The organism is Streptomyces sp. A1136 (assembly GCF_004795055.1).
Lineage (GTDB): Bacteria > Actinomycetota > Actinomycetes > Streptomycetales > Streptomycetaceae > Streptomyces.
In genome coordinates this window covers 1-80,986 of record NZ_SSBJ01000033.1, presented here as the reverse complement: position 1 = coordinate 80,986, position 80,986 = coordinate 1, and the positions used below count along the sequence as shown (strand labels likewise).

70 protein-coding genes and 6 pseudogenes are annotated in these 80,986 nt (G+C 68.2%); 54 read left to right on the top strand and 22 right to left on the bottom strand.

What is annotated here, in order from left to right:
• A pseudogene (locus E6R62_RS41280) lies at positions 1–127 on the top strand (IS630 family transposase); the annotation flags it as partial.
• Positions 128–243: 116 nt separating this feature from the next.
• Here E6R62_RS41280 and E6R62_RS28080 read toward each other — a convergent pair.
• Together E6R62_RS28080 and E6R62_RS28075 are read right to left on the bottom strand one after the other, a co-directional pair.
• Positions 244–1,437, bottom strand: coding sequence for a hypothetical protein (locus tag E6R62_RS28080; protein ID WP_136216270.1), 1,194 nt, complete (start codon positions 1,435–1,437; stop codon positions 244–246).
• A gap of 374 nt (positions 1,438–1,811) precedes the next feature.
• Positions 1,812–2,345 carry a hypothetical protein gene (locus E6R62_RS28075; RefSeq protein ID WP_136216269.1) on the bottom strand — a complete coding sequence of 178 codons (534 nt, stop codon included), beginning with the start codon at positions 2,343–2,345 and terminating at the stop codon, positions 1,812–1,814.
• Between the two features lie 369 nt (positions 2,346–2,714).
• On the opposite strand from E6R62_RS28075, the gene E6R62_RS28070 reads away from it, so the two are divergent.
• The 10 genes from E6R62_RS28070 to E6R62_RS28025 all read left to right on the top strand — a co-directional run bounded on the left by E6R62_RS28070 (position 2,715) and on the right by E6R62_RS28025 (position 15,437).
• Entirely contained in the window at positions 2,715–3,797 is a 1,083-nt protein-coding gene (locus E6R62_RS28070; protein WP_136216268.1) for a conjugal transfer protein, read from the top strand.
• On the top strand, positions 3,794–4,099 hold the full coding sequence (locus E6R62_RS28065) for a hypothetical protein (RefSeq protein WP_136216267.1): 306 nt from the start codon (positions 3,794–3,796) through the stop codon (positions 4,097–4,099). Before E6R62_RS28070 ends, E6R62_RS28065 begins: the two co-directional genes overlap by 4 nt.
• Positions 4,096–4,644, top strand: coding sequence for a hypothetical protein (locus tag E6R62_RS28060; RefSeq protein ID WP_136216266.1), 549 nt, complete (start codon positions 4,096–4,098; stop codon positions 4,642–4,644). Before E6R62_RS28065 ends, E6R62_RS28060 begins: the two co-directional genes overlap by 4 nt.
• Positions 4,644–7,214: an ATP-binding protein gene (locus E6R62_RS28055; protein WP_136216265.1), complete on the top strand. Its 2,571-nt coding sequence runs from the start codon at positions 4,644–4,646 to the stop codon at positions 7,212–7,214. Before E6R62_RS28060 ends, E6R62_RS28055 begins: the two co-directional genes overlap by 1 nt.
• The gene (locus tag E6R62_RS28050; RefSeq protein ID WP_136216264.1) at positions 7,211–7,555 is read left to right on the top strand and encodes a hypothetical protein; all 345 of its coding nucleotides are present in this window, start codon (positions 7,211–7,213) and stop codon (positions 7,553–7,555) included. The genes E6R62_RS28055 and E6R62_RS28050 overlap by 4 nt, the downstream gene beginning before the upstream one ends.
• Positions 7,555–10,191: a hypothetical protein gene (locus tag E6R62_RS28045; protein WP_136216263.1), complete on the top strand. Its 2,637-nt coding sequence runs from the start codon at positions 7,555–7,557 to the stop codon at positions 10,189–10,191. The genes E6R62_RS28050 and E6R62_RS28045 overlap by 1 nt, the downstream gene beginning before the upstream one ends.
• Positions 10,188–11,300, top strand: a complete 1,113-nt coding sequence (locus E6R62_RS28040; RefSeq protein ID WP_136216262.1) for a bifunctional lytic transglycosylase/C40 family peptidase — start codon at positions 10,188–10,190, stop codon at positions 11,298–11,300. The genes E6R62_RS28045 and E6R62_RS28040 overlap by 4 nt, the downstream gene beginning before the upstream one ends.
• A gap of 170 nt (positions 11,301–11,470) precedes the next feature.
• Positions 11,471–11,953 carry a hypothetical protein gene (locus tag E6R62_RS28035; RefSeq protein WP_240801954.1) on the top strand — a complete coding sequence of 161 codons (483 nt, stop codon included), beginning with the start codon at positions 11,471–11,473 and terminating at the stop codon, positions 11,951–11,953.
• Positions 11,935–14,535, top strand: coding sequence for an ATP/GTP-binding protein (locus E6R62_RS28030; protein WP_206308865.1), 2,601 nt, complete (start codon positions 11,935–11,937; stop codon positions 14,533–14,535). The genes E6R62_RS28035 and E6R62_RS28030 overlap by 19 nt, the downstream gene beginning before the upstream one ends.
• Positions 14,532–15,437 carry a replication-relaxation family protein gene (locus E6R62_RS28025; RefSeq protein WP_240801953.1) on the top strand — a complete coding sequence of 302 codons (906 nt, stop codon included), beginning with the start codon at positions 14,532–14,534 and terminating at the stop codon, positions 15,435–15,437. The genes E6R62_RS28030 and E6R62_RS28025 overlap by 4 nt, the downstream gene beginning before the upstream one ends.
• Before the next feature lie 439 nt (positions 15,438–15,876).
• Here the strand turns inward: E6R62_RS28025 and E6R62_RS28020 are convergent, their stop codons facing one another.
• Positions 15,877–16,377, bottom strand: a complete 501-nt coding sequence (locus tag E6R62_RS28020; RefSeq protein WP_206308864.1) for a DUF4265 domain-containing protein — start codon at positions 16,375–16,377, stop codon at positions 15,877–15,879.
• A gap of 198 nt (positions 16,378–16,575) precedes the next feature.
• Between E6R62_RS28020 and E6R62_RS28015 the strand changes: the two genes are divergently transcribed.
• From E6R62_RS28015 to E6R62_RS41885, 3 genes are all read left to right on the top strand, one after another.
• Positions 16,576–16,728, top strand: a complete 153-nt coding sequence (locus E6R62_RS28015; protein ID WP_136216261.1) for a histone-like nucleoid-structuring protein Lsr2 — start codon at positions 16,576–16,578, stop codon at positions 16,726–16,728.
• A 3-nt stretch (positions 16,729–16,731) separates the two neighbouring features.
• On the top strand, positions 16,732–17,079 hold the full coding sequence (locus tag E6R62_RS28010) for a hypothetical protein (protein WP_240801952.1): 348 nt from the start codon (positions 16,732–16,734) through the stop codon (positions 17,077–17,079).
• A 479-nt stretch (positions 17,080–17,558) separates the two neighbouring features.
• A complete protein-coding gene (locus E6R62_RS41885) occupies positions 17,559–17,693 on the top strand; it encodes a hypothetical protein (RefSeq protein ID WP_276615664.1) in 135 nt (44 codons plus the stop codon).
• 768 nt (positions 17,694–18,461) lie between these two features.
• On the opposite strand, the gene E6R62_RS41880 is transcribed toward E6R62_RS41885, so the two are convergent.
• Entirely contained in the window at positions 18,462–29,513 is an 11,052-nt protein-coding gene (locus E6R62_RS41880) for a LamG-like jellyroll fold domain-containing protein (RefSeq protein WP_136216259.1), read from the bottom strand.
• Positions 29,514–29,656: 143 nt separating this feature from the next.
• Complete coding sequence (locus E6R62_RS27990; RefSeq protein ID WP_136216258.1) at positions 29,657–30,151, bottom strand: BMP family ABC transporter substrate-binding protein; 495 nt, start codon at positions 30,149–30,151, stop codon at positions 29,657–29,659.
• A 418-nt stretch (positions 30,152–30,569) separates the two neighbouring features.
• Here E6R62_RS27990 and E6R62_RS27985 point away from each other — a divergent pair, with 418 nt between their 5' ends.
• On the top strand, positions 30,570–30,857 hold the full coding sequence (locus E6R62_RS27985; RefSeq protein WP_136216257.1) for a hypothetical protein: 288 nt from the start codon (positions 30,570–30,572) through the stop codon (positions 30,855–30,857).
• A gap of 147 nt (positions 30,858–31,004) precedes the next feature.
• Here E6R62_RS27985 and E6R62_RS27980 read toward each other — a convergent pair whose 3' ends face one another.
• Both E6R62_RS27980 and E6R62_RS27975 read right to left on the bottom strand, forming a co-directional pair.
• Entirely contained in the window at positions 31,005–31,268 is a 264-nt protein-coding gene (locus E6R62_RS27980) for a hypothetical protein (protein ID WP_306432478.1), read from the bottom strand.
• Positions 31,258–31,854: pseudogene (locus E6R62_RS27975) on the bottom strand (RNA polymerase sigma factor). Before E6R62_RS27975 ends, E6R62_RS27980 begins: the two are co-directional and overlap by 11 nt.
• On the opposite strand from E6R62_RS27975, the gene E6R62_RS42075 reads away from it, so the two are divergent.
• The 3 genes and pseudogenes from E6R62_RS42075 to E6R62_RS39825 all read left to right on the top strand — a co-directional run bounded on the left by E6R62_RS42075 (position 31,750) and on the right by E6R62_RS39825 (position 33,385).
• Positions 31,750–32,253: a replication-relaxation family protein gene (locus tag E6R62_RS42075; RefSeq protein WP_306432477.1), complete on the top strand. Its 504-nt coding sequence runs from the start codon at positions 31,750–31,752 to the stop codon at positions 32,251–32,253. The pseudogene E6R62_RS27975 and the gene E6R62_RS42075 overlap by 105 nt on opposite strands.
• A 151-nt stretch (positions 32,254–32,404) precedes the next feature.
• Positions 32,405–33,174: pseudogene (locus E6R62_RS27970) on the top strand (transposase); the annotation flags it as partial.
• Positions 33,175–33,232: 58 nt separating this feature from the next.
• Positions 33,233–33,385, top strand: a complete 153-nt coding sequence (locus E6R62_RS39825) for a hypothetical protein (RefSeq protein ID WP_168714205.1) — start codon at positions 33,233–33,235, stop codon at positions 33,383–33,385.
• Between the two features lie 770 nt (positions 33,386–34,155).
• On the opposite strand, the gene E6R62_RS27965 is transcribed toward E6R62_RS39825, so the two are convergent.
• Positions 34,156–34,953, bottom strand: coding sequence for a hypothetical protein (locus tag E6R62_RS27965; protein ID WP_136216256.1), 798 nt, complete (start codon positions 34,951–34,953; stop codon positions 34,156–34,158).
• 659 nt (positions 34,954–35,612) lie between these two features.
• Between E6R62_RS27965 and E6R62_RS27960 the strand changes: the two genes are divergently transcribed.
• From E6R62_RS27960 to E6R62_RS27900, 13 genes are all read left to right on the top strand, one after another.
• Positions 35,613–36,218, top strand: a complete 606-nt coding sequence (locus tag E6R62_RS27960; protein WP_136216255.1) for a hypothetical protein — start codon at positions 35,613–35,615, stop codon at positions 36,216–36,218.
• 26 nt (positions 36,219–36,244) lie between these two features.
• Positions 36,245–37,072: an ATP/GTP-binding protein gene (locus tag E6R62_RS27955; protein WP_240801951.1), complete on the top strand. Its 828-nt coding sequence runs from the start codon at positions 36,245–36,247 to the stop codon at positions 37,070–37,072.
• Between the two features lie 68 nt (positions 37,073–37,140).
• Positions 37,141–37,860 carry an SAF domain-containing protein gene (locus tag E6R62_RS27950; RefSeq protein ID WP_306432476.1) on the top strand — a complete coding sequence of 240 codons (720 nt, stop codon included), beginning with the start codon at positions 37,141–37,143 and terminating at the stop codon, positions 37,858–37,860.
• Positions 37,860–38,681: a hypothetical protein gene (locus E6R62_RS27945; protein WP_136216254.1), complete on the top strand. Its 822-nt coding sequence runs from the start codon at positions 37,860–37,862 to the stop codon at positions 38,679–38,681. The genes E6R62_RS27950 and E6R62_RS27945 overlap by 1 nt, the downstream gene beginning before the upstream one ends.
• 214 nt (positions 38,682–38,895) lie before the next feature.
• Complete coding sequence (locus E6R62_RS27940) at positions 38,896–40,254, top strand: CpaF family protein (protein ID WP_168714206.1); 1,359 nt, start codon at positions 38,896–38,898, stop codon at positions 40,252–40,254.
• Positions 40,251–41,195: a type II secretion system F family protein gene (locus E6R62_RS27935; RefSeq protein WP_136216252.1), complete on the top strand. Its 945-nt coding sequence runs from the start codon at positions 40,251–40,253 to the stop codon at positions 41,193–41,195. Before E6R62_RS27940 ends, E6R62_RS27935 begins: the two co-directional genes overlap by 4 nt.
• Entirely contained in the window at positions 41,192–42,082 is an 891-nt protein-coding gene (locus E6R62_RS27930; RefSeq protein ID WP_136216251.1) for a type II secretion system F family protein, read from the top strand. Before E6R62_RS27935 ends, E6R62_RS27930 begins: the two co-directional genes overlap by 4 nt.
• Positions 42,083–42,106: 24 nt before the next feature.
• Positions 42,107–42,307, top strand: a complete 201-nt coding sequence (locus E6R62_RS27925; protein ID WP_136216250.1) for a hypothetical protein — start codon at positions 42,107–42,109, stop codon at positions 42,305–42,307.
• 100 nt (positions 42,308–42,407) lie between these two features.
• Positions 42,408–42,812, top strand: coding sequence for a TadE/TadG family type IV pilus assembly protein (locus tag E6R62_RS27920; RefSeq protein WP_276615665.1), 405 nt, complete (start codon positions 42,408–42,410; stop codon positions 42,810–42,812).
• A complete protein-coding gene (locus E6R62_RS27915; RefSeq protein WP_136216248.1) occupies positions 42,809–43,273 on the top strand; it encodes a TadE/TadG family type IV pilus assembly protein in 465 nt (154 codons plus the stop codon). Before E6R62_RS27920 ends, E6R62_RS27915 begins: the two co-directional genes overlap by 4 nt.
• Positions 43,274–43,277: 4 nt before the next feature.
• Positions 43,278–43,763 (top strand): TadE/TadG family type IV pilus assembly protein, encoded by a 486-nt coding sequence (locus E6R62_RS27910; RefSeq protein WP_240801950.1) that lies wholly within the window; start codon positions 43,278–43,280, stop codon positions 43,761–43,763.
• Between the two features lie 35 nt (positions 43,764–43,798).
• The gene (locus E6R62_RS27905) at positions 43,799–47,158 is read left to right on the top strand and encodes a LysM peptidoglycan-binding domain-containing protein (protein WP_136216247.1); all 3,360 of its coding nucleotides are present in this window, start codon (positions 43,799–43,801) and stop codon (positions 47,156–47,158) included.
• A 1,197-nt stretch (positions 47,159–48,355) separates the two neighbouring features.
• Positions 48,356–48,691, top strand: coding sequence for a hypothetical protein (locus tag E6R62_RS27900; protein WP_136216246.1), 336 nt, complete (start codon positions 48,356–48,358; stop codon positions 48,689–48,691).
• A 416-nt stretch (positions 48,692–49,107) separates the two neighbouring features.
• On the opposite strand, the gene E6R62_RS27895 is transcribed toward E6R62_RS27900, so the two are convergent.
• Entirely contained in the window at positions 49,108–49,596 is a 489-nt protein-coding gene (locus E6R62_RS27895) for an SAM-dependent methyltransferase (protein WP_240801949.1), read from the bottom strand.
• A gap of 73 nt (positions 49,597–49,669) precedes the next feature.
• Positions 49,670–50,590 (bottom strand): Tat pathway signal protein, encoded by a 921-nt coding sequence (locus E6R62_RS27890; protein WP_306432475.1) that lies wholly within the window; start codon positions 50,588–50,590, stop codon positions 49,670–49,672.
• Between the two features lie 890 nt (positions 50,591–51,480).
• Between E6R62_RS27890 and E6R62_RS27885 the strand changes: the two genes are divergently transcribed.
• The 6 genes from E6R62_RS27885 (at position 51,481) to E6R62_RS27860 (ending at position 56,410) form a co-directional block, all read left to right on the top strand.
• The gene (locus tag E6R62_RS27885) at positions 51,481–51,711 is read left to right on the top strand and encodes an ATP-binding protein (protein WP_206308862.1); all 231 of its coding nucleotides are present in this window, start codon (positions 51,481–51,483) and stop codon (positions 51,709–51,711) included.
• An 802-nt stretch (positions 51,712–52,513) separates the two neighbouring features.
• Positions 52,514–52,804 carry a hypothetical protein gene (locus E6R62_RS27880; RefSeq protein WP_136216244.1) on the top strand — a complete coding sequence of 97 codons (291 nt, stop codon included), beginning with the start codon at positions 52,514–52,516 and terminating at the stop codon, positions 52,802–52,804.
• Between the two features lie 37 nt (positions 52,805–52,841).
• Entirely contained in the window at positions 52,842–53,300 is a 459-nt protein-coding gene (locus tag E6R62_RS27875) for a hypothetical protein (RefSeq protein ID WP_136216243.1), read from the top strand.
• Positions 53,301–53,790: 490 nt separating this feature from the next.
• The gene (locus E6R62_RS27870) at positions 53,791–54,099 is read left to right on the top strand and encodes a hypothetical protein (RefSeq protein ID WP_136216242.1); all 309 of its coding nucleotides are present in this window, start codon (positions 53,791–53,793) and stop codon (positions 54,097–54,099) included.
• Complete coding sequence (locus E6R62_RS27865; RefSeq protein WP_136216241.1) at positions 54,093–54,785, top strand: RNA polymerase sigma factor; 693 nt, start codon at positions 54,093–54,095, stop codon at positions 54,783–54,785. Before E6R62_RS27870 ends, E6R62_RS27865 begins: the two co-directional genes overlap by 7 nt.
• 5 nt (positions 54,786–54,790) lie before the next feature.
• Positions 54,791–56,410 (top strand): IclR family transcriptional regulator C-terminal domain-containing protein, encoded by a 1,620-nt coding sequence (locus E6R62_RS27860; RefSeq protein ID WP_136216240.1) that lies wholly within the window; start codon positions 54,791–54,793, stop codon positions 56,408–56,410.
• A 103-nt stretch (positions 56,411–56,513) separates the two neighbouring features.
• Here E6R62_RS27860 and E6R62_RS27855 read toward each other — a convergent pair whose 3' ends face one another.
• Positions 56,514–56,798 (bottom strand): hypothetical protein, encoded by a 285-nt coding sequence (locus E6R62_RS27855; RefSeq protein WP_206308861.1) that lies wholly within the window; start codon positions 56,796–56,798, stop codon positions 56,514–56,516.
• Positions 56,799–57,458: 660 nt separating this feature from the next.
• On the opposite strand from E6R62_RS27855, the gene E6R62_RS27840 reads away from it, so the two are divergent.
• Positions 57,459–57,968: a hypothetical protein gene (locus E6R62_RS27840; protein ID WP_136216239.1), complete on the top strand. Its 510-nt coding sequence runs from the start codon at positions 57,459–57,461 to the stop codon at positions 57,966–57,968.
• Between the two features lie 548 nt (positions 57,969–58,516).
• Here the strand turns inward: E6R62_RS27840 and E6R62_RS27830 are convergent.
• A complete protein-coding gene (locus tag E6R62_RS27830; protein WP_136216238.1) occupies positions 58,517–59,368 on the bottom strand; it encodes an IS5 family transposase in 852 nt (283 codons plus the stop codon).
• Positions 59,369–59,747: 379 nt separating this feature from the next.
• Positions 59,748–60,356, bottom strand: a complete 609-nt coding sequence (locus E6R62_RS27825; protein WP_136216237.1) for a hypothetical protein — start codon at positions 60,354–60,356, stop codon at positions 59,748–59,750.
• 110 nt (positions 60,357–60,466) lie between these two features.
• Between E6R62_RS27825 and E6R62_RS41875 the strand changes: the two genes are divergently transcribed.
• Positions 60,467–60,949 (top strand): MarR family winged helix-turn-helix transcriptional regulator, encoded by a 483-nt coding sequence (locus tag E6R62_RS41875; protein ID WP_136216276.1) that lies wholly within the window; start codon positions 60,467–60,469, stop codon positions 60,947–60,949.
• A gap of 300 nt (positions 60,950–61,249) precedes the next feature.
• Here E6R62_RS41875 and E6R62_RS27815 read toward each other — a convergent pair whose 3' ends face one another.
• Positions 61,250–62,314, bottom strand: a complete 1,065-nt coding sequence (locus E6R62_RS27815) for an ABC transporter permease (RefSeq protein ID WP_240801947.1) — start codon at positions 62,312–62,314, stop codon at positions 61,250–61,252.
• Between the two features lie 83 nt (positions 62,315–62,397).
• Between E6R62_RS27815 and E6R62_RS27810 the strand changes: the two genes are divergently transcribed.
• The 3 genes from E6R62_RS27810 (at position 62,398) to E6R62_RS27800 (ending at position 64,823) form a co-directional block, all read left to right on the top strand.
• Positions 62,398–62,868: a MarR family winged helix-turn-helix transcriptional regulator gene (locus E6R62_RS27810; protein WP_136216236.1), complete on the top strand. Its 471-nt coding sequence runs from the start codon at positions 62,398–62,400 to the stop codon at positions 62,866–62,868.
• Between the two features lie 407 nt (positions 62,869–63,275).
• Positions 63,276–64,424, top strand: a complete 1,149-nt coding sequence (locus tag E6R62_RS27805; RefSeq protein WP_240801946.1) for a sensor histidine kinase — start codon at positions 63,276–63,278, stop codon at positions 64,422–64,424.
• 84 nt (positions 64,425–64,508) lie between these two features.
• Positions 64,509–64,823, top strand: a complete 315-nt coding sequence (locus E6R62_RS27800; RefSeq protein WP_136216235.1) for a hypothetical protein — start codon at positions 64,509–64,511, stop codon at positions 64,821–64,823.
• Here the strand turns inward: E6R62_RS27800 and E6R62_RS27795 are convergent.
• On the bottom strand, positions 64,814–65,323 hold the full coding sequence (locus E6R62_RS27795; protein ID WP_136216273.1) for a MarR family winged helix-turn-helix transcriptional regulator: 510 nt from the start codon (positions 65,321–65,323) through the stop codon (positions 64,814–64,816). The genes E6R62_RS27800 and E6R62_RS27795 overlap by 10 nt on opposite strands.
• A gap of 285 nt (positions 65,324–65,608) precedes the next feature.
• On the opposite strand from E6R62_RS27795, the gene E6R62_RS27790 reads away from it, so the two are divergent.
• From E6R62_RS27790 to E6R62_RS27760, 6 genes are all read left to right on the top strand, one after another.
• Complete coding sequence (locus E6R62_RS27790; protein ID WP_136216234.1) at positions 65,609–66,682, top strand: alkene reductase; 1,074 nt, start codon at positions 65,609–65,611, stop codon at positions 66,680–66,682.
• A gap of 86 nt (positions 66,683–66,768) precedes the next feature.
• Positions 66,769–67,662, top strand: coding sequence for an NAD-dependent epimerase/dehydratase family protein (locus E6R62_RS27785; RefSeq protein WP_206308860.1), 894 nt, complete (start codon positions 66,769–66,771; stop codon positions 67,660–67,662).
• A gap of 54 nt (positions 67,663–67,716) precedes the next feature.
• Positions 67,717–68,613 carry an alpha/beta fold hydrolase gene (locus E6R62_RS27780; protein ID WP_136216233.1) on the top strand — a complete coding sequence of 299 codons (897 nt, stop codon included), beginning with the start codon at positions 67,717–67,719 and terminating at the stop codon, positions 68,611–68,613.
• A gap of 512 nt (positions 68,614–69,125) precedes the next feature.
• Positions 69,126–69,662 (top strand): cupin domain-containing protein, encoded by a 537-nt coding sequence (locus tag E6R62_RS27775; protein ID WP_240801945.1) that lies wholly within the window; start codon positions 69,126–69,128, stop codon positions 69,660–69,662.
• Between the two features lie 485 nt (positions 69,663–70,147).
• Positions 70,148–70,600 carry a hypothetical protein gene (locus E6R62_RS27765; protein ID WP_136216232.1) on the top strand — a complete coding sequence of 151 codons (453 nt, stop codon included), beginning with the start codon at positions 70,148–70,150 and terminating at the stop codon, positions 70,598–70,600.
• A 99-nt stretch (positions 70,601–70,699) separates the two neighbouring features.
• Complete coding sequence (locus E6R62_RS27760) at positions 70,700–70,897, top strand: hypothetical protein (RefSeq protein ID WP_136216231.1); 198 nt, start codon at positions 70,700–70,702, stop codon at positions 70,895–70,897.
• A gap of 9 nt (positions 70,898–70,906) precedes the next feature.
• Here E6R62_RS27760 and E6R62_RS27755 read toward each other — a convergent pair.
• Positions 70,907–71,679: pseudogene (locus E6R62_RS27755) on the bottom strand (IS5 family transposase).
• A gap of 98 nt (positions 71,680–71,777) precedes the next feature.
• On the opposite strand from E6R62_RS27755, the pseudogene E6R62_RS27750 reads away from it, so the two are divergent.
• A pseudogene (locus E6R62_RS27750) lies at positions 71,778–72,527 on the top strand (IS5 family transposase); the annotation flags it as partial.
• A gap of 82 nt (positions 72,528–72,609) precedes the next feature.
• Here the strand turns inward: E6R62_RS27750 and E6R62_RS27745 are convergent.
• From E6R62_RS27745 to E6R62_RS41235, 6 genes and pseudogenes are all read right to left on the bottom strand, one after another.
• Entirely contained in the window at positions 72,610–73,092 is a 483-nt protein-coding gene (locus E6R62_RS27745; RefSeq protein WP_206308859.1) for a MarR family winged helix-turn-helix transcriptional regulator, read from the bottom strand.
• A 69-nt stretch (positions 73,093–73,161) separates the two neighbouring features.
• Complete coding sequence (locus tag E6R62_RS41245) at positions 73,162–73,359, bottom strand: hypothetical protein (protein WP_240801944.1); 198 nt, start codon at positions 73,357–73,359, stop codon at positions 73,162–73,164.
• A gap of 165 nt (positions 73,360–73,524) precedes the next feature.
• On the bottom strand, positions 73,525–74,157 hold the full coding sequence (locus tag E6R62_RS41240) for an MFS transporter (protein ID WP_240801943.1): 633 nt from the start codon (positions 74,155–74,157) through the stop codon (positions 73,525–73,527).
• Between the two features lie 23 nt (positions 74,158–74,180).
• Positions 74,181–74,309 carry a hypothetical protein gene (locus E6R62_RS41870; protein ID WP_276615663.1) on the bottom strand — a complete coding sequence of 43 codons (129 nt, stop codon included), beginning with the start codon at positions 74,307–74,309 and terminating at the stop codon, positions 74,181–74,183.
• Complete coding sequence (locus tag E6R62_RS27735; protein ID WP_168714204.1) at positions 74,300–75,829, bottom strand: FAD-dependent monooxygenase; 1,530 nt, start codon at positions 75,827–75,829, stop codon at positions 74,300–74,302. The genes E6R62_RS41870 and E6R62_RS27735 overlap by 10 nt, the downstream gene beginning before the upstream one ends.
• Positions 75,830–76,059: 230 nt before the next feature.
• Positions 76,060–76,541, bottom strand: a pseudogene (locus tag E6R62_RS41235) (PucR family transcriptional regulator); the annotation flags it as partial.
• A gap of 238 nt (positions 76,542–76,779) precedes the next feature.
• On the opposite strand from E6R62_RS41235, the gene E6R62_RS27730 reads away from it, so the two are divergent.
• The 5 genes from E6R62_RS27730 (at position 76,780) to E6R62_RS27705 (ending at position 80,799) form a co-directional block, all read left to right on the top strand.
• On the top strand, positions 76,780–77,049 hold the full coding sequence (locus E6R62_RS27730; protein ID WP_136216228.1) for a hypothetical protein: 270 nt from the start codon (positions 76,780–76,782) through the stop codon (positions 77,047–77,049).
• Between the two features lie 374 nt (positions 77,050–77,423).
• Entirely contained in the window at positions 77,424–77,780 is a 357-nt protein-coding gene (locus tag E6R62_RS27725; RefSeq protein WP_136216227.1) for a hypothetical protein, read from the top strand.
• A gap of 35 nt (positions 77,781–77,815) precedes the next feature.
• On the top strand, positions 77,816–78,400 hold the full coding sequence (locus E6R62_RS27720) for a hypothetical protein (RefSeq protein WP_136216226.1): 585 nt from the start codon (positions 77,816–77,818) through the stop codon (positions 78,398–78,400).
• An 828-nt stretch (positions 78,401–79,228) separates the two neighbouring features.
• A complete protein-coding gene (locus tag E6R62_RS27710) occupies positions 79,229–79,609 on the top strand; it encodes a hypothetical protein (protein ID WP_136216225.1) in 381 nt (126 codons plus the stop codon).
• A gap of 305 nt (positions 79,610–79,914) precedes the next feature.
• Positions 79,915–80,799 carry a DUF1963 domain-containing protein gene (locus E6R62_RS27705; protein WP_136216224.1) on the top strand — a complete coding sequence of 295 codons (885 nt, stop codon included), beginning with the start codon at positions 79,915–79,917 and terminating at the stop codon, positions 80,797–80,799.
• The last annotated feature ends 187 nt before the right edge of the window (positions 80,800–80,986 follow it).

The following is an 80,986-nucleotide window of genomic DNA, read 5'->3' as shown; positions in this document are numbered from 1 at the left end:
CGACATCCGGGCCTGGCTCGCCGACTGGAACGACCACCCAAGGCCCTTCATCTGGACGAAGACAGCCGACGAGATCCTCGACAAAGTCGCCGCCTACTGCCACCGAATCTCTGACTCAGGTCACTAGGTGTTACCGCCGACAACGACTCGGACGTCGTCGTCCCGGTCTTCGTTGTCGGTGAGCGGCACGACGCCCGACGCGGCAGGGGGGGTGGCGTCGGGCCGCCGCGGCGCGGGTGGGCGTCAGCTCCCGGTGATGCGGGTCCAGGTGAACGGGCCGAAGGAGGTGGCGGTCGTCGAGTTGTGGGCGCCCGGGGTGACGGTCAGCTTCAGCCATTCCAGCGGGGTGGTGCTGCCGTGTACGACGATGCGGTGGAAGTTGGGGACGTCGTACGACGGGTGGCTGTTCCAGGCGTCGTACGCGCAGACGTCCTCGTCGCCCGTGCAGGGCGCGGCCTGGGTGAGCGGATTGTCGGAGCGGTAGACGTGCGAATCACCGACCACTAGGAGCACCGGCTTGCCGAAGCTCTTCGTGTGCTTGGCCAGACTGGACACGACCGGCTCGTAGTTCGCTACGTGCTCTGCGCTCTTGCCGTCCAGGTCCCGCATGTCGGCCTGGGTCGTGTCCACGACGTTCGACATGCCGCCGGCGTTGGCGAGCGCGAAGGCGGTGTTCAGCCAGCGCAGGTCGGCGGCGGTGCGGTGGGCGGCCTCATCGCGCTGCTCCCCGGAGGCGGTCGGCGCGCCGTACCAGGGGTCGGCGTCGTTGTTGGAGCCGCCGGGCACGTTGACCGTTACGAACAGGGTGCCGTTCTTGATCCACAGTACGTTCTCCACGTACTTGGCGTCCTCGGGGTGTGCCCGGTTGGGTACCTGTGCCTGCGACAGGACGCGAAGCGTCCCGCTGCCGAGAGTGTGGCCCGGCTGGGGGAAGAACGTCTTGCGGACCAGGTTCAGGTTCGCGGCCGGGTTGCCGGAGGCGTAGTCCACAGGTTGCCCGGTGGCTGGGTCGAGTACGGGGTCGATCTGCCCGGTGAGCGGGTTGTACGTGCCGTCGCCCTCCTTGGCCTTATGGCAGTCAGCCCACTCGTTGTCGCCGGGGGTGTAGACCAGCGGGTCGGTGAAGGTCTTCCACAGGGCGGCGACGGACTGGTCGTACGCGACGGTGCAGTACTGCTTACCGGAGTGGATGTCACCGACGTGGATCACGCTGCTGACGTCCGGGTCCGCGTTGACGTTGGCCACGAACGCCGGTGTCGCGTCGCACTCGGAGGTGTCGGTGGGTGAGGTGCCGTACGGGGCATCGCCGTACACGGCGAGCGAGAACGGCGTTTGGGCCCCGTGTCCCGAGTCGCCCGCGTTCGCCGTCCCGGCGGAGGCCGGTATCACGCTGAGCGCGAGGGCCAACCCCACGCCCGCGTACGATCTTCTCTTCATCCTGGCTCCTCGATCAGTTCGACCAGTGCCGCAGCAGCCTGCTGGCGGCACCCGTCTCCTCGGGGACGCGCAGGTGAACAGGAATCGAATACGACCGCGCAGGGCAGCTCTATTCGCAGCCAGGCAGGTGTGGCGTGACCGGCTGCAGAAGCGATTTCGGCTGTGTCTGCGGGCCAGCGGCGAGGACTGTGGCCTTCTTCACCTCAATCGGGCCCGCGCCAGCGGCAAGAAGGGCCGAGGCGAGGCCGGGAGTGTGCAGGACATCTTTCCCTGTCGGCTGCGGGCCGGTGCTGGCGCCCCGCACGGCCGGCCCCGCAGTCCACACTGACCACCTTCCGCTCAGCCGTCGCACTCTTCGGTGTGGGCGTGGGCTGTCAGACGGTTGGTGACCCCTTGTAGTCGTGGCCTTCGTAGCCGCGCCCGTCCTTGTGCCAGTCCAGATAGAGGACCGCGTTCGCGTACGCTCCGCTTCCCGCCCGGTGGCTGATCGTCGGGGTGCGGTAGTGGCCGTCCCGGTCACCACCGGACGTGGCTGTCTCCAGCCGGTCCTTGAGCTGGAAATCCCTCTCCGCCACCACCGGGTCGGTGCCCTCCCGGGAAGCCATGATCTGCAGTCGGACCTTGGCCCCATCGAAGATCGTCGCATCGGTGGTGGAGTAGAAGTGCGGGCCGTCCCAGCGGACGTCGGCGTAGGCGTAGACGGTGGGTCCGGAGCGGGCCGCGCACGTCTCGATGGTCACGTCCCAGTTGTCGGGTGCGGGGCCGGAGTATCCGGCGTCGTCGATCGTCTGGGTGCTGGTCGAGCAGCGGTAGCCGGGCGCGGCGGCCGGGGTCGCTGTGGCGGGGGTCGTTGCGGAGAGGACGGCGAGCGCGGCCGCGGCGGCGAGCAGAGGGTACTTGGTGTTCATGGCCGGTCAAGGCCGCCTGCGGCCCGGACGACACGGGCTTGCCCTGAAGGCGCCCCGCACGAGGGATGTTCCCCGACAACTGTCCGGGCCGTCGGCCGCTCACCAGCCGGAGCGGTAACTCACCACCGCCGTCGGTGAGTGCCCGCCAGGTGGTGACTTGGCGGTGGTGATGTCACCACGAGGCCGGTGAGTTGCGGGCGGGCAGGGCTGTGACCTGCGGTGGGGAGGTGGTGGTGAGTCACCGGTGACTCACCACGACAGCTGTGTCGCAGCCGTGATGGTGCGGGGGTTGTCGTGGTGATCGGACCGGTGAGGAGGCCGCCGTTGTCTGGGGGCAAGCAAGTCCGCTCCTCCTCGGAAGGCATCTTCATGGCACGTCGTCGCACTCTTCCTCCCGGCCGGGAACGTCCCGCCCGCCGGATCGCGTCCTCGACGCCGCTGCGCGCCTCGCGGCCGGAGACCGTTCCCGCCGGCAGGCCTGTCTCTCGCGGTCCGCGCCTGGCCCGTATCGGCATCTGGACGGCGCTCGCGGCCGGCCCCCTCGCCTTGATGGTCGCGCTGGCCGCGCCGTCCGGGACCGTCGCGCAGGCGGCCCCCGCCCCGACCCCGAGCGCCGCACGTCCTCAGGCCGATCCGGCCGGGACGGCCTCGCACTTCGTGGAACTGTGGCTGCGCGCCGACGCCGCCGCGCCCGACAACCCGGTGGGGGCGGCGGTGCGGGCGATGGCTCCTCAGGCCGAACTCCCCGCCCGTGCCCGTGAAGCCAGGGCGCCGGAGGCGGTGCGGGTGACCGCCCTGCGGACCGTCCGCCTGCCTGGCGGTGGGTGGACGGTGACTGTCGCCGCCGTCACCGACGAGCAGCATGAGCCCGCGCCGGGCACCGGCACCACGGACAGCGCGGTCGTCGTCCAGCCCGCGGTCCGGTACTTCGCCGTCAGCGGCACCGGCGGCAAGGACGACGGGCCGCTGGTGATCACCGGATCGCCCGCCGAGGTATCGGCCCCCGAAGCGGCCCCGGCCAGCACCTCCGTATTCGACCACCCCGTCCCCTCCACCGGTCCCCTGGCCGTCTCCCTCGGGCAGTTCCTGCGGACCTACCTCGCCGGGGCGGGTGGGCAGGGGGCGGGCTTGGAGCGGTACCTGTCGCCGGGGACGCGCCTGTACGCGCCGAGGGCCGCGTCCTACGCGCGGGTCGAGGTCCAGGACATCGCCGCCGACACGGAGACGGCCGGTGGCAAGGACGTTCCGGCCGACGGCACGAAGGCGCGGGTCCGGGGCCGTATCGAGGGCGAAGACCGGGCCGGCACCCGCTGGCCGCTGGAGTACCACCTGACCGTGACCGCCCGCGCAGGCCGCTGGGAGATCAGCGCCCTGGACACCGGATCGCCCGCCCCGATGCCTGCTGGCGTCGCGTCCCCCTCCGCCACGCCCATCGCCGGGGGTACCCGATGAACACGATGTTCCTCGCAAGCCAGCTCGACACCCTCGGCGACGGCCTCTTCGACATGTTGGGCAAGTGGGCCGATCGGGGCCTCAAGGTCGCCCTTGTGGTGATCGTCCTGGTGACCATCTGCCGGCAGTTCTCCCTCAAGGCCGGCATCGGCGCGTTGCTCGCCATGGCCATCGCGCTGGGCATCTACAGCTCTCGCGACACCCTGGCAGGCTTCTTCTCCGACAAAATCAAGAACCCGTCGACCGGTTCCGCTCCCCTCGATCCGGCCCCGCGGTCCCGTGCGGACGGGAAGATCCTGTGAGCGCGGCGGCGCGGCCCCGGATCGCGCGCGTCTACACCGGTGCGCGCCGCCACCCGTGGGTGCTGGGCAAGCTCGGGGATTGGGTCATCTGGTTCGGCCCGTACAGCCCGGCGCAGTTGGTGATCCTCGGTGGTGGGGCGTTCGCGTTGATCAAGGGCTACGGCTGGTGGTCGTGGGCCGGTCCGGTGCCGGTCGTGTTGTGGCTGGTGGCGGTGTGGGCGGCGCGTGGTGCACAGATTGCCGGTCAGAACCCGTTCACCGCCGCGGCCGGGGTGTTGGTGCTGTTGCTGCGGCACCCGGCGGGGCGGATCGGCGGCCGGATCGCGCGTGATCGCCGTCCCTCCTACCTGTGCGGCCGGTTCGTCATCCAGGCCGCCGCCCCCGTCTCCGGCTCCGTGCCGCTCGGCGCGTCCTCGTCTGCCGCCGAGGAGGCCGTGTGTGGAGGGGGCGGGTTGCTGGTGCGGCTGCCTGCTGTGTCGGGGCGGGTGGTTGCCGGGTCGGGCCTGGCCTCCTTGCTCGCGGACTCCGAGAGGAGGGCGGCGTGATGCGTACCCCGTTTCGGCACATTGCCGGTCATCTGCTGTGGTCGGCTTCCGCCCGGGTGTGGGCGGTGTGGCGGGTGACACCGCTGCCCGGCGGCTACCTGCCGGCGCAGGTTCGTCAGGACCTCCTCGACCGGGTCACCTCCCTGGTGCGGTCGATGCCCGCCATGGAACCCCGTTTGTTCGTGTTGGCGGCGCGTACCGATCCGGGTGAGATCGCCCAGCGGATGGTGGCCGGTCTGGACTGGGAGCGCCTGCCCGCGTGGTCGCAGACCTGCGCGGCCGCCGTCGATTTGCTGGCCGGGGAGGAGATGCACGAGCGGACGCTGTGGCTGGCCGTGCCCCTTCCGGGCCGGGCCGGGGCCATGACCGCGTCGCTCAATGCCCTCTATGGGGAGTTGTCCGCAGCCCTGGATCTCCCTGCGGTGCCGGTGCCCGAGGCGGAACTGAAGGCGGCGTTCGCGGAGGCCGAGCGCATCCAAACCGCCCTCGGCGGCGGGCTCGGGCTACGGCCCGCCTCCCCGGCGGAGATCGTGTGGATGGTGCAGCACGCCGTCCACCGAGGCCTCGCGCAGGAGCCGCTGCTGTCGGACGCGGAGCACAGCCCGCTCTACGGCAGCCGCGTCCACGAGGGCCGGCTCACCTCCCCCTCCTACGCGGACCTGGGGCAGATCCGTCTGTCCGAAGGCGGGCAGGACACCGACGTCCGGGGCAAGGCGAAGGCCGCCGAGCGGCCGTGGTGGCGCAAGGCCGGAACCCTCTCGCCTCTGGGCCGGCGGTGGCTGCAGGTCGAATCCGAGGCAGGGACCGGCTACCAGTGCCACCTCGTGCTCGCCGAGCTCCCGCCCGCGATGGCTGTGGACCGCGCCGATGTCCTCGCGCAGCTGGAGCACCTGCCGTTCCCGATCGACGTGGCGATGGACCTGCGCATCGTGCCTGCGAAGAAGGCCCGCGCCCAGGTCCAGCGCAAGAAGCGCGAACTCCTGGACCAGGCCAACCAGTACGGTGCGCAGCCGACCGGGATGCCGCATTCGCTTCCCGAGGCGGCCGGGGATCTCGCCGAGCAAGACGCCCGGATGGCGCGGACGTCAGTGGAGGTCGAGGTCCAGTCCGTGACGGTGCTGTCGGTGTGGGGGTCGGATGCCGACACCTGTGACGCGCGGGCGCGGGAGTTGTCCGCGGCCCTGTCGGGGGGCGACTACCGGGTGGAGCGCCCCTACGGCATGCAGGAGGAGCTGTTCGCCCTGTCACTGCCCGGCGGCCCGCGGGCTGCGAAACTCACCCAGTTCACACAGCACCAGCTGTCGGAGGACTGGGCCGCGGCCGGCGCTTTCACCCTGTCGAGGGTCGGGGACCCGGCCGGAATGATGATCGGTCACGACCTGGACTCCGGCACCATTCGCCCCGTCCTGCTGAACCCGGCCGACGCCCCGCAGGTCAACGCGTCCGCGTCGTTGGCCGTGGTCGGCGACCTCGGCGCCGGCAAGAGCGTGCTGGAAAAGCTGGTCACGGCGGCGGTGGTCGACCAGGGCGGCCGGGCGATCGTCATCGACCGAACCCCGATCCGGGAGTGGGCCACCTTCGGGCGGGCCGCGGTGGGCGAGCGGTGCGAGGTCATCGACGCCGCCCGCGCCGAGGTGTCCATCGACCCTCTGCGCGTGTTCGGCGGCCCGGTCGGCGCCCACTACGCGCTGTCCTACCTCACCTTGCAGCTGGGGGTGGGTGCGATGACCGCCGCCGGGGCGGTGCTCCACCACGCGGTCCAAGAGGTGTGCGCGGGCCCGGAACCGTCCATGGGCAAGGTTCTGGATGTCCTCGACGACCTGGCCAAGGTGGGCAGCGCGACCACGCGTGCGGATGCGGCCGCCACCATGGCGGACCTGCTGCGGATCGTGCGCGGCAACCCCCTGGCGGCGATGGTGTTCGACCCGGACCTGCCGCCGGTCACCCTGGACGGGGATCTGGGCGCCGACCTGGTGGTGATCACCACCACCGGACTCACCCTTCCCCCGAAGGAGGCATTCGCCGACGCCGAGGTGCTGCGCCAACAGCCGCTGGAGGCGTTGATCGGCCGGGCCGTCCTGTATCTGATCGCGGCAATCGCCCGGCAGGCCGCTTTCACCGATCCTCAGCGTTTTTGTCTGGTCTCGATGGACGAGGTGTATTGGCTGACCTCCTCGGCGGAGGGATCCGCGCTGGTCCACGAGATCCTCCACGACGGCCGCAAGCACGGCGCCGGATGCTTCCTCGGCGCCCCCGACGAAGCCGAGCTCGGCAACGACGCAGCCCTGATCGCCTACCGCTTCCTCGCCCGCACCACCGACAGCGTCCGCGCCGCCAAGGGTCTTCGCTTCATCGGGCTGGACGGCGACGACGAAGACCTCGTACGGATGGTCACCACCGGCCTCTCCCCCATCGGCCAAAGCGGGCGCGAGGGCGAGATGTTCCTGCGCGATCCGCGCATGCAGGTCGGACGAATCAAGATCGTCGTTCCGCCCGTGCCCCGCATCAGAGAAAAGATCTTCACCACACCCGGTCGCGCCACCCGCGCGGCCGCCGGGGGGACTTCATGACCCGCATCGCCACTGTCCGGCTGCTGATCACTGCTGCAGTCACTCTCATGTTGTTGACCTGCACCGTCGCCGCATGGGCCATGCCCCACACCCGCCCGTACGACGCAGCCGCACACATGGTCCCGGTCACCTCCGCCGGTGACCGGTGCGATCTGATCGCCGGCCCCGCCCGAGACGTGTGCCGGTCCCTTCCCGGCGAGTCCGTCGCAGCGCCTGGCCCCTCGGCAGCGGCAGCCCTCTCATCCCCGCCGCTGGACGGCAAGGCCATGCTGCTGCTGTTTTCCACCGTTGCCGTCGCGGCCGCCATCGGCCTCGTGACCACGGCAGAACGGCGCCTGTGATGGCCCGATTCGACATAGACCGGGGCACCCTGCGCTCGGCCGGATTCGTCGCCCTGCTCACCGTCGTGTTCCTGGTGACGAACACGGCGGTTGCGGCCGCCGCCGACGGAACCGCCGTCGGCGGTGGCCTGCTCGGTCCGCTGGACGTCATGACCGGCGAGGATGCGCCGCTCAGCGGCTACCAGCTGGAGGCGGTCGTCGCCGCGCCGGACACCATCCCCGCCATGAGCGCCGTCGACACGCTCACGACCGGCGCCCCTCCCATCGACGTGGTCGGGCACACCCAGCGCCTGGTGATGAGCGGCCTGTTCACCCTGGTCCGGCTGCTGGTGGGACTGTGCTGCTGGCTGATCGGATTCGTCTTCAAGTTCCCGCTCCTCACGTTGCTGACCGGGCCCGCGCAGCACCTCGCCGACGCCTACAAGATGCACGTCGTGGGCGCCCTGGGGCTTGAAGGGCTGCTGCTGTCCTGGGCCTTCGTGTTCGGGCTGATCCTTTTCGTCCGCGGGAAAGTCGGCACGGGCCTGGGGGAGATCGCCATGACCCTGGTCATCGCAGCGCTGGCCGCCAGCGCCTTCATCCGCCCCGACTACCTGCTCGGCAAGGACGGACCGCTCGACCAGACACACCAGGCCGCCCTCGAAGTCGCATCGATCACCACCGGCTCCTACTTCAGCAGCCCCGGCCGTACCAGCCGCGACTGCGCCAGCGCGGCCGGCCCATCGGCCCCGAACTGCGTCCACGAGCAGGCGAGCGCGGAAACAGTGGTCGACCCCATCCAGAAGGCACTCACCGACGCACTGGTGGTCAAGCCCTACATGCTGCTCCAGTACGGCCGCATCCTCGACCCCAAGAACCCCGACGACGCCGCCGCGTACAAGGCGCACGTGAAGTGGGTCAACAGCAGCCGGCCCGACAGGGCCGAGGGCAGCACGGACCCTTCCAAGTGCGAGGGAGTCTTCGGGCCGCTCAAGGAATCCTGCGAGCGCCGAGTCGCCAAGAAGCCCGAGGACCCGTGTCGGCTTCTGTTCGGTCCGGCGAAGGAGTACTGCAACCGGGGCGATGCCACACGCAGCAAGGACTCCGCTTTCGCGACGCTCCTCGACGAGCTGGGCAAGGCCGGTCCGGTCGGCAAGGCCTGCGCCGCCTACGCCAAGCAGCCGACGTGGGACCGGGTCTGGTCGGTCGTCGCGCTGCTGGTCGCGGTCATCGTCGTGGCCCTGATGATCGTTTCGATGGCGGTGGTGATGTTCGGCGCCCAGGGCGCGGATGCCGCCGCCGCGGCCGGCGGCCCGATCGCCTGGGTGTGGGCTATGCTCCCCGGTCCGTCCCGGATGCTGTTGTGGCGGTGGCTGGGCGTCTTCATCGTGTCCGCCCTGGTCTCGTTCATGGCCGCGATGGCGCTGCCGCTCTTCGGCATCGCCGTGGACGCACTGCTCTCCGACAGCGGCCCCGATCTGATGGTGGAACGGCTTCTACTGGTCGACGCCCTCGCCGTCGCGTTCCTGATCATGCACCGCCGCATCCTCGCCGCGACGGCCGGGTTCGGGCAGCACATGGCCACCCGCATGCGCTTCAAGAAGATCGGCGGCAGCCACCTGACCGGTGACAACTCCGAGCTGGGCGCAGCCCTGTCCATGCACGGCCCCTCAGGTGCCGGCCGTTTCAGCGAGATCGGAGGGGGTTTCTCTGCCGCGCACGGCGCGTTCGGTGCCCGGCTGCGGTCTTTGGGAAGCCTTGCCGCGCTGAGCGACGGCAGTGGGATGCCGATGTCCCCCGGCCGGCTGCTCGGTGACGCACTGGCCGAGGGGCGGCGCGGTGTCGCACCCCTGGCCGTGGCCCTGCGTGGCGCGCACGCCGCGTTGATCGGTCCCAAGCCCGGGCAGCACCCTGCGGCCGCCCAATTCCGGTCGGCCGCCAACGGCGGGAGCACCGGTCATGCGGGGGGTCGCGGGGAAATGGTGGTGGACCAGTGGACCGGTGAGGTCCTGCACGATCCGGCAACCGATCGGCCGCTGCTGGGATCACGACTGCACGCGCGGGCATCGCGACTGCGCGGCTACCGCGTCGCTTCCCGCACCGCCCGCCTCGCTTACGGCGCGACGCTGGGTCTGCCCCGCAATCTGGGACGTGCCCGGCAGGCGGGCTCCCAGTTCACCGAGGACGCCCGCACCCAGCTGCGCGTCGCGGCGAACGGGGTACGCGAGGACGCTGGCCGCTGGACCGACGGCGGCCGCGCCCTGCGCAACGGCGTCGATCACACCGGACAGGTCCTCGCCACCGCCTGGCAGGTCCACGACCCCATGGGATCCGTCCGCAACACCGCCCTGGCCGCCGCCATCGCCACCGCCCCCCTGGCCTCCGACGGCCGGGCAACCGCCGCGCCGCGCACCAGCCTTTCGGCCCCTCGGATCGAATCCGGCCACCCCAGCCGGCCGCACCCGCCGTCGCCTCCCGCCTCACCGGCACCCGTCCGCTCGCGCCGCTCCGAAACAACGTCCAGGTCGGGGGCGGAGTCCGGGTCGGCGACCCGGAATCCGACCGACGCCCAGGCGGAGGCGAACGCGGCACGGCTGCGCGCGATGTTCGACGCCCGCGCCGCCGAGCGCCGCCGACGCGAAGGCGGTGAGCAGTGAAACGGTGGAAGAAGCTGGGATGCCTGAGTGTGCTGCTGCTGGTGGCCACCGCCTGCTGCACCGGGCCGGTACTGTTGTCCGCCGCCGCCGGCGACCGCAAAGGCGGCGGTGCGGTCAACGCAGCGGCAGCCGGAATCCCGCAACGGATGCTGGCCGCCTACATGACCGGCGCCGCGCAGGTCACCTCGTACGTCGGTACGTGCAAGGGGATGCGGTGGCAGGTCCTCGCCGGGATCGCCCGCGTGGAATCCGACCACGCTGCCGGCCACACGGTCTCGGCGGGTGGGGACATCACCCCGCCCATCACCGGGCCACGTCTCGACGGATCAGGGGCCGGCGGCAACACCACCGCCATCACGGATACCGACGGCGGACAGTGGGACGGCGACACCCGATACGAGCGGGCGGTGGGCCCATTCCAGTTCCTGCCCGACACCTTCCGCGCCTACGGCAAGGACGGCAACAAAGACGGAGTGACCAGCCCGCACAACGCGGACGACGCCGCCGTCACAGCGGCCGTCTACCTGTGCGGCAACGGCCGCGACTTGGCCGACCGCGAGCAGCTGCGTGCCGCGATCCACACCTACAACCAGTCCTGGGCGTACGTCGATGACGTGCTGTCGGGCATCGACCGCTACGACGCCCTCGGCCGGCTGCCCGCCCTCCCCTCCGGCAACGTCGGCGCCGTCATCCAGGCCGCACTCGCCCAGCAAGGCGTGCTCTACTCCTGGGGCGGCGGCGGACCACAAGGTCCCGGCAGCGGGATCTGCTGCTCCCCCGGCGGGCAGGACGGCCGCACCGTGGTCGGTTTTGACTGCTCGGGGCTGACCCAATACGCCTACGCCACGAGCGGGATCAACCTCCCGCGCACGGCATCCGAACAAGCCGGTGTGGGGCGGCGGATCCCCGCCTCCGCCGGATTCGCAGCCCTGGCCCCCGGCGACCTCGTCTTCTACGGATACGACCCCACATCCGATTCGACCATCCACCACGTCGGGATCTACCTCGGCGACGGAAAAATGATCAACGCACCACGACCCGGCAAAACAGTTCAGATCGACCCCGTCACCGCCATGCCCGACTACGCGGGCGGAACGAGGTTGTTGTGACCCGATCCCCGTGGAGCGGCGGCCGCATCCTCGCCGCCGCCTGCCTTCTCACCACCGCCGGTGTCTTCCTGACGTACGCGGGACTCCACCACGCCGAACCACCGGCGCCCGCCGGTCGGACCCCGGCCGCAACGGCACCAGCCCGGACCGCAAAGCCGACCGGACCCCCCATGCCAACCTCCCCGGCCGCGGCCACCTCGCATCCCGAGAACGACGGGCCCGACACCACGGCGCCCGCCGGGATGACCGCCATCCCGCCCCAGTCGGCTCCCCAGGCTTCGTCCGCCGGCGAGCCGGTGCGGCAGGAACTGCCTCCGCCGGGATCCGGGCCCGCCGCCGACCCGCTCATCCAACAGGCCCTCGACCAGGCCAGCACCCGGGACCTACCGGCCGACGAGGAGCAGCGGTTGTTGGACCTGGGGCGTACGGCCTGGCTCGGCGAGACCGCCGGTTACAGCCAGGTCCGTATCCAGGCCGCCACCGCCCGCCGCGACAACACGCCGGCCGTGGATCCCCACGCGCAGCACCCCCTTCGGGCGGTGGTGCGGCTGGTGTGGGCCGGAGCCGACCCGGCCGGGACCTTCCTCGACGGACGCACCGCGACCGTCACCTTCGCCCAGAACGGAGACAGGTCATGGACCAGGATCTCGTGACAGCGTCCAATATGTTCACCCTGGCCGGCTCGCTCATCGACGCTCTGACGTCGGTGGCCGGATGGGCGCGTGCGAACGTGTGGTGGCTCACCGTGGTGGCCGGGATAGCACTGTGGGCATGGGAGGCGGTGCAACGTCGCCTGACCGCCGAGGCACTGTCCCGGCGCACCTATCTGGAGCTGGTTCCCACCCCCGAGTTCGAGGCAAGCCCGGAACAGATCTGGCGGCAAGGCATTCAGCTGGTCCGGGCGGCCGGCTCGGGTCCGTGGTGGACCCCACGCCGGGCCCGCTCTGTGCGGGTGCGTTTGCGCGCGGACGGGGTTCGACCTTTGACGTACCGGATCGAGGCGCCGCGGACGGCGTACGACCTGATCAAGCAGACGCCCTACGGTCATCGTGTGCAGGCCAAGCCGGTCCCTGCGGTGGCCGACAAGCACCGCGAGCACGTGGTGCGCGCCGTGTTCACCCTGCACGGCAAGCCCGGCTCGAAACTGCGCGATGTGCCCCTGGATCCGGACCCGTTGCAGCCGCTGATCGACGCCGTCGCCGATCTGCGCGCTGAACTGGGGGATCTCGCCGAGGTGTGTGTGGACCTCTCCCCTGCCTCCCGCCGGCACCTGGCCGTGCGCCGTTTCCAGGCGATGCAGCGCGCCCGGGAGCAGGCCCGGCGTGAAGCGAGGCAGGAGGCCCGATGGCTGACCCGGGAATCCACCGACAGTGTTCCGGTCGCTGTGGGCCGGTTGCTGGATCCGGCCGAATGGAGCGGCCGTCCCCGCGGGCAGATGGTGATGTCCCCCCAGCCGCGGCGGGTAGAGCGGGATGTGGTGCTGGGCAAGCTCGCGCACACGCCCGGGTTGGTGCGGGTGCAGATCCTGGTGCGCTGCGCCTCCGATGAGGAGGGGCGGGCGGAGAGCCGGCTGACGCGGATCGGCGCGGCCCTGGACGTCTATGCGGGCGCTTCGCGTCTGTCGTCACTCGGCTTCGCCGTGGGGCCTGTGCGTTTCGGGCCTGACCGGCGGCCGTGGCGGGACCGGTTCGATGAGCAGTGGTCGACCGGCGTGGTGCGCCCGGCCCGTGGAGGGTGGGCGCACGTCGAGGAGTTGGCCGGGCTGCTCAAGCCGCCCACCGCCGCGGCCCGTGTGCCGGTACTGGAGGCCGACATGCCCACCTACGCGCTGGGCAGGGATCTGCTGCCGCAGGGCTGGTACCGGGAAGCGGACGGCCGGGAACGGCTGCTGGCCACCCGCGAGGACGACACCCTCTTCGAAGTACAGTCCGGCAAGGCTGGCTGGGGCAAAACCATGCGCGCCCAGGTCCACGCTGTGGCCAGCGCCCACAACGGGCGGGGCCTGGTATTCGTGGACCCGCACGGGGACTCCTTCGGCGATGTCGCCCGCTACCTCGCACACCCCGCCATCATCGACCGCGTCGCCCTGTTCGACCTCACCGTCCGCGACGGCCAGGACCTGCTCGGCTGCTGGAACGTACTGGACATGAGCGACGGGCAGCCGCCTCACGAGGTGACCGCCGCGGTCGTCGAGGCATTCGCCGGCGCCTTGGGATGGAATGACATCACCGCGCCGCGTGCGCTGACCATCTTCACCAAAGCCGTCGAGGCCCTCGTCGCCGTCAACACCCAAGCCATCGCCGCGCAGGTACCCGAGCAGCAGGCCACGATCTTCCACGCCAGGGCGCTGCTGACCGACAGCACCTTCCGCCGGCTCGCCGTCGCGACCCTGGACGTAGAGGCCCAACAGTGGTGGAAGGGCAGCTTCCCCGACCTGCCCCGGGAGGCACTGCCCACCGTCCTGAACCCGCTGGAACGCCTCGGCTCCTCACCCGTCCTGCGCGCCTTCCTGGGCTGCCCCGTCAGCGGCTACGCCATCCGCCGCGCCATGGACGAAGGCCAGGTGGTGTGGATCTGCCCGTCCGGAACGGGACCCACCGACCGACTGCTGACCTCCCTGTTGGTCCACGACTTCCTGCGCGCCGGCCTCTCCCGGCGCGACCTTCCCGAGCGGCAGCGGCGCTCCTTCCGTTTTTACCTGGACGAGCTGATCTCCCTCGACCAGCAGTCCTCCACCGTGCTCGCGGAGATCACCGAGCAGCTGCGCAAGTTCGGATGCCGCCTGCACGGCATGACCCAACTCCTGCACCGCCTCAGTCCCGCGACCCGTGCCGCCCTCATACAAAACGCCTCCTGCCTGTCCACCACGGCCGGATCGGTCGAAGCCATCGCCCAGATCACCAGCCAGTGGCCCGACACCATCACCCCACGCGACATCGCCGGTCTGGAGCGCTGGCGGCACTACGCCTCCTTCACCGTCGACGGCGAACGCATCGGACCCCTGCCGATCCGGGGCCCCGAACTCAGCGAGGTCTTCGGGCATCGCGCCGAGCCCAAGAAGACCGGCGCCCTGCGCAAAACCGCCCATACCAACGCCGGCGCCCTGCCCCTTACAGAGCGGACCGCCATGGCCCTGGCCCAAGAGGATCAGGTCCGCGGGTTCCTGACCGCCAGCAGCACCCAAGCAACGACGTCCGGCCACTCTGCCGCCCCCGAAGGAGAGCAGTACGCATGACCACCGCTTCAATGCTCCAGCCCCCCACCGAGGACACCCACGCCCACCAGGCCCTCGCGTTGATCGCCCAGCACCGGCTGCTGACCACCAACCAGATCCACCACATGCTCACCCCCGACACCCCACCTCGAAAGATCCACAAAGTGCTGGTTCCGCTGCGCGAGCAAGGACTCACGGACCAGACCGCCCTGGGCAAAAGCGGCCTACAGGCCCACTTCCTCACCCCCGCCGGACACCAGACGGTCAGTGACTGGCCCGAACTACGCGGACGGACCTCCGCCCCGATCCCCTCACCGGCCGCCGCATCCCTGCGCGCCGCCCACACCCTGACCGGAGTCCGCGCCCACCTCGCCTTCCTCACCCAAGCCCGCACCCGGGGAGACGAGTACCACCCACTGGACTGGGTGCCAGAAGTCACCCACCGCCTCCCCGACACAGGAGGCGAAGACCGGCTCATCGCCGACGCCGTCCTCCACTACACCGCCACCCGACCGCGCCGCCTGCAATACCGAGCCTTCGTGGAAATCGACCGAGCCACCATGAGCAGCGAACGCCTCGCCCGAAAACTCATCACCTACGCACGCTTCCACGCCTACACCCCCCAACCGATCGGCAGGCGCGGAACCGTCGCCGACCAAGCCGCCATGCTGGCCTGGCAACGCACCTACCCCCGCTTCCCACGCATCCTGTTCATCCTCACCGGAGCCCCCCGCCCCACCCTCGCCCACCGGATCACAGACCTGCGGCACATGACCGCCGACCACGACCTGGTCCGTCAGCTCGCCGCTCACGTCCCCCTCGGCGCCGCCATCCTCGAAGACATCGAAACCCAAGGCCCCCACGCCAAAGTGTGGACACCACTCGCAGGAAGTACCGAACCCCGCAGCTGGACACAGCTGTGAGCTTGGTTTGCCATCTCCGCCACGTAGGCCGCGCGAAGGAGGCTCCGTTCCCTCGAGGACTGCCCTGGAATCGGTCCACCCGAAGCCGGGTGGGCCGATTATTCGCCACTTACTGTAGCGGAAACAAAGAGCAGCCCGCCGGTGAATCGGCGGGCCACATTCAACGGTTCATGACCATTGCCCTTTGATGGCTTAGCGCTGACGTCATGGGATTGATTTCCTCGGAGTCACCTGATCCACTATTTTCACCATGTGGCGGTTCAGAGGTGGTCATGCTACCGGGACCGACTCCACCTCCGGAGGTTGGCGCCAGGACGCTCAGGGACTTCGCCACGTTCGGCGAGGCCCCTTCTTGGGTGTATATGTTAAGCCGCAACCCCTGGTATGGCTGTACAGCGACGGCGGCAATCGCGACTAGCAGGCCAATAGACAGAGGCCGTCAGGGCGAATTGAATTCCCTAGCATCGCTCCATTCCCAGAAAGCCGTTCCGCCCTGAATTTCCCCTTGAACGCAGTCGAAGATCGGCTGCATCGCCGAGAGGTTTGGTACATCAATCGCTACATGACGGTCGCCGTTCCACTCACTCAAGAGCCCTGCAATATGCACAGCCCTACGCAGCGCAGATCGGGAATCCGACAAAGGCCGGGGCTCGGCAAAGAGAATGCGAAGGGCACGGCGACCTGACTTCCTGATCAACCGGTCAATGTTTCCCGACTCGTTCTTCTGGACCACATCACCAAGCGCCAGCCCGTAGGCATAAAAGGGGATACAACAAACCTCGTAGTTGCCTTCAACCCCGACCTGCCGAAGCCAAAGCTGCTCGCGCATCCCTTGAAGGTCAAAGGGAGCGAGATCCAACATGGCCATGAGGCTTTTTTCGTCCCTCCATACAGGGGCCTCGTGGCTGACGTAGGTAACGCCGTCAATCGTAACCTGCAAGACGCTCTCCTTCACTAATCCGGAAACGGATTTGCGGCGGGCCACACCGTGGCCCGCCGCACTCAAGCTATGGAATTGTTCTAGGAACAGGGACAGTAGCTTGCATGTTTGCCGGCCACCACGGAGGCGGCCATTGACCACTGTAGTTTGGTGGCGGATTCAGCGGAGCCACCCTGTCACGCTTTGAACTGTTACAGAATGTACAAGCGGGTTCGTGTCCGTCAGGTCTCCGCCATCAGGACGTGGGCGCGCGCCAACGGCCACCAGGTCGCCGACCAGGGCATGGTGCCCAAGCGGGTCCTGGAGGCGTACGACACCGCCCACCGGGCGCCGATCCGGAAGGTGGGCTGACCCGTGGACACCGACCCGATAGCCCTGGACGGCTTCCTGGAGGAAGAGACCGTGCCCGGCGACCTGCACGGCAGTACGGCACGGTTCCGCCTCACCGTCTCCCCGACGGACGAGCGCACGGACGAGATGATCGTGCCGTGCAGCGTCGCCGACCCGGAGCTGGCGCACGCGGTCATCCACGACCTGGTCCCCGGCGACAAGCTCCGCGTCACCGGCTACCTCCGGCTGCCCCGCACGCCGGACGAACCGATGTGGTTGGTCGTCAACACGCTCGACGTGCTGGAGGCCGCGCCGCTGCTGTCCGACCCGGCCGCCGTCGCCACGGCCGTGATCGAGCGGTACGGCCCGTAGGTCTGCTGGTTCGACTCCGAGGACTCCGGCGAGGTGCCGGTGTGGACCGAAGCGGGGGTCTGGGTCGGCACCGCCGGCGACCCGAACACACTGGGCGAACTGATCGAGGCGTTCGAGCAGCGCTAGGCCGCCAGCGGCGAGTGACCCGGCCGTGCCCATCCGTCCCGAGAACCTGCACCGCTCCCCGCGCGACTGGCCCAAGATCGGCGCGCGGATCCGGTTCGAGCGGGCAGGCGGCCGCTGCGAGTGCACGGGCCACTGCGGCCTGACGCACCCCGGCGGCCGCTGCCCCGCCGTCCACGAGCAGATCTACCCGGACACCGGGTCCGTGGTCGGCCTCACCACCGCCCACCTCAATCACACCCCCGAAGACGCGCGAGATGCTGGTACAGCGGGATGTTCCAAAGTGCGGAACGCCCCCTACCTGCGCCGCTGTCGCCCGGCTTCATGCCGAGGGCTGCGATATCAGGGGCGAGGACGTGGGCCGCCTTTCCACGATTAATGACCGGTACGTCAACTTCCTGGACCGCTACCTGTTCAACAGCATCGCTAGCGGTCAGGACCAGGGCCTGGCCTGTGCTGCCGCCGAAGTCGGCGAGGACAAGGAGGACTGAGGCCCAGGTCCCGCCGACGTCGTGGCCGGGACCTGGGGGATGGCTCAGCCGGCCTGGTTGCTGGCCTGCTTCGGCAGGCAGAACAGCAGGAAGGAAGGTGAGCGGCAGGTGGCAGCGGAGGGTTGGAAGGACGGTGGTTTCACAGCCACTGTCCACGCCCATGTCCGGGTCCGTCTTCGGCGCCAAGCCGTTAACCTCCTCGGCCGCATGCTCCGCAATCCGGCGCCGCCGCCGACCAGCCGACGACGGTGACACCGGTGCCCTGCATAACACCTTTCCGCTGACGTTTTCGTCGACTATGCCGTCAATCGCAAGAAGCCCCGCCGGAATGGGGACCCGGCGGGGCTTCGAAGTCGTCCTCTGGCAGGAGGTAAGACTTTACCTCTTTATATTGACGCAATGCGCCTCAGGCGCACCCGGTTGTACTCGCGTGTCTGCGAGCTAGTCACTCAGCGAATTCTGATAGCGCATCCATAGTCTAGAGATCCAAACGTTCGCACCATCCGGCGGCCGAGAGGTAACTGGGGGCGATGGAGCCGATTCTACGAGATGTAGCAGCGTCCAAGCCAAGCCGAAGCATTCGTCATCACCAAAACACTCGATGAGGAGCGCGGCCTCTTCGTCGGTGACAGGCTTCTGGATTGCGTGTAGCGCCTGAGTCATCTCCTCAAATGCCTCGTCTCCCTCCTCGGAGTCGTCTTCCTCGGAGGGAAGTGGACGACCCAGCCGCAAGAATTCTTGAACCTGATCGCTGATCACGGAAGCCCCTCACTGCAGCAGATGTGGATAGTTGGTTTTGTAGTACTGCATTACGCCTGATATTGCGCCGTTGAAATACCCAGGGTCTCCATGGTTCACCTGGCCGATAGTCCGAAGGTTCCAGAAATCCGCTGCGAGGACCTCTCGGAAACTCAGTCCAGCATCGAGGCGCTTAGTCTTTCTTCCCGCAGGGCCATACGTACGGGTCATTTTGTGGTCGGCGTCTGTCATCATGTGCGCCGCAAAATCTCGATAATTGGGAATGCGACCCGAGGCAGCCTGGGGAATGTGATTGGGAGTGAGATCGTCTCCCACCCGGGCCCTGCCATCAAGATCCCCAAAGCGACCTACCTCATGCTCCTGGACAGCCATCCTCTCAGGTGCCCCATTTGCGCAACGGCAAGAATCGGCGTGGGTACCAATTGATCCGCCACAGTTGTGAACCAGGACCGGAGAGGCCCCCGCCAGCACATAGTACGTGTGGAGTCCATCAATGGTGAGGTCGTATGTAGTTGCGTTGGCGTGGTAGAGGCGGACCGAGGTGACCTGGGCCGTGCCGGTAGGGGTCTGAAGTATGTCGCCGGGGTGCAGGTCCTGGGCGTCGACGAAGGATGACTGGGTTTGGTCGTAGAAGGGGTGGTGGTAAGTGGTGGTCAGGATGGTGCCGTTCACGGTGACGTCGTCGGCATCCGCAGGTAGGACGCTGGCGACGTTCTCGACAAGCGGGGGCCCGCTGATGGCCGTCGATGTGTCGTCAGAAGCCGTTCCGAGGGCACTAGCAATTGCTGCCACTGATGCGGCCAGTCCGAGTCCTACCTTGCGCACCGCACGCGTCTTGGCTACGGGAGCCTGCTCCGAAACGGCGTTGCTGTCCGTAGCGGTCGGGGTGATAGAGAGGTCAACGAAGTCATGGTCTGTGTTTGTGACGATGACCTTCTCGACCTTGTGGGTCTGAGTTCCGTCCTCACCTGCGATGGCGTTCTTGATCTCATCGCCAGCCTTGATCTGATCGATCGGTTTGCCGGTGCCGTCAGCCATCAGCACCTGGGTAGATCCCGTGAAACTGTGGGTTGGGGCCTCGCAGGAGCCGCCGCTGCCCAGTCTGCCGAGGACAGATTCGGCGGCCGTGGCGAAGGCTCCGCCGATAGCTCCTCCGACTGCCCCTTCGGCAGAACCGCTCGCAGCGGCTTCTGCAGCTCCGGACCATGAGCAGCCGGCGGAGGTGTCGGAGCAGGTGAGGCCGTAGTTGGCAGCTCCGATTGCGCCGCCGGATATGCCGCCCATGGCGGCACCTTCGAGGGTGTTGGTGACGAGTTTTGGCAGGATCTTGCCGAGGGCGGATTCGGCGAGTTTGCCCCCGAGGGCGCCACCGAGTGCTCCACCAATTGCGCCGCCGATGCCGCCGAGGAGGACGGCGCCGCCGAAGGCGCTTGCCGAGCAAGCTCCGCTCTGGCCGTCCATGCACTTGAAGCCCTGGTCGATTGCCCCGCCGACGGCGCCAGCGAGGGCTCCGCATCCAGCGGCTCCTACGACAGCCCCGACGCCGCCCGTTGCCGCGCCAACGACGACCTCACATCCGAGGAAGACAGCGGTGCTGGCTGCGAAGGAGGCGATGGCCGCGGCGTGATTCTGGAAGAAAGTGGTAGTGGTGTTCACTGCCACGGCGGCGGCACGGTAGGTGGTGGCGACGACGTTGACGGTGTCGCGATAGCCGCTGCTGACGGCACTGGTTGTGGAGTGCCACCAATTGGAAGCGGTTGTGCGAATGGGTAGATAGGCGTCGGCTATCTGCCTTTTGAGGGAAGCGATCTGACGAGTGAGCGAGGCCCAGGTGTCGTCGAAGGCGGACACGGCACTGTGCCAGGTGTTGGACGCCCAGTTTGAGGCGCTGTCCCAGGCGTTTGAAGCCCAGGTTGAGACTGATTGATACGTGTTGGAGACCCAGCGTGTGGTGCTCTTCCAGGCGTTGGAGACCCACTTTGAGGCGTCGCCCCACCAGCTGTGGCCGCTCGGGTCAGTGCGGTTGAGAGGGTTCTCGTCGACGTACACGAACGGGTTGGCCGCGACGGAGTTCGGTGCCGGGTCCAGGGACACGGTGTCCTTGTTCAGGAACCGGCCGACGCCTGGGTCGTACCAGCGGGCCGCCATGTTGACCTGACTGGTGGCCTTGTCGGTCCAGCCGCTCTGGTAGCCGAGGCTGCCTGCCGGGGTGTTGGTGGTGGCGGTGGGGTTGCCCAGTGGGTCGTAGCCGCGGGATGCCGAGAGGGTGGTGGAAGCAGCGGTGAAGTTGCCGACGACGTCTCCGTGCTGGTCGGTGTAGGCGAGTGCAGCGGTGGCGGGGCCGCCGCCAGCGATGCCGATACCGATGAGCGAGCCGTCGGGGTTGCGGGTGTAGGTGTTGGCCCCGTCGGAGGCGACGCTGTTGTCGGCGCCGCTGTAGGCGAAGGTGATGGTTGCCCCTGTACCGGTTGTGCTGGTGATGACCCGGTCCAGGGCGTCGCTGAGGTAGGTCTGGGTGCCTTGGGTGACCTGGCGGTCGAAGGCGTCGGAGCTGGAAGTGACCGACGTGGAGCCACTCGTTTTCCGAGTGACGGTTCCGCGGGCCGTGTAGGTGTAGGTGTTGACCCCGTCGCCGGTGAGCTGGTTGCGGGCATCGTAGGTGTAGACATTGGCGCCGGACTGGATGCGGTTACCCGAGGCGTCGTAGCCGTAGGCGGTGGTTGCGGTGCCGTTGTTCCAGGAGGTGAGGCGGTTGGCCCAGTCGTAGGTGTAGGTGTTGGCGCCGGCTCCGGCCAGGCCGGTGGTGTTCTTGGAGGTTTCGTTGTCGTTGGCGTCGTAGCCGTAGGCGATGGACGCCACGGGAGCGCCGCTGCTGGTTTTGAGGGTGTCGCCGGTCAGGCGGTGCAGGTGGTCGTAGGTGTAGGAGCGGGTGTTTCCCGTGCCGTACTGGATGCTGCTCGGCTGGGAGAGGACGTTGTAGCTGTAGGTGAGTTTGGTGGTGGTGGCGGCGTCGGTGATGGTGGCCAGCCGGTCGGCGCTGTCGTAGCTGTAGGCCGTGGTGCCCGCGGCGTCGGTGCGGGCGGTGGGAAGTCCGTCGCCGTTGAAGGTGAAGGAGCTGGTTCCCCCGCTGCCGCTGACGCTGAGGGGCTGACCGCGGTCGTTGTAGGTGAGGGTCTCGTTGGTGGCCTGGGTTGTGGCGCCAATCGCTGCGGTGTTGGCCGTCAGGAGACGGTTGTCTTTGTCGTAGGTGAAGCTGCGGCCGGCGGTGGTCGCCTCGGCGCCGGTGCCGTCCCGAGAGGTGATGTTGCCCAGGTTGTCGTACCCGAGCGTCATCTTTACCCCGCCCGGGGAGGTCTGGGTGACCGGACGCCCGGCCGCGTCATATGTGGTGGTTTGGGTGGAGTCCGCAGCGGTGGTGTAGCTGTAGGTCGAGGTGGTCACCGACGGCTGGATGGTCGACTCGGGCAGGTTCCACGAGTTGTAGGTGGAGTAGGTGCTGTTGCCGCGGCCGTCGGTGAAGCGGGTCCGCTGCCCCGAGGCGTCATACCCGAACGATGTGGTGATGGAGTGGGTGGCGTCCACCGGCTGTACTTCGCCGGTGAGCAGGCCGGTGGCGTCGCGGGTGAAGGTGGCGGTGTGCTGGTTGGCGTCGGTGGCGGACATGGTGCGGCCCATGGCGTCATAGGTCGCCGACCGGGTGGAGAGCACCGTGGTGCCGTCGGTGTCGAGTGACTGGACGGTCAGCGGGTCCCCGAGCTGGTCGAATGTGACCTTGCTCTTGGTGCCGTCGGGCAGGGTCGTGGCGGTCTTGCGGCCCTGCAGGTCGTAGGCGTAGCGGGTGGTGTTCCCGGCGCCGTCGGTGACCTGCGTTTGCTCGCCGACGCTGTCGTACCCGTAGGAGGTGGTGACACCGTTTTGGGTTGTGGTGGAGGCCAGGAAGGCCCCGCCCGGGTTGACGGCGCTGGACGCGTAGGAGTTGGTGGTGGTGATGGTCGATGCCGTCGGGAACCGCTCCAGGATGGTGCTGGTCAGCTTCCGGCCCAGGTAGTCGTACGTGGCCTGGGTCTGGATTCCCGCGGCGTCGGTGCTGGAAAGGGCCTGGCCGTTCGGGTCGTACAGCGTGCGGCTGACGCCGTTGTTCGCGTCGGTGACTTGTGAGGTGTCGCCGAGCTGGTCATAGACGTAGGACGTGGTGTGGGTCAGGGGGTCGGTGACCTTGGTGAGGTTGCCGGCCTTGTCGTACGTCCAGCTGGTGCTGGCGCCGGTAATCGGCGTGCCGCCGCCCGCTGGTGTGTAGGAGGGCAGGGTCTGCCCGGTTTTGCGGCCCGACGCGTCGTAGGCGGTCGTGCTGGTGTTCCCGTTCGGGTCCTGCGTTTCCGTCTCGTCGCCGAAGGTGTCGTAGCCGACCAGGACGGTCGGGTGTACCGGGCTTGCCGGGCCGCCGTTGGTCTCGGCGTTGACGGTCGGGGAGCTGGTGACGGTGAGGTGCCCGGCCTCGTCGTAGGTGTAGTTCGTGGTGTTGGTGTTCGGGTCGGTCATGCTGGTGGGCAGACCGCGTTGGTCGAGCTTCCAGGTGCTGGTGGCCTCAGTCGTGGAAGCGGTCGTGCCTCCTGAGCGGCCGGCGCCATACAGCTTGGTGATGTCCGCGGCTGTCAGGGCCCGACTGTATGCCTGGACGTTGCCGATCTGCCCGTTGTGGGTGTTGCCGCCCAGGTAGCCGCCGCCCGCCAGCTTGGCATTGCCGATGGTCAGCGGTCCGTTTGCGTTCCATGGGCTGGTGTTCGTCGCGGTGCCCGCAAGCGCGCCGTTGACGTACAGGCTCATGGTGCTGGTGGCGGAGTCGAAGACGCCGACCAGGTGGGTCCATGTGTTCAGTGCCGGCGCGGTCGGTGCGGTCGCGGCGGCGTAGGTGACGCCGCTGGTCGAGTCGGCACTTGGTGACAGGAACGTCCATTTGCCGAAGGTTTGGGAGTACTGGAGGAAAAACGCTCCGTGGTTGGTGCCGCCCTGGGTGACGATCGTGCGGAAGTTGCTGGTGTCCGTGAGGTTGGCCCAGGCGGAGACGGTGTAGGACGCGGCGGTGTTGAGGACCGGCCCGTTGGTGGAGATCCCGCCGGTGGTGCCGTTGAAGGACGCCGCGCCGCTCGTCCAGGACACGGGCCCGCTGCTCGAGGCGGTGTTTCCGGTGCCGGAGGTGTCGGTGACCGTTGTGCCGGAGGTCTGGTTCAGCGGCCACCAGCCGGCCGGGTGCCCTGCCTGGTCCTCCTGCAACGTACGGCTTGTCACGTTGCCCATGGGGTCGAACGTTGTTTTGGTGGTGTGGCTGGCGCCCGTCGCATCGGTGAGGGTGCTGGTGGCGGGTTTGTCATCGGGCGTGAACGAGACGGTGGTGGTGCGGTTCACGCCGCCCGGATCCACCGTGGTGGAGGTGGGCCTGCTGGCTGCGTCCAGGGTGGACCTGGTGACCGTCGCCCCGTTGTTGGTCGCCTGCTGGACGACGTTGCCGGCAGAGTCATAGCTGTTGGACTGCTGGACGAACCTCTTGGTTCCGGTGGAGTCCGTGCGGGTGACGGTCGCGCTCAGGTTGTTGTCGGTGTAGGTGTAGGCGGTGGAATTGCCCATCGCGTCGGTGACGGACTGCAGCCGGCCGGCCGGGTCGTAGGCGCGAGAGGTGACCACCAGGTCCTGGGCCGCCGACGGGTTCACCGGGTCGCCGGTGTAGCCCTTCAGGGTCTGCGTGAGCAGATGACCATTGGGGTCGTAGGCGTACGCGGTGATGTTGCCGAGGGCGTCCTTGACGGTGGCCTGGTTGCCGTAGGCGTCGTAGGTGAAGTTCTTGACGCCGCCGGTGGCGTCGGTGGTCGTCGCAGCCTCGTCGTAGGCGTTGTAGATCGTGGAGACCGTGCGAGACGCGTCACCGCCTGTGAGGTCGGCGACGGTCTGCGAGAGCACCTGCCCATCCGCGTCGAAGACGGTGGTGGTGCGCGGCTGATGGATCGCGCCGGTGACGCGGTTGGTCACCTTCGGGTCGGTCTGCGAAGTGACCTTGGACTCTCCGTCATAGCCGAAGGAGGTGACCAAGCCCGCCGGATAGGTGTCCGAGATCGCAGTCTTCGTCAGATTGCGACCGAGGTTGTCATAGGTGAACTTCGTGACGAGCCCGTTGGGGTCGGTCACCGACGCGATGTCACCGTTGCGGAAGTAGCCGATCGTGGTGGTGGCACCGCCGGGCGAAACGGTTTTGTAGGGCAATCCCTTGGGGGCGAACCCGCTGTCGGCGGCCGCGTTGGTGGTGCCGTCGGTGTAGGAGACGACAGTCGCCCGGCCAGCCGGGAAGCCTGCCACCGGTGGAGTCGTGACCTTCGTGCGGTTGCCCACGGCGTCATACGAGTACGACGTCAGGTACGTGTTGTCGGTGGCCGAGGCGGAACGCCCGTCGCGGACGGTGTCGACCAGGTCATTGATCGGGTTGGGAGTCAGCTGCGCGCTGGTGTCGTCGGGAAGGTAGGTCGTGTACGTGGTGGAGCAGGAGTTGCCGGCCTGGTCCTGGCAGGTGGTCTTGGAGACCTCGTTGCCCCGCACATCGTGGCCCGAGGTGGTGACATTGCCGTTCGGGTCGGTCACGGTGTGCAGGAAGCCGCCGGTGTCATACCCGTAGGACGTCTTGTTACCCAGTCCGTCGATCTGGGCCACCATGCGGTTGCCGTTCCACAGGTCGTACTGGTACTTGATCGCCTTGCCGCCGGGATCAGTGACCGTGGCGGTCTGCAGCGGTGCGAGTCCGGTGGAGTTCTGCCCGGCGTTGAAGTGCGCCGCGGCGTCCTGGCCCGTGAGCTGGGTGCGGTAGAAGGCGACCTCGGCGATTGAGCCGGGGAAGTAGCCAAGAGTGTTGGTGGGGTGGTTGGGCCAATACCCACCGCATTCGCCGGCGCCGATGTAGGTGTAGTTGGCGACACTGGTCAGCAGGGCGGCTGTGGTGCTGCCCGCCTTGGTCCCATCCAGGTACAGGGCCTGCCCGCTGGTGGCGCCGGCGGCAAGCATGACGTGGTGCCACTTGCCGTCGTTGACGGCTCCGGGCGAGGTCATCAGACCGCCGGTGCCGTTGGTGTCCCAGAACTTGCCGTACAGCTTGCCGTCCGTGCCGACGTACAGGGCCGGTGTCCAGTTCCCGCCGGTGGGGTTGCCGCCGGTCAGCGGTTGCGCCATCTGGTCGTACAAGACGCCACCGGCGTTGTTGCCGGCAGGCATCTTGAACCACATGTCGACCGAACCGGGCTGTGTGACGACCTGGTCCGTGGAAGGCAGCTGGATGTAGGACGAGGTGCCGTTGAAGGAGGCCGCGGTGTTGTCCGCGAACGGTCCGGTCGAGCCGAGAGCGACGCCGTTGTAGGACGCGGGACCGGAGTGGATCTCGTCGAACGCCTGTGACGCGCCTGCGGCGTCACCGAGCCGGTAGTACGTGGCGGGCGCCGCCCCCAGTACGGCAGAGCGGTAAATCTGGCTCGACCCGCTGACGGTGGGCGCCGCCATCGTCCAGGAGCCACCGTTTTCATCGGTGATGCCGGTGACCGCAGCGGTGGCCGCGTTGTAGGTGACCCCCGCGTATGCCTTGCCGGAAGGCCGGGTGACCGAGTTCAGCAGGCTCGTCGGATTGGTGCCGGCCTGCTGCAGGGCGGTGACGTTTGCCTGGGAAAGGGGTTTGTTGAAGAACGAGGCGTTGGCGATGGAGCCATTGAAGTACGTGCCGTAGGCCGTGCTCGAGTTCGGGTGCGGCTGATCGGGCCATGCGTCGCCGAGGTAGCCGGCTCCTATGTACACGTGGTTGAACTGCCACGGCGCCGACATGCTGCCGCTGCCGTCCACGCTGTAGCTCGGGGCAGTGCCGACTTGGTTGCCGTCCAGCCACATGGTCTGCGCCGTCCACGAGGCGGCAAGTGCCACGTGATGCCACTTGCCGTCGGTCACGGAGCTGCTGGTTTTGATGGTGCTCATGTCGGTGCCGGCCCTGAGGGTGCCGTTGAGCTTGCCGTCCGTGCCCACGTACAGCACCGGAACGAAGTTCCCGACGGTCTCCGTCGCCTTGACGGGCATGTCGGAGTACGAGAACAGCACACCCGGCGCCTGCGTGGAGGTCTTGAACCACAACGAGACGGTCTTGTCATTCGAACTGCCGGCGTGGAGATCAGGCAGCTGCACGAAGGAGGACGTACCGTTGAAACCCGCAGCTGTCGCCGGGCTACCCGCCCCGAGGCCCGGCTGCCCCAGAGCTACGTTGCTGTAGGTGCCGTTGTCGGCTCCCTGTTGGGAGAGGACCGCGCTAGCCGCCACGGTGCCGGAGGACTCCGACAGGGGCCAGAAGGAACTGACACCCTGGTCGAGGACCTGGCTCTGGTACGGAGAGCCGGCCGTGTACCCGTACTGGGTGCAGCTGGTACTGCTTACCGGCGGGCAGACCTTCGCCAGCTGGTCACCGGCGTAGGAGTAAGTCCACGTGAGTGGGTCCGCCGTGGTCACCGGGTCCGTGGCCACCGTTGCGACATGCGCGCTGGATGCACCTGCGGGAGTAGACCAGGTCAGGTGCAGTGCCCGTCCGGAGGTCGCGGAGGTGACGGTGGTGACCTTGCCAGACGTCAGAGTGAACGTCTCGGCACGCCCGTTGGCATCCGTGATGGAGGTGAGACCGAAGCTCCCGGAGCCCAGCGTCTGGGTAAAGGTGTAGGTGGTGGCGCTCTTGTCAGTGAGCGAGTATCCCCCGGTGATGCTCTTGAACGTGGCGAAGCGCCCCGGCGGCGCGGAGAAGGAACCGTCGGAGTTCTTGCCGTAGCCGACCCCCGAACCGTCCGGATAGGTCACCTGGACACTTCCGACCGCGCCGGACGCGTCGTACTGCTCGGTGGCCTTCGCGTCGAACAGGCTTGACCAGCCCGCTCCGAACGCCCCGGTCGTCCGCGAGTCCCGCGAGTTGTAGTCGCGTACCACAGTCAGTGACGGCCCCGGTGATGAGACGTTCGCGTCGGTGGCTGTGGTCGTGTAGTTGCCGATGGCCGGGTTGAATCCGTGCTTGTCGGTGTTCTGTGAGAGGCCGGAGGTGATGGCCGGCTGCGGGACCTGAGTCGTCAACTGCTGCCAGTTCGGCCCAGCCGAGTAGTTGGTGCCGTCATAGGCTTGCACCTCCCAGTAATACGCCTGTCCCCACTTCAGCTTGCCCGCGGGCACGACGTAGGAGCTGTTGGTGATCACACCTGAGTCGGCGAGCTTGTTGCCTGTGGTGTCGTAGACCTGGAAGTTGAACTTCGGAGTGAGGGACACTGCCTGGTCCGTCGTCCCGTTGGCGGTCAGCTGCGGTGTCAGCGTCTGCACCGGCGCGTTGTTCGGCGGGCTGCTAGACAGGATCTGAGGCAGCAACGCGCCCGTGTACGTCAATGTCAGACTGGGTCCGTGCACGTTGTTGTAAGAGGCGAACTGCTTCCAGTGCAGGTTGTCCGTCGTCGCCGCCGTGACCGCCAGACCGTAGTCATTCGTCGTCCCGGTCGCTGCGGCCCAATTGTTGAACGGCGTCGTCGACAGGGGCACCGTCAGGTAGTCGCCCTTGGACATATCGCCGCCGGTGTTGGCGCATCCGTTGGGCACACTCGGGGTGAGGTTGCCGATGGACGCGCCATAGGTCAGCCCCGGGTAGGACGTCACCTTCGACGGTGTCCACGCTTGGGTGATGGGTGCGACGTCAAATCGCTCGGGAGTACACGTGGAGGACCACACGTCGAACAGGTTCAGCGCGGCCGCGGACACGGTGGCCTTGGAGCCGTCCAGCCCCAGGTAGGGAAACTGCATGAAAGAGATGGCCGAGTGGGGACCCGCGTCGAAGGAGCCGACCTTGGTGGTCAGCTCCATCGAGTGGTCGATGGCGTTGCCGGGCCCGGTCTCCGCGTAGGTCGTCTGGGCGTACGACGTGTAATACGACGGGTCCACCGTCACCGGGAAAGTCCGGCCGGCATCATGCAGCCACGCCGGGTCCAAGGTCATGACCAGATCGGTACGGCCCTGCGACGACTTCAGGCTGTAACTCACCTGGTGAGTCGTCCCTCGCTCACCCGACGCGCGGTCGATCTTCGAGTCGAAGGCGTAGGCAGGCGGGATCACTCCCCGCGTCTTACCTGAGGCGTCCACCAGGTTGACGGCACCGTCCTTGGCCGCAACCGCGCTGAGCCCCTTCAGGTCCAAGGGAAACGTCCACACGTTGCCGGCCTGCGGCGAATGAAGGACCAGCGCCTCCTTGAACCCCACCGTGCTCGGCTCGAGCACGAGGTCCGTCTGAGGCAATGCCCCCTTGTACGTCGCCGTCGAACCCGAGACCGCCGGCGCGACCGCCGCGGCTCCCTGCAGGCGATAGGACATGGTGTGGTCACGGTCGACGTCCAGCCGGACCAACGCAGCGTCGGCGGCACTGGGCGCGAAATCAACCGCAGCCGCCCCGGCCGCCTGGTGCAGCCTACCGTCCGCCCCGTTTCGCACACTCGTGTCGATGGGCTGCCAGTTACCCGAAGCGTCCTTGTAGTTCTTCGGCAACTGCGTGAGGGTGCGGGAGTACGACCCGTCGGCGTTCTCGAAGTAGTCCGACGTCGCGGTCGACTTCGATGCGTTGCGCTTGCTGGACCGGGCATCGAAGCCCAATTTGCCGCCGCTCGGCCCGGCAGCGACCTTCCGCGCGTACGGAGCGTACTCGGGCAGTTCGCCCTTGCCCTTACCGGGGGCCCGCCCTGCGCCCTTCCCGGCCCGAGTCGACGCCGCCGACGCCTGGTGGCCACGTCCGGCAGCAGTCCCCGACTGCTGCTTCGGCACGTCACCCCAGTGCGGTGCGGGCGGTGAATCGGAGGTGACCCAGGCGGCCAGGGAGGACAGCTTCGGCAGGGCGACGGCGGGCAGGGTCGCGCCGGTTGTCATCGCGGTCTGGGTGCTCAGCCACAAGGCCATGGCTGTCAGCGACACAACGGCGGCGACGCGCCGCAGGCGGCGAAGTCTTCGCGCCTGCTTGGTGGAGCCGCGGAAACGGCGTGGACGCACGAAAACTCCAGAGAAAGATCTTTTAGGTGAACCTGCAGACCTTCCCTGGTGCGCTCAACCCAGCGCCATAGGTATAGATAAGATTTACGTAAGAGCGTGAAGATCTTGTGGAAACGATGGCGAAGGTGCCGCCGATTCGTTATCTACGTGATCTTTCCCTGGGCAACAGCGGCCTTGACCAGGCGCGATACCTCAGCCCCGGCGTCAGGAGAGTCCGCGACGACCGTGACGTTGCCGGCCGGTCTTCCACCGCCCACCACCACAAAGCGCACTTTGTGCGCTTGAGTGGCGACTTGGGTCACTGCGGCCGTCTGGGCGTCACCTACTGCCACCACCACATCGCAGTGCCGCTGCACCAGCGTGTTCACGTACGGCACTGCGTTGCCCACAGTTGCCGGCCCGAACACCGGGAGGGAACTGACCTTCGCGTGCGTCTGCAGGGAGGCGTCTTCCATGCCCGCCCAGATCGGTGCAGCCTGCGAACCGGTCACCCCATGCTCATCCGACAGCAGGCATGCGCTGAAGGCGGTGTACTGGCGCGCCCTGGACGGCGGCGAAGTGTCGTCGCTCCCACTCAGCCACAGAAAAAAGGCACCCACCCCGGCGAACGCAACCCCCGCCCCCGCGAACAACAGCATCCGACGACGTCTCATGACAGCCCCTTCCCGAGTGGCACGGCACAACACCCACCACAGTCCGCGCGAGCATAGACGCCGCAGGGTTCAGTCACGACACCCGGAAGGCACCACCCCTCGGCGCGCCCATCAGCAGAAGCACCACGCACTACCCGAAGGTCGCCAACGCCCTGCTGCCCATCCGGTTGATCGCGACGGCGAGCCGCCACGGCAACGGTGACGAGTCTGACGCCGTCGCATCCTCTTGAGGCACCTCTGCGTCGCCATGCCTTGCGGATCGGGCGTCCCCGCGCGATAACGTATGCCAGTTCGACGCGACAGTGTCCAACGTCAACCACCCGCGGAAAGGCTGTCCGTGTCGTTCCCCCCTAGTGACTCAGCTACACCCCTGCGCGCCGCAGTCATCAAGTGGACTCCCCGTGTGCTCCTCTCCCTGGTACCGGTACTGAGTCTCGGTCTCCTATGCGCCGTGCCCTCCCTGGTCATAGCCGTCCGTCAACGATCGTGGGCCGGATGGGCCGGCTTCGGCTGCTTCACCGCAGTGACCATCGCCTGGGTCATCAACACGGAATTCCACAAGTTCGACTCATCAGCATGGGCCTCGGTCGCCAACGTGCTCCTACTCCTCCTCGCAACCGTCGGCCCCATGCTGCATTGCCTGCTCACCCGGACCGCCACGAAGCAATCCCACCAACCGGAAGCCAACTGACTCTCGCCGCCACGACACATGGCGTTGCGCTCAAGTCCACACGCACGACGTGACGTGGAACTACGAAGTCACACCGGAGCGCTGGGCGCGCTGTAGTTCGCAACTTCCATTGGTGCAGGAACGGCGCAGCCGCCCGGCCGATACGGTCTACACGAGCCCGATCGCCCAGCACATCGGGCAACCGCGCCAAGCAACCAGGCCGACCGGGGCGAGTAGCAAGCTCGCGGGGCCGGCCAAGGGCAGCAGAGCCAGCGATCCGATGAGCACACCGAACCCGACCACGCCGCGGGCCAGGTGGCGCGGGACGGTAGCGCCGGCGAAGGCGCCGCCTTCCCACGCGCACCCGCCGGCGGTGACGGGCCGGAACCCGGGCGGGGCCGTGCTCGCCGCCATGGTCTGGTCAGGTGCCATCGTCACCTCCCCTCGCGTGTGCCGGTTCCTCACCCAGTGCCTCGCGTACCAACGAACGGGCTCGGTACAGGCGGGACTTCATCGCCGCGGTGCTTACCCCAGCCGGTCGGCGACGGCATGGCCGGGCAGGCCCTGGATGTCCCGCACCAGCACCCGCCGCTGGTCGGGGGGTAGGACGGCGACTGCGGCCCCGACGCGCTCGGCTTCAAGGCGTAGCAGTACGTCGTCCTCAGCGGGCCGTACGCTGCCTCCGGACGCCTCGTGCCCGTCCGGCTCGTCGTACCGGCCGTATCCGCCGCGGCCCCAGGTGGTCGATCCCCGGGGCAGCAGTGCGCGGGTGCGGCGCAGGCATTCGTTGCGGACGATGCGGAACATCCATGACGCCAGCGCCCCGGAGGCACGCAGCATGCCGATCTTGCGGTAGAGGACGATCAGCGCTTCCTGGGCGGCGTCCTCGGAGCCCTGGGGTGTGGCGCACAGCGTGCGCGAACCGGCGCACGTGCGGGTGCGAGCCGTACACCAGGGCGGTGAGCGCCTCCACGTCACCGGAGGCGAAGACCGGCTCATCGCCGACGCCGTACTCCACTACACCGCCACCCGACCCCGGCGTCTGCAATACCGAGCCTTCGTCGAAATCGACCGAGCCACCATGAGCAGCGAACGCCTCGCCCGAAAACTCATCACCTACGCACGCTTCCACGACTACACCCCCCAACCGATCGGCAGGCGCGGAACCGTCGCCGACCAAGCAGCCATGCTCGCCTGGCAACGCACCTACCCCCGCTTCCCACGCATCCTGTTCATCCTCACCGGAGCCCCCCATTACCTTCTTGGTGGCCCCGCAATGGGGCGCCCGGCCTCCGGAGTTGGCATGACTTTCTCCCCCTGTCGAACGTATGGCCTGGGGGGTGGTGTCACCGGCTTCGGAGGCATCGACAGACCGCTGATTAGGGGCATGACCGCCGGCCTTTCCGCAGGTCGGTAGGCTCTTCGTAATGTGGATGTGGCGATCGGTGCCGTGGGACGGCCGGGCAGGAGGACGACCGGAGGACACGCGTGATCGACGTCAGTGAGATCGGTGCTTTCCTCGGCCTGGACGTCGGGAAGGGCGAACACCACGCCACCGCCGTCACCCCGGCTGGGAAGAAGGGGCCGGCGAAGCGACCCGCATCAGCAATCGCCTGCGGGGCCTGCTCACGCAGATCCACCCGTCGCTGGAGCGGGTCTTGGGCCCGAGAGTGCAGCACCCTGCCGTGCTCAAGCTCCTCGATCAGTTCGGTTCTCCGGCCCAGATCCGCAAGGCAGGACGCCGTCGACTGATCACGCTGATACGTCCGAAGGCACCGCGGATGGCCGAGCGACTCGTCGAGGACATCTTTACCGCGCTGGACGAGCAGACCGTCGTCGTTCCCGGCACGGACGCGGCCGCACTGATCGTTCCCAGTCTCGCCGGATCGCTCAAGGCCGTGCTTGACCAGCGGAAACTCCTCGCCGCGAGGATCGAGGAACTGCTGGAGTCCCACCCTCTTTCCAAGGTCCTGACGTCCATGCCGGGAATCGGCGTCAGGACCGGCTTATCGACGTCGGCGACGGATCCAGCTTCCCGTCCGCCGCCCACCTCGCCGCCTACGCCGGCCTCGCCCCGGCGACCCGCAGCTCAGGCTCTTCGATCCGCGGCGAACAACCATCCCGACGCGGAAACAAGCAGCTCAAACGCGCCTTCTTCCTCTCCGCGTTCGCCGCCCTGGCCGATCCGGCCTCCCGCACCTACTCCGACAAGAAGATCAGACAAGGAAAGCACCACACCCAAGCCCTCCTTTGCCTCGCCAGACGACGAGCCGACGTGCTCTTCGCCATGCTTCGCGACGGCACGTTCTACGAACCCCAGCCCGCCCCGACGGGTTGACGAAACCCATAGGGGCCCCCGCCCCACCCTCACCCACCGGATCACAGACCTGCGGCACATGACCGCCACCCACGACTTGGTCCGTCAGCTCGCCGCACACGTCCCCCTCGGCGCCGCCACCCTCGAAGACATCGAAACCCAAGGCCCCCACGCCAAAGTGTGGACACCGCTCGCCGGCGACGCCGAATCCCGCGGCTGGACCGAACTGTGAAAGTTCCCCAGCCGTACGGGTCGATGAGTGCGGCCGAACGCACCAACTATCGCGCCCAGGCCGAGCACAAGACCTGATACGCCAGTTCACCCACCGGGAGTTCCTGTGGAGACTGGCATCGTCCACGAATACTCCAGCCTCACGTTGCTCTGGGAAACACCGCACCCGAGCCCTGCGACGGACGCCAACCGACGGCTCCAGGCCGGGCCGCCCAAGCACGACGGCCACCACCGCAGGCGACACCGAGCCGGTATGAGTGACCAGTCGACCGAGTCCCGTTCTGAGAGCCCGAGCCAGCCCACCGGCCCCCACCGAGGCCGGTGGGTGGCTTCTCGAACGCGGGCTCTCCTCCTGGCTTGAAACTCGCGGATAAGCCGAGAGCCCGTTCGACGGCCTCCCGTACATAACCGCCCTGTTATGCAGTCGTCGATGCCGGAGCCCCTATGTCCTGGCCAAGGCCGGGTAGCTCGGCGAACAGACCCTCGGCCGCCCACAGGGATCTGACAGGTCCCGCCGCCGGTGGCGACCGAGCGCACGGCACGCTTGAAATTGCGGGCCCGGCACTGCACCGCGGGGTCGTGGATGTGACACAGCCCCGAGGTCGGGCGCCGTTGATACACGGGACGCACTTTTTGGTTACCTTCGGGACGCCGGGGAACGGGTCCACGTCCACGGCGGGATTCAGCTGAACCGGTGAAGCCCTGGGCTGCTGTCTCACGCCGTGTCGAATGCCGGTTGGTCGAGTCCCAAGACCTGGAGCAGATGGCCTTCTATCGCTTGCGCCTTCTCATCCGTCTGGGCATCACTTGCGGTTGCTCTGGTTGCGGCATCTCGACTTCTGGGACGCCGTTCATCTTTGCGCTCGCTTGGAGAACTTGGTCGATGATGCGGCGGCGCATCTCGCTCTCCGGGTCGTCCTTCAGGTCTTGGGCCAGGCGTTCGGCGGTGAGGTAATACCCGGTCAGCACCGGCTGCTCGAAGTAGCGGTTGAGCTGACTCAAGGTCTGTCCGTACATGTGAAGGTACGTCCGGTTCAGAAAGGCCGAGAGTCCGGCGGCGACGCCAGCGATTGATCCGACGAAGATTTTGACCTGGGCGTTCTGGAAATACAACCCTGCGGCCGCGCATCCGATGATGATCAGCAGACCGATGGCCATGGCGCGCTGGGAGGAGCGGAAGGATCTGTCAGCCTGGTCGGTAGCGATCCGGTGGTATTCATCAATCTGGGTCTGATTCAGTTCCAGGAGGGTGGCCAGCGGCGTGACGATCTTGAGCTGGGTGAGCCTTTGGGCGTCTTCTATCTGTTGCCGTTCGGCAGCGTCCTGCGTGGCTTGGAGCTCGGCACGCTCCCGCTTGATCCGGGTCCAAAGGTAGTAGCAGAGGCCGGTTGCAATCATCACGAGGGCGACCGCGAAAATGGCCCAAGCCCACCAGGGCGTGGGCGCCGTCTCGGCAGTCTTCTCGTTTCCGAAGAAGAAAACCCAGATGATGCCCACAGCCAGTGCGCCGATGGCCGGGGCGCCTTTCCCCTCTGACCGGGCCCTGTAGTGCCCTCGTGTCGTGCTCAAGTGCCATCCCCCTGGAGTGCCGCCGCGAATCGAACGACCAAGTCTTACAGGGCCGTCCTACCGTGTGCACGCGACTGGTGAAAGTGGAGCTTGAGAGATGGGGGGTGGGGCCAAGATCCCAAGATGCGGATGGCGGAGCTGATCCGTCCAGCCGGTAGAACCAGACGATGACGATCGCCTGGTGCGGTGAGGAGACCTCGAACCAGCCGACCGACGGTCCTGACACGGCCAAAAAATCCGTGACAGCTCTCATCGAAGAGGTCTCCGAAGGACGCCTCGGACGGGGTGGCCTGCGCTCGTCACGCGCTGACGGCGCCCAGCCTGAAGGAGGGTCTGGTGAGTGGTGGGTGACCAGCCGGAACGTGATCGTTACCCCGAGCGGCGGACGGTGGTGAGTGAACCGGTGAGTACTGGAACCGACGATTACTGCAGTAAAGAGCAAGTCCAGAGAGGCATTCCACGCATGTTCTTTCGTTAAATGAGGACGTAGTCACTCCGCTCACCGAGACCCAACAACCCCGTAGGAGCTTTGTCGTTGTCATCGTAGGGTGCGCTATACAACGGAGCATGACGAGGCAAACACGTTGCAGCAGCGATGAAGCGGCTTGGGTGGGCCGCTCTGCCCGCCCGCCCACGAGGTGACCACCGAGGAGATCTCCGTGACAACGGCACGACAGCACCAGACCCACACCGCGCGCCGCCGGCTGCTCGCGGCCACCGCCGTCACCGCCGTCACCGCGACCGTCGCGGTCCTCACGGCCGGCTGCACGTCGGATGCCAAGGAAGACAAGGCATCGACCCCGAGGCCGGGTTTGAGCACCTCGCCAAGCGCCTCCACCGACCCCCAGGCCGCCGAAAAATCGAAAGCTCTCGCTGCCTACAGCGGGTTTTGGACGGAGTCCGTCAAGGCGTATGAAACGGGCACTGAGAAAGACACGAAATTGGTCAACTTTGCAGCGAAGACCGCCCTGAACGATGCGCTTACCGATCTCGCCAACATGCGCAAGGCTGGCACGGTAACCAAGGGCAGTCCTGGACACCGCCCCGAGGTGACGGCGGTGAACATGGCTGGCGAGCATCCCGGCATCACGATCACTGACTGTCTCGACCTCTCGACCTGGCAGACCGTCGATCGTGCAACCGGCAAGGTTCAGCCCTACCCCCCTGAACAGCCGCTGCGTTACGTCGCCGTCGCCGAGACCGAACTGTGGGCGGGACAGTGGATGGTGGTCAAGATGACTCCGGACGGGGACAGAAGATGCTGAGGCGCTCAGCAGCCGTGGGGATCCCTATGGTCGTCGTGGCGTCGATCGCTCTGACCGAGCCAGCCCTGGCTGATGGCGGTATCTGCGCCGGAAAGAACAAGTACGTCACGGTTTGCGCGGAAAAGCCTGGTCGTGACGGCAACCCGGGCACCGGCGGGCCAAAGGGCGGGAGCGGCGGTGACGGACCTCCACCACGGTGGGCGTGCACTCGAACTCTTCTGGATCCTCAGCCCCCCACCGGGAGCGCGGCGTGGGAGGGGCACCAGCCCGGCGACGGCGCGGTCTACCGCAAGCAATGCGCCTGGACCGAATCGGTGGACGGATACAACGTAATCACCACGGAGTGGTCGGCGGACCCTGCGGCAACCACGGTCGATCCAGCCGTCCTGGCTCAACAGGCCGTGGACAGCATGCTCCTGGCGGGCCCGGCGATCGCCAGTCCGAGGTCCGATGGCACCTACACGGTCGGGGTGCCGTTGTGGATGTGGGTGAGTCAGAGCCCGACGACGTGGGGGCCGAACACCGCGTCCGCGTCGGCGGGCGGTATCACGGTGACGGCCACCGCCACGGTCTCGTCGGTTGCCTGGAATATGGGTGACGGGACGACCGTGACCTGCTCGGGTCCGGGGACCCCGTACACGGCGGCGCGTGGGATGACGCCCTCGCCGGATTGTGGTCATCGCTACAGCGCGACGTCGGCCGGCCAGTCCGGCGCCCGGTATCAGGGCACGGCGACCGCCACGTGGACGGTGAACTGGGCGGTGACCGGCGGCGGACAGAGCGGCCGGCTGACCGAGGTCCGCCAGACACCGTTCACGGTATCGGTCGGAGAGCTCCAGGTCGTCGGTCAATAGCGGCCCCGTTCGCAGCCCACACCATCCTCCCGCCACCCCTTCTTCCGCTCTTTCTGGAGGCACAGCACGTGAGCACCACCACCCCGCCCGCGCCGGGCCGCCTCGCCATTCCCGGCCCCGGCGGCCCGGGCGATAAACCGGCGGCTGCGCCCCGGGTCGTGCGCCAGCGGCGCCGCCGTCCCGGGCTGATCGCCCTGTCCGTCGCGCTGATCGCGGCCGGCGGCCTGTCGGGGGCACTGTTGTTCACTGCCTCGGGGCAGCGCTCGGCTGTGCTGGTGGTGGCCCGGGATGTGCCCGTTGGGGCGGCGATCACGGAGGCCGATCTGGCTCCGGCGTCGCTGGCATTGGATCCGGCGGTCAAAGCGGTGCCAGTGGCGAAGAAGGCGGGCATGGTCGGGCAGCGGGCCGCAGTCGCGCTGAAGGCGGGGTCGCTGCTGTCGCCGGGACAGGTCACGTCCGTGTCACTGGTCAAGGCAGGTGAGCAGCTGGTGGGTGTGGCGCTCAAGCCGTCGCAGCTTCCGGCGAGCCGGCTGGCTCCGGGGCAGAAGGTGCTGATCGTCTCGACGCCGGACCCGGCGCAGGCGGGAGCGAGCGCGGGGAAGCCGGGTGAGCCGGCTGGCGCGCCGAAGACTTCGGCCGCGACCGTGGTCGCGGTGGGTATGGCCGCCCCCGCGACGGGGGTTGTGGTGGTGGATGTGGCGGTGCCCGCGGCGAATGGGCCGACGCTGGCCGCCCAGGTGGCGACCGGCGCCGTCGCGCTGATCCTCGCGCCGCAGGAGGGAAGCTGATGGCCGTCATCGCGCTGGCGGGCGGACTCGGTGCACCGGGGGTGACCACGACCGCGATGGCGCTGCTGATGACCTGGCCCCTGCCGGAGGGGCATCGGGTGGTGCTGGCCGAGGCCGACACGGACGGCGGGGCGATCCTGCCGGGCGCCTTGCAGGGCACCCTCGACAACTCTCGCGGACTGCGGAATCTGGCAGTCGCGGCCCGTCAAGGCCAGTTGGGTGAGGCGTTTTGGCGTCAGCTGGTCGACGTCACCGACGCGGGAACGCGTGACCGGCTGGTGCTGCCCGGGCTGTACGACCCCGCGCACGCCTCCGCGATGGAGCCGGTATGGCGGCCGCTGTCGGTCCTGTTCGCGGGGATCGAGGAGCACGCCCACGACGTGCTGGTGGACTTGGGCCGGCGAGGTGCGTTCGGAGCGTCCGCGGTGCTGGCCCAGCGGGCCGATGCGGTACTCCTCGTCGCCCGCAACACACTCCGGGGATTGCAGAGCGCCCAGGTGCGCCTGGCCGCGCTGCGGGAACAGCTCGATGGCAGCGCCGAGCTGGGCATGCTGCTGGTGGACGAGGGCCCGTTCTCCAAGGAGGAGGTCCGCAAGCATCTCGGGATCACGGTCACGGCCGTCTTGCCATGGCGGCCCAAAGAAGCGGCCGTGTTGTCGGATGGGGCGGAACAGCCCCGCCGATTCGAGTCCTCAGAGCTGATGCGATCGGCCCGGTCCGCCGCGGTGCGCGTCCAGGAACTGGTGGCGATCCGCCGCTCCCGTCTCGCCCCGCCCCCGTCCGATGGCGGGCAGGCTCGGGTGGTGAGCGGTGCGCGCTAACCCCCTGCACAGCGACCCTCAGGTCACCGGTTCATTGGAAGCCCGTCTCGCTGCCCCACGCGGCCTCACCCCGTACCGCGTGCCCCAGGCCACCGACGGCCCTTCGGTGCCCGGCGCGTCGGGTGGGGTGGGGCCGGTCGACCCCCGCGCCTCGGTTCCGGGCCTGCCAGTAGCCGCCCCCGTGGCGCCCCCGCCCGTGCCCGTCGTGGACTACATGGCGGTGCGCCTGATCAAGAAGGAGGTCGGGGAGCGGCTGACCGACCTGTTGCGGGCCCGGCCGGGGCTTAGCGCGGCAGCTCAGGAGCAGCAGGGTCGTCATCTGATCAATGAGCAGGTGGCGGTGTGGTCGGACGCCGAGGCCGTCAAGCGTGGTGTGGCCACGAGCGCGGCGGAGGACGCCGCGATCGCCCAGGCCGTGTTCGACCTGCAGTTCCGGGCCGGCCGTCTCCAGCAGCACCTGGACAACGTCCTGGTGGAGAACATCTTCATCAACGGGTACGCCGACGTGTGGCTCGACTTCACCGACGGGCGCCGGGTCAAAGTGGCGCCGGTCGCCGATTCGGATGAGGAACTACGCGAACTGCTGCGGGATCTGGCGCGGCGCACCACGGGCCAGGCGGAGCGGAGTCTGTCGACGGCGGACCCGTTCCTTGCGCTGCGGCTGGCCGACGGCTCGCGCTTGCAGGCGGTCATCGACGTCACCCCGGGCACGTATGTCACGATTCGCCGGCACAGCATGCGTCACGCGGACCTGCCCGAGCTGGTGCAGCGGGGCATGCTCGACACCACCTTGGAGGCGTTCCTGCGGGCGTGTGTGCGGGCGGAGAAGAACGTCATGGTGGTCGGCGGGCAGGCGGCGGGCAAGACCACGCTGCTGCGCGCGCTGCTGCGGGAGATCGACCCGGACGAGCGGTTCGCCACCCTGGAAACCGAGTTCGAGCTGTTCGCCCACGAGAACGGCTATCACCGCCAGGTCGTGCCGATGGAGGCCCGCGAGTCCAATGGCGAGATGGTCGCAGGCCAGGCCGCTGGCGAGATCTCTCTCATGGACCTCATGTATCGGGCGCTGCGTATGACGCTGACGCGGATCGTGGTCGGTGAGGTCCGCGGCCCGGAGATCGTGGCGATGCTCCAGGCGATGACGAACGGGGCGGGCGGCAATCTGTGCACCCTGCACGCCATCCATCCCTCCGTCGTGTTCGACCGGATCGCGGAGTTGTACCTGCTGGCGCAGGCCAACATGTCGGAGGCTCTCGCCTACCGGCAGGCGGCGAACGGTCTCGACTTCATCGTGTTCGTCAGGCAGATCGACGAGACGAAGATCGGCGGGCACCGGCACCGGTTCGTCTCCCACGTCCTGGAAGTCACCGGGATCGGCGAGGGCGGGCGCCCGGAAACCAACCAGATTTTCGGGCCCCGTCCGGAGTGGGACGAGCACCGTGCGGTGCCTCTCATGCTGCCGCGCTGCGTCAACGACCTACGCCGAGTCGGTTTCGACGCCTCGCTGCTCTCGCAGCCGAGCGGCGCGTGGGATGCGGCGCTGCCGCTGCTCGTTACGGAGGGCGCACTGTGACCATCTTGCTGATGTGGGTTCTGGCCGGCCTTGCCCTCACGGCCGGTCTGGTGGGGCTGGTCGCCGGAATCATCGGCACCCGCCTGCCGAAGGGGCCCGGCCTAGCAGCCCGTCTCAGGGCCGGGCGGGAACTCGCCAGCCGGGACCAGAAGATGGCTCGCCGCACCCGGTCGGTCGGTGGGGCGCTGGCCGGGATGCTGCTGTGGCTGGTGTCCGGGGTGTTCGTCGCCGGCGCGATGGTGTTCCTGGTGGTGATCGGGGTGCCGTGGCTGCTGTCGCCGACGAAGTCGGCCACCACACGGATCGGGAAACTGGAGGCGCTGGGCGACTGGACCCAGCGTCTGGCCAACGTGCTCAGGCTCGGGCGCGGGCTGGACGAGGCGTTGCAGATTTCCCGCAAGGGGTGCCCTGAGGACATCGCGGGCGAGGTCGCCGACCTGGTCGACCGGCTCCAGGTCGGATGGCGGCCCACCGACGCGCTGCGGCTGTTCGGGGACGCGCTCGATGACGTGACGGCCGACAAGGTGGTGGCCGCGCTCGTGCTGTCGGCGGCTGACCGTGGCCCCGGTCTCGCCCAGGTGCTGGATGATCTCGCCGAGTCGGTGCACGAGGAAGTCGCGCACCGGCGGGCGATCGAGGCCGACCGGGCGAAACCGCGCACGACGATGCGGTGGATGACCATCATCACCCTGGGTGTGATCGGTGCCGGTTTCCTCGTCCCCTCCTACACCGCCCCCTACGGCAGCACGCTCGGGCAGTTGGTCTTGGCCGTTCTGTTGGCCGGTTTCGTCGGGGTTCTCGCTCTGATGCGACAGATCGCCGACAGCAAGCCGGTCCCCCGCTTCCTCGTCGCGGACCCGCGCAGCGCCATCACGCCGACCCCGCCCGCGGACGTGACAGAGACCGGGGCCGGGGTCGAGATCGTGGAGGTGACGGCATGACACCGGTAGCCGCGATCTTGTCCGGGGCCGCCATCGGAGGCGGCGCCGCCCTGCTGATCCGCGAGGTCCTACGGCCCGCACCCGCCCTCGGGCCGGCGCTGCGCCGCCTGAACCAGCCCGCAGCCCCACCCGCCGCCGCTTCCGGCGATCCGGGCGCCGACCGGGACGAGCGGTGGGGGCAATGGCTGGTCGAACGCCTCGCGGACGTGCCGGGCGTGCGAATCCCCTACAAGGACCTCGCCCTCACCGGCACCACCCCGGGCCGGTTCCTGCTGACGAAGGTCGCGTTGGCGGGCGCGGGGCTGCTACTGCCGCCCCTGTCCACGATCCCCCTTCTGCTGCTCGGCGTGCCGCTCTACCTCCCGGCGATCGTCGGGATCCTGGCCGCCTTGGTCCTGTGGTTCGCCCCCGATCTCGCGCTCAGGGACAAGGCGAAGCGGGCGCGTGCGGAGTTCGCGCACGCCATGGCCGCCTACCTCGACCTCGTCGCGCTGCGCCGGGCCGGGAACGTCTCCGCCGAACAGGCCATGGAACAGGCCGCCCAAGTCGGCCAAGGCTGGGCCTTCCAACGGATCCAGGGCGCACTGGCCCAGTCCCGCGTGGACAAGATCGCCCACTGGGAGTCCCTGGCACTCCTCACCGCCGAACTGGACCTGCCCGTCCTGGACGACCTCGCCGCGATCATGCGGCAGTCCGCCGACGACGGCGCCTCCGTCTACGCCACACTCCGCTCCCGCGCACGGAACCTGCGCACCGAACTCCTCTCCGCGCAGGCCGCCGACGCCAACGCCAACTCGGAGAAGATGACCGCCCCCGGCGCGCTCATGGCCGTGCTCGTCATGCTCCTCATCGCGTTCCCCGGCGTCCTCCGCATGATCAACACCTAACCCACGCAGCAAGGGAGAACCCTGATGAACAAGCTCGCACTGCGCCTGTCGCTCGCCGCGAAGTCCCACTGGGAGGCCATCAAGGAGCACAGCTCCCAGGACCGAGGAGACATCTCGATCACCACCATCATCATCTGGGTGGCCGCCGTCGCCGGCGCCCTCGCCATCGCCGGGACCATCGGAATCGTCATCACCAAGTACAACGGCAAGCTCTCCGGCATCTGAACCCCGCCCGGCACAAGAGCGCACAGACAACAGAGGGGAGGGCGCGGTGTTCGACACTGCGCAGGCCGGACCCGCGCCACAGGCAGCTGTCCCCGCCGCCGTGGACCGACGCCCGAGAGAGCGGACAGGCCGGGGAGACCGGGGCGAGGCGTCCATTCAGATGGCAATCGTCTTCCCTTTCGTCATCCTGGTGACCGTCGCGGTCGTGCAGGCGTCCATGTGGTTCTTCGCCCGGAACATCGCGCTCACCGCCGCCCGTGAAGGCGTGGCCGCCGCCCGCGTCTACCAGGCCCCCGAGGACGCGGGCGCGGCACGTGCCCACGAGACCCTGAGCCGCATCGCTGGCGACAGCCTCACTCAGAGCACGGTGAGTACCTCCGGCACCAGCGCAACCGAAGTCCGGGTGGCGGTCACCGGCACCGCGCCCTCCCTGATCCCCGGCCTGTCAGGACTAAGCGTGTCCCAGTCCGCCGGAGCCCCACGCGAACGGTGGACCACCCCATGACACCTCGAAACCGATGGTGGCCGCGGTGGAAGGGTCTGGTCCGCGACGACCGGGGCAGCGAGACGATCGCGGCCGCGATCGTGATCCCGCTGCTGCTGATGCTGTTGTGCATGGCCATTGCCGGCGGGCGGATCGTCACCTCCGGCGCGAAGATCGACGCCGCCGCCGAGGACGCGGCTCGCGCCGCATCGATCTCACGTACCCAATCCGGCGCCCAGGCCGAAGCCGCCGCCGCAGCGGCCCGCTCCCTCGCAGATCAGGGAATCCATTGCGCGTCGTCCAGTACCCGCGTCGACACGGCCGGGTTGGCCGTACCGCTCGGTGAGGTCGGCACCGTCACCGTGACGATCTCCTGCACTGTCACCATGGCCGACCTCCTGCTCCCCGGCGTCCCCGGGTCCAAGACGCTGACCAGCCGCTTCGCTTCCGTCGTTGACGCCTACCGCTACAGGGAGGGATAGGGCCATGCCCCCACCAGCACGAGCACCGGAAACGACAACAGAGGCCGAACCCGAGCCGGGACCGGTTCGCAGTCGGCTGCGCGGTGACGAGGGCGGGATCGCCATCTACACCGCGATCGTCACCGTCGCGCTCATCGGCATCATCGGCCTGGCCATCGACGGCAGCGGCAAACTCCGCGCCACCGAACGCGCCGACTCCGTAGCGATGGAGGCCGCCCGCGCCGCCGGACAGGCCATCGACCCCGCGGCCGCCGTCACCGGCAGCGCGATCCGGGTCGATCCCGATGCCGCACAGGCTGCGGCGCAGGCATACCTCGCCCGCGCCGGAACCCGCGGCAGCGCCAGCCTGTCAGCCGACCGCACCCAGCTCACCGTCACCGTCCACGACATATACCCGACGAAGTTCCTGGCGATCGCCGGGATCGGATCGATGGACGTCACCGGACACGGATCGGCGCGGCTGTTGCACGGCGTCGCCCAGCCCCAATAACACCCGCCCGCCCGAAGCAAGAAGGACCCCAGCCGATGCCGAAACCCGCCACCGTCCGCAAGCCGCCGCCACGCCAGCGTTCCGGCGCCCAGAGTGCGGCCGCGCTGGTGCGCGGCCTGCTCAGCCTCACCGCTTTGGCCGCGCTGCTGGCCGGCCTGCCCGTCCTGTTGTGGTGGGCGAGCGCCATCGTCGGGCCGCCGGGCCTGGCCGCATTGTCGCAGCTGCTGTCCACCGACGACTCGGGCCAGGTGTTCCTGCTGGCCTTGGCCGTCGCCGGGTGGGCGGGGTGGGCGCTGTTCGCGTGCGCGGTCCTGGTGGAGATTCCCGCCCAGCTCCGCGGCCGCGCCGCCCCGCAGATCAGGGGACTGGTCGGGCAGCGGGCCGCCGCCGCCCTGGTCGGCACCGTGCTCCTGGCGCTGCCCGCCGGGACCGCTCTTGCCGTCCCCGCCACCGCCTCACCAGCGCCCGTGTCACCGGTGAGCGTCAGCGCGGCGCCCGTCCCGGGCACCAGCCCCACCATCCATGCGCCGGCCACCGACCACAGCGCCGACGCGGCCCAGTACACCGTGCGGGACGTGCGGCCGGCCGAGAGCCTGTGGTCCATCGCCGAACAGGTCCTGGGTGACGGCGAGCGGTGGACGGACATCGCCGCCCTCAACGAGGGCCACACCATGACCGACGGCACAGTCTTCCGTGCCGACCAGCCCATCCAGCCCGGATGGGCCCTCACCCTCCCCGCCGACGCCACTCCTCCCCCGAGCACGGGAGTCCGCGCCCAGGGCGAGCACGGCACGGCCGCCGCCACCGCGGCCGACGGCTCGCAGTACACCGTCCGCGAGGGAGACAGCCTCTCCTCCATCGCCGGCGAGCAGCTCGGCGATGTGGACCGGTACCCGGAGATCTTCGGGCTGAACAAGGGCACGCCCCTGCCCGACGGCGGTACGTTCACCGACCCGAACCTGATCTACCCCGGACAGCAGCTCACCCTCCACACCCCTCCCGTCGCGACTGCGCCCACAGTGACCCCCTCACCCGCCGCCCAGGCACCGGACGCGCCCACCAAACCCACCCCGCCGGCGACGCCGACCCCGAAACCCACCCCCACCCCGACCGCAACCCCCGGGGCCCCGAGCTCGACAAGCACCTCGGTGCCCGCCACGCCTTCACCGTCCACGGCCAAGCAGGCGCCCACCGCGAGCACGCCCACCGCCCAAACCGCGAAGCCATCCGCCCCGCCGGCCGCGAACAGCCCGACGGCCTCCTCGACCACAGCCTCGCCCACGGTGGGTGCACCGCATGTCGTCTCCGCCGCGAACCGGATCAACTGGGTACTGATCGCCGGGATCGGCACGCTACTGACCGCCTCTCTCGCCGGGGCGCTCGGCGTGCGGCGGATTCTGCAACAGCGCGCCCGCCGCGCGGGTGAGACCATCGCCCAAGACGACGACCCCACCACCATCGAGCAAGTCCTGGGCGCACTCGCCCAGCCGCAGGGCGTCGAGCTCCTCGACCATGTGCTGCGCGCCCTCGCGCACCACGCCGCCGCCGACCAGGAGGCCCTGCCCGCGCTGCGCGGGGCGCGGCTCTCAGGCGACGGCATCATGCTGTTGTTGGACGAACCCGCGGATCCGATCACCCCGTTCACCGCCGGCCCGGACACCCGTACCTGGGTCTTGGACGATCAGGCCGTGCTCCCGGCCGCCGGGGAACTGGCCGACGTCCACGCCCCGTACCCGGGGCTGGTCACGCTCGGCGCGGACGATGACGGCCTCCTGTTGGCCGACCTCACCACCTGCCGTGTCCTGCTGCTGGACGGCAGCGCCGAAGAGATTCTCGAAGTCGGCCGCGCCCTCGCGTTGGAGCTGGGCACGAGCCGGTGGACCGACTACGTCGAGATCCTGACCTGCGGACTCGGCAGCCGCCTGTCCGGGCTCCTGCCACAGGGCCGGATCCGCACCATGCCCCACCTATCGGCCGTCGCCGCCGACCTGGGTGAACTCCTCGTCGAAGCCCACCAGTCCGGGGAGCAGGTTCTGCCCTGGCTGATGATCGGCGCCGCAGACCACGGCGAGGAAGACGTCGCCCTACTCGCCGACGCTCTCGCTTCCGCCCGCCACCTCCAGACCGCCGTGGTCCTGCCCGCCACCCCGCCGGCCCGCAGGGCGTTCCCCCACGCCGAGATCCTCGATGTCACCCGCGACCAGACCACCGTCCTGGCCCCGCTGGAAAGCCCGGTGACGCTCCAGCGCGTCACCGACGAGCAATACCGGCAGTATGTCCACACCTTGCAGGTATCCGTTCAGGACCCGGAGCCCGCGGCCGGGGCATGGGAGTTCGCCGAAAGCCACCAGCAGCCGGCCGCCTCGGGCCTGCCCCTGACCGTGCGGGTCACCAGCCAAGACGCCCACAACCCCGGCAATCCCTTCCCGGCGCTCCTTGCCGAACTCGCCCCCGACCCCGTCGGCCCCGCCACCTCGACGTCACATGACCCGGACGCCGATGCCGACTCCGCGGACCAGCCGGACGTTGAGGCTGCGGCCGCGGCCGCAAGGGCCAACGGAGCCGTCGCACTCCCCCACCAGGCAGGCGCCCAGGAACCCGGCACGCAATCGCAGCCTGAACCGGCCGACTCCGACAGCACCACCGGCGAGGTGCGCATCGACATGCTCGGCCCCTTGCGCATCACCGGCGGAACCGGAGCCGCCCACGCCCCCCGCACCACCGCCGTCGCCGCCCTTATCCACCTCCGACCCGGGCGCAGCGCCGAGTACCTGTGCAAGGCGGTCGACCCCGTGAACCCGTGGTCGACCCGAACCCTGCACTCCCGCCTCTCCGAGATCCGCGCCGTATTCGGCGACACGCCGGATGGGCAACCGCTCCTCCCCCGCCCAAAGAACGGCAGCTACACCTTCCATCGGTCCGTCACCTCCGACTGGGCCCAGTTCCGGGCGTTGGCGTCCCGTGGCCTCGCCGCAGGGCCGACGGCCGGAATCGCCGACCTCGAAGCCGCCATGGCCCTCGTGCGCGGCAAGCCGTTCGACGGCCGTACTCCGCCGTGGGCCGACGTCGTAATCCAGGAAATGCTGTCTAGGATCACCGACACCGCCCACACCCTCGCCCGCTGGCACACCGACGGCGACACCCCCGACCTCGACGCCGCCCGCCGCACCGTCCTCCAGGCCCTCGACGTCGAGGAGACCTCCGAGCTCCTCTACCGCGACCTCCTGAACATCGAGTGGACCGCGGGGAACACCTACGCGGTCCGCATGACGGTGGGCCGCCTCCAGCAGATGGCACGCACCTACGACATCTCCCTGGACGACCGCACCGAGGACACCATCCACCGAGTGCTCTCAGAGAACCCTCCCGTCACCCAGCACGTCAGCGCCAGCTGAACCCTCCCGCGGCAACGCGTGTGGGGCCTGCCGGTGACACGCGCTCAACCCGGCCCAATGCCGTCAACAGTTCACATCTCCGGTGCAGCAGACCGAGGGCAGAGGCAACCGGTCTACCGACCTCCCCGGCGGGTGTGGCCGCTTTGCCCGATCCCTGACGTCGATCTCCGCCGCTGAACGGATCACGGCGTCTCCCTGCCATGGAGGTGGCGAGCTCGTTTACGGGTCTGTTCTTGTGCGAGGTATCGCCGGAGGCGGGATCCTTCGGGGCACCAGATCTCTCGGGGACAGCGATCGCAAGCCGCAAGGTGACGCTCGTAGAGGCTGGCGGAAGGGTGTGAGGCATTGCCTGGGCTCCCTTGGTTGCCAGGTCCTTCGGCAGGGGTTCCGTCATCCACCTGACGTTGTTGAACGACATCAGCCCCCTCATGGTGAAGACCATGGTGAAACCTGGTAGGGGCGTCATGTGACTCCTCCTGAGTCGTCACGTGACGCTCTTTGACTTCGTCACGTGACGCCGCCTGAACGCGAGCCGGTGCTTCCCAGGCGGCGTCACGTGACGCAGCCTGGCCGTCATTTACTGCTCGCGCAGAGGGCGTCATGTGATGCTCGGTGGCCTTGGCGCGCTTATGCCGTAGCCGGCGGTCGTGCTCTGAGCTCGACAACACGGAAAGCGCGAGCCCCCAGTCAAGGCCTGCACCCGTTGCGCTGTCGGCCCCGAGGGGGAATGTGCAGGCGTAGGTTGCGGGTTTGGGGTGGCGTCCGCCGCAAGCGTTTGCCGTCTTGCGGAGCAAGCACATGGCTTCCGCCGCCACAAGCACTTTCTGAACGGTGTCCTTGCTACACCGGCCTACGGCCATGAGCGTCTCGACACCGAGGAAGGCGTTGGTGCCGTCCTCGTTGGCGGCTTGCCCCACGGCTTGGAGAATCGCGAAAAAGGAGGCACCCAGCGTTTTCCACTGAGGTGTGCTCCTGCCGCCCTTCGGCACGTGCCTGGCAGCTCGGATCAAGAACCAGCGCCAGGAGTGGGCGGGGGCACAACCGCGCCTGGTGGCTTGGGACGTACCGTCGAGGTCTCCGTCGCTCATACCGCGACCCTACCGTTGTGTTTCCCTGAGAGCAACTCTGTTGCCTGTTGTAAAACGAAGGAGGGGCAAGCGCCACCAGGAGGCAATCAGGTTCCTTACAGCCGCTACCATGATTGCCATGGAGAGGGTGTCGAAGCAGTCAGGGCGCGAAGCGGTAACGGACCTGGAGCTACGGTTCATCGAAGCCGTGGAACACGGGCGAGTACGCGCCGAGATCACCTACGAACAGCTCGGCCGGTACCTCGGCCTGTCGAAAAGTCAAGTCAGCAAGCGTCAGGACGGCCAGATCAAATACGCGGTACGCGACATGTACTACGTCGGCAGACTCTTTGACATCGACCCCCTCACCATGGCCGCCGGCCTAGGCGACTGGCTCAACAACATCAAGCCCGAAGAAGTCCAGGCGAGAATCGACGACCTCCGCGAAGGCGACACCCGAGCCTGAAGCACCCCGCCCCGTCCCCCACGGTGCCTGAGCACAGAGCGCAACGACAAACCGGCAGGCCACTGCCGCCGCGCTGACCACCCTCCGATAGACGCAGCCCTCCGCGACGAGCATCTGCACGGCATGGAGGGCCGGCAGGCCGAATGAAGACGCTACGGGAGACATCACTTCCCAAAGCTGAGAAGAACAGCCTTTTGAGCACCTGCGGCGTCATCGTGCCCACAGCGTCACATCTGGGGCGGAGGCCCAAGGGCGAATCCGCGCAAAGCAGGCGAAGCCACCGGCGCAAACCCATCCTGCGGCGAACCGCAGCAGGTCGTCGTCTGAACTCGCCAGGCGGTTGCCGCAACGCTGGGTTGCTAAGGAGGTTTGACGTCAGCTTTATCCGAGGTCGCGCCATTCGCCCCACACGGCCTTCAAAGGGTGCGAGCTGCCGCCGCCCAGTAGTTGGGCTCAAGCATCTCCCGCGGCCAAGCCGGTTGGTATACCTGCCCACGAGGCCCCATTTGTTCGAAGTACGGAGCAATGTCGTACACCGGTGTCCCATCCACTGCGTCGAGGTCCGTGACAACAAGGTCTCGGCCAACCACCTTCAGCAGACGCGGATAGGACGTGGCCAGCTGATTGGGACGTCGGTGGTTGCGGTGCACGAACGTCCCGGTGGCCGGCCAGCGGGTGTCACCCCGCGGGCTCCGGGCATGAAGCTGAACGTCAGCCGGCGACGCCTTGTGGAAGTACCAAAGGACGGTCAGATGGGAGAACGCGTCAAGGCCCTGGAGCGTCTCAAGCGGAAATCGGTCGTCGAGGCGGATGACGGATTCGACACCTCCCTGGTAATCGTCGACGACGGTCGTGTGGCCCCCAACCACCGTGGCGATCTGCTCAATCTGCAACATCATGGTCATGATCGCGTTGAACCTCCAGTTTGACGACGCACAGGTCACCATGCCACGGCCGCGTACCAGCGGATCGGTGCCGTCAGCCTACGGCGCTCAGAAGCTCGCGGGCCCGGGAGTCAACCTCAGAAGCTGTCTGGCCGCCGCGGGTGAGGACTGGGGACAGCGAGCGGCGCATTTGGACGACGGTGTCGTAGACACGTCCGGACTGGATGCCGGAGGCAATAACGTCCAGCGCCTGGTTCCAGGTTGCGCAGGCGGCGTCCACGTATCCTCGCCGTACCTGGACCGCGCCCAGGTACCCGAGAGTCACGGCGTGGGTACGAGCGTAGGGAAGGGCGCGGGTGCGGACGCTATGGCGGAATTCGGCTTCTGCTGCGCGTAGGTCACCCATGTCGCGCAATGCCGCCGCGGTTTCGTGGGCCAGGGCGGCCTCGGAGAAAAAGCCGACTCGGGCCGGGGCTTCGGCACCGTCGGCTTGTGCGAGGTCGTTTTCGGACCGGTGGAGAGCTGCTCGGGCTTCCTTCGTCTGCCCGGCGAGGGCGAGGGCGCGAGCGTGGACGACGCCGAGGAGTGCGCGCTCGCGGGGGGCGGCCTGGGCGTAGCGACGCTGGGCGAGGGAGCCCTCGGCGAGTTCCAAGGCGCGAGCCGGATGGTGGAGATCGACGGCCTGGTGGGCGGCGGCGCGCAAGATGTGACCGGCGAGCGGGCCGTTGCCCGCTTCGGCGGCAAGGCGTAGCGCGATGTCGAAGTGGCGCTGGGCGATGGCGTGGTCGCCGGAGTCGAAGGCCATCCAGCCCGCGAGATAGACGAGCTCGGCTGCTGCCGACAGGAGATCGGTGCGCAGCTGCTCGGTGGAGACGCGGGCTGAGACGAGAGCGGCCACGTCGGTGGTGAGGAAGGAGGTCAGCGCGGAGCGGCCTGTGCGGCCTCCCAGGCGTTGGTCTTGGCGCGAGAAGTAGGCCATGGCATCGCGCAGTGCCTCTACGTGTGCCGTAGTCACAGTCCGACGGGTGAGGGGAGAGCGGGTCCGGGCTTCCTCGAATGTTGTGCGCCACCAACTGTCGGGAGGGAGCGCGGAGCCGGCTGCGGAGTACGCCGAGTCCGCGAGAACCTGTCGGCGGGTCATGTCCATACCTTGTCCCCCGTCTTGTGCCAGATCGGCCAATGCCGTCGCTGTCGCCACGTCCCAGGCCGAAAGCGGGACGCGTGCGCTGTCTAAAGCACCGGGCATCCCGATCTGTGCTGGGGTCACGACCCGGCCGAGCCGTCGGGAGAGCGCCTCACACAAGATAGACGCCACTTTGGAATCGGGGCGTGACCCGAGGACCCACTGCGAGACGTTCGTTCGCGCAACCCGGGTCAGGTCATCGTGATTGGCTTCCGCTGCCACCATGCGGACATGGGCGGCCGTTTGCTCCTGGGACCATCCTGCTTCCCTGATGGCCTCGGCCAAGGCGCTGTTGCGGATCCGCGGCACTGTCCGCCCCCATCTCAAATGATCTTTAGCAGCGTTAGCGGCTTCGCAGGCGGAACGGGGATCCCCACAGCCGGCAAAAGACGGTTTCCTCATCAGGAAGCTAAACGCCAACGGCCCCCAGGTGAAGGTCGATCCGCAGCATTGACCCGAATGGGCTGTCGTGCCAGAACCCTGCCCGCTCCCGTCCGTACGGAGGACTGCTCCATGTCGATCGCCGCACCGCCGCTCGACTGCGACGTGCTTTGCCTCACCGGCCCAACCCGTTACCGGTCCGCGAAAGGGCGGAGGCTGTCTTCAAGCGCACCGGACGTCTCGATGCGGACGCGCGTCGCCCTGGGCAGGCACGCCGCATCGTCACCGCCAGCATGGGGGCGTGGCGCCTTCGCGACTACGTGGACGATGCCGTTCTCCTGGTGTCCGAGCTGGTAACCAACGCCTTCCGACACGGCACCGGTAGGACGCTACGCGTCCGCCTCCACCTGACTCAGAAGTACCTTTGCGAGGTCCACGCCAAGGTCGCTGCGGACTTTGACGAGGGCGGTCGCGGGCTGTTCCTGGTTTCTCGAATCGCGGACGTCTGGGCCGTGAGCCCGGACGGCGCCGGTATGTGGTGCACCCTCGCGATCACACGCGGTCGCGACTGAGACCTCCTGCTCGCCCTCCGCAGCTTTGTGGCATCACCCTGGGATCCTGCAGTGGGTCTCGGCGAGTGAAAAGTATCCGGTGCAACAGAACGCGCCGGATCGATCTGCCACCGACGCACACACACGAATCGCCCCGTGCATCGACGTGCGGCCACTGCTGACAGTCGCTCCCCGCGGCGCACCAAAGTCCACCGCCGCCACCCCCATTGCTCCGTGCCCAAGAGCGCTCAACTCTGAGACATCCACATCGCCTGCTGCGAGGCCGTACAACCCGGCCCGAGGCCGCCGAAGACCTCCAAGAGGGCTTCGCCCCGCCGGGGCTCCCTCTCACTGTCCCGCACTTGGCCGCGGCAGACCCCCCAGGCAGCCGCGTGTGGGCACTACCCCCCACTTCGCGGAACGCCAGACATCCCCACCCCCACCGTCCAGCGGAAGCCCTCACCCCAAAGGAGCATCACGTGCCGGCATCAGTCCCCATGCCCGTCGGCGGACGCCGCCGATCGGGAAGCCGCTCATGGCCGCGCTTTCTCGGCACCAGTGCGGTGCTGTTCGAAGACACCGGCGGACGGCCAGCGGACGGCCGGGGGGGCGCACCACACGGTGCGGGTCATGCACCCATTGCCGCCATGTCCGCCGGAGTCAGTCCGGCGGGCATCCGATGAACCCTTCGACGGTGTGCCCACCGGATCCAGACTTCCTTCCCGGCATCTGTGTCAACACTGGCTTCACCCCCTCCGGTCGGCCGGTCGTGACCCTTTTCCATCCCCACGCGCACGCCCGGAACGACGGAGTCCGGACGTCGATGCTGGCTATCGCGACATGGCTGCGACTCGGCTACGGACGCCGCTTCCCGCGCACCGGCCAATACCTCTACGACATCAACGGCATCTGGGCCTTGGACTACGGCCACCCCCGCGACGTCCTCCACTTCACCCCAGGCCCCCTTTGGCCACAGGTCGTGCGCGGCAACGGCGGTGCCCTCGTCGCCGTCAGCCTTGAAGACCAACCACGCCCCGCCTCGGAAGGACAGATCTTGACCGGTCGCCTTGCCTTGAGGCGACGCACTCCCCGCGAGTGGCAGCGACCACGGTGAAGACAGCACTGACCAACCATAGAGAGGAATAGGCGTTGTGAAGGAACACCTGAGGTACTGCCAAGAACCCGGGGACAACTGGGACCGGCCCGATGGCGACTGGGGCGAGGGATCGCCTGACAACGGGGAGACCCTCCAGGAGCGTCGCAATGCGAACTTCTGCTACCGCCTCGGCTCCCTGGCCCTGTCACAAGGAGACCTGCGCCCCGCCGAAGGGTGGCTGACCATGGCGATGAAAGCCCACCATCCCGGCGCATGGTTCCGATGCGCCGCACTGGTATCCCGTCGCGGCTACCGGCTGTTCGGCGGCGACGGTCCCCAGGCGTACTTCCGCTACCTCATCGAAGGAGCCGCCGACCGCGGCCACGGCGACGCACGCCAAATACTCCTACTACTGCGCGACCGTTCTGCCAAACCGCTCTTCGAGAGCTGGGAAGACCCTATCTTCGGGCCAGAGATCCTCTACGCTCTGCGGTCCGTCCTGCGAGAGCAGTGACACCCTCCAGCCACACCTCGAACCGAACGAAAAGTGACGGTCACACTTACACTAAAACCCACCGGAAACTCGCAAAAATTCAAACAACGCGCCACCAGCATCAGGACAAGAACGCCTCGGAGCAGATGCGCTGACGACACAGCTCCACATAAGCGATGCTGTTCGCGATCTCCACCTGGTCTTTGCGACGCGTGGCCGGTTTCGTACCCGCCTTCTTTCCCCTACTGCATCGGGTTCCTCGATTCAGACCGGATAGCAGACCTGGGCTGTGTGAGGAGAACCGCATGAGCGAAACGCCACTTCACATCTCCCCGGGCAGTCCGGACGCGCCCGTCTTCATGCAGAGCGCGACCGTGTCCAGCCGTTTCCTTTGGATCACTCGAATGAGTGATCCAGGGGGTGGTGGAGGGAGAAGTGGGGTGGGTCGGCTGTCTGGGTGATGTGGGCGCGATCCGTGCCCGTACCACTCGCAGATGGAGAACGACTTCAGATGCCCTTCGACTGGACCGGGGTCCCCCCGGCTGTGGGCGCGGTGGCTGCCGTTGTGGCCGCCCTGATGAAGCTGTACCGGGACCGCAGGTCCTGCACGGCAGCGCTGGAAGCCCCGCACGAGGACGTGTCCGCGTCGTCCCCGACCGCGGCGGGGCGGGTTTCGTTCGCGGTGCGCGTCGAGGTGTCAGGGCCCTCCCGGGTGCGCGTGGCGATCGCCGATGGTGGGGGGCTGGTCCTGGTCGACGTGTCGGTAGACCCCGAGGCCAGCCCGTCGCGCCCCTCAGTGAAGGAGCGCGCGCCGTGGTAGCGGGTGAGATGCCGAAGACGCCACCGCGCTCGCGCGCAGACACACCCTTGGCGGCGGTGGAAGCGGGCGCGGCGGATCCGGATGAAGAAGGAAGTCGCGCCGGCGGGTGGGCCTACTCCGAGCAGGCCCAGCGGCTGGATGCGGAGGTGCGGCGGTTCCTGAAGGAGGAGCCGGCGGTGCTGCGGGGAAAGACCGGCGGGAAGCTGTCGTGGGCAGCGTCTGAGGACGTCGTCGCGCAGGCGGTGTGCAACGTGGTCACCCGGGCGGCCGAAGGACTGCTGGCTGACGTGGTGAACCTGACGGCGTACCTGCGGAAAGCGGCTTGGAACCTGGCGCGTGACCAGCTGAAGGCGCAGGCGCGAGAGGAGCTGGCGGGAGACACCGTGGAGTCCGCCGCGACCTCACCGGCGCCGTCACCAGAGCAGGTGGCGGTCGGGGACCTGGACCCGATGCGAGACCTGCTGATGCGGACCATCGAGGCGATGCCGTCCTCGTTGCGCCAGCAGGTGGTGCGGCATCAAATCCAAGGATTGACCGATGTCGAAATCGCGGCCGCGCTCGGCATACGCGCGGACCGGCTGCACCGGGAGCGGCATAAAGCGGTGGTGGAGCTGCGACATGCGCTGTGCGCGTTCATCCGTGATGCGCACCGGACATCATCGGGACGCGGGAAGAGGGAGTGGTGACGGTGGTGAGCCGTTTGAACGACGACAGCCGTGACCTTCCGGCGTCGGCCGGGTTGGCTGGGCTGCTGGCGAAACTGAGCGAGCCGGTGGACTTCTGGGACCGGCCCGGAGGGGATTTCGGGCCGCTCAGTGGCCTATACGGGCTGGATAGGGACGGGTGGGAGCGGGCGAACTCGCTGTACCTGCTCGGGTCGAAGGCCCTGGGCCGGGGTGAGCTGACCGTGGCGGCGGACTGGCTCGGCGAGGCCGCGGCCGCCGGGCATCCGGGGGCGATGTTCCGCATGGCGGCCCTCACGCTGCAGGCGGGAGCGGACTGGATCGACGAGGCGCGGTTCCTGGTGGCCGAGGCCGCCCGGCACGGCCACGGCGACGCCGCCCGCCTCCTGGCCGGCCTCGCCCACCGCCGGCCCGAGAAGGAGCCCGGGGAACCCGAAGACCAGCAGTTCTTCGACGAGGTGCGCGAAGGGCTGGGCGTCGCCGAACACCTCCTGTACCCCGGCGCCGACGACCCTGCGGAGGGTGCCGGTGGCGGCGAGCAGCCGCGGTTGTACCTGGTGCCTGCCCCGCAGGTCCCCGAGTACGGCCCCGCCCCGGAGCCGTCCTCCGACCCGGCAGACGGCCCGCGCCGCTCGCACCTGGCAGCCCTCCCCGAGGGCGGCGGACTGCGTCTGCCGCTGCCGGACCTTCAGCCCGACGTGACCGCCGCGGCGGTGCACCTGCTGCGGCAGGCCGCCGCCGAGGCGGACGCCGACGTCGGGGGCCCGGTAGAGCCGTGGTCGGCGAACGCGCTGCGCCCCGCCGTCCTCAACGACATGGCCCGCCGCAGCAACACCCTCGCCCGCGTACCGGCGAGGTGGCAGACCACTCAGCGCGCCCGAGACCTGCTCCAGGTGATCAGCACCGCCAGCGGCATCGACAGCCGAACCCTGGCACAGAAGGTCGGGCTATCGCTGAACGCAACCGTGCGGCTGCTGGACTGGCTCCTGGACCAGCGGCTCGTCGAAACCGTCGGCGGCGCCTACTTCACCGGCCCCGTGCTCGAGCTTGTCACCAAGGCCAGCCCCGACCGGCAGATGCTGGGCCTCGCTCTCGAGCGACTGCGCGACGAGCTCGGCGCCGCGGTCTACATCAGCACCTACGCCCACGGTGAGATCGAGGTCAAAGGCTGCGCCTACAGCGAGGCCGCACCACCCGTTCACGAGTGGGCGCCCTTCACCAACACCGCGCACGCCAGCGCCGTCGGCAAGAGCCTCCTAGCGCAACTGGATTTCGACTCGCGGATGGACCACCTCTCGCGCTACCCCTCCGTGCAGCTGACCGAGCGGACCATCACCAGCCCCCGGGCGCTGATCAGAGCGCTCGACAAGCCAGGCCCCCACGCCGCCCAGTTCGACCTCCTCGAATACTCCGAGAAGGAAGTCTGCGTCGCGTTCTCCCTCGGCCTGCCCGGCCGGGCCTCCAGCATCGCCCTGTCCCTGCCCGCTCACGACCACACCCGCCTGATCACCGCAGCCCAAGGCCTCAGCCAACGCGCCACCGGCCTCCTCCTGGCCAACCTCCTCACCGACGACAACGAACCCGCCCACGCAGACAGAACAGAGCAACAACGCCGCGCCCTACCCTGACCAGCCATCCCCGTGACCCCGCGGCGCCACGCAAACGACACACGCGGGGGCCGCCCCACCCGGGGCGCCCCCGCCGCCGCACCACCAGCCCCCCTGCGGAGCCTCAGCCGGCGGCCGCCGCCGGGCCCTGACCGAACCGAGGAACATCCTCCACCGTGACGACCATGCGCAGCCGTTTGAAGCGAAAGGGGTGGCGGAAGACGCCGCGGTCGATGGCGGTGCCGGCGCTGATCTCCGCGACCAGGTCGGGGCGGACCAAGAGGGTGTCCAAGACGTCACGGGCCCCCCAGGTCGCGGCGAACCGCACGCCCTCCCACTGGTGTCCGGGAGCGGCGGCCGCCGCCAGGTGCCCGGCGACCAGGCGGCCCGCCGCCGTGCGCAGCGGCACGGTGCGGCCGACCGCGCGGAGCCGGCCGCTGCCTGGAGGCCGTGTTCGCCGACCACGACGCAAGCCCCTGAACAGCCGCTACACGCCGGGCCACAGGGGGGCGTGGACCAAGGTAAGACGCCGGGACACCACCGAGGCGATCATCGGCGCCGTCACCCGCCCCGGCCTGCTCGTCCTCGGCCGCCACGACCAGGACAGAGGATGCCCTCGACGCCGGACACATCCGTCCATGACTCCAACCACTCCCGGGCCTTCGCCGGGTCCGTCGTCAGCGCGGCGCTCGACGTAAGGCAGGTGCAGCAGCTCGCGGCCGTCGATCTGCAAGACGTCGAGCACCGAAGCACGCGAGTTCCCGAAATCCTGAACGCTGGTACGCCGGAGCCTGCATGCCGGCTGATGGCTGCGGCGGTCCCACGCGCGGGTTCCGGCTTAGCTGACGGGACATGGTGAGCGAGGCCCGGTTCTGCCAGGAGGATCGGGAAGACCACGGCTGAACTGAAAGAGGCATCCGGCCTGGGACTTCGACGACGGCGACGAACGCACCCGGCGACTGCCCTGACAGGCTGCTCTGTACGATCACCAAATACTGGCGCCGGTCCGCCTGTCCTGTGCGGAGATCAGCAAGTGGTGCCCTGTCCGGACAATTGAAGGAGTTGGCGGGTGTCCGCTTTGGACTTCTACGCTCACGTCGCCGTTTGCGGTGAGGTCCTGGGAGTCGGCCTCGGTGCCGGCCCGGAAGCCTGGGAAGCCGCCCTGGGGGCGACATGCCTCGATGTTCCCGGTGGTGGCCTACTGCGGCGGGACTACGGGCTCGTGAAAATCAACTTCTCGCCAGGGCGGCAAGGGCAGATGTCGTGCTTCGGCTTCGGCCTGAAGATCCAACGACTGCTGTACGACCAGTCCCCGAACACCGTGCCGTCCCCGCTCTCGCGGGAATACGGAGAATTCGCACCCAGAGTCCCCTTCAAGGATCTACAGACCGCCATCCTGGCCCTGGGCCACACGATCGAACTCGAAAAGCACCACACGTCGAGTGACATGGACTGCTACCGCGTATCCGCGTCCGCCGCCCGCATCCACGTCGTCACTGACCCTGACCCGTACGGGTCAGGCGACCCAGATCCAGACGGACATCAGAGGGGCGACGTCTGGTCCGTCGACGCGTGGTGACCAGCTGGCGACCTCCCGGCAGCGCCGTGATATCTCTTCGCTACGAGTAGTCCTGGGCAACGATCACCTGCGGGAGGCAACGATCTGAAGAGCGCGCCACCCATCTGATCAGCCACACTCAAGCCCCCGTGTCGCATCCAACCGGCTAGTCCGCAGGCCAATGTGGGTTCGGCATGCCGTCATCGCCCATGTGCGCCCGCCGCCAGATCCCTATCCAGTGGCCCGGCGTCTCCGGAACGAACCGGTGCCGCTGCCCGCACGGGCATGGCGCCAGCACCCACGCGCAGCCACGGCACAGCTCCACCCAGCCGTGCCCGGTCGCGTTCGACACCTGCGGTCTCTCGTCCCCGCAGGCGGGGCAGCCGGGGAGATCGGCGCCGTCCAGAATCGCGTTCTGTCTCCGGACCTTCTCGGGCAGCCGCAGCGACGGATGGCGAAACGGGTCTGCGTACCAGGCGCGGTTCGGTCCCTCCCACACCGGACTCACCATCCACCCACCAACCCCACAGAACTAACGAAAAGATCAGTAGAGGGCATCTGATCAATGTTCATGCGCTTGTGAGTTGTATGTCCGTTTCAATTCGCCAGCTTGGTGACGATTCTCCGGTGAGTTCGCGGCTCATTTTGTTAGCCATCGCCCAATGGATCATCGTGCGCGACTTCTGCGGCAGCGCTTCATAGTCACGCGCCAGGCGCCGGTGCTGCATCAGCCAGCCGAAGGTCCGCTCGATCACCCACCGCTTCGGAAGTGGGTGGAAGCCCTTCGCCCGAGGTCGCTGTACTACCTGAACATCGATTCCGAGGCCGGCGCCGTGCTGGATGACGCTGGTCTGGTAGCCGCCGTCGGCCCATACCTTCGTCACGCTCGGATGGGCTGCGGCCAGCTCGGTCAGGGCCTGTTTGCCGCCGGCGGAATCGTGGACCGAGGCGGCGGTGACGAGGACGGTGAGGACCAGTCCGAGGGTGTCGGTGATCAGGTGGCGTTTACGTCCTTTGATCTTCTTGCCGGCATCGATTCCCTGGTTGTCTTCGGAGACATTGCTCGAGGTCTTCACGCTCTGGGCGTCCACGACCGCCGCGGTCGGCTCCCCGTTTCGGGCGTTGGCCCGGCGGGTTCTGTCTCGCAGCAGGTCGTGGACCTGCTCGGTGGTCCCGTCCGTCTCCCACTTGGCGTAGTAGTCGTAGACGGTTTTGAACGGCGGGAAGTCGTGCGGCAAGTACTCCCACGGAATTCCGGTTCGGTTGACGTAGAGGATCGCGTTCACGATCTCTCTCAGGTCATGAACCCGCGCCGCGGTCCCGGGCCCTGAGCGGGCAGCCCGCCAAGCGGCGAACACCGGCTCGATCAAGGCCCACCGGGCGTCCGAGACGTCACTGCGATACGCACGCCGGGCTGTCATACCCCTGACAACGACCACGGCCACCCGCAGTCACAAGAACATCCCAAAACACCAACTACCTAGATCAGATGCCCTCTTAGCCGGGCCCAGTTACGGAAGTTGCCATGAGCCGCGTGCTCGTCTTCGCAGCCCTCGATGAACCACAGAACGTCGACCAAAGCTTCGGCCAGGGCGTGGGTCAGAGACCAGCACACGGGTATCAAGGCGGACTCCCAGCAGGTCACGGCATCAAAGTCCGGCTATCCCACCACACACCACTGACATCACACTCAGTCAGACCTCCACGGAAAGTGAGCCAGAACCACTTCACGTGAACGAAGCCAGGCCAGGGACGGCGGGGGCCGGTCTGGTGGTCGGGCCCGTCATCGTGCGGGCTCGATCAGCCCGCCACGTGCTTTCGTCCTTCGTCATCGAAGGACCACTCTTGCGCAGCCAGTGCCCAAGCCCGGTACTGAAACCGCATCAGCACCGCCAGTACGGCGATACCCACCACTCCGCCCGTGGCGAATCCGGCGACGGCTGAGTGGTCGGATGCGAGCACGGCGAGCAGGCCCGCAACCGAGCCGGCCAGGACCGCGGTGACCACGCCGATCATTCCGGCGATCGTCCGGAAGACCTGCCAGTACCCGCCGTGCAAGCCCTGGAGGGCAAAGCGTTGCGAGGGCGGGACGCTGGCCAGGTAGTCGGTCAGCTCGGGGGCTACGTCGAAGTAGTAGGAACGCAGCCGAGCGATCCGTTGGGCGTATCCAAGGTCTTCGATCCCGGACTGGAGTACCCGGTCGAACGTGACGACGCCGACGAAGGACAGCGTGAACAGCAAGACCAGGCCGAAGGCGTAGAACGCGGTGCCGATGCCGGTCGCCGTGGCGGTCAGCCCGAGGGCGACCATCCCGGCGGACACCGAACCGATGAAGATCGTCGCCCGGCTGGTCGACTCGCTGATCGTCGCGGCTCGCGCTCCCTGCAAGGTGAAATGCTCGGTGGTCACGAAGGAGACGGCGGCTTGCCGCGGCTCTCGGTCATGCGCCCCGTTCCTCGCGTTCTCGTCGGTGCCCGTAGGACCACCAGCTTCCTGGATGCGACCCGCATGTCTTGTCGATGATCTCCTCGGACACGACCGGACATCCAGCACCACCTGCCGCATGTCGGGGAGCGCAGGGGCTCTCTCTCTGCGAGCCTCCGGCGGCAGATGCGGGATGCGTCCATGTGAAAAGTCGGGGTGTCGGTAGTTGTGGGGTTGCGACGCGTGCTGGCGCGCCGAGGGCCGGTTCGGCGGTGTCCTCTGGTTCGACGGTCGGTTTCCGCCGCGAGACCGTGACCAAGATGCTTCAGCGCATGGAGCAGGCTGGCTTCGTCTCGCGCAGGCGTGCCGAGCTGGACCGGCGAGTGGTTTTCGTGTCTGCCACCCGCGCCGGGCAGGCGTTGCGCGCTCAGGTGGAGGCCGCCTGGCAGGAACTCGAGGCGCTCACCCTCGCCGGTATGACGCCCCAGGAACGAGCAGTCGCGATGAAGGCCCTGAAGCGAATGGAGCGGAACCTGGCCGGTGCGCAGTCAGGTGCTGCTCAGACGCCGGCCGGCTGATGACCGTACCCCCGAGGGCGTCGTTCGGCGTGCGGAACAGTCCCTGCGGTTCGGTACCGCAATGGCGTACCGATGGTGGGGCCAGGCGGGGGTGCGGGGCAGGAGAGCCGGGGCGCATCTGCGGTTGGCGGTAGGTTGCCAGCCCGCTCTGCGGTGATTAGCGGCCGTGGCGCCGGGACTGTCGTGGGTATGGCCGGAGCCTCCGCGCCCAGGCGGGGCGGGCGCGGAGGCGCGACGTCTAGCGTGCGGAGGGGTGTGGCTCCAGGGCGCGCACGGCTGAGGGGAGGCGGCAGGCTTCCCTCAGGCGGTGCGCAGCCGGGCCTTGCGGGCGCCGCGCGTATCACGTAGATAGAGCAGGGCCACACAGGCGGTGATCCACGCGGCCAGCACGGCGAGGCCGGACCACAGGCCGTCATCGTGGAAGTAGGACATTCCCTGGAGAGCGCGCACCCCCGCGCCGACGGGCAGCACGCCGGACAGCGGATGCAGCCAGGCAGGCAGGTAGGAAGCGGGCATGACTCCGCCACTGGTGGCGTTACCGAAGATCAGCAGTACCACCGAGGCTATGGCGGCGCCTGCGGATCCGGTCCATTTCACGATCGCCATGGTCGCGGCGCCCGCTGCCATCGCCATCAGGCCGGTCACCGCAGCGGTGCCGGCGAAGGAGCCGGGGAGGGCCCCGTAACCGGTGTCGCCCGCCAGAAGGGCGACGATGATGCCGCCGAGGGCGCCGAAGAGGGTGAGGCTGGCGATGCGCTGGTGAAAGCGCAGGGCGGGCGCGGCCTGGTAGGTCATCATACCGAACAGGTATCCGGCCAGGACCAGGCCGAATGCAGCGTAGAAGACCGACAGGCCGCGGGTGTCACCGTCGGATACCGGGAGGATGTCCTCGCCGACCGGGGGCCGGGCACCGGTGATGGTGGTCTGGGCGAAGGCCGCGGTGAGGGTGCCGGTGACCGAAGGCCCGTTGGCGCCCGCGTACAGCAGCTTGCCGTTGCCCTGGCCGTGGCCGGGGAGGTAGGCGGCGTAGATCTCGCGGTTCTCGACCGCTTCGCGCGCCGCGGCTTCACGACTGTAGGGCCGCACGTCGAACCCGCCGGATACGGCCCGCTCAAGAGCATCCTCCACCCGGTGCGCCTGCGCGGCAGTACCCACGACGGCGACGGGCAAGTCGTGCGGACGCGGGGCATGGAAGGCGGCCAGGTAGACGCTCACGAAGATCGCCCCGATGGCGAGCACGACCGCGACAGGCAGCAGGACCCCCTTGAGGCCGGAACGAGGATGCGGTTCGGGGGCGGGGTCGGGTATGTCCCCATGGAGGTGCGGCGAGCCATCGACGGAATACAGGGACGTGGGGGTTGGCATGAGGACAGACCGTCCTGAACTTGTAAGGTGGCTGATAACTAAACCAGTAAAACATAAGTTGCCTGACAAGTTAGGACCCCTGCGTGAACGAGCAGTCCTTGCACACCGGCTTCCTGGCCTGGCACTTTGCCCAGGCCATGGGCGCGCGCCTGGAGAAAGAACTGCGCACCCTCGGGCTCAACCTCGCGCAGTACAACGCTCTCCAGCACGCCGAGCACCAACCCGGCATTTCCAGCGCCGACGCCGCCCGCCATGCCGGCATCACCGCCCAGTCCATGGGGCCCGCCGTGGCCAGCCTCACCAGCCGCGGGCTGCTCTCTCGCTCGCCCCACCCCACCAACCGCCGCATTCTGTGCCTTCACAGCACTCCCGACGGCTCCCGCCTCCTTGAGCAGGCGCGAGATGTGGTCCGCCGGGTCAACGAAGAGGCACTGGCGGTCCTGGAACCCGAAGAGCGAACCGCGGTGCACCACCTCCTCCACCGTCTGGTCATCCACCTCAACCCCGGCGCACTACCCCCCACCGCCGGCCCCCCGGCAACGCCCGACCCGTGACATCAGCCGCCGTACCTGCTCGCAGCACCCGCGTGGGGGGACTGGAGGGCCGCCTCGGCGCACGCGCGGGGGGTCCTCGTCATACTTCAGAGCTACGCAGCAGCAGCTCTGCAGGGTGACGCCGACCACGGCCGCCCATCCCTAACGTCGGTGGAGACACCCTTCCCGAACACCACTCCCGGCCTGCCGCCGTACCCGGTGACAGCCGGCCTCAATCGATGAAGGTGACCGTGAACAACGAGCTCCCCGCCGACCGGCCCGGGGAAGTGAACGCCCTCCGAATGGGGGCGCGCTCCTTGTTGCAGGATCTTCTGACCCTCAGGCCCGACCCGCTGCCGCCCCTGCGTCGGCCCCGTCGGCTTGGCCGGCTGCCCCACTTATGCGTTGCCGCGGCTGCCGTCGTCGCGGTGATCGCCACCAGCGATCAGCTCGGCCACCGCAACGGGCTCGGCCTGGGCTACGGCATCCTCCTCGCGCTGGTCCAGGGCGGCGCGCTCCTGCTCGCTCTCGCCCACCCCGCGCACGCCTGGTGGCTGTCCCTGACGGGGGCTGGCATCGCCGCCGCGGTCAGCGCTCCTCATCTCCTTGAGAACACACCCTGGCCCTGGACCATCCCCGGCCTTGTCGCGCACGCCGCAGTACTGCTGCTGCTCTCTCTGCGCGTCCGCACCCCCTCGGCGTGCGCGGCGCTCGCCGCGTCCGTCCTCATCCCCTTCCTGATCGAACTCGCTGCGGGCGCTGGCCCGTACCAGGGCAACAGCTTCCTCGCCCCGGTGCTGTTCTCGCTCGCCGTCGTACTCGGTTCCACGGTGCGCGGCCGGCGCACAGCCCGGATCGATCTGGCCGAGCAGGCGGCGCTGACCACCGTGGAACGAGCGCAGCGCACGTTGCTGGAGGAACGCGGACGCATCGCCCGCGAACTGCACGACGTCGTCGCCCACCACATGTCGGTGATCTCCATCCAGGCCCAGGTCGCACCCCACCTCACCGGGAACCCGCCCGAACTGGCGGCAAATTTGGCGGGCATCCGGCAGAACGCACTGGACGCCCTGACCGAACTGCGGCGCATGCTCGGAGTCCTGCGCTCCGACGACACCGACAACCCCCACGGCCCGCAGCCCACCCTGGACGACCTCGATGCGCTGGTGGCCAACGTGCGCGGAACCGGCCTGAACGTGACCACCGAGATACCAAACCGTCCTGTCCAGCCCCTCGATCCCGGCGCGCAGCTGGCCCTCTACCGCATCGCGCAAGAAGCGCTCAGCAACTGCCTACGCCACGCCCCCGGCACCCACGTCCACCTGCGCCTCGCCCACACCGACGACGCCCTCGAACTCGACATCACCAACACCGCCTCCACCACACCCGCTCCGCCCTCCCCCGGCTCCGGCCACGGACTCCTCGGCATGCGCGAGCGCACCACCATGCTCGGCGGCCACCTCACAGCCGGCCCCGAAGACACCGGCGGCTACCGCGTCAGCGCGCGGATCCCGCTCAACGGGCTCTACGCCGCCTACTCCGTTGACGACCGAAGTACGGAGGAGAGCACCGCATGACACCTGTTCGCGCGGCGGGGCCAGCCACAGAAAGAACCGGGCCGTCACCCCTGCGGCGCGCACGGCCCCCAGGGCAGCCCCCTGGTGAACAGTGGCTGTTGCCGGAACAACAGTCCCAACGCGAGTGAGGACGCCATTCCCGAGGACGCCGGCACACCGCTCCACACCCGCCACGGCACCGGTGATCCCCATGCCCTGCGCGAACGCGTCCACGAGACTCTGCTCGCAGAGATCACCGGCGGTACGCTGCCGCCCGACGCGCCTCTCGACGAAGAGGACACCACCGCGCGCGGCCGACCCCGGTACGACAACGCCGGGGACGCGACACAGGCCCGGGTTGTCGGAACGCGGGTCGAGGCATCGAGCGCCACTTTCCACCCGCGCGTCGGCTACACCTGATGGGCCTGCCCCGTGGGCGAGGCCGCCTGGCAGCCGGGTTCCTGTTGCGCATGCCGGGTCGCGGCGAGGGCCAGGCCCGCCTCGATCTGCTCCAGGATCTGGACAGCCTCGGCCTGCCGTTCCTTGGGCAGCTGCCCAGCCGTGTATTCCTCCAGCTCTGCCCAGACCTCGTCGACCTGGTGGCGCAGAGCCAGGCTGGCCTCGGTGGGCTCGATGATGGTCGCCCGCTTGTCGGTGGGACTGGGGCGGCGGCGAACGAAGCCCGCGTGTTCGAGCCGCTTGACGGTGCGGGTCATGGTGGCCGCGTCCGAGCCGAGCAGCCGGACCAGGTCGATCTGGCGCTGCGGCCAAAGGTCCCACAACTGCATCATCACCAGTTCCTGGCCGGGGTGAAGGCCGACCCGGCGCAGGAGCTGCCCAGCGAGCATGCGATGCAGCCGGGCCACCCGGAAGATCGCACGGGCCATCGGCCCGGCTTGGACCGACGGCGGCAGCGGCATGCCGGCCGCCTCGGCAGCGCCAGGTCCGGAAGCCTCAGGGTCGGCGCCGATCGTGTGAAGCTGCGCTCCTTCATATAACTGCTCGAACATCTATATCCCAGTCTATCGCTCCAGACCGGCCAGGCCCGAGCTTGGCTCAGGACGAAGTCCACCCTTCTCTCGCTCTCGAGTCGAGTCGAGTCGCCGCACGAGGCGGGAATGCCCAGGCGACTTTACTTGTTCGAGCAGGTAACGTCAGAATGTCAGCGGTCCTGCGAGGGGCCCGTACGAACGAGGAACGACCACATGAACAAGGCTTTTGCCTCCTACGACCTGGCCGGCACGCGTCTGGCCAACCGCATCGTGATGGCGCCGATGACCCGCAGCCGGGCCTACGGGCGCGGCCTGTCCACCACGGAGCTGATGGCCGCCTACTACGGCCAGCGTGCCGGTGCCGGCCTGATCGTCACCGAGGGCACGCAGCCGTCCGCGGTCGGTCAGGGCTACCCGGACACCCCCGGCATCCACTCCGAGGAGCAGATCGAGGCATGGAAGAAGGTCACCGGCGCCGTCCACGAGCGCGGCGGGGTGATCTTCCTGCAGCTGATGCACACCGGGCGGGTAGGTCATCCGAGCCTGATGGGCCTGACCCCCGTCGGGCCTTCAGCGGTGAAGGCCGCGGGGCAGGTATACACCCACCAGGGCCCGCAGGACTTCGTCACCCCGCACGAGCTGACCGAGGCAGAGATCGCCCAGACCATCGCCGACTACGCCACCGCCGCCCGCAACGCGGTCGAGGCCGGTTTCGACGGTGTGGAACTGCACGGCGCCAACGGCTACCTGATCCATCAGTTCCTCGCCCCGAACTCCAACACGCGTACCGATGCGTGGGGCGGTTCTCCGGAGCGCCGCATCCGGTTCGCGGTGGAGACGGCGAAGGCCGTGGCCGAGGCGATCGGGCCGGACAAGGTCGGTTTCCGTATGTCGCCCGGCAATCCCTTCAACGACATCTCCGAGACCGACCAGGACGAGGTGAGGATGACGTACTCCCTCCTGGTCGAAGCCCTTGCCCCCCTGAAGCTGGCCTATCTGCACCAGATGGAGTCCGCCGGAGCACGTGAGCTGACGGTTCGGCTGCGCCGCCAGTGGCCGGGCACCTTCATCCTCAACCCGTTCACCGGCACCGAGCCCACCGGCCTAAAGGAGCTGGACCTGATCAAGGACGGCACCGCCGACCTGATCGCCTACGGCGCCCTGTTCCTGGCCAACCCCGACCTGCCCGAGCGCCTCGAACGCGGCGGCCCCTTCAACACCCCCGACCGGGCCACCACCTACGGCGGCGACGAGCGCGGCTACACCGACTACCCCGCCCTGCCCTGACCCGACACACGCAACCGGACCAAGGAACGAAGGCACCCGCAATGAACGCTGGCCCCAACAGCTCGGCAACCCCGAAGAAGTCCAAAATGCGACTGAACGGCGCCGTCGACCGCACGACCAACATCGAGGCCCCCTCCGTCGAGCAGCTGGATCTCACATCCAAGCGCGTACTCGTCGTCGGCGGGACAGGCGGTCTGGGCCGGGCGGTGGCCCAGCAGTCCCTGGCCCTCGGCGCCAAGGTGACCGTGGTGGGACGGACCTTCCGCGACCACCCCACGGACCGGCTCACCTTCGTCCAGGCGGACCTGTCCTCGATGCGCGAGGCGGTCCGACTGGGCAGGGAACTTCCCGCGGAAACCTACGACGTCGCCTTCTTCTCGCTGGGGATCATGGCCGCCAAGACCCGCGAGGAAACCGCCGAAGGCATCGAGCGGGACCTGGCCGTCAGCTACCTCAGCCGCCTCGCTCTCCTCCAGGGCCTCGGCCCCAGGCTGGGAACCGCCCGCCCAGACAGTGCGCCCCAGGCTCGGGTGTTCATCATGGGAGCACCGGGGGCAGGCAACACCGGCCGGCTCGAGGACCTGAACTCCGAGCACGGGTACAAACCGATGGCCGCGCACATGAACACCGTCGCCGGCAACGAGATCCTCGTGCTCGCAGGGAATCGCAGACTGCCCGGGCCGGCGTACTTCGGCCTGAACCCCGGATTGATCAAGACCGATATCCGCTCCAACTATCTGGGGGAGGGCAGCCTCCTGCACCGTCTGGCCGAAGCCGTGGTCGGACTGGCCGGACCCTCCCCCCAGACCTACGCGGCGAGGATCGTCCCCCTGCTGTTCGCCGACGACCTCAACGGCCGCACCGCCCTGATGTTCAACAACAAAGCCCAGGTCATCCGGCCAAGCGCCGGACTCGACACGCACTACACCGACCGCTTCCTGGACGCCTCCGAAACACTCCTGCACCGCGCCACCCGCTGACCCCAGGAACCGCCAACTTCAAGGCCCCGTTTCGCGTCCCGAGGAGAGACCCCCATGCCGTTCACCGTTACCGACGTCCCGAGCCTGCCCGCCGGATTCACCGACACCTTCACCAGCCGTACCGTCACCACCGGAGAGGTGACCCTGCACGCCGTCGTCGGCGGCGACGGGCCGCCGCTGCTGCTCCTGCCCGGCTGGCCCCAGTTCTGGTACAGCTGGCGCCTGGCCATGCCCACCCTCGCCGAGCACTTCACCGTCATCGCCCCCGACCTGCGTGGCATGGGTGCCAGCGACAAACCCGCCACCGGCTACGACGCCCTCACCCTCGCCGACGACATGGCCGAGCTGATGACCGGCCTGGGCCACGACCGCTTCGCCGTCGTCGGCTACGACCTGGGCATGCTGGTCGCCTACGCCCTGGCCGCAACCCACCGCGACCGCGTCACCCGTTTCGTCGGCGCCGAGTCAATCCTCCCCGGCCTCACTCCGTTCCCGCCGATGCTGACGGACCCGGCCACCAACGAGTTGATGTCGCACTTCGTCATCAACCGCCTCGCAGACCTCAACGAACGCCTGATCGCCGGCCGCGAGGAGATCTACTTCGGCCACCAGTTCGCCACCAAGACCGCCACACCCGGCGCCATCCCGCAGCACGCCGTAGACCTGTACGTCGACCACCTGCGCGACCCGGCCGCCCGGCGCGCCAGCTTCGAGTACTACCGCACCCTCGACACCACCGCCGAGCACGTCCAGCGCTGGCGCGACCAGGGACCACTGACCATCCCGGTCCTGGCGATCGGCGGCCAGTACAGCACAGGCACCATCCCCGCAGAGACCATGCGCATGGTGGCCACCGACGTCACCGAACTGGTAATCCCCGGAGCCGGTCACTTCCTGCCCGAAGAAGTACCGCAGGAGCTGACGACGCGGCTGCTGGAATTCCTGCGCTGACCCGACCGGCCAGCATCAGCTGCGAGCAGAGGCCCGATGAACCGGCTCCTCACGTGTTTCCTGACGGCCGGACGCGACCACCCAGGGACGGAACTGCGCCCCGCAGGCCGGCCGTCGGCTTGTCCGGCATGCAGATCACATGCCGAATACGGCCATGGGAGCCATGCTGAAAGAAGGACCTTTTCATGGAACGGGACAGGCCGTGACCGGGCCGTTGGCGCGCATCGGCCGGGAGGCGCCCGCCCCCGACAGCTCCCGAATGACGGTTCTACGGGGCGCCGACTCACGGATCTGTCCGGCATCGGCTCTTTGGGGCGAGGGGGTGACCAGCGCACCGCACAGGATGCTGCCGGGCGTACCTGCCATGGGAGCAGATCCCGAAATGCATCGGCCGTATCCAGCAGATGCCGGTGTGCACCCGCAGGCCCGACTTCACCGGTGCCGGTCGCGAGGGTTCCAATGGCGTTCGTGTTCACCGACGGTTCGAAGGCGACGATGGACCGCCCACGGTCGTGGGCAAGGCTCTTTCGTTCCGGCGGCGGCGCCGCCTGATTCAGCAGCTTCTGTCGAGAGGACGACCGATGAGCATGCCCTATCTCGCCCAGGCCGATCAGCAGCAGACTCTTGAATGGCTGCACGGCGGCACTTTTGCGGTCCTGCTCGACGGACAGGCGACCGACGGTCAACTCACCGTGGGCCGCTTCCGCGTCACGAAGGGGGAGGCCCCGCCGTTTCACCTGCACACCCGAGAAGACGAGATCTTCCTCCTCATCCAGGGCTCCGCGCTGCTGTGGGTGGGCGACGAGCAGATGGAACTTTCCGAAGGAGGCATCGTCTACCTGCCCCGGAATCTGCCCCACGGCTACCGCATCACCTCCGACACCGCGGACCTCCTCCTGATCACAACCCCCTCGGGGATCGAGGGCATGTTCCGCCACGCAGGACGTGACATCACCACTGAGCGGCCCGAGGGCTTCGAAATTTCAAGCGACGTGCTCGCCGAAGCCGCCGACCTCTACGGCCAGGTGATCGTCGGACCGCCACGCTGAGCCTGTCCTACGCTGCTACCAGGCGCCACCCCGGCACCGTCAGGGGTCTGATCAAGCCGCGCTCGTCGCCGCCGTAGGTAGTGGTCGATCGGGGGTTGAAGGGGCCACCCGCGAGGCGCTCGGTGAAACTCCGCGCACGGCAACGACCGCTTCCTGGACACCTCCGAACCACTCCTGCGCCGCGCCGCAGGCTGACCCCGGGAGGCGGACGACCCCTTCACGGACCGGGCGGCCAGCCTCGGTCATCACCGACAACATGCTGCACACCGTGCTGCGACGCCGGGCCGCAGGCGAGACCGTCGAGGCCGTCCAACCTGACCTGGTCGTCCCCACCCGCAAGCTCCGGGGACAGTACCCGAGCCGCGCCAGCGTCCATCGGGCCCTGGTCGAGCACGCGGGCCCAGCGCCAACTCGCCGGCTCGTGGTAGCCCGATCAGGGCCGGAAATCACATCGGAAATCACATCGGAAAGTGAGCTAAACGCACATGTCACGTGCCACCTTCATTGAACGCAAGGCCGTCTTCGAGTGCTCGTTGGAGAACCTGTGGGAGTTCTTCGCCGATCCACGCAACAACGCCAAGACCGTGCCGCCCGGCGGCAGCTTTACGATCTTGACCGAGGCCGATCACATCTATCCCGGTTTGATCGTCGAACACCTGGACGGCATGGGCGACGGCAGCGAGATCTACGCGATGACCGAGATCACCATCGTCGACCCGTACAAATACTTCGTCGACATCCATCACTACGGAATGTTCAAGTTCTGGCACCACCAGCACCACTTCACCGCCGTGGATGACGGAGTCGAAATGCGCGACGTCATCCACTTCGAACCGAGCGAGCAATTCCCGGGCACGGTGCAGGACGCCAAGAACATGCTCGAGGGGCTGTTCAGCTTCCGCGATCAAACCGTTCGCGACCTGCTGACGGGGAAGTAAGCGCCAGGACTCACCTGGCGACCACCGGCGCTGGAGCTCACCGGCTGCGGTAGCGGCGTGGAATGGCCGGCAGATCGCCTTCGGGCTTCTTCTCGGCCGATGTGGTGGCAGCCTGCCGAGATCCCCCCGGTGCGCCGGGCCGCGGTGCAGGCAACGCCGCTCCGGGGCGCCGACTGGATGGTGTGGCTCGGCTGGGTCCGCTCCCCGCAGTCGATCGAGGTCCGCTTCCCGCCCCGGCCGGGCCGGGGCCGTCGACGTCGCGCTTCCTACACCACGGCGCCCGTCGACGCGGTCTAAGATCGTGTCCTACATGGTCAGTTTGCGGAGCTGTTTGTAGCAGCAGAGGGCTGCGGCGAGGCCAAGAAAGGCCAGGTAGTTGCCCGGTTTTCGTTCGTAGCGGTGGTTGAGCCGGCGGTAGCCGGTGAGCCAGGACATGGTCCGTTCGATGGCCCACCTGCGGCGCCCGAGTCGCCCGCTGGACTCGATGCCTTTCCGCGCGATACGGACGCCGATGCGCTTGCCCTAAAGCCATTTCCGCAGTTCAGGGATGTCGTATGCCTTGTCAGCATGCAGGCGCTGGGGCTTGGAATCGGCTGCGTGGGATTCGTGTCCCATGTGGAAATGGGACAGCATCGACTTCAGGGCCTGGCTGTCGTGGGTGTCGGCCGCGGAGAGTCCGACGCGTAGGGGTAGTCCTGCCGCGTCGGACAGGACATGCATCTTAGAACCGGATATCCCGGTCCACGGGGCTCGGACCTGCAAGTTGCCCCCTTTTTAGCGCGGACATGAGCAGAGTCGAGGACCGCCCGGGACAGGTCGACCAGACCATGGCCGTCCAGGAGATCCAGCACCTTCTGGTGCAGCCGGCCCCAGACACCGGCACGCGACCAGATCAGGAACCGGCGATGCACCGTCGACTTCGACGCCCCGAAACACGGCGGCAGCGCCCGCCACGCGCAGCCACTGACCAGCACGTAGACAATCGCGGCGAACACCGCCTCGTCATTGATGTTCGCGACCCCACCGCCCTGCGGCCGCACGCGAGCAGGAGGCAGCTACGGCTTTGCTATCTCCCACAGCCCGTCCGGAACGCTATGACGAGCACAACGGACAACAAGCCATGTAGGACACGGTCTTAAGACCGTGCCCCATGTGGTGAGGCGTCCTTGAGCCTCGTATGGAGCGGGGTACGTGGAGTTGGATTGTTCGGGACGGGTTGTGGGAGATCGCGGAGCCGCTGATCCCGCCGTCGAGGGCGCGGCCTCAGGGCGCCGGGACGCAGGACACGCCTGATGAGACACTGTTCGCCGCGACTATCTACGTGCTCGTCAGCGGCTGTGCCTGGCGGGCACTACCGCCCTGCTTCGGGGTATCAAAGTCCACCGCGCACCGCAGGTTCCTGATCTGGCCGCGGGCCGGAGTATAGGGCCGGCTCCACCAGGAGATCCTGCACCGCCTGGACGATGCTGGCCTGCTCGACCTCTCCCGCGTGATCCTCGACTCCGCCCACGTCAGGGGTAAAAAAAGGGGGCGAACTCACAGGCCCGAGCCCCGTGGACCGGGGGCGGATTCAAGGGGTCCAAGATGCACGTCCTGTCGGACGCGAACGGGCTGCCCTCCTCGTCGCCCTCTCGGCCGCCAACACCCATGACAGCCGGCCACTGAAGCCCATGGTGCTCGGTCACCAAACGAGACACGACCCCCACTGCGGCCGCCACTTCACACCCCAACGCCTACACGCCGACAAGGCATACGACGTCCCTCGCATGCTAAAATGGGTGCGCGGCAAACGCATCGGCGTCCGCATCGCCCGCAAATGCATCGAGCCGAACAAGCGACTAGGGCTTCGGCGGTGGGTGATCAAGCGGATCATGTCCTGGCTGAAGGCTACCGCCGACTCAACACCCTTCGTCAGGCAAGGAACCCATCCCTGCTGTAGGCCGCCGCCTCGGCGCCGGCCAGGCACCTAGCGCACGCGTCCGATCGGACTGGCGCACCGGGCTGACTGTTCAGGTGGGCTTTTCGAGGGCGAGCAGTACGGTGCGGAGATCGTCGTTGAGGCGACTCTGAGCGGTCGGGGACAGTGCCGACAGCAGGGCGAGTTCGGCCTTGGTCTTGGCGGCGAAGACCTCAGACGCTCGCTTCGCGCCCGCTGGGGTCAGTGTGATGAGAACCGAGCGGCGATCGACCGGATCAAAGTCGCGGATCACCCAGCCGTTACTCTCCAGACGTCTGACCCGGTTGGTGACTGCGCCGGACGTCAGCTGCAACTGTGTCGCCAGTTGGCCCGCGCTGAGCCGGTGTTCAGGCTCGCAACGCCGGAGACAGGCCAGCAGCTCCAGCTCCCACAGCTCGATCCCATAGGGTGCGAGTTCGCGTTTCATCTCGGTCTCCAGCCGGTGGGCGAGTCGGCGTACCCGGTAGGCGAGTGCCTTGGCCTGCGCCGCTTGCGGGCTGTGCTGGTCGGCGACGACCTCGATCAGCTCATCCACATAGTCCTGTTGTCCCGAATGCCTCACCATATGGGCACTCTAACCTGCGAACGCTGAGAATCTTAGCGTTCACACTTCCTCTCGGTTGGGCGCTCGGCGGGTCAGTTGGCCGATCAGCAGTGCCAGTCCCAGGGCCGCCAGCGCCAGCGCCGCGCCCGCCAGGCTCGGTGCGGTGTATCCGAAGCCGGCGCTGATGAGCGCGCCGCCGAGAGCGGCGCCACCGGCATTGGCGATGTTGAGGCTCGACTGTACCGACGCGGCAGCCATGGTCGGGGCCTCCTACGCGAGGAGCATGGTGCGCAGCTGGACCGGTGGGATGACCAGTCCCGAGGCCATACCGATCGCGCACACCGTCACCAGTGCCGTGATCTCGTGGTGCACGGTCAGTGTGAACAGGGTCAGGACCGCGGCGAGGGCGCCCAGCGCCAGGTACTACATCGTGGGCAGCAGCGTCCGGTCGGCGAGCCGGCCGCCCAGCAGATTGCCGATGGCCATGCCGAGGCCGAACAGAGCCAGTGCGGCGATCAATCCGGCGGATCCGGCCCCGGCCAGGGGCATGAGGGTGGGTGAGATGTAGGAGTAGGTGGCGAAGACGCCTCCGAAGCCGAGGGTGCCCACCAAGAGGGTGAGCCAGACCTGCGGCTTGGTGAACGCGTGCAGCTCGTCCCGCAGGCGTAGGGGGGGCACCAGCAGCGCGATGCCGGCCACCGCGAGCAGTCCGACCGCGGCGATCAGAGCGAATGTCAGCCGCCAGGTGAAGGCGTTGCCCAGTGCGGTGGCCGCGGGCACGCCGACGATGGTCGCGACGGTCAGGCCGGTGAACATCAGCGATATCGCCCGCGCGGCACGCTGGTGGTCCACCAGCCCGGCTGCCACCACTGAGGCGGTGCCGAAGACGGCGCCGTGCGGCAGTGCGGTCAGCACCCTCGCCGCGAGCAGGAAGTCGTAGTTGGGCGCGACCACGGCGGCGAGATTGCCGACGGTGAACAGCGCCATCATGGCCAGCAGCAGGCGCTTGCGGGTGAACCGGCCGGAGATCGCGGTCAGCAGCGGTGCGCCGATCACGACACCGAGCGCGTAGCCGGATATCAGGTAGCCGGCTTGGGGATTGAGACGTGCAGCCCGTGTGCGACCGAGGGCAGCACGCCCATCATGGCAAACTCGGCGGCGCCGATGCCGAACGCCGCCAGGGCCAGCGGGAGCAAAGCTAGCGGCATGACGGCTTCCTCGCGGCCGGCATGAGGTGGGAGGGCTCGGTCCACTCTGCGATCGCCTCGGTGAGTCCGGTGAGGTTGGACGTGGCGTGCGCGACGTAGCCGTCGGGGCGGATCAGCACTGCCTGCACGCCGTCCCACGCCGCACGACCTGAGCCGGTGGGCCGGGGTGCGTGGCGTACCTCGAGACGCCCGGACCGGAGGTCGGTGAGAGAGAGGTCGACGGTGAGGTCCAAGAGCAGAAACCGGTCCGGCCGGAGCGCATGGAACAGGCTTCCGTGTTGCAGTCGCAGGTCGGGGGCCCTGGTGCCGACCAACGAGTGGGCGCCCTCGGGCCGCGGGTAGGCCAAGGCCAGGCCGGAGAGCCAGCCGGACAGTTGGGCGGCCACCTCGCCGTCGCGGGCGATGAAGCCGCTGAACAGTTCCCGCAGGGATGCGCCAGCCGGGCTGAAGGTGTGCATCAGCGCGTCCTGGGCTTGGGTGTCGGCGACAAGCCTCTGCGCGACGGGGCGCCGCTCGGTGTCGTAAGCGGCCTCGCCGACGACCAGCCGGTCCGGTGCCCAGCCGTGCACCTCGGCGGCCAGTTTCCACGCCAGATTGCCGGCGTCCTGGAGACCCGTGTTGAGGCCCTGCCCTCCGGCAGGCAGGTGTACGTGAGCGGCATCACCGACGATCATCACCCGTCCGATGCGGTAAGTCGTGGCATGCCGGGATGAGTTGCTGGTGCGGGACAACCAAGACGCGCTGAGCACGCCGCAGTCGTCCCCGCAGATGCGATTCAACGCGTCGCTCAGTTCGGTCAGGGTGAAAGGCTCGGCCTGCCGGCGACGCACCTGCTCGGCCGTCAGCCCCGTGTCTTCGGCTCGGATGCCGAACACACGGGCCCTGGCGCCGGCCATCGGCACCACGTTGGCGTGACCGGCCTCCGGGCGCCAGAAGAACCGGGGGGCATCGATGGGCTCGGTCAGTTCAACGTCGGCGACAAAAGCGACCTGGTCGGGCAAGGTCCCGGTGAAGCCGATACCGGCGGCCTTGCGTACCAGGCTGTGCGCGCCGTCCGCGCCGACCAGGTACCGCGCGGCGATGCGGCGGCCCCCGCCGACACGCACAGCGACCTCATCGACGGACTGCTCGACCGCAGTCACTTCGGCACCGTAATGCATCGGCACCCCGCGATAACGCAGGTACTCGGCAAGTGCCTGCTCGGTACGCCATTGCGAGACCATCAGCACGAACGGGAACGGCGTATCCAGGCTGCTGTAGTCGAGCTGCGCCGGCAGCGTTGCGTAGTGCATACGCGGGAGCCGCTGCCCCTGCTCCACCAGCACGTCGCTGATACGGCGGCCGTCGCCCGTTTCGAGCATGGTAAGCACCTCCAGGGTGCGCGGGTGCACAGTCGATCCCCTGGTCTGCTCGACAGGGGCGCTTTCGCGCTCGTAGACCTCGACATCCACCCCGGCCGCGTTCAACAGTGCGGCGGTCATCAGCCCGACCGGGCCGCCACCAACCACGATGACATCCATCGGTGATCCCCTCCTCATTTCAGTGAACGTTAAGATAATGAGCGTCAAAATAAATGGCAAGGCGGGCCACCGAGGCGAAGATTCGCTCGGGGAGCTGTTGGGCGTCGAGGAGGTGGGGGCTGCTTTGGTCGACGGATGGGTCTTTCAAGCTCAGGGTTCCCTTGTGCTTGCCCGGCTGTGGGGCTGGCGCAGTCGAAGTGGACGCTGGAGTAGGCCCTCACGGATCCGTACAGGGTCTGCCGGACCGCGAACCGGGACAGCAGCGCCGATTCGATCCCGCGGGCTACCAGGTAGCCCTCCCCGTACGGCTCAGGACCGCCCGCCACAGCCTCCGCATAGGCCTGGGAGAGGTGCAGCCCGAAGCGTTCTGCGCGCTCCGCCATTCTCCCTAGATCGCTGCGCCCGTAGAGGAGGACGTCGATGAACTCGCGTCGTGCGGCCTCGTCCTGGCGCACGGCCTGGTGCTGGGGGCGCTCGTAGCCTTCGACGAAGGCGTCCACCGCCTGCTCCAGCACGGCCAGTAGTGAACCCGCCGCCGCGGAAGGCAGTGTCGTGAGTACCACGCAAAGGTGCTGCCTCACCGGCCCTCGGACCGGCACTCCCTGTTCAGCCGCCCGTTCCCCCGGACTCTCCGGGTCTCCAGCTCGGCGCGCGTCAGTCGGCGCCCTGTGAGACAGGCAGAGTGCAGAAGAGCGGCGGCATCAGCCTCCACCGCCCCGGCATGTCGGCCCGCATCCTGGTCACCGGATTCAACGCTGGTGGGAGCGCATCGCCGGGCCAGCTCACCACCGACTACGACCTACTCCAGGCCGAACCGGACGGGACACCCACGGAACGAGCGGCGTACACCGCGGCCGTGAGCTCCCCCTTCGAACCGCCGTCTCTCTTCTCTCCCCTGCTGCGCCGCATCCGGGGCGACTGCCGACCCTGGCTCGTTCAACGGCACCGATGTGTGGCACGCGGTCGGCGGCTCCCTCCGGCTGGAGACCACCAACGGACCGCCGTGCCCCGAACTCATCCGACCCTTCGGCGACGGTCCGACCGGTTTGGACTGGGAAGTCGATCACAGGAGCTGCACTTTCCTGTGCGACCACACCCACTACGGCATGGGCTGCACCATCGACTTCCTCGATCCCAGCAGGGGCCAGTTCGCGTATTACTCCAACCTCAAGTGCGGCCGCACCGACAGCGACCGCCGCAGCCAGCGACGGCCACCATGAACGCGCCGTTGAAATACTCGCCGAGCCACAAAACAGCCTCGCACGCACCTACGGGACGTCGCCCTACCTCGGCGAAGCACCCGCAGAGGGCGAGGAAGAGGCCCGGCCGCTACTGCGGTTCGGCACCCACCGCGACCCCGCCCTCATCGCCCGATTCATCCGCTACAACCTCATCGAGCCCGAACACGAGAACTGGCTCGCCGGCCACCGGGCCGCCGCCGCCTACCGGCGGCGCGAGGGACAACTGAACGTGCCCTACGAACACTGCGAAGCCCACACCCCCTCGGCCGGTGGCTGGCCGACCAACGCCGCACCTACCGGGCCGGGACCATGCTCGGCAAGCGGGCCGCCGACCTCGAAGCACTGGACATCGTGTGGGACCCGGCCGACGCGGCCTGGGAGGAGAACCTCGGCGCGGCCCGCGCCTACCACGCCGAGCACGGCTCGCCGCACCCGTCACCGCCACCATCCTCGAACACCCCATCGGCCAGTGGCTCGCCAACAACGGCAAAAACCCCAACCTCGAACCGGACCGGGCAGCGCAGCTCGCCGCGATCGACCCCGACTGGAAACCCGCCTGGCCCATCGACTGGCAACGCCGCTACACCGCCCTGAACACCCTCCTCGCGGCCGGAACCAGGCTGGAGGATGTCGTGCCCGGGGTCACCCTGCGCGGCGAGGACATCGGCCGATGGCTCGCCGCCCAACAACGCGAGCTCCCCCCGCCATAGCGGGGTCGCCACCTCTCGCCGCACTCATCGCGGCGATGTCGCCACAGGACGGCGCCGATGAGCAGGTGGACTGGGAGGCGATGCGACGGGCTTGGGGAGTCGGCTTCCCATCCGACTACGTCGCCTTCATGGCCACCTACGGAGCCGGAGGCATCGACGACGCGTTCAACGTGCTCACTCCCGAAGCAGCCACGCAACCAACCTACGGGCATGAACTCGGGAGCATGTCGGGCGAGACGGCCACCATGCGGCAAATATGGGCGGACAAGGGGGGCCCAGACGGGGTTGATGCTGGACCTGAAGTTGTCATTGCATGGGGAGTGAGCTGCGGAGCCGACATCCTGGGTTCGCTGACTAGCGACGACGACCCCGACAAGTGGCCGGTGATCGTCTGGGAACGGCACGGCTGGCCTCATTGGAAGATCTACGACGGTGGAATGGTGGAGTTCCTCCGTCGTCTGTTCACCATGGGCTTCGACGAGCGCCCGCTCAGTGACGCCTCCCTTTGGGGGGAGCCCTCTCCGCGCTTCCTTCACTGGCGCGAGGAACAACGACGCCTCAAGTCCGGCATCGATCCCTACACGGGCGAACCCGACCCAAACTTCGTGGAGTTCGACTGATTACCTCCCGGCACCTCGCCGACGGCCGCGACACCTTGCGGACAAGCGCCCCGCTGGGACCACCCCAGGGGGCGATCCCGTATCCGATCATCGGCACCCTCAGTGCCGGACCCGTCGGCTTTTTCAGCGTCGCCCAACAATGCCAGCAGCAACGTCACCCAGGCTGCCCCTTGCCGGTGTCCGCGGCGCACAGCTCGCCCGACGCGCCACACTCATCGAGTGCGGACCCCTCCCCGCCCGCCTCGGCAACAGCCACCCCTTCACCGACGCCATCACCCACCTCGAAGAAGCCCTAGACCTCCACCACCACCGGCCCGGCCCCCTCCCTCAACATGCCACCTACCTCCACAGGCACCCGGGCCGGGCCAGGCCAAACTGGTCGGCTCCCCTGCGCGGCTCACGACTGGGGTGGGCCTGAGGACGGCGTCCCGGAATGCGGCCGCCCATAGGCTGCGATGACCAGCAGTCGCGCCGGGGCGGTGCGCGCGGCCAGGCCACAGCTGTGGGGAGGTCGCCGCGGTGTGGGCGCTCTGGCCCGCGCGGGGCGTAGCCAGCCCACCCGCCCGCGCTGCGGGCGCCGGCCGACGACGGGGGTTCCTCACCGCAGACATCCAAAGGTGGTTTCAGCCCGCAGGACCCAGGAAAGGGGGAAGCCGCCCACGCAGACCGCCCGACGCTGACGGGAGGGCCAGCCCACCGCGTGCCGGACCGCCCGCGCCGCCCGGCGCGGGCGGTCCGGCACGACCGGGGTGGGAGCCAGCACGGCCGGGCCGAACCCTGCTCGACGTGATGAGCCTGGGCAGGCCGGACTTCTCCTAGCGGGCGGGCGTGCGGACACGTCGCCTCGACTGGGCCGACGTCTACCACATCTGCACCGTCACCCCGCCCCCGCCCGGGGTGGGGGAGTCGGCCATGCCCGCGCACGTCGTTTACGCCTATCGCGCCGACGGCCGGCGCGTGCTCCTGCCGAACCTGGACGACACCCAACTGGGGGAAGAGGAACTCCCGCGGGAAACGGCCGCCCTGCGCCAGCTACTGGAGGAGCGCCGCAGGCCTGACTGGTCACCGGACGCACGCGTGGAAGCACACATAGCGCGCCACGAGACGCGGTACGCACAGCGCTACCGGACCCTCACCAGCCCAACCTTCATCACTGTGACCGCAGTCATCGTGCTCGTCGTCATCATCGCCTGCACAATCGCTTTCTGACGACCCACTCGGCGGCATCCGGCCGCCTCATACGGCCGGACCCGCCGAGTGGGCGAGCAAAGAGATGACTTCCGTCAAGCGTCCATCGCTCCGGCTCCCGCCCTGCGGGCGGCGTGACGCTGCACGGCTCCTGTCATTCAGCTCGGGTCCGAGTCAGTCGGCCTCGGGTTCCAAGAAGTACTCGTAGGTGGCGAAAATCCGGCTCGACCACAGAGCTGGCTCTCTTCTTTGGGGATCCAGTGCCCTGATCCAGAGCACGGGTGCCGGTGAGGCTGGTGTCGTACCCCGGTTCTAGAGTTCGGCGCATGTCCCGTCACACACCCGACCGCCCGGTCGACGTGGAGAGCCTCTTCCCCGAGCTGCTTCCCTTCCGTCGTGAGTCCGTCCGCCTGCACCCGCGCCCCGGTTCTCCAACCTGCCAGGACAGCTCTGTCGGCGGCCCGCTACTGTGGCCCGCCGACGAGCCATGGCCGGTGTGCGAAGCCGAGCACTACGACCCGGACACCACGAGCCGCCTCGAACCTGCCTCACCGATGGCCCCCATCGTGCAGATCCACCGCGCCGACGTACCCAGCCTGCCCTATCCAGAGGGCACGGACCTCCTCCAGGTCCTGTGGTGTCCTTACGCGCACGGCACCTACTGTCACCCGCTACCCCAGGTGTATTGGCGAGACTCCCTTGCCATCGGAGATGTGGGGGCGACACCTGCACCGTCGGCGGCCGGACTTCCCGACGGCTGGTACCCGGCGCCCTGCGTCGTTCACCCCGAGCAGGTGACCGAATACCCGAGGAATGACCGTCCCTGGGATCTGCGCGACGCACTCGAAGTCCGGGTCGAGGCACTGCTGGCAGAGACCGGGCTGTGGTACTCGTCGCATCTTGCCGACGCACCGGGAATCAAGCTGGGTGGCTATCCGGGCTGGAGCCAGGAGCCCTGCTGGCCGGACTGCGAAACGTGCGGAGGCCGGATGGAGCACCTGCTGACCGTGGCCGAGAGGGAATTCGACAGTGAGTCCTGGCGCACCTGGCTTCCCGAGGAAGACCGAACGGCCGAGAACACAGAGACCCGCCGGCTATGGGAATCCGAGGCGTTCAACCCCGCCCTTCTGGACACCTGCGGCATCAACGTCTACGTATTCGAGTGCCGCACCTGTCCCCACCGCCCCATCGGGCACTGGTCGGACCGATGACCGGCAGACAAAGCCGCCTCACACACTCCTCTCCCCCCGGCGCTCTGGGACTGTAAGAAAAACGGCTCTGTCTCACATTCGGTGGTGACGGAGGGTGGTCGAGGTCGTTGTTGTTGGTGTGATGGATGGCAACGAGCTTGTGCGGATGGTGTTTTCGGGGATATCGCCGCTGGTCGTCGAGGATGTG

Excerpts from the sequence above, each read along its gene's own strand:
- E6R62_RS28050 (WP_136216264.1), top strand. The coding sequence starts at position 7,211 with ATGACCCGCATCGCCACTGTCCGGCTGCTGATCACTGCTGCAGTCACT.
- E6R62_RS27760 (WP_136216231.1), top strand. The coding sequence starts at position 70,700 with ATGTGGTGGCAGCCTGCCGAGATCCCCCCGGTGCGCCGGGCCGCGGTG.
- E6R62_RS27900 (WP_136216246.1), top strand. The coding sequence starts at position 48,356 with ATGATTGCCATGGAGAGGGTGTCGAAGCAGTCAGGGCGCGAAGCGGTA.
- E6R62_RS27895 (WP_240801949.1), bottom strand. The coding sequence starts at position 49,596 with ATGACCATGATGTTGCAGATTGAGCAGATCGCCACGGTGGTTGGGGGC.
- E6R62_RS27785 (WP_206308860.1), top strand. The coding sequence starts at position 66,769 with ATGCGACTGAACGGCGCCGTCGACCGCACGACCAACATCGAGGCCCCC.
- E6R62_RS27720 (WP_136216226.1), top strand. The coding sequence starts at position 77,816 with ATGTCGCCACAGGACGGCGCCGATGAGCAGGTGGACTGGGAGGCGATG.
- E6R62_RS27955 (WP_240801951.1), top strand. The coding sequence starts at position 36,245 with ATGGTCGTCGTGGCGTCGATCGCTCTGACCGAGCCAGCCCTGGCTGAT.
- E6R62_RS27930 (WP_136216251.1), top strand. The coding sequence starts at position 41,192 with ATGACACCGGTAGCCGCGATCTTGTCCGGGGCCGCCATCGGAGGCGGC.
- E6R62_RS27830 (WP_136216238.1), bottom strand. The coding sequence starts at position 59,368 with ATGACAGCCCGGCGTGCGTATCGCAGTGACGTCTCGGACGCCCGGTGG.
- E6R62_RS27915 (WP_136216248.1), top strand. The coding sequence starts at position 42,809 with ATGACACCTCGAAACCGATGGTGGCCGCGGTGGAAGGGTCTGGTCCGC.
- E6R62_RS27925 (WP_136216250.1), top strand. The coding sequence starts at position 42,107 with ATGAACAAGCTCGCACTGCGCCTGTCGCTCGCCGCGAAGTCCCACTGG.
- E6R62_RS28055 (WP_136216265.1), top strand. The coding sequence starts at position 4,644 with ATGCGTACCCCGTTTCGGCACATTGCCGGTCATCTGCTGTGGTCGGCT.
- E6R62_RS27910 (WP_240801950.1), top strand. The coding sequence starts at position 43,278 with ATGCCCCCACCAGCACGAGCACCGGAAACGACAACAGAGGCCGAACCC.
- E6R62_RS28035 (WP_240801954.1), top strand. The coding sequence starts at position 11,471 with ATGCCAACCTCCCCGGCCGCGGCCACCTCGCATCCCGAGAACGACGGG.
- E6R62_RS41870 (WP_276615663.1), bottom strand. The coding sequence starts at position 74,309 with ATGCCGCTAGCTTTGCTCCCGCTGGCCCTGGCGGCGTTCGGCATCGGC.
- E6R62_RS27945 (WP_136216254.1), top strand. The coding sequence starts at position 37,860 with ATGGCCGTCATCGCGCTGGCGGGCGGACTCGGTGCACCGGGGGTGACC.
- E6R62_RS28075 (WP_136216269.1), bottom strand. The coding sequence starts at position 2,345 with ATGAACACCAAGTACCCTCTGCTCGCCGCCGCGGCCGCGCTCGCCGTC.
- E6R62_RS28015 (WP_136216261.1), top strand. The coding sequence starts at position 16,576 with ATGTACAAGCGGGTTCGTGTCCGTCAGGTCTCCGCCATCAGGACGTGG.
- E6R62_RS27870 (WP_136216242.1), top strand. The coding sequence starts at position 53,791 with ATGCCCTTCGACTGGACCGGGGTCCCCCCGGCTGTGGGCGCGGTGGCT.
- E6R62_RS27880 (WP_136216244.1), top strand. The coding sequence starts at position 52,514 with ATGCTGGCTATCGCGACATGGCTGCGACTCGGCTACGGACGCCGCTTC.
- E6R62_RS27780 (WP_136216233.1), top strand. The coding sequence starts at position 67,717 with ATGCCGTTCACCGTTACCGACGTCCCGAGCCTGCCCGCCGGATTCACC.
- E6R62_RS39825 (WP_168714205.1), top strand. The coding sequence starts at position 33,233 with ATGACCGCCACCCACGACTTGGTCCGTCAGCTCGCCGCACACGTCCCC.
- E6R62_RS27790 (WP_136216234.1), top strand. The coding sequence starts at position 65,609 with ATGAACAAGGCTTTTGCCTCCTACGACCTGGCCGGCACGCGTCTGGCC.
- E6R62_RS41245 (WP_240801944.1), bottom strand. The coding sequence starts at position 73,359 with ATGGCTGCCGCGTCGGTACAGTCGAGCCTCAACATCGCCAATGCCGGT.
- E6R62_RS28070 (WP_136216268.1), top strand. The coding sequence starts at position 2,715 with ATGGCACGTCGTCGCACTCTTCCTCCCGGCCGGGAACGTCCCGCCCGC.
- E6R62_RS27905 (WP_136216247.1), top strand. The coding sequence starts at position 43,799 with ATGCCGAAACCCGCCACCGTCCGCAAGCCGCCGCCACGCCAGCGTTCC.
- E6R62_RS27990 (WP_136216258.1), bottom strand. The coding sequence starts at position 30,151 with ATGCTGTTGTTCGCGGGGGCGGGGGTTGCGTTCGCCGGGGTGGGTGCC.
- E6R62_RS28025 (WP_240801953.1), top strand. The coding sequence starts at position 14,532 with ATGACCACCGCTTCAATGCTCCAGCCCCCCACCGAGGACACCCACGCC.
- E6R62_RS28030 (WP_206308865.1), top strand. The coding sequence starts at position 11,935 with ATGGACCAGGATCTCGTGACAGCGTCCAATATGTTCACCCTGGCCGGC.
- E6R62_RS27735 (WP_168714204.1), bottom strand. The coding sequence starts at position 75,829 with ATGGATGTCATCGTGGTTGGTGGCGGCCCGGTCGGGCTGATGACCGCC.
- E6R62_RS28045 (WP_136216263.1), top strand. The coding sequence starts at position 7,555 with ATGGCCCGATTCGACATAGACCGGGGCACCCTGCGCTCGGCCGGATTC.
- E6R62_RS27815 (WP_240801947.1), bottom strand. The coding sequence starts at position 62,314 with ATGCCAACCCCCACGTCCCTGTATTCCGTCGATGGCTCGCCGCACCTC.
- E6R62_RS27940 (WP_168714206.1), top strand. The coding sequence starts at position 38,896 with ATGGCGGTGCGCCTGATCAAGAAGGAGGTCGGGGAGCGGCTGACCGAC.
- E6R62_RS28080 (WP_136216270.1), bottom strand. The coding sequence starts at position 1,437 with ATGAAGAGAAGATCGTACGCGGGCGTGGGGTTGGCCCTCGCGCTCAGC.
- E6R62_RS28065 (WP_136216267.1), top strand. The coding sequence starts at position 3,794 with ATGAACACGATGTTCCTCGCAAGCCAGCTCGACACCCTCGGCGACGGC.
- E6R62_RS27795 (WP_136216273.1), bottom strand. The coding sequence starts at position 65,323 with ATGCCGCTGCCGCCGTCGGTCCAAGCCGGGCCGATGGCCCGTGCGATC.
- E6R62_RS41875 (WP_136216276.1), top strand. The coding sequence starts at position 60,467 with ATGATCTCCTCGGACACGACCGGACATCCAGCACCACCTGCCGCATGT.
- E6R62_RS27705 (WP_136216224.1), top strand. The coding sequence starts at position 79,915 with ATGTCCCGTCACACACCCGACCGCCCGGTCGACGTGGAGAGCCTCTTC.
- E6R62_RS27980 (WP_306432478.1), bottom strand. The coding sequence starts at position 31,268 with ATGGCACCTGACCAGACCATGGCGGCGAGCACGGCCCCGCCCGGGTTC.
- E6R62_RS27765 (WP_136216232.1), top strand. The coding sequence starts at position 70,148 with ATGTCACGTGCCACCTTCATTGAACGCAAGGCCGTCTTCGAGTGCTCG.